This window comes from Spartobacteria bacterium UBA695 (genome assembly GCA_002298145.1).
Lineage (GTDB): Bacteria > Verrucomicrobiota > Verrucomicrobiia > Chthoniobacterales > Chthoniobacteraceae > UBA695.
The window spans coordinates 57,672-153,183 of sequence record DBMP01000024.1 but is presented as its reverse complement, the minus strand read 5'-3'; the positions used below and the strand labels follow the sequence as shown (position 1 = coordinate 153,183).

Annotated in this window: 93 protein-coding genes (1 of these 93 running past the window's edge); 51 read left to right on the top strand and 42 right to left on the bottom strand. The window is 62.2% G+C overall.

Going from position 1 to position 95,512, the window contains the following annotated elements; all coding sequences use genetic code 11:
- Positions 1 to 206: 206 nt before the first annotated feature.
- Both B2828_RS14085 and B2828_RS14080 read right to left on the bottom strand, forming a co-directional pair.
- Positions 207 to 854, bottom strand: a complete 648-nt coding sequence (locus tag B2828_RS14085) for an HNH endonuclease (protein WP_479634401.1) — start codon at positions 852 to 854, stop codon at positions 207 to 209.
- 67 nt (positions 855 to 921) lie between these two features.
- Positions 922 to 1,527 (bottom strand): L,D-transpeptidase family protein, encoded by a 606-nt coding sequence (locus B2828_RS14080; protein WP_479634400.1) that lies wholly within the window; start codon positions 1,525 to 1,527, stop codon positions 922 to 924.
- 212 nt (positions 1,528 to 1,739) lie between these two features.
- On the opposite strand from B2828_RS14080, the gene mpl reads away from it, so the two are divergent.
- The gene (mpl, locus tag B2828_RS14075) at positions 1,740 to 3,119 is read left to right on the top strand and encodes a UDP-N-acetylmuramate:L-alanyl-gamma-D-glutamyl-meso-diaminopimelate ligase (protein ID WP_479634399.1); all 1,380 of its coding nucleotides are present in this window, start codon (positions 1,740 to 1,742) and stop codon (positions 3,117 to 3,119) included.
- A 101-nt stretch (positions 3,120 to 3,220) separates the two neighbouring features.
- Here the strand turns inward: mpl and B2828_RS14070 are convergent, their stop codons facing one another.
- Both B2828_RS14070 and B2828_RS14065 read right to left on the bottom strand, forming a co-directional pair.
- Positions 3,221 to 4,204 (bottom strand): PfkB family carbohydrate kinase, encoded by a 984-nt coding sequence (locus B2828_RS14070; protein ID WP_479634398.1) that lies wholly within the window; start codon positions 4,202 to 4,204, stop codon positions 3,221 to 3,223.
- Between the two features lie 59 nt (positions 4,205 to 4,263).
- Positions 4,264 to 5,349: a helix-turn-helix domain-containing protein gene (locus B2828_RS14065; protein ID WP_479634397.1), complete on the bottom strand. Its 1,086-nt coding sequence runs from the start codon at positions 5,347 to 5,349 to the stop codon at positions 4,264 to 4,266.
- A gap of 81 nt (positions 5,350 to 5,430) precedes the next feature.
- Here B2828_RS14065 and gmd point away from each other — a divergent pair, with 81 nt between their 5' ends.
- Together gmd and B2828_RS14055 are read left to right on the top strand one after the other, a co-directional pair.
- A complete protein-coding gene (gene gmd / locus B2828_RS14060; protein WP_479634396.1) occupies positions 5,431 to 6,447 on the top strand; it encodes a GDP-mannose 4,6-dehydratase in 1,017 nt (338 codons plus the stop codon).
- Positions 6,448 to 6,549: 102 nt separating this feature from the next.
- Positions 6,550 to 7,506, top strand: a complete 957-nt coding sequence (locus tag B2828_RS14055; protein WP_479634395.1) for a GDP-L-fucose synthase family protein — start codon at positions 6,550 to 6,552, stop codon at positions 7,504 to 7,506.
- A gap of 226 nt (positions 7,507 to 7,732) precedes the next feature.
- Here the strand turns inward: B2828_RS14055 and B2828_RS14050 are convergent, their stop codons facing one another.
- Entirely contained in the window at positions 7,733 to 8,335 is a 603-nt protein-coding gene (locus tag B2828_RS14050) for an exopolysaccharide biosynthesis protein (protein ID WP_479634394.1), read from the bottom strand.
- Between the two features lie 149 nt (positions 8,336 to 8,484).
- On the opposite strand from B2828_RS14050, the gene B2828_RS14045 reads away from it, so the two are divergent.
- From B2828_RS14045 to B2828_RS14035, 3 genes are all read left to right on the top strand, one after another.
- Positions 8,485 to 10,308 carry a GreA/GreB family elongation factor gene (locus B2828_RS14045; RefSeq protein WP_479634393.1) on the top strand — a complete coding sequence of 608 codons (1,824 nt, stop codon included), beginning with the start codon at positions 8,485 to 8,487 and terminating at the stop codon, positions 10,306 to 10,308.
- Positions 10,309 to 10,395: 87 nt separating this feature from the next.
- On the top strand, positions 10,396 to 12,342 hold the full coding sequence (locus B2828_RS14040; RefSeq protein ID WP_479634392.1) for an ABC-F family ATP-binding cassette domain-containing protein: 1,947 nt from the start codon (positions 10,396 to 10,398) through the stop codon (positions 12,340 to 12,342).
- A gap of 24 nt (positions 12,343 to 12,366) precedes the next feature.
- Complete coding sequence (locus tag B2828_RS14035) at positions 12,367 to 12,912, top strand: DUF4337 domain-containing protein (protein ID WP_479634391.1); 546 nt, start codon at positions 12,367 to 12,369, stop codon at positions 12,910 to 12,912.
- Between the two features lie 51 nt (positions 12,913 to 12,963).
- Here the strand turns inward: B2828_RS14035 and B2828_RS14030 are convergent, their stop codons facing one another.
- A complete protein-coding gene (locus tag B2828_RS14030) occupies positions 12,964 to 14,394 on the bottom strand; it encodes an ankyrin repeat domain-containing protein (RefSeq protein ID WP_479634390.1) in 1,431 nt (476 codons plus the stop codon).
- A gap of 45 nt (positions 14,395 to 14,439) precedes the next feature.
- On the opposite strand from B2828_RS14030, the gene ispE reads away from it, so the two are divergent.
- Entirely contained in the window at positions 14,440 to 15,276 is an 837-nt protein-coding gene (gene ispE / locus B2828_RS14025) for a 4-(cytidine 5'-diphospho)-2-C-methyl-D-erythritol kinase (RefSeq protein WP_479634389.1), read from the top strand.
- A gap of 391 nt (positions 15,277 to 15,667) precedes the next feature.
- Here the strand turns inward: ispE and B2828_RS14020 are convergent, their stop codons facing one another.
- On the bottom strand, positions 15,668 to 16,927 hold the full coding sequence (locus B2828_RS14020; RefSeq protein ID WP_479634388.1) for a polysaccharide deacetylase family protein: 1,260 nt from the start codon (positions 16,925 to 16,927) through the stop codon (positions 15,668 to 15,670).
- Between the two features lie 128 nt (positions 16,928 to 17,055).
- Here B2828_RS14020 and thiE point away from each other — a divergent pair, with 128 nt between their 5' ends.
- The 11 genes from thiE (at position 17,056) to B2828_RS13965 (ending at position 26,797) form a co-directional block, all read left to right on the top strand.
- On the top strand, positions 17,056 to 17,670 hold the full coding sequence (gene thiE, locus B2828_RS14015; RefSeq protein WP_479634387.1) for a thiamine phosphate synthase: 615 nt from the start codon (positions 17,056 to 17,058) through the stop codon (positions 17,668 to 17,670).
- On the top strand, positions 17,654 to 17,851 hold the full coding sequence (gene thiS / locus B2828_RS14010) for a sulfur carrier protein ThiS (protein ID WP_479634386.1): 198 nt from the start codon (positions 17,654 to 17,656) through the stop codon (positions 17,849 to 17,851). The genes thiE and thiS overlap by 17 nt, the downstream gene beginning before the upstream one ends.
- Positions 17,852 to 17,858: 7 nt before the next feature.
- Positions 17,859 to 18,629 (top strand): thiazole synthase, encoded by a 771-nt coding sequence (locus B2828_RS14005; protein ID WP_479634385.1) that lies wholly within the window; start codon positions 17,859 to 17,861, stop codon positions 18,627 to 18,629.
- On the top strand, positions 18,622 to 19,605 hold the full coding sequence (thiH, locus tag B2828_RS14000) for a 2-iminoacetate synthase ThiH (RefSeq protein ID WP_479634384.1): 984 nt from the start codon (positions 18,622 to 18,624) through the stop codon (positions 19,603 to 19,605). The genes B2828_RS14005 and thiH overlap by 8 nt, the downstream gene beginning before the upstream one ends.
- Positions 19,571 to 20,215, top strand: a complete 645-nt coding sequence (gene thiF, locus B2828_RS13995) for a sulfur carrier protein ThiS adenylyltransferase ThiF (protein ID WP_479634383.1) — start codon at positions 19,571 to 19,573, stop codon at positions 20,213 to 20,215. The genes thiH and thiF overlap by 35 nt, the downstream gene beginning before the upstream one ends.
- Before the next feature lie 48 nt (positions 20,216 to 20,263).
- Positions 20,264 to 20,842, top strand: a complete 579-nt coding sequence (locus tag B2828_RS13990) for a flavodoxin family protein (protein ID WP_479634382.1) — start codon at positions 20,264 to 20,266, stop codon at positions 20,840 to 20,842.
- 211 nt (positions 20,843 to 21,053) lie between these two features.
- Entirely contained in the window at positions 21,054 to 21,752 is a 699-nt protein-coding gene (locus B2828_RS13985) for an ABC transporter ATP-binding protein (RefSeq protein ID WP_479634381.1), read from the top strand.
- 43 nt (positions 21,753 to 21,795) lie between these two features.
- The gene (gene ilvE / locus B2828_RS13980) at positions 21,796 to 22,662 is read left to right on the top strand and encodes a branched-chain-amino-acid transaminase (RefSeq protein ID WP_479634380.1); all 867 of its coding nucleotides are present in this window, start codon (positions 21,796 to 21,798) and stop codon (positions 22,660 to 22,662) included.
- A 24-nt stretch (positions 22,663 to 22,686) separates the two neighbouring features.
- The gene (locus B2828_RS13975; RefSeq protein WP_479634379.1) at positions 22,687 to 23,172 is read left to right on the top strand and encodes a UvrB/UvrC motif-containing protein; all 486 of its coding nucleotides are present in this window, start codon (positions 22,687 to 22,689) and stop codon (positions 23,170 to 23,172) included.
- The gene (locus tag B2828_RS13970; protein ID WP_479634378.1) at positions 23,169 to 24,281 is read left to right on the top strand and encodes a protein arginine kinase; all 1,113 of its coding nucleotides are present in this window, start codon (positions 23,169 to 23,171) and stop codon (positions 24,279 to 24,281) included. The genes B2828_RS13975 and B2828_RS13970 overlap by 4 nt, the downstream gene beginning before the upstream one ends.
- Positions 24,278 to 26,797: an ATP-dependent Clp protease ATP-binding subunit gene (locus B2828_RS13965; protein ID WP_479634377.1), complete on the top strand. Its 2,520-nt coding sequence runs from the start codon at positions 24,278 to 24,280 to the stop codon at positions 26,795 to 26,797. The genes B2828_RS13970 and B2828_RS13965 overlap by 4 nt, the downstream gene beginning before the upstream one ends.
- 234 nt (positions 26,798 to 27,031) lie before the next feature.
- Here B2828_RS13965 and B2828_RS13960 read toward each other — a convergent pair whose 3' ends face one another.
- Positions 27,032 to 27,496 (bottom strand): hypothetical protein, encoded by a 465-nt coding sequence (locus tag B2828_RS13960; protein ID WP_479634376.1) that lies wholly within the window; start codon positions 27,494 to 27,496, stop codon positions 27,032 to 27,034.
- 96 nt (positions 27,497 to 27,592) lie between these two features.
- Between B2828_RS13960 and B2828_RS13955 the strand changes: the two genes are divergently transcribed.
- Positions 27,593 to 28,873: a phosphoribosylaminoimidazolesuccinocarboxamide synthase gene (locus B2828_RS13955; RefSeq protein WP_479634375.1), complete on the top strand. Its 1,281-nt coding sequence runs from the start codon at positions 27,593 to 27,595 to the stop codon at positions 28,871 to 28,873.
- Between the two features lie 58 nt (positions 28,874 to 28,931).
- On the opposite strand, the gene B2828_RS13950 is transcribed toward B2828_RS13955, so the two are convergent.
- Positions 28,932 to 29,399, bottom strand: coding sequence for a YkgJ family cysteine cluster protein (locus B2828_RS13950; protein ID WP_479634374.1), 468 nt, complete (start codon positions 29,397 to 29,399; stop codon positions 28,932 to 28,934).
- Positions 29,400 to 29,453: 54 nt separating this feature from the next.
- Between B2828_RS13950 and B2828_RS13945 the strand changes: the two genes are divergently transcribed.
- Positions 29,454 to 29,678, top strand: a complete 225-nt coding sequence (locus B2828_RS13945) for a hypothetical protein (RefSeq protein WP_479634373.1) — start codon at positions 29,454 to 29,456, stop codon at positions 29,676 to 29,678.
- On the opposite strand, the gene lgt is transcribed toward B2828_RS13945, so the two are convergent.
- Complete coding sequence (gene lgt, locus B2828_RS13940; protein ID WP_479634372.1) at positions 29,650 to 30,636, bottom strand: prolipoprotein diacylglyceryl transferase; 987 nt, start codon at positions 30,634 to 30,636, stop codon at positions 29,650 to 29,652. The two genes, B2828_RS13945 and lgt, sit on opposite strands and share 29 nt — an antisense overlap.
- 115 nt (positions 30,637 to 30,751) lie before the next feature.
- On the opposite strand from lgt, the gene B2828_RS13935 reads away from it, so the two are divergent.
- From B2828_RS13935 to B2828_RS13900, 8 genes are all read left to right on the top strand, one after another.
- A complete protein-coding gene (locus tag B2828_RS13935; protein WP_479634371.1) occupies positions 30,752 to 32,014 on the top strand; it encodes a polysaccharide deacetylase family protein in 1,263 nt (420 codons plus the stop codon).
- Between the two features lie 125 nt (positions 32,015 to 32,139).
- Positions 32,140 to 32,679, top strand: a complete 540-nt coding sequence (locus tag B2828_RS13930) for a macro domain-containing protein (protein WP_479634370.1) — start codon at positions 32,140 to 32,142, stop codon at positions 32,677 to 32,679.
- Positions 32,680 to 32,754: 75 nt separating this feature from the next.
- The gene (locus tag B2828_RS13925) at positions 32,755 to 34,242 is read left to right on the top strand and encodes a Wadjet anti-phage system protein JetA family protein (RefSeq protein ID WP_479634369.1); all 1,488 of its coding nucleotides are present in this window, start codon (positions 32,755 to 32,757) and stop codon (positions 34,240 to 34,242) included.
- Positions 34,239 to 34,886 carry a DUF4194 domain-containing protein gene (locus B2828_RS13920; RefSeq protein WP_479634368.1) on the top strand — a complete coding sequence of 216 codons (648 nt, stop codon included), beginning with the start codon at positions 34,239 to 34,241 and terminating at the stop codon, positions 34,884 to 34,886. The genes B2828_RS13925 and B2828_RS13920 overlap by 4 nt, the downstream gene beginning before the upstream one ends.
- The gene (locus B2828_RS13915) at positions 34,883 to 35,299 is read left to right on the top strand and encodes a hypothetical protein (RefSeq protein ID WP_479634367.1); all 417 of its coding nucleotides are present in this window, start codon (positions 34,883 to 34,885) and stop codon (positions 35,297 to 35,299) included. Before B2828_RS13920 ends, B2828_RS13915 begins: the two co-directional genes overlap by 4 nt.
- Before the next feature lie 21 nt (positions 35,300 to 35,320).
- Entirely contained in the window at positions 35,321 to 38,710 is a 3,390-nt protein-coding gene (locus B2828_RS13910) for an SbcC/MukB-like Walker B domain-containing protein (RefSeq protein WP_479634366.1), read from the top strand.
- A 180-nt stretch (positions 38,711 to 38,890) separates the two neighbouring features.
- A complete protein-coding gene (sufT, locus tag B2828_RS13905) occupies positions 38,891 to 39,433 on the top strand; it encodes a putative Fe-S cluster assembly protein SufT (protein WP_479634365.1) in 543 nt (180 codons plus the stop codon).
- A gap of 112 nt (positions 39,434 to 39,545) precedes the next feature.
- Positions 39,546 to 41,642 carry a discoidin domain-containing protein gene (locus B2828_RS13900; protein WP_479634364.1) on the top strand — a complete coding sequence of 699 codons (2,097 nt, stop codon included), beginning with the start codon at positions 39,546 to 39,548 and terminating at the stop codon, positions 41,640 to 41,642.
- A 1-nt stretch (position 41,643) separates the two neighbouring features.
- Here the strand turns inward: B2828_RS13900 and B2828_RS13895 are convergent, their stop codons facing one another.
- The 4 genes from B2828_RS13895 to B2828_RS13880 are packed head-to-tail and all read right to left on the bottom strand — an operon-like array spanning position 41,644 to position 45,284.
- Complete coding sequence (locus tag B2828_RS13895) at positions 41,644 to 41,916, bottom strand: hypothetical protein (RefSeq protein WP_479634363.1); 273 nt, start codon at positions 41,914 to 41,916, stop codon at positions 41,644 to 41,646.
- Positions 41,913 to 43,880, bottom strand: coding sequence for a portal protein (locus B2828_RS13890; protein WP_479634362.1), 1,968 nt, complete (start codon positions 43,878 to 43,880; stop codon positions 41,913 to 41,915). The genes B2828_RS13895 and B2828_RS13890 overlap by 4 nt, the downstream gene beginning before the upstream one ends.
- 56 nt (positions 43,881 to 43,936) lie before the next feature.
- The gene (locus B2828_RS13885) at positions 43,937 to 44,407 is read right to left on the bottom strand and encodes a PH domain-containing protein (protein ID WP_479634361.1); all 471 of its coding nucleotides are present in this window, start codon (positions 44,405 to 44,407) and stop codon (positions 43,937 to 43,939) included.
- A gap of 7 nt (positions 44,408 to 44,414) precedes the next feature.
- On the bottom strand, positions 44,415 to 45,284 hold the full coding sequence (locus B2828_RS13880) for a polyphosphate kinase 2 family protein (RefSeq protein ID WP_479634360.1): 870 nt from the start codon (positions 45,282 to 45,284) through the stop codon (positions 44,415 to 44,417).
- A 123-nt stretch (positions 45,285 to 45,407) separates the two neighbouring features.
- Between B2828_RS13880 and B2828_RS13875 the strand changes: the two genes are divergently transcribed.
- The gene (locus B2828_RS13875) at positions 45,408 to 45,809 is read left to right on the top strand and encodes a YidH family protein (RefSeq protein ID WP_479634359.1); all 402 of its coding nucleotides are present in this window, start codon (positions 45,408 to 45,410) and stop codon (positions 45,807 to 45,809) included.
- Between the two features lie 29 nt (positions 45,810 to 45,838).
- Here B2828_RS13875 and B2828_RS13870 read toward each other — a convergent pair whose 3' ends face one another.
- A complete protein-coding gene (locus B2828_RS13870; RefSeq protein WP_479634358.1) occupies positions 45,839 to 45,985 on the bottom strand; it encodes an entericidin A/B family lipoprotein in 147 nt (48 codons plus the stop codon).
- A 101-nt stretch (positions 45,986 to 46,086) separates the two neighbouring features.
- Here B2828_RS13870 and B2828_RS13865 point away from each other — a divergent pair, with 101 nt between their 5' ends.
- The 7 genes from B2828_RS13865 to B2828_RS13835 all read left to right on the top strand — a co-directional run bounded on the left by B2828_RS13865 (position 46,087) and on the right by B2828_RS13835 (position 51,190).
- A complete protein-coding gene (locus B2828_RS13865; protein ID WP_479634357.1) occupies positions 46,087 to 46,242 on the top strand; it encodes a hypothetical protein in 156 nt (51 codons plus the stop codon).
- 102 nt (positions 46,243 to 46,344) lie between these two features.
- On the top strand, positions 46,345 to 47,238 hold the full coding sequence (locus tag B2828_RS13860) for a collagen-binding domain-containing protein (protein WP_479634356.1): 894 nt from the start codon (positions 46,345 to 46,347) through the stop codon (positions 47,236 to 47,238).
- Between the two features lie 216 nt (positions 47,239 to 47,454).
- Positions 47,455 to 48,111, top strand: a complete 657-nt coding sequence (locus B2828_RS13855; protein ID WP_479634355.1) for an energy transducer TonB — start codon at positions 47,455 to 47,457, stop codon at positions 48,109 to 48,111.
- Positions 48,108 to 48,809, top strand: coding sequence for a MotA/TolQ/ExbB proton channel family protein (locus tag B2828_RS13850; protein WP_479634354.1), 702 nt, complete (start codon positions 48,108 to 48,110; stop codon positions 48,807 to 48,809). The genes B2828_RS13855 and B2828_RS13850 overlap by 4 nt, the downstream gene beginning before the upstream one ends.
- Positions 48,806 to 49,216 (top strand): ExbD/TolR family protein, encoded by a 411-nt coding sequence (locus tag B2828_RS13845; RefSeq protein ID WP_479634353.1) that lies wholly within the window; start codon positions 48,806 to 48,808, stop codon positions 49,214 to 49,216. The genes B2828_RS13850 and B2828_RS13845 overlap by 4 nt, the downstream gene beginning before the upstream one ends.
- The gene (gene def, locus B2828_RS13840; protein ID WP_479634352.1) at positions 49,213 to 49,764 is read left to right on the top strand and encodes a peptide deformylase; all 552 of its coding nucleotides are present in this window, start codon (positions 49,213 to 49,215) and stop codon (positions 49,762 to 49,764) included. Before B2828_RS13845 ends, def begins: the two co-directional genes overlap by 4 nt.
- An 82-nt stretch (positions 49,765 to 49,846) precedes the next feature.
- A complete protein-coding gene (locus B2828_RS13835) occupies positions 49,847 to 51,190 on the top strand; it encodes an acetylxylan esterase (RefSeq protein WP_479634351.1) in 1,344 nt (447 codons plus the stop codon).
- A 10-nt stretch (positions 51,191 to 51,200) separates the two neighbouring features.
- On the opposite strand, the gene B2828_RS13830 is transcribed toward B2828_RS13835, so the two are convergent.
- Positions 51,201 to 51,662, bottom strand: coding sequence for a hypothetical protein (locus B2828_RS13830; RefSeq protein WP_479634350.1), 462 nt, complete (start codon positions 51,660 to 51,662; stop codon positions 51,201 to 51,203).
- 98 nt (positions 51,663 to 51,760) lie between these two features.
- Here B2828_RS13830 and B2828_RS13825 point away from each other — a divergent pair, with 98 nt between their 5' ends.
- On the top strand, positions 51,761 to 52,183 hold the full coding sequence (locus B2828_RS13825; protein WP_479634349.1) for a DUF6941 family protein: 423 nt from the start codon (positions 51,761 to 51,763) through the stop codon (positions 52,181 to 52,183).
- Positions 52,184 to 52,277: 94 nt separating this feature from the next.
- Here the strand turns inward: B2828_RS13825 and B2828_RS13820 are convergent, their stop codons facing one another.
- Positions 52,278 to 54,320 carry a transglycosylase domain-containing protein gene (locus tag B2828_RS13820; RefSeq protein ID WP_479634348.1) on the bottom strand — a complete coding sequence of 681 codons (2,043 nt, stop codon included), beginning with the start codon at positions 54,318 to 54,320 and terminating at the stop codon, positions 52,278 to 52,280.
- A 60-nt stretch (positions 54,321 to 54,380) separates the two neighbouring features.
- Between B2828_RS13820 and B2828_RS13815 the strand changes: the two genes are divergently transcribed.
- From B2828_RS13815 to B2828_RS13800, 4 genes are all read left to right on the top strand, one after another.
- A complete protein-coding gene (locus B2828_RS13815; RefSeq protein WP_479634347.1) occupies positions 54,381 to 55,613 on the top strand; it encodes a glycoside hydrolase family 1 protein in 1,233 nt (410 codons plus the stop codon).
- 290 nt (positions 55,614 to 55,903) lie between these two features.
- Positions 55,904 to 57,007 (top strand): efflux RND transporter periplasmic adaptor subunit, encoded by a 1,104-nt coding sequence (locus B2828_RS13810; RefSeq protein ID WP_479634346.1) that lies wholly within the window; start codon positions 55,904 to 55,906, stop codon positions 57,005 to 57,007.
- Positions 57,008 to 57,038: 31 nt separating this feature from the next.
- Positions 57,039 to 57,788, top strand: a complete 750-nt coding sequence (locus B2828_RS13805) for an ABC transporter ATP-binding protein (RefSeq protein WP_479634345.1) — start codon at positions 57,039 to 57,041, stop codon at positions 57,786 to 57,788.
- Positions 57,785 to 59,125, top strand: coding sequence for an ABC transporter permease (locus B2828_RS13800; protein WP_479634344.1), 1,341 nt, complete (start codon positions 57,785 to 57,787; stop codon positions 59,123 to 59,125). The genes B2828_RS13805 and B2828_RS13800 overlap by 4 nt, the downstream gene beginning before the upstream one ends.
- Positions 59,126 to 59,156: 31 nt before the next feature.
- Here the strand turns inward: B2828_RS13800 and B2828_RS13795 are convergent, their stop codons facing one another.
- From B2828_RS13795 to bamA, 5 genes are all read right to left on the bottom strand, one after another.
- Positions 59,157 to 60,299 (bottom strand): iron-containing alcohol dehydrogenase, encoded by a 1,143-nt coding sequence (locus B2828_RS13795; protein WP_479634343.1) that lies wholly within the window; start codon positions 60,297 to 60,299, stop codon positions 59,157 to 59,159.
- Between the two features lie 147 nt (positions 60,300 to 60,446).
- Positions 60,447 to 60,953, bottom strand: a complete 507-nt coding sequence (locus B2828_RS13790; protein ID WP_479634342.1) for a 3D domain-containing protein — start codon at positions 60,951 to 60,953, stop codon at positions 60,447 to 60,449.
- 88 nt (positions 60,954 to 61,041) lie between these two features.
- Entirely contained in the window at positions 61,042 to 62,073 is a 1,032-nt protein-coding gene (gene lpxD / locus B2828_RS13785; RefSeq protein ID WP_479634341.1) for a UDP-3-O-(3-hydroxymyristoyl)glucosamine N-acyltransferase, read from the bottom strand.
- A complete protein-coding gene (locus tag B2828_RS13780; RefSeq protein WP_479634339.1) occupies positions 62,073 to 62,711 on the bottom strand; it encodes an OmpH/Skp family outer membrane protein in 639 nt (212 codons plus the stop codon). Before B2828_RS13780 ends, lpxD begins: the two co-directional genes overlap by 1 nt.
- A gap of 50 nt (positions 62,712 to 62,761) precedes the next feature.
- Entirely contained in the window at positions 62,762 to 65,083 is a 2,322-nt protein-coding gene (gene bamA / locus B2828_RS13775; RefSeq protein ID WP_479634338.1) for an outer membrane protein assembly factor BamA, read from the bottom strand.
- A 464-nt stretch (positions 65,084 to 65,547) separates the two neighbouring features.
- On the opposite strand from bamA, the gene B2828_RS13770 reads away from it, so the two are divergent.
- Positions 65,548 to 65,940 carry an RNA recognition motif domain-containing protein gene (locus B2828_RS13770; protein ID WP_479634337.1) on the top strand — a complete coding sequence of 131 codons (393 nt, stop codon included), beginning with the start codon at positions 65,548 to 65,550 and terminating at the stop codon, positions 65,938 to 65,940.
- A gap of 93 nt (positions 65,941 to 66,033) precedes the next feature.
- Here B2828_RS13770 and hemB read toward each other — a convergent pair whose 3' ends face one another.
- From hemB to B2828_RS13750, 4 genes are all read right to left on the bottom strand, one after another.
- Positions 66,034 to 67,026 carry a porphobilinogen synthase gene (gene hemB / locus B2828_RS13765; RefSeq protein WP_479634336.1) on the bottom strand — a complete coding sequence of 331 codons (993 nt, stop codon included), beginning with the start codon at positions 67,024 to 67,026 and terminating at the stop codon, positions 66,034 to 66,036.
- 57 nt (positions 67,027 to 67,083) lie between these two features.
- On the bottom strand, positions 67,084 to 67,614 hold the full coding sequence (locus B2828_RS13760; RefSeq protein ID WP_479634335.1) for a hypothetical protein: 531 nt from the start codon (positions 67,612 to 67,614) through the stop codon (positions 67,084 to 67,086).
- A 75-nt stretch (positions 67,615 to 67,689) separates the two neighbouring features.
- Positions 67,690 to 68,718 carry a cytochrome d ubiquinol oxidase subunit II gene (cydB, locus tag B2828_RS13755; protein WP_479634334.1) on the bottom strand — a complete coding sequence of 343 codons (1,029 nt, stop codon included), beginning with the start codon at positions 68,716 to 68,718 and terminating at the stop codon, positions 67,690 to 67,692.
- Entirely contained in the window at positions 68,711 to 70,081 is a 1,371-nt protein-coding gene (locus B2828_RS13750) for a cytochrome ubiquinol oxidase subunit I (RefSeq protein ID WP_479634333.1), read from the bottom strand. The genes cydB and B2828_RS13750 overlap by 8 nt, the downstream gene beginning before the upstream one ends.
- Before the next feature lie 110 nt (positions 70,082 to 70,191).
- Here B2828_RS13750 and B2828_RS13745 point away from each other — a divergent pair, with 110 nt between their 5' ends.
- Genes B2828_RS13745 through B2828_RS13735 form a run of 3 tightly spaced genes read left to right on the top strand, consistent with a single transcriptional unit; the run spans position 70,192 to position 72,765 of the window.
- Positions 70,192 to 70,737, top strand: coding sequence for a hypothetical protein (locus B2828_RS13745; protein WP_479634332.1), 546 nt, complete (start codon positions 70,192 to 70,194; stop codon positions 70,735 to 70,737).
- Complete coding sequence (locus B2828_RS13740) at positions 70,734 to 71,318, top strand: hypothetical protein (protein WP_479634331.1); 585 nt, start codon at positions 70,734 to 70,736, stop codon at positions 71,316 to 71,318. Before B2828_RS13745 ends, B2828_RS13740 begins: the two co-directional genes overlap by 4 nt.
- A 34-nt stretch (positions 71,319 to 71,352) precedes the next feature.
- Positions 71,353 to 72,765, top strand: coding sequence for an MATE family efflux transporter (locus B2828_RS13735; protein WP_479634330.1), 1,413 nt, complete (start codon positions 71,353 to 71,355; stop codon positions 72,763 to 72,765).
- A gap of 47 nt (positions 72,766 to 72,812) precedes the next feature.
- Here B2828_RS13735 and B2828_RS13730 read toward each other — a convergent pair whose 3' ends face one another.
- Both B2828_RS13730 and B2828_RS13725 read right to left on the bottom strand, forming a co-directional pair.
- Positions 72,813 to 73,400 (bottom strand): acyltransferase, encoded by a 588-nt coding sequence (locus B2828_RS13730; RefSeq protein ID WP_479634329.1) that lies wholly within the window; start codon positions 73,398 to 73,400, stop codon positions 72,813 to 72,815.
- 12 nt (positions 73,401 to 73,412) lie between these two features.
- Positions 73,413 to 75,191, bottom strand: coding sequence for an ABC transporter ATP-binding protein (locus tag B2828_RS13725; RefSeq protein WP_479634328.1), 1,779 nt, complete (start codon positions 75,189 to 75,191; stop codon positions 73,413 to 73,415).
- 35 nt (positions 75,192 to 75,226) lie between these two features.
- On the opposite strand from B2828_RS13725, the gene B2828_RS13720 reads away from it, so the two are divergent.
- A complete protein-coding gene (locus tag B2828_RS13720; RefSeq protein ID WP_479634327.1) occupies positions 75,227 to 76,039 on the top strand; it encodes a DUF502 domain-containing protein in 813 nt (270 codons plus the stop codon).
- 109 nt (positions 76,040 to 76,148) lie between these two features.
- Here B2828_RS13720 and B2828_RS13715 read toward each other — a convergent pair whose 3' ends face one another.
- The 4 genes from B2828_RS13715 to B2828_RS13700 form a co-directional block, all read right to left on the bottom strand.
- Positions 76,149 to 77,381, bottom strand: a complete 1,233-nt coding sequence (locus B2828_RS13715; RefSeq protein WP_479634326.1) for an ABC transporter permease — start codon at positions 77,379 to 77,381, stop codon at positions 76,149 to 76,151.
- Between the two features lie 25 nt (positions 77,382 to 77,406).
- Entirely contained in the window at positions 77,407 to 78,558 is a 1,152-nt protein-coding gene (locus B2828_RS13710) for an efflux RND transporter periplasmic adaptor subunit (protein ID WP_479634325.1), read from the bottom strand.
- Positions 78,555 to 79,187 (bottom strand): TetR/AcrR family transcriptional regulator, encoded by a 633-nt coding sequence (locus B2828_RS13705; protein WP_479634324.1) that lies wholly within the window; start codon positions 79,185 to 79,187, stop codon positions 78,555 to 78,557. Before B2828_RS13705 ends, B2828_RS13710 begins: the two co-directional genes overlap by 4 nt.
- Before the next feature lie 84 nt (positions 79,188 to 79,271).
- The gene (locus B2828_RS13700; protein ID WP_479634323.1) at positions 79,272 to 80,303 is read right to left on the bottom strand and encodes a dipeptide epimerase; all 1,032 of its coding nucleotides are present in this window, start codon (positions 80,301 to 80,303) and stop codon (positions 79,272 to 79,274) included.
- On the opposite strand from B2828_RS13700, the gene B2828_RS13695 reads away from it, so the two are divergent.
- A complete protein-coding gene (locus B2828_RS13695) occupies positions 80,302 to 81,120 on the top strand; it encodes a M14 family zinc carboxypeptidase (RefSeq protein WP_479634322.1) in 819 nt (272 codons plus the stop codon). The genes B2828_RS13700 and B2828_RS13695 overlap by 2 nt on opposite strands.
- A 74-nt stretch (positions 81,121 to 81,194) precedes the next feature.
- On the opposite strand, the gene mutL is transcribed toward B2828_RS13695, so the two are convergent.
- From mutL to B2828_RS13660, 7 genes are all read right to left on the bottom strand, one after another.
- Positions 81,195 to 83,072, bottom strand: a complete 1,878-nt coding sequence (gene mutL / locus B2828_RS13690; RefSeq protein ID WP_479634321.1) for a DNA mismatch repair endonuclease MutL — start codon at positions 83,070 to 83,072, stop codon at positions 81,195 to 81,197.
- A gap of 79 nt (positions 83,073 to 83,151) precedes the next feature.
- Entirely contained in the window at positions 83,152 to 83,859 is a 708-nt protein-coding gene (locus B2828_RS13685; protein WP_479634320.1) for an ABC transporter ATP-binding protein, read from the bottom strand.
- Between the two features lie 8 nt (positions 83,860 to 83,867).
- Positions 83,868 to 84,638, bottom strand: a complete 771-nt coding sequence (locus B2828_RS13680; protein ID WP_479634319.1) for an ABC transporter ATP-binding protein — start codon at positions 84,636 to 84,638, stop codon at positions 83,868 to 83,870.
- Entirely contained in the window at positions 84,635 to 85,618 is a 984-nt protein-coding gene (locus B2828_RS13675; RefSeq protein ID WP_479634318.1) for a branched-chain amino acid ABC transporter permease, read from the bottom strand. Before B2828_RS13675 ends, B2828_RS13680 begins: the two co-directional genes overlap by 4 nt.
- A 12-nt stretch (positions 85,619 to 85,630) precedes the next feature.
- Complete coding sequence (locus B2828_RS13670; RefSeq protein ID WP_479634317.1) at positions 85,631 to 86,560, bottom strand: branched-chain amino acid ABC transporter permease; 930 nt, start codon at positions 86,558 to 86,560, stop codon at positions 85,631 to 85,633.
- A 191-nt stretch (positions 86,561 to 86,751) separates the two neighbouring features.
- Positions 86,752 to 87,177 carry a type II secretion system protein GspG gene (locus B2828_RS13665; RefSeq protein ID WP_479634316.1) on the bottom strand — a complete coding sequence of 142 codons (426 nt, stop codon included), beginning with the start codon at positions 87,175 to 87,177 and terminating at the stop codon, positions 86,752 to 86,754.
- Positions 87,178 to 87,193: 16 nt separating this feature from the next.
- On the bottom strand, positions 87,194 to 88,312 hold the full coding sequence (locus B2828_RS13660; RefSeq protein WP_479634315.1) for an ABC transporter substrate-binding protein: 1,119 nt from the start codon (positions 88,310 to 88,312) through the stop codon (positions 87,194 to 87,196).
- 188 nt (positions 88,313 to 88,500) lie between these two features.
- On the opposite strand from B2828_RS13660, the gene B2828_RS13655 reads away from it, so the two are divergent.
- Positions 88,501 to 89,895: an aspartate aminotransferase family protein gene (locus tag B2828_RS13655; RefSeq protein WP_479634314.1), complete on the top strand. Its 1,395-nt coding sequence runs from the start codon at positions 88,501 to 88,503 to the stop codon at positions 89,893 to 89,895.
- 24 nt (positions 89,896 to 89,919) lie between these two features.
- Here B2828_RS13655 and B2828_RS13650 read toward each other — a convergent pair whose 3' ends face one another.
- Positions 89,920 to 90,261 (bottom strand): DMT family protein, encoded by a 342-nt coding sequence (locus B2828_RS13650; protein WP_479634313.1) that lies wholly within the window; start codon positions 90,259 to 90,261, stop codon positions 89,920 to 89,922.
- 72 nt (positions 90,262 to 90,333) lie between these two features.
- Here B2828_RS13650 and B2828_RS13645 point away from each other — a divergent pair, with 72 nt between their 5' ends.
- Together B2828_RS13645 and B2828_RS13640 are read left to right on the top strand one after the other, a co-directional pair.
- Positions 90,334 to 90,507: an entericidin A/B family lipoprotein gene (locus B2828_RS13645; protein ID WP_479634312.1), complete on the top strand. Its 174-nt coding sequence runs from the start codon at positions 90,334 to 90,336 to the stop codon at positions 90,505 to 90,507.
- A gap of 48 nt (positions 90,508 to 90,555) precedes the next feature.
- The gene (locus B2828_RS13640) at positions 90,556 to 91,776 is read left to right on the top strand and encodes an MFS transporter (RefSeq protein WP_479634311.1); all 1,221 of its coding nucleotides are present in this window, start codon (positions 90,556 to 90,558) and stop codon (positions 91,774 to 91,776) included.
- Here the strand turns inward: B2828_RS13640 and B2828_RS13635 are convergent.
- Positions 91,773 to 92,720 carry a 2-dehydropantoate 2-reductase gene (locus B2828_RS13635; RefSeq protein WP_479634310.1) on the bottom strand — a complete coding sequence of 316 codons (948 nt, stop codon included), beginning with the start codon at positions 92,718 to 92,720 and terminating at the stop codon, positions 91,773 to 91,775. The two genes, B2828_RS13640 and B2828_RS13635, sit on opposite strands and share 4 nt — an antisense overlap.
- 118 nt (positions 92,721 to 92,838) lie before the next feature.
- Here B2828_RS13635 and prfB point away from each other — a divergent pair.
- Positions 92,839 to 93,979 (top strand): peptide chain release factor 2 gene (prfB, locus tag B2828_RS13630; protein ID WP_479634309.1). Its coding sequence is split into 2 segments (ribosomal slippage): positions 92,839 to 92,904 and positions 92,906 to 93,979, totalling 1,140 coding nucleotides; the frame shifts between segments, so codons are not numbered across the junction.
- Between the two features lie 73 nt (positions 93,980 to 94,052).
- Here the strand turns inward: prfB and B2828_RS13625 are convergent.
- Positions 94,053 to 95,512, bottom strand: the 3' portion of a protein-coding gene (locus B2828_RS13625; RefSeq protein WP_479634308.1) for a hypothetical protein. It continues 451 nt past the right edge of the window; 1,460 of the gene's 1,911 nt are visible here — the last part of the coding sequence; the start codon falls outside the window, past its right edge; it ends in the stop codon at positions 94,053 to 94,055.

Genomic DNA, 95,512 nt, shown 5'->3' with positions numbered 1-95,512 from the left:
CCTCTAAAGCGGACATAACCCTCTCTGATTCCATCTGCGCACAGAACGAATCAAAGATTCGCAGACAGAAGACGTTCCCAATCTGGAGATTGGGAACGAGGTCAAAATGGCTCAAAAGCGGAGATCCGCAGGGTATTTTAGGCGTTCAGGCCTCTGAATTTGCGCCTTTTGCGCCTTTTTGCGGCCCAACTTTTGCCCCAGAGCCGCTACGCCCCGTCGTTGCCCAGCTCGACGTTCCAGTACGCCACATCCAGGAAGTGTTTCCACGCCTCCTGCTGCGCGCCGCTGTACTTGAACTGAAGGAACGGACGCCATTTCGGGCGTTCGGGCTTCTTAATAAGGCGCATCCCGGCCTCGTGCGGCAGGCGGTTGGCCTTGCGGCTATTGCAAGGAATGCACGAGCAGACAATATTTTCCCAGGTCGTCTTGCCCCCCCGGTCGCGCGGCAGCACGTGGTCGAGGTTCAACTCCTTGCGGTCGAAAACCTTGCCGCAATACTGACAAGTGTTTTTATCCCGCTCAAAGATGTTGTTGCGAGTAAACTTGATCTCCTTCTTGAGCGTCCGGTCGAAAAAGAGCAGCACGATGACGCGCGGAATGCGGATTCTGAAGGAAATCGTTTTGACCATCTCCGGCTCCGGCTCGCGAACGGAAAAATCGCGCCAACTCTCGAAGTCGTGCGTTGTGTAATTATTTTCCCCGTCACGAGAGACAATCTGCGCGTGGCCTTGGCAGATGAGCGTGAAGGCCCTACGGACGGTGGTGACATTGACGGCTTGCCACAGCCGGTTCAAAACCAACACCTGACGGTTAAGCAGGGAAAGATTCTGGTCGAAGATGCGCCAGAATAGCATCCTCCCTCTCTGGCGTCAAACGGAAGGAAGGTTACATTTTCGTGGCTTTTGCCGCGTATGTAGGACCTTAGTGGACCACTTCCACCGTCGTGCCGATTTTCACCCGCTGGTAGAACATCGGCGCGATTTCCGCTGGCATCCGGATGCAGCCGTGGGAGGCCGGGTAGCCCGGTAGAATCCCGATATGCATCCCCACCCCCTCGGAGATCCGCATGAAATAATACATCGGGGCCCCCTCGAAATGCGTGCCGCTCGGAGCCGAATCAATCCGGGAGCTGACCCCCGCCCGCACCACGCGCCCCTGGCTGTCGACAAAGTTGCCGTAAATGTTGGACCGGTGGTCCGGGTCCTTTTCCTGAACATGGAAGCACCCCGTCGGCGTCATCCCCGCGGCCTTGCCGGAGGAAATCGGCGTATCAATGGCGATCTCATTGCCCACGAGGAGGTAAGCCCGCTGTTTGCCCAGCGAGACGAGTACGTGGGCGTTGCCGGACGTCACGCGCTCCAGCACCCGGGGAACCACCTGGGGCGGGTCCTGCTTGCGGAGCGATTCGCTGGCCTTTTTCACACCGAAAAGCCCGAAAAACGCGGCCGGAGCCGAAGCGCCAGACCACGCCAGCACGATTCCCACGAGGATCATCGGAGCGAAGTAGCGTAGCAGTTTAGTTCTCATTGCGGGCGGAACGGTGCGTTGTTTCTTAATGACACCGGGTTGCACGATCAATCGAAAAACTCGATTTGTTTATCCTTCATCTAGAAATGGCGCGCGGCCACACCGTTTCGGACGGAACACTTTTGCCGCCATAACGCGCCCGCCCCAAGGCGAAAAGAGGCGAAGCGTTGCTTTTTTCCCGCGCCTGCGCTTTGCTGGGCGCCTCATTCCACATGAACGTTCAACACATCCACTTCCTTGGCATCTGCGGCACGGCCATGGGGTCCGTCGCGGCGGCCCTGCAAGAACGCGGCTTCACGGTCACCGGCTCGGACGAAAACGTCTACCCCCCGATGTCCACCTTCCTAGAGGAGAAAGGCGTTAAAATCACCCCCGGCTACCGTCCCGAAAACCTGCCGGAGAGCGCCCAGCTCATCGTCGTGGGCAATGCCATGAAGCGCGGCAACCCAGAGGTGGAGGCCGTCCTCAACCGGAAGCTCTACTACCTTTCGCTGCCCGAAACGCTCAAGGAATTCTTCCTGCGCGGCCGCCACAACCTCGTCGTCTGCGGCACGCACGGCAAAACCACCACCACCTCGCTGCTGACCTGGATTTTGGAAACCGCGAAGTTCGAGCCCAGCTATCTTATCGGCGGCATCCCCAAGAACCTCGGCCAGGGGGCGCGCTTCCGCGATTCCGCCTACGTTGTCCTCGAAGGCGACGAATACGACACGGCCTTCTTCGACAAACGCAGCAAATTCGTTCACTACATGCCCGAGGTGGCCATCGTGAACAACATTGAGTTCGACCACGCCGACATTTTCAACAACATCGACGAAATCAAGCTGAGCTTCCGCCGGATGCTCAACATCGTCCCCGGCAACGGCCTGGCGCTCCTCAACGCCGACGACGCCAACTGCCTCGACGTCCAGAAAACCTGCCCCGCGCCGACGAAAACCGTCGGCTTCGGCGAGCACGCCGACTACCGCATCGAGGCGGCGCAATACACACCCGCTGGCTCCGAGTTCACGCTTTTCGGCACCCGCTTCGCCCTCCAGCTCGTGGGCGAATACAACGTGCGCAACGCCGCCATGGCCATCGCGGCCGCCCGGTTCTACGAGATTCCGCTGGAGACGATCCAGAAAGCGGTCGCCAGCTTCGAGGGCGTCCTACGCCGCCAGGAAGTGCGCGGCGAGGTGCGCGGGATCAAGATCATCGACGACTTTGGCCATCACCCGACGGCCATCAAGCAAACCCTCGCCGGGCTGCGCCACCAGTACCCCGGCGCGCGGCTCTGGGCCATCTTCGAGCCCCGCTCGAACACCACGCGGCGGGCCGTCTTCCAGCACGAACTCCCCAAGGCCTTTGCCGACGCCGACGGCGTCATCATCGCCAAGGTGGCCCGGATGGATCAGCTCGCAGAAGCCGAGCGGCTCCACCCCGAGCAGGTCATCGCCGACATCGCCGCCACCGGCAAACCGGCCTTCTACGAACCGGGCGTCAGCGAGATCATCGCCCGCCTGAAACCGCTCGCCCAGAGCGGCGACATCGTCGCGGTCTTTAGCAACGGCGGCTTCGACGGCATCCACGCCCGGCTGCTTAAGGAGCTATAGGCATCGCCCGCGAAAAAGAGAGCAATAGAACTCAAAACAGGCCGCGCCCGTATCCCCGGACGCGGCTTTTCTTTTTAGGATAGATAAGAAAATCCGCGCGCCTACCGCGCCACGCCCACCTGCACGCCCTTGGCTAAGAACGTGTCAATTTCCTCCCGGCTGCTCTTGGCAAAATCGCCCGGGATGGTGTGCTTGAGACACGCCGCCGCCACGGCGAATTCAATGGCGTAACGCGGGTCATGCTTCTCCCAGAGCGAGGCGATGAGCGCGCCCGCGAAGGCATCCCCGCCCCCGAGCGGTTCCAGAATGGCGCAGCGAAACCAGTCCGTGGTAAAGACCGTTTTCTCATCCGCCCAAGCCGCCGCCCGGAAGTGGCGCTCGTGCTCGTCGGTATTGCGCAGGGCAAAGGCGACGCTCTTAATGCCAAACTTCCGCCGAGTCTTGTCGGCCACCTCCGCCGGAGTCTCGCCCTCGATGCCGAAGAGCTCCTTTACCTGCCCGGCATTGGCAATAAAAAGATCCAGCCCCTCCAGCATCGGCTCCATGGTCTTGCGCGCCTGCTCGCGCGTCCAGAGCTTGCTACGGTAGTTGAGGTCCAGGCTGGTGTGGATGCCCAGCTTGCGGGCCGTGGCCAGGGCATCGGCAGTCGCCCGGGCGGATTTGGGCGAAAGCGCCGCCGTGATGCCGGAAGTATGGAGCCAGTCGATATCCTCCAGCAGCCGGGGCCAGTCGTAACTCTCCGGCGCGGCCTCCGAAATCGCCGAGCCCTCGCGGTCGTAAATCACCTCCGAGCCGCGCTGGCCAAATCCGTATTCGAAAAAGTAAATCCCCAGCCGGTGCCCGGCGCGGAGGATCCGGTCCGTCTGCACCCCCCAGAAATTCAGGTGATGCAGCGCCGTATCGGCCACTTTATTCGCGGGCAGGACCGAGAGGAACTCCACATGGTGCCCCAGAGCGGCAGCCGCCACGGCCACATTGGCCTCCGCTCCCGCAAAGATGGCCTCGAACATCGTCGATTGGGCAATTCGCGAGTGCCCGGGCGGGCTCAAGCGCAACAAGATCTCTCCAAAGGTAGCTAGTTTCACAATGGCTCTAGATGATGCGGGAAAGCGGAAACTTTTTCAGCCTAAAAGAGAGCGCGATTTCACCCCCGGCGGAACTCGCTCGGCGTCCGCCCCGTCCAGCGCCGGAAAGCCGTGGAAAAAACGCACGGCTCCGGGTAGCCGCACAGCCGCGCAATCTCCTGCACACTTTGCGCCGTCGTGGTAAGCAGCGTCTCCGCCCGCTCCCGCCGCAGCCCCTCAAGGTAGCGCGAGGGGCTCGTCCCGTGGGCATTCTGCATGGCGGTTTCAAACGAACGCCGCGACATCCCCGCGATCCGGCAGAGATCGGCCACTTGCAGCGGCTCCTCCAGATTACTGCGGGCGTAGATGAGCGCCCGGTCCAGCCCCGTCGGCGAGCGCAGGCTGCTCTTGCGCTCGTGCAAAATACCGACCGGACGCAGCTCCGTCGCCGCCGCATTGCCCAGGAGACAATCCGCCGCGATCCGCCCCAGCTCGCGCCCCGGCAGGGCATAGCTCGAAAGCGGAATCCCCGCGTAGAGCGACTCCAGGCGGTCATCCCCCACCCCGATCACGGCCACATCATCCGGAATGCGCCGCCCCAGCTCGCGGGCCGCCCCCACCGCCAGCCGCGCCTGCCGGTCCGAACCCGCGAATACCCCCAGCGGCCCCGGAACCTGCCTCAGCGCCTCGCGGATCTGCGCCTGCGAAACGCCGCTAACCACCGCAAACGGCTCCACCTCCCGCGAAAACCCCTCCAGCAACCTTTCAGACGCATATTGCCCCGGCGAACCGATAAACACATACTCCCCCGCCCCATCCGCCCGGAGCGCTTGAGCCGCCCCCTGGCCCATCGCCACGAAATCCGGCTCCACATTCGGCACCGACGGGATCCGCGAACACTGCGCCAGCTGCACCACCCTCACCCCGCCCTCCCGCAGCGGCAGCAGCCACGCCTCGCTTACAAAATCCCCAATAGCCCCCGCCAGCTCCTTCATCCCCACCAGCCGCCTCAGCGCCCCTTCGTAACCGCCCGAAAGCACCAGGATCTCCAGCCCGCGCACCGCCGCAAGCCCACTTTTTATTCCTTCCAATACGGCCAATTCAGCCTCGGTAATCGAAGGAAATGCCACGGCGACCACACCGGAAATAGAGGCAGATTTTCGCATTAGTTTTGCGCATTTCCTAAAGCATGTTTTGCGCGTTTGCGCAATTACAAAAGCACGTTCTTCCGCTTCAATAACGGCCACATGAAGAAAGCACTCATTACCGGCATCACAGGACAGGATGGATCCTATCTGGCGGAGTTGCTGCTCCAAAAAGGCTACGAAGTCCACGGCATCATCCGGCGGTCTTCAACGTTTAACACGAGCCGCATCGAGCACATCTACAACGACCCGCACGCCAAGGGAGGCCACCTTTTCCTTCATTACGGCGACCTGGCCGACTCAGTCCAGATGGTCAAGCTTCTCTATGATTTGAAGCCCGACGAAATCTACAACCTCGGCGCCCAGAGCCACGTGCGCGTCTCCTTCGACGTGCCCGAATACACCGGCGACGTCACCGGCCTCGGCGCCATCCGCATCCTGGAAGCCATCCGCGAATCCGGCCTGGCCCAGGACGTCCGCTACTACCAGGCCTCCTCCTCCGAAATGTTCGGCAAAGTCGCCGAAGTACCCCAGAGCGAGACCACCCCCTTCCACCCGCGCTCCCCCTACGGCTGCGCCAAAGTGTTCGCCTACTGGCTCACCGTCAACTACCGCGAAGCCTACAACCTGCACGCCTCCAACGGCATCCTCTTCAACCACGAAAGCCCGCGCCGCGGCGAGACCTTCGTCACCCGGAAAATCACCCGGGCCGCCACGCGCATCAAGATGGGCCTGCAAGACTCCCTCTACCTCGGCAACCTGGAAGCCAAGCGCGACTGGGGCTACGCCAAGGAATACGTCGAAGTCATGTGGCTCATGCTCCAGCAGGATAAACCGGACGACTACGTCTGCGCCACCGGCGAGACCCACACCATCCGGGAATTCTGCGAAGAATGCTTCGGCCTCCTCGGCCTCGACTGGCAGAAATACGTCAAACACGACGCCCGCTACGAGCGCCCAAGCGAAGTCGATCTCTTGATCGGCGACCCGTGCAAACTCAAGCGCCAGATCAACTGGGAGCCCAAAGTCCGCTTCAAAGAACTCGTGCGCATCATGACCGAGGCCGACCTCGAACTCGCTCGCCGCGAACTGGCCTACAACGAAACGGCCGGGAAATAAGAAAAAACTCACCACAGAGTGTCACGGAGAACACAGAGGCCGAAAAGAGGCGTCTGTGTTTTCTGCTATTCGGAAACCTTCGTTTTTCTCCTAAAAATTCTTATGCAAATTGATCCATCCAAACGCATCTACGTGGCGGGCCACCGGGGCATGGTCGGAGCCGCCATCGTCCGGGCGCTCCAGGCGCGGGGATGCTGCAACCTCATCCTCCGCACCCACGCCGAGCTCGACCTCTGCGAACAAGCGGCCGTGCGCGACTTCTTCGCCAAGGAAAAACCGGAAATCGTCATCGTCGCGGCGGCGAAAGTCGGCGGCATCCACGCCAACGCCACCTACCCGGCGGACTTCATCCACGTCAACCTCGCCAGCGCCCACAACGTCATCCACGAAGCCTACACCCACGGCGTCGAGCACCTCCTCTTCCTCGGCAGCTCGTGCATTTACCCGCGCGAAGCCCCCCAGCCAATGCAGGAAGAGTGCCTGCTCACCTCCCCCCTGGAGCCGACCAACGAAGCCTACGCCATCGCCAAAATCGCCGGCCTCAAGCTCTGCCAGCACTACCGCAAGCAGTACGGCGTCCTCTTCCACTCCGCCATGCCGACGAACCTCTACGGCCCCGGCGACAACTACCACCCACAGAACTCCCACGTCCTGCCCGCCCTGTTGCGCCGCTTCCACGAAGCCGTGCAAACCCACGCCCCCACCGTCACCCTCTGGGGCACCGGCGTAGCGCTGCGCGAATTCCTGCACGTCGACGACCTCGCCGAAGCCTGCATGGCCACCCTGCAAATGGACAACCCGCCGGACTGGATCAACGTCGGCTACGGCTCCGACGTCACCATCGCCGAGCTCGCCCGGACCATCGCGCGCGTCACCGGTTTCAAAGGCGAACTCCTCTGGGACCCGACCAAACCCGACGGCACCCCGCGCAAATACATGGACAGCTCCAAACTGCTCGCCACCGGCTGGCGGCCAAAGTACGACCTCGAAGCTGGCATCCGGCACACCTACGCCGACTTCCTCAGCGGACTAGAACAAGGCGGCCTGCGGGAAAAATAGCCCTAGCGCCCGGAAATCTTTCCCCCAAACGTCCCACCCCGGGTTCCGGCTCGCGGTGGGACGTTTTTTTACGCCCACGCCTCCCGAATACCAACACGTACAAAGACGGAAAAAAGGCAGTGGTTTCACGCAAAGCCGCAAAGAAGGAGAACGCCTGCCTTTGTCTTCTTTGCGCCTTTGCGGCTTTGCGTGAGTATCTCCCCGCTTTCTTCCTAACGGCGAGCCCTTAAAACAACCGGTGCAGCGCCTGGAACCCAGCCTTTCCCGCCCAGATCCACGCCCCGAAATAAACCCACGCCAGCACCCCAAACCCATAGCCCGCCAGAATAAAAAGCCCGTCGCGCTCCATCAGCCCGGCGGCGAGCAACAGGATCGACACCGTCGGCAGCGTATTCATCACCGGCACCATGATCGGCAAAAAGAGAAACACCCCGCCCGAGGCAATCGCCAGCCCGATCAGCGCCCGCATCAACGCCCCCTCATACATCCCAGCCCACCGGGGCCGGGCCACCCGCTCCATCGCCCCCACCACCCGGATCAGCCCCCGCAGAATCCGCTCCAGCACCCGGGAGGGCAGCTCGCGACGCAGCACACTTTGCGGCAGCCACGGCTTGCGTCCGCACGCCAGGCGCAGCCCCATCCCCATGATCGCCAGGCCAAACGGCGTCGAGAGCCCCGGCACACTTGGCACCAGAAACGGAGCCGCCAAGAGCATCATCAGCAAAGCAAAGCCCCGGCTCTGCAAGCGCGCCTCCATTTCCCCAACGCAGAGCGGGCGTAACCGGGCTTCTTCCAGGAGAATATGAAGATCTTCGGAAAGACGGGGCATGAAGGTGTATCGTAGGCGAAAAGGAGGTAAAAACAGTGCTCAATCAGCGCAAAGAAAGCGCTCAGCATGAAATGCCTTTTTTGGCGGGAAAAAGAAACTTTAATTTTCGTTAGCCAATCCCGCGCCGGTTCCCTATCTTAATAAATCCTATGCAAGCAGAGATTGAAAAAGCCGTCCAAGCGGGCAAACTCACTCCAGATACCGCCACATCCCTAGAAAAGCTCCCTGAGGGGACCTACTGTCTGCATAAAAGCTGGGGGTTCGGGCGCATCGCCGAAATCAATTTCCTCCTCAACCAGGCCACCATCGACTTCAAGACCAAAAAGGGCCACACCATGCAGCTCGATTACGCTGCCGAGTCGCTGACCCCCCTTCCCGAGGACCACATCCTCGTGCGCAAAGTCACCGAAGCCGACACCGTCAAGAGCCTCGCCAAGGAAGACCCCGTCGCCCTCGTCCGCTCCATCCTCGAAAACTTCGGCGGCCGCGCCAACCAGGACCAGATAGCCCAGTCCCTCTCGGGCGAAATTTTCAACGAAGCCGAATTCAAACGCTGGTGGGACTCGACCAAGAAACTCCTCAAAAAAGACGGCCTCATCGCCTTCCCCACCAAGAAATCCGAGCCCATCGTGCTCCGCGAGAAACCGATCTCGCACACCGACGAACTGCTTGCCGCCTTCAACTCCGCGCGCCAGACCAAGGCCCAGATCAACGCCCTCGACCAGATCCTCAAGAGCATCGACGAATTCAAAGGCAGCAATGAACTCGCCGCCGTCGTCGCCACCGTCGAAGACGCCGCGCAAAAAACCCGCCGCCTCAACACCGCCCAAGCCCTGGAGCTCATCCTCGAGCGCGACGAAATCGCCTCCATCACCGGCCTGCCCAAAGGCGAAGGCTCGATCACTCTGAACGAAATCCTCGTCGAAGAAGAACGCCGCCTGCACGAGATCCTCAACGACGTACCCGCCGCCAAACAGCGCCGCGTCCTGGCCGCCTTCCCCTCCGCCTATGGCGACCAATGGGTAGAGAAAATCCTCTCGCTGATGAGCAAGAGCAGCGTGCGCGTCGTCACCGAAAGCGCCCGCATCCTCCTCGACCAGGACAAAAAAGCCGAGTACCAGCACGAACTCGAACGCTGGCTGGGCGACCACACCATCTCCACCGAAGTCCTCACCTGGCTCTGCAAAGAGCGCGGCGGCGTCTTCGCCTCCATGGTCGATGCCCGCGTCCTCTCCGCCACCCTCTCCGCCCTGGAGCGCGACCAGTTCAACGACATCAAGCGCGGCACCAAGCTCCACGACCTCATCCTGGAAGACCGCGAACTCATCCCCGACATGCTCGCCGGAGCCACCCCCGAAACCGTCCGCGACACCATCCGCAAAGTGATGCTCTCCGGCGTCTTCGAGGAACTCAACAAGCGCTCCATCCTGGGCCGCATCGTCCGGATCTACCCCGAAATGGAGTCCATGATCGCGGGCGACAACCTCACCGAAAAACAAGAAGCCCTCATCGTCTCCTGGGAAAGCCTCGAAAAGCGCAAGATCGAGCTCGACGAACTCGTCAACAAGAAGATCCCCGAGAACATCAAAGAAATCTCCGTCGCCCGCTCCTACGGCGACCTTCGCGAGAACTTCGAGTTCAAGGCCGCCAAGGAAATGCAGCGCGTCCTCTCGCGGCGCCGCGCGGAAATGGAGCGCGATCTCTCAATCGCCCGGGGCACCGACTTTAAGAATCCCGACACCAAGGTCGTCAACATCGGCACCAAAGTCACCATCAAGGAAGCTGACGGCACCACCGACGTCTACAGCATCCTGGGCGCCTGGGACAGCGACCCCAAGGCCGGCATCATCTCCTACAAAGCGCAGATCGCACAGGTCCTCATCAGCCACGGCGTCGGCGAAAAGCTCAACGTCCCGACCGAGCACGGCGACCGCCTCGCGGAAATCGTCAAAATCGAAGCCGCGCGGCCCTAGTCACTAGAAAAGTCTCACGCATAGACGCAGAGGCGCAAAGGAGTTTTCTTTTGCGCCTTTTTGCAACCCGAGGACGTTGTTTTTTCCGTGCTAACCATCTCTCAGCTCAGCAAATCATTCGGCGGCCGCGTCCTCTTTGAGAACGCCTCCCTCCAGGTCAACCGTGGCGACCGCATCGGGCTCGTCGGCCCCAACGGCGCGGGAAAAACCACCCTCTTTTCGCTGATCATGGGCGATGCCCAGGCCGACGACGGCGCGGTATCGCTCGAACGCTCCGCCACGCTGGGCTACCTGCCGCAGGAAAGCGCCCCGGTAAGCGAAGAAACCGTCCTCGAACTCGCCTGCGCCGTCACCCCCGCCATCGCCAGCGCCCAGCGCATCATGCGCACCGCCGCGGAGGATTCGCCCGAGTACCACGAAGCGCTGCGTGTATTCGACGAAGCCGACGGCTGGCGGCTCGAACCCAAAGCCAAGCGCATCCTGGCGGGCCTCGCCTTCCGCACCTCCGACTTCGAGCGCCCGGCCCGGACGCTCAGCGGCGGCTGGGTCATGCGAGCCCACCTCGCCCGCCTCCTCGTCATGGAGCCCGATCTCCTCCTGCTGGACGAACCGACCAACCACCTCGACCTGGAGTCCCTCGGCTGGTTCCAGCAGTACCTCGCCTCCTACCCGGGTGCGATCCTGATGATCTCGCACGACCGCGAATTCCTCAACGCGCTCGTCGGCTCCATCGTCGAGATCGCGCAAAAGCGCCTCCACCGTTACCGGGGCAACTGGGATAGCTACGTGGCAGAGAAAGTCGCCCGCGACGCCCAGCAGCTCGCCGCGTACAAAAACCAGCAGAAGGAAATCGCCGCGCTCCAGGACTTCTACAACCGCTTCCACGCCAAGGCCACCAAAGCCACCCAGGCCCAGAGCAAACTCAAGCAAATCGAGCGGATGGAGAAAATCGAGGCCCCCGCCTCCGCGCAAAAAACCGTCCACTTCCACTTTCCCCAGCCGCCCCGCAGCGGCCAGCGCGTCATCACCCTGAATCATATCGACCACGCCTACGGCGACCTCTGCGTCTACCGCGGCCTCGACTTCCAAGCCGAGCGCGGCCAGCGCACCGTCTTAGTCGGCCCCAACGGCGCGGGCAAATCGACCCTCATCAAACTCCTCGCGGGCGTCCTCCCCGTCCAGAGCGGCACACGCGAACTGGGCCACAACGTCAAAGTCGGCTACTTCTCCCAATACCGCGTCGAGATGCTCAACCCCAAGCACACCGTGCTCCAGAGCGTCCAGGACATGGACAAGCCCCCCTCCGAACAAGAGTCCCGCACCGTCCTCGGCTCCTTCCTCTTCCAGGGCGACGACGTCTTCAAGCCTGTCTCCGTCCTGAGCGGCGGCGAAAAAACCCGCCTCGCCCTCGTGCGCCTGCTGCTCGACCCGCCCAACCTCATGCTGATGGACGAGCCGACCACACACTTGGACGTCGGCTCGATTGACGCGCTCATCAACGCGCTCAAGCAGTACGAAGGGACGCTGCTCTTCATCAGCCACGACGTCCACTTCATCCGCTCCATCGCCACCTCCGTCCTGCACATCAGCGCGGGGAAACCGGCGTTTTACCCGGGCGATTACCAATACTTCCTCGACAAAACGCGGGCCGAATCCGAACGTGCCGCCCTTGTCTCCGGAGAAAAGCTCCACAACGCCCAGCCCGGGGCCAACCCGGCCGCGCCCGCCGACGCCTCCACAGCCTCCGCCCCGATGGGCATGCGCGAACAGCGAGAGAAGCGCCGCGCCGAAGCCGACGCCCGCAAAGCCGCCTCCGCACTCCGGCGCGAAGAGGAAAAGCGCATCCAGGCCCTCGAAGCGAAAATCCTCGCCCTCGAATGCCGCCAAAAGGAGCTCACCGCCGAGCTGGAAAAACCGGAATCCTACGCCGCCGGGGGCAACGCCATGGAGCTTAACCGCGAATTGATGGCCGTCACCGAAGACCTGGAACGGGCTAACGCCGCATGGGAAAAGGCGGCGGAAAAGCTCGCGTAAACTTAGTCCGAGCCACCGATACCTATGGAAGAACCCGAAGTCCCACTCGAACACCTGCAAGAACATGTCGAAAAGCATGCCCATGCTTCCGGGGAACGATGGGTCGCATGGGTGGCTCTAAGCACCGCGATTTTGGCAGCCTTTGCGGCGGTATGCAGCCTGCTGGCCGGGTTCCACGCCAACGAAGCGATGGTAAATGAAATCGAGTCGGCCAATCAGTGGGCCTTTTACCAGTCCAAAGGAATCAAAGCGGCGGTGCTCGGCACCCGGACGGAAATCCTAAAGGCTCTCGACAAACCGGCAAGCGCCACGGATGAAACCAAGCTGGATGAATACGCCAAGGAACAGCAACAGATTCGGACGGAAGCAGAACACCGGCGAGCCAAAGCCGAGGCCCATCTTCATCAACACGTCATTTTGGCCCGTGGCGTAACGATGTTCCAGATCGCCATAGCCGTCGCCGCCATCGCGGCCCTGACGAGGAAACGCCATTTTTGGATGATTGGCCTCGCCTTTGGCGCCCTCGGCTGCGTTTTCTTGCTGCAAGGCATCCTACCCTATCACGGATAGAAGCAGCCGGGGCTGAGGTCGGCAAATGGCTCAGACCACCCGAACCGCCTGCTACTGCGAAATCGTCACGAGCGTGCCGACTTCCACCTCGCGAAACAGCTTCATGGCCGAATCATACGGCAGCCGGATGCACCCGTGCGAAGCCGGATAACCCGGCACCACCCCGGCATGCATGCCGAAGTCCCGGCAGCTCATCCGCATGAAATACGGCATGCACGCCCCGTGGTAAATGGACGACATCCGCAGCTTATCCTTATCCGTCACCACAAAGCGCCCCGTCGGCGTCGGGTAGCCGGGTTTACCGGTCGAAACCGGCGTCACCATCGCCACCTGGCCGTCCTTGTAGAACACCGCCCGCTGGCGGTTGATCGAGACATCCACCCACATCTTCTGATCCTCCTGGCGCGGGCTCTTACCGAGTAAGACTTGCAGCATTTCCGGGGAAGCGTCGTAGCGCGAGGCGAAATCCATCGCCGTCATCCGGCAACGCCCCGTGTGCGCCGAACGCCGCGCACCGCAGGCCAGCAGCGCCTGCACGCAATCCAGCCGCCCCTGCGCCGCCGCCACCATCAGCACCGTGAACCCTGAATCCGATTCCAGGTATTCGCGGAAACTGCGGTTTTTGATCCACTGCGCAAAAGACTTGTCCACCGGGCTTTCCAGCGGCGTATTCGGGTCCACCCCGCACTCCAGCAGGAGAAAGAACTGATCCACCGTCCCCCACACCAGCGTGTAAGCCAGGAGCGGCTGGCGCGAATCCTCCAGCGTCGGCGGCTCCCAGTGGGCCGCCAGCAGCGAGCGAATCATCGGCCGGTCCTTCGTCCGGACCGCCGCGTAAAGCGCCTCGCGCGTGGCCGGGCACCAGGAGCGCGGCGCGCGCGCCCACAAGAGCGGCTCGATCACCGCAAGATTCCACGTCTCCAGCCCATACGTCAGCGGCGTTCCTCCGTCGCAGCCCACCATGTCCGGATCGGCCCCGTGGCCGAGCAGCCAATCCACCGTCGGAACCGACTGGGCGCGAATGGCATAGAAAAGCGCTGTGTGGGCCTGCCCATCCATCTGGTTCACGTCGGCCCCCTGCCCGAGGAGCCCCTCCATACGCGGGATATCCGCCTGCCCTGCCGCCTGCATAAAGAGCGTCCGGCCCGCACTGTCGCAGGTCCACGGATCGGGCGGCTGCACACTCGTGCGCACTGGCTCGGATTTGGGCGGCGGAATCGGCAGCCGGATTTCGTTGCGGTCAGGGACCGGCGTCGGCGTCGCTTCCGGAGAATCCGGCTGAGGCGCCACCCGCGGCCCGGCAGATGGGGACGCAAGCGGCGGCTGTTTCTCGGCAACCGGCGGAAGCGGTGAGGGATTGATGAGCGCATTGGCCAGCGCGCTAACCAGCAACGCCAGCCCTCCCCCAATCGCGGCCCCCACCAGCCACTCTGTAAGTCGATTTGCCCACGTCCCCACGCCGAGGTTTCGGGACCTGAGCAAAAAATGGACGGGAAGCCCTCGGCCTGCTACGCTTTTGACCCTCTCATGCAACGCAAAGCACCGGCCAAAATCAACCTCTCGCTCGCCATCAAGGGGAAGCGCCCCGATGGGTTTCACGAACTCGAATCGCTGATGGTCCCCCTCACCCTGGCCGATACGCTGAGCCTGGAGAAAGCCCCCGGCCTGACCTTTGCGTGCAGCGACCCCTCGCTGCCGTGTGACGACTCGAACCTCGTGGTCCGGGCTGCCCGCCGGTTTTTCGAAACGCTCAAGGCGGCCCCCTCCATCCACATTCACCTGGAGAAAGCCATTCCCCACGGCGCGGGCCTCGGCGGCGGCAGTTCAGATGCCGCCAACACACTGCTGGCCCTCAACGAACTTTTCGCCGCCCCGCTTTCGCCCGAAACGATCCACGCCCTGGCGGCGGAACTCGGCTCGGACGTCCCGTTTTTCCTCGCCGGAGGAGCCGCGTTTTGCCGGGGCCGGGGGGAAATCGTCGAACCGGTTGTGTTTTCGCAAAAAATTCCGCTGCTTTTGATTAAACCCGCTTTTGGCGTACCGACCCCCTGGGCGTATAGCCGATGGAAAGACTCCCGGGAAATCCCCGAAGTCCCCTACGGCCCGCAGAGCTTTTCGTGGGGAACCCTCGTTAACGACCTGGAGCGGCCCGTGTTTGAGAAACACCTCTTCCTGCCCACCCTGAAACGCTGGCTCCTGCGCCAGCCGGAAACCGCCGGAGCACTTATGTCCGGATCGGGGTCCACCAGCTTCGCCGTACTGCGCGAGGAAACCGGCGGCCCGGCCCTCCAAGCGCGGGTAAAAGAGGAGTTCGGCGACGTCTGGACCTGCCTCTGCCAAACGGAAACGAAGTTTCCGGGATGAGGTGCAGGAGGCAATGCCTCCTGCCGGAGGGTTTGGGAGGCAGAGCCTCCCATCTGCCTTTTCCGGCAAGGCGGGCTTTTACCCACCTTTTCAAAGCGGCGTTTTGAATAAACCCGCGATTTCATTCCACGAATGCCCGCCTTGCCGCCCCGAAAAGAGCGCAGCGATTTTTCGGGGCTCGGGGCGAGCAAGAGGATAAGCGCCCAAGGCGCTTGGCGGAGTCGCTTCGCTCTCCAGCGCGTGCAAGGCGGGCGATAGGGCCTTGTAAAAACGCCACGGTTTTTTTGAGCCCGCCATTGCAGAATGGGTTTGGATGCTGGGGCGCTGCCCCAGTCCCCGGCAAGGGGCTTGCCCCTTGCATCCCTTCTGGAAACTTCCGTTTCCCTTCTGCCTACTTCTTTGCCGCCGGGTCAAACTTGAAGCTCCACCGGGCTTCGGCACGCTTGCCGTTCACCTTACCCGACACGATCACTGTGTAATCCTTATCGCGCAGCGGCTGCGTGGTCGGCTGGAAGGAAATCGTCTGCGAGGCCGCATCATACTTCGCCGGAACAAGCCCAAACCCGCTGATGCGCATCTGCACGCTCTCGGGCTCCAACGCTCCGAGACTCGTCAGCACCGCGCTAATCTTCGGCTTCGCATCAGAAACCGTCGCCCCTTCCGAGGGAACCGTCGGCAAAGCCGGGGTCGCCGGAGCCGAGGCCATCGCCGGAGCCGCCATCACAGCCGATCCCACCGGGCCCATCCCGCCGCCGATCATCGCCAGCGCGTCGTTAAACGTCTTGGGCTTGCCCTGCTCGATCGCATAGCGTCCGATCAAATCCGCCGCCGGGGCGCTGAACGTATTCCGCTGTCCGTAAGTCACAAACGCCGCCTCGTACCCAGCCTGCCGCACCGCCTCGCGCGCCTTTTCATTGTAAGCGCCTTCCGGGTAAGCGAACACACTCACCTTGATGCCAAGGCGGTCCTCGATCACCTTCTTGGAGTCGGCGACCTCGCGTTTCAGCCATTGATCAAGCCCGCCAAGCTTCTGCTGGTCGGCCACGGCCTTCGGAGTGCGGCCTTTTAAATTCTGATGCGTAAAGCTGTGGCAGCCGATCTCAACCCCCGCGTCGCGCAGTTCCGCGAGCTGATCCCAGCTCACCGACTTACCGCCCGAGTTCACATACTGGATATAGACGAACATCGTGAACGGGTAGCCGTATTTCTTAAGAATCGGCCAAGCGTTCTCGTAAGCGGAAACATAGCCGTCGTCGATCGTAATGAGCGCGCTCTTGGCCGGGATCGGCTTCTCATCGCGCCGCCAGGCCAGGAAGTCTTGCATGGAAATCACCGTGAACCCGCTATCCTTAATCGCCTGCATCTCCTTATCGAAATCCTCCGGCTTCGTGGACATGGCGCTCTTAATGTCCTCAAAACGGTGGTAGCAGAGCACAATCACGCTCGCATCATGGTTGGCCGTAATCTTGGGAGTGGGAGTGGGCGTCGCCGGTTTCGGCGTAGGCGTCGCGGGGGTCGGCGTGGCCGTCTCGGCGGCAACAACTGGCTCCTTGGGAGCGCGGTGAAGAATTTTTTGGACTTTATCGCAGCCGGTATAGGAAAAAACCATGGCTGCGGCAGCCAGGCAGGCGAGAGTGAAGCGGAATTTCATGGGTGTGCACCGAACTTACAGTATTTTGCCCGTTCGCAAATCAGAAATCAGCAACGGTTTAAAAAAGTGCGGCGATGAAAAAATAATCAATGCTTGATAATCTAGATCAAGATTCTAGGATTTACCCCGTGAGCCGCACCAAACCAGACGTAGCCGCCTTTTTCGCCGGAGCGCTTTATGTGATTTCGGATGATCCGGACGTACTGACCCGCGCCCTTGAGGACGGGGTGACGATTATCCAGCTGCGCGACAAAAAGGGAAGCGCCGATGAGATCCGCTCCAAGGCGGCCCAAATCCAGGCCCACCCCCGGCGCGGCAGCGCGCTCTTTCTCCTTGATGACTACGCCGAGCTGGCCCGCGAAATCGGCGCCGACGGCGTCCACATCGGCCAGGACACCGACACCGTGGAAACGCGCAAAACCCTGGGAGAGCACCTCGTCCTGGGCAAAACGACCCACAACCTCACGCAAGCCCGCCAGGCGCTCAGCGAAGGCGCGGATTACATCTCCGCCGGGCCCGTCTACCCCACCCCCACCAAGCCGGGCCGCCCCGCCGTCGGGCTCGAGTACGTGCGCGAAGTCGCCGAAAACATCCCGCTCCCTTTCGTAGCCATTGGAGGAATCGACGAAACGAACATCGATGGCGTCATCCAATCCGGGGCCCGTACCGTCGGCATCGTACGCGCGGCGAAGCTGGCTCCTTTATTTTTACAAAAGGTGTCTCGACATGAATATCAGTCTTAATGGAAAATCAGTGGATACCACTGCCGGAACGCTCGCAGAGCTGGTGGAAGCCTACCACTTAAGCCCGGAGACCATTGTCATTGAGCAGAATGGCAACCTGGCCAAAAAAACGGCCTGGGCCACGACTCCGCTCAATGCAGGCGACCAGATCGAGGTCGTCGCGTTCGTCGGCGGCGGTTAGGACTACCATGAGTGAATTAGTGATCGGAGGCGTCAGCCTCTCCAGCCGTTTCTTGCTTGGGACTGGGAAATTCAAAAGCAAACAAGAGTTGCAGGAAGTCATCCAGCGTTCGAAAACGGACGTGGTGACCGTCGCCCTGCGCCGCATCGACATCGAGAAAAACGAGGACAACATCGTCTCGTACATTCCCGAGGGCGTCACGCTTTTGGCCAACACCTCCGGCGCCCGCAACGCCAAAGAGGCCGTCCGAATCGCCCGCATGAGCCGCGAAACCGGGCTCGGCAACTGGGTCAAAATTGAGATCATGACGGATAGCAAGTACCTGCTGCCCGACAATCAGGAAACGATCAAAGCGACCGAGATCCTCGCCGCCGAAGGCTTCGTGGTGCTCCCCTACGTCAGCCCCGATCTCTACGTGGCCCGCGACCTCGTCAAAGCCGGAGCCGCCGCCGTCATGCCGCTCGGCTCGCTCATCGGCAGCAATCAGGGCCTGCGCACCCGCACTCTTATTGAAGTGCTCATCAACGAGATTCACGAAGTCCCCATCATCGTCGACGCGGGCATCGGCCGCCCCTCCCATGCCGCGGAAGCCATGGAGATCGGCGCGGATGCCGTCCTCGTCAATACCGCCGTCGCCTCAGCGGAGCACCCGGCCCTGATGGCCGAGGCCTTCGCCCAGGCCGTCGCCGCAGGCCGCCTGGCCTGGGAAGCCGGAGCGGGTGACCAATCCGCCATCGCGCGGGCCTCTTCGCCTCTAACGGGGTTCCTCCATGAGTAAACTCGACGCGCTCTTTCAGCGCGACACGGAGGATCTCGCCCAGGAGGCACAACGGATTACGCGGCAGTACTGGGGACGGGCCATCAGCCTGTTTGCGCCGCTCTATATCTCCAACTTCTGCGAAAACGCGTGCGTCTACTGTGGATTCAGCAGCCGCATGCACATCAAACGCGAAAAGCTCACCCCGGAGCAGATCGACGCCGAGTGCAAAGCCCTCGCCGCCACCGGCATCCAGAACGTGCTGCTGCTCACCGGCGAATCGCACATTAAAAGCCCCCTTTCCTACCTGATCGAGGCCGTCGAAATCGCGAAAAAGTACTTTCCCAACATCGCCGTCGAGGTCCAGCCCATGGACACCGACGACTACCGGCAGCTCGTCGCCGCCGGGGTAGATGGCATGACCTGCTTCCAGGAAACCTACGACGAAGCCCTCTACCCGTCGCTGCACCCCAAGGGGCGCAAGCACGATTACCGCTACCGGCTGGGCACCCCCTACCGCGCCGCCGAGGCCGGGATTCGCCGGGTCGGCTTTGGGGCCCTCCTGGGGCTCAACGACTGGCGGCCCGAAGTGGAGGCGCTTTTCGCCCACGTCGCCGACGTCGAGAACCGCTTCCCCGGCACCGACATCGCCATTTCCTTCCCGCGCCTGCTGCCCATCGAGGGCGCGCTCGTGAAGCCCAAGCCCATCAGCGACGAAGTCCTCGTGCGCATCATGTGCATCGCCCGCATCCTCTTTCCCCGGGTATGCATCACCCTTTCCACCCGGGAGAACGCCCGCTTCCGCGACAACGTCCTCCCGATCATGGTCACGCAAATCTCCGCCGCATCGGCCACCACCGTCGGCGGTTACGCCAGGCCCCGTGTCGATCACGACGGCCAGTTCGCCCCGAGCGACGAGCGCTCCCTGGCGGAAGTCAAAAAAATGCTCATCACCAAAGGCTATGACCCAGTATTCACCGACTGGCGCCGACTCTGACGCCAACCCCTTCGAGGCCGCCGTAAAGGCCTACTACAAGCCCCACCAGTGGCAGCACATCCGCTCAACCCGCATCGGCATCGCCGGAGCGGGCGGGCTGGGCTCCAATATCGCCGTCGCCCTGGTTAGGAGCGGCTTCAAGCATTTGGAAATCATTGATTTCGACGTGCTGGAGGCCAAGAACCTCAACCGCCAGTACTACTTCCTCGACGAAGTGGGCCTGCCCAAGGTGGACTCGCTGGCCAAGCGCCTGCGGGCCATCAACCCGGCCGTGGAAATCACCACCCACCAGGTGCGGATCACCGAAGAGAACATCGGCTGCTACTTCCAGGAGGCCGACTACGTCTTCGAAGCCTTCGACCGGCCCGAAGCCAAGCGCCTCTTCCTGGAGCACTTCCTCGGCGGCAAGAAATTCATCGTCATGGGCAGCGGCATGGCCGGGATTCCCAACAGCCCGCCCATCGTCATCCGGAAGCTCAAAGAACATGCCTACATCGTCGGCGACGGCGTCACCAACGTCGGCCCCGAGAACCCGCCTTGCGCCCCCCGCGTCTCCGTCTGCGCCGGGCTCATGGCCTCCGTCGTCCTGGAGCACGTCTGCGCCAAGTAGGAAAAAAAGCCCCCCCTTGCACGGGTTGCTAACCTCAAAGCAACACACATGAAAGCCATCGCCATTAACGGAAGCCCCCGCAAGGGCGGCAACACAGAGATCCTGCTCAAGCGCGTCCTCGAACCGATCGCCAAAGCCGGGATCGAGACCGAACTCGTGCAAATCGGCGGCCACCCCGTCCGGGGCTGCGTCGCCTGCGGCCAGTGCCGGGAAAAACAGAACCGGCTCTGTTCGAACAACAGCGACATCGCCAACGAAGTCATCACCAAAATGCTCGCCGCCGACGCCATCATCCTCGGCTCGCCGACCTACTTCGCCAACGTCACCGCCGAAATGAAAGCCCTCATCGACCGGGCGGGCTACGTCGCCCTGGCCAACGGCGGGCTCTTTAAGCGGAAAGTCGGCGCCGCCGTCGCCGTCAACCGCCGGGGCGGGGCCAACAACGTCTTTGACGCCATCAACCACCTCTTTTTGATGAACCAGATGATCGTTCCGGGCTCCATCTACTGGAACTTCGGCGTCGGCCGGGAGAAAGGCGAAGTCGAGGGCGACGAAGAAGCGCTCCGCAACATGGCCGACCTGGGCGAGACCATCACCTGGCTCCTCACCAACCTGAAGGGGCACTAAGCGCCAGGCGCACTCCCCAGCCCCCCTGTAGCCAGCCTCTGAGGGCAACTCTTGCAGCCCCCCCCAGGCCGCAGCTCAACCGCCGCGGCTCCGTCGAGTGCCCGAGCCCCCTCGGGCACGAGGTACCCCCCAGGCAATTTTTCCCCCCTCTGTCCACCGAATTGATCTCTGGCCAACCCGCGGAAACCCCGCTAACGTTCTCCAAAATTCCATGACAGATCCCGACATCCACCTTGCGGCCTGCGACCTGCGCCGTTCCTTCAAGATTGGCCCCCGGCAGATCGACGTACTGCGGGGAATTTCCCTCAACGTGCGCCGGGGCGAGTCGATTTTCCTCATCGGAGCCTCCGGCGCGGGCAAGACCACCCTGCTCTATACCCTGGCCGGTCTGGAGCGTCCGGACTCCGGGAGCGTCAATTTCGAAGGGCACGACCTCTACAAAACCAGCGAGCGCCAGGCCGCCCGGCTGCGCAACGAGCGCATGGGCTTCGTCTTCCAGGGCTACTTCCTCCTGCCCGAGTTGACCGCCCTGGAGAACGTCATGCTGCCCACCATGATCGGGGGATGCGCCAGCCGCCAAGCCGCCGAAAACGCCCTCGACCGCGTCGGCCTGGGAGGACGTCGCAACCACCTTCCCGCCGAGATGTCCGGCGGCGAACAACAGCGCGTCGCCATCGCCCGGGCGCTCATCAACGACCCCACCATCCTATTCGCCGACGAACCCACAGGGAATCTCGACTCGAAAACTGGAGAAACGATCGTCGATTTGCTGCTTGCCTTGGTCAGGGAAAACCAGAAAACATTACTGGTTGTAACGCACGACGCCCGGCTGGCCGAACGCGGCGACCGCAAAGTGGAAATCGTGGATGGTCTCATCAACCAGCAAACGAGCTCCCCGGCCCGCCTGTAAACCACGCGAAGAGGTGCAGTTGCGACAGACAGAAGTTGAATTTATGAGCAAGATCTACATCGACGGAGTGTTTTATTCGAAAGAAGACGCGAAAATCTCGGTTTTCGACCACGGCCTTCTCTACGGCGACGGCATATTTGAAGGCATCCGCTTCTACAACGGCCGAGTATTCCGCCTCGAAGAACACATCGACCGCCTGTACGATTCCGCCCGGGCCATTGCGCTCGATATCCCGCTTAGCAAAGCCGAAATGACCGAGGCCACCCTCGCCAGCTGCCGCGAAAACAACCTCCGCGACGGCTACATCCGCCTCGTCGTCACCCGCGGCGTGGGCGACCTCGGCCTGAACCCGAAAAACTGTATCCGGCCCACCACCATCATCATCGCCGACGGCATCAAGCTTTACCCCGAGGAACTCTACACCAACGGCCTCAAAGTCGTCACCTGCGCCACCCGGCGCGTCGCCCCGGCGGCCTTCAGCCCCGCTGTCAAGAGCCTCAACTACCTTAACAACATCCTGGCCAAGATCGAAGCGGGCAACGCAGGCGAAGGCCTCATGCTCAACGAGCAGGGCTACGTGGCCGAAGCCACCGGCGACAACGTCTTTCTCATCAAAAAAGGCGTCCTCTTCACCCCGCCCATCTCCGCCGGAGCCCTCGGCGGCATCACCCGCAACACCGTCATCGAACTGGCCCAAGAGGCCGGGATCGAAGTGAAAGAAGTCATGCTCACCCGCTACGACTGCTACACCGCCGACGAATTCTTCCTAACCGGCACAGCAGCCGAAATCATCCCCGTGGTGGACCTCGACGGACGCCCCATCGGCGACGGCAAACCCGGCCCACTCACGGGAAAACTCAGCGGCCACTACCGGGAGTTGACACAAGCCTCCGGCGCGCCGATTTATTAAGTGAGGAAGTAGGTAAAAAACACCATGGTCTGCGACGTTTGCAAAACCAACCAGGCGACCGTATTCCTGACGCAAATCATCGACGGCAAGATGCAGAAGGTCAACCTCTGCGAAGCTTGCTCGAAAGAGAAAGGCGTCACGGACCCGCTATCGTTCGCCCTCATCGACCTCCTGCCGGGCTTGGGCGCGGAAACCGAGGTCGAGCAAGGCGCGCCCGTCCAGCGCTGCCCCGCCTGTGGATTTTCGCAAGCGGACTTCAAGAAAACCGGGCGGCTCGGCTGCCCGGTCTGCTACGACACGTTTGCCGAAGGCCTCGGCGGGCTCCTCAAAGCCATGCACCGGCGCACCACGCACACGGGGAAAATCCCCGCCCGGCTCAAACGCAGCATGGAATTCGGCGCCCGTGTCAAACAGCTTAAAACCGATCTGGACAAAGCGGTCTCCGAGGAAAACTACGAGGCCGCAGCCCAGCTGCGCGATCAACTTCGGGAACTGGAAAAAGCCAAGTGAACTTCAGCAGCCTATTTGCAAGCGGAGCCGAGTGGGTTCGTCCAGACGGACCCCACCACGAAATCGTCATATCCAGCCGCATCCGCCTGGCGCGCAACCTGCGCGGCCACCCCTTCCCCGGCTGGGCCAAAAAGAACAACCGGCTCCAGATCCTTGAGCTCATCAAGCCAGAGGTCGAGGCGCTCCCCGAAATGGAGAACGCCTACTCCTCCTACCTCCAAGAGCTCTCGCCCATCGAAAAGCAGCTCCTCGTCGAGCGCCACTTGATCAGCCGCGAACACGCCGCCAAGGGCGCAGGCAGCGCCGTCGTCGTCAACAAAAAGGCCAGCCTGAGCATCATGATCAACGAAGAGGACCACCTCCGCATGCAGGTCCTCCGGCCCGGCTTACAGCTCCGCAGCGCCTTCAAAGCCCTCGACAAAGTCGACACCGCATTAGAGGCCAAGCTCGACTACGCCTTCCACTCCCAGCTCGGCTACCTCACCGCCTGCCCCACCAACGTCGGCACCGGCATGCGCGCCTCGGCGATGATCCACCTCCCCGGCCTCGTCCTGAGCGAGCAGATCAACCAAGTCATCCAGGCCATCAACAAAATCGGCCTCGCCGTACGCGGCCTCTACGGCGAAGGCACCGAAGCCATGGGCAACCTTTTCCAGATCTCCAACCAGATCACACTGGGTGAGCCCGAGGAGGAAATCATTGCCGAGCTCAACAAGGTCATCGAAAAAATTATCGAGAACGAAGAAAACGCCCGCCAGGTCCTGCTTCAAAAGAAGCCCGAAACCCTCATGGACAACATCGGGCGCGGCTTCGGCATCCTCTCCCACGCCTACGCGATGACCTCCAAAGAGGCCTTGAATCTCCTCTCATTCCTCAAGCTCGGCGTCGACCTCGGTTTCTTCCCGCCCGAGCGGCAAAAAGAAATCGACGAACTTTTTATCATCACGCAACCTGCGCACTTGCAAAGCAACGCTTCCCAGCAGAAGCTCACACCGGAGGAACGTGATATATTGCGAGCGGAGATTATCCGTGAAAAATTGAAAGCGTTTCCTCCACCGAACACGAGCAAGATCGTTTTAAAGCGGCCACCAACCGAAGAAATAAAATGAATAACTTTACTCCACGCGCCCAACAAGTGCTTGCTCTCGCCCGTAAAGAAGCCGAGCAGTTCAATCACAATTACGTCGGCACCGAGCATCTGCTCCTGGGGCTCATCAAGCTCGGTCAAGGGGTGGCCGTCAACGTGCTCCAGAAAATGGGGCTCGAACTGGACGCCGTGCGGGCCGAAGTCGCCAAGCAGGTCGAACCCGGACCCGAAGGGAAAATCGTCGGGAACATTCCCTACACCCCGCGCGTGAAGAAAGTCCTCGCGCTCGCCGGGAAAGAAGCCAAATCGCTCAACCACTCCTACGTCGGCACCGAGCACATCCTCCTGGGGCTGCTCCGCGAAGGCGAAGGCGTTGCCGCCGTCGTGCTCAAGAATCTCGATGTAGATATTGAGAAGACCCGTAACGAAATTTTGAAAGAGCTCGATCCCAGCTTCACCCCGCCGGAGGGGGAAATCGAAGAGGAGCCGCCCACCTCCAGCGCCGGAGGGGGTGCCGCCGAGTCCGCCGCGCGCAAAGGCGAAGTCAAAACGCCCGCACTGCGCGCCTTCGGCCGCGACCTTACCGAACTGGCCCGCAAAGGCGAGCTCGACCCCGTCATCGGCCGCCGCAACGAAATCGAGCGCGTCATCCAGATCCTCTGCCGCCGCACCAAGAACAACCCCGTGCTGCTGGGCGAAGCCGGTGTCGGCAAAACCGCCATCGTCGAAGGCTTGGCCGAGGAAATCGCCGCCGGGAACGTCCCGGAGATTCTCCGCGACAAAAAAGTCGTCACCCTCGACCTCGCCTTGATGGTCGCGGGCACCAAATACCGTGGCCAGTTTGAAGAGCGCATCAAAGCCGTCATGGACGAGATTCGCCGGAGCAAGAACATCCTCCTTTTCATCGACGAGCTGCACACCATCGTGGGGGCCGGTTCGGCGGAAGGGGCCATGGACGCCTCCAACATCATCAAGCCCTCGCTCAGCCGTGGCGAGCTGCAATGCATCGGCGCCACCACGCTCAACGAATACCGCAAGCACATCGAAAAAGACGCCGCCCTGGAACGCCGCTTCCAGACCGTCAAAGTCGAAGCGCCCAACGTCGAGGACACCATCGAAATCTTGAAAGGCCTGCGTCCCAAATACGAGGCGCATCACCGCGCGAAAATCTCCGACGACGCCCTGGAACTCTGCGCCAAGCTCTCCGACCGCTACATCACCGGCCGCTTCCTGCCCGACAAAGCCATCGACGTCATGGACGAAGCCGGAGCCCGGGCCCGCATCGCCGCGATGACCCGCCCCCCGGACGTCAAACACATCGAAGGCGAGATCGAAGAGATCCGCGGCCAGAAAGAAGCCGCCATCAAAGCCCAAGACTTTGAAAAAGCGGCCTCCCTGCGCGACAACGAAAAGCAGACCAAGGAGAAACTCGAACGCATCCTCAACGAATGGCGCGAAGCCCGCGAGGAAAAGGAAGTGCTCGTCTCCGAAGACGACATTCTCTCCGTCGTATCCAAGACCACCGGCGTCCCGCTCCACCGCATGGAACAGGCCGAGACCGCGAAACTACTCGCCATGGAAGACGACCTCAAAAAACGGGTCATCGGCCAGGACGAAGCCATCATCGCGATCTCCAAAGCCCTGCGGCGCTCCCGTGCCGACCTCAAAGACCCGCGCCGCCCGATCGGCTCGTTCATCTTCCTGGGACCCACCGGCGTCGGCAAGACCTTCCTGACCTCCAGCCTCGCCGAATTCATGTTCGGCGACCGCGACGCCCTCATCCAGATCGACATGTCCGAGTACATGGAGAAATTCACCGCCTCGCGCCTCATCGGCTCGCCTCCCGGCTACGTCGGGTACGAGGAGGGCGGTCAGCTTTCCGAAGCGGTTCGCCGCCGCCCGTACTCGGTGATCCTGTTCGACGAAGTCGAAAAAGCGCACCCGGACGTCATGCACCTCCTCCTCCAGATCCTGGAAGAGGGCAAAGTCACCGACTCCCTGGGCCGCAAGATCGACTTCCGCAACACGATCATCATCATGACCTCCAACGTCGGGGCCGAATTGATCAAGAAGCAGACCACGCTCGGCTTCGGCGCCCCCACCGAGACCGAAACGGCGGGCTACGACGTCATGCGGGATAAAATCCTGACCGAAGCCAAGCGCGTCTTCAAACCGGAGTTCATCAACCGGTTGGACGACCTGATTGTCTTCCACACGCTCACCAAGCCAGACCTCGTCAAGATCGTTGATCTCGAAGTCAGCAAAGTCACGACCCGCCTGAAAGCGAAGGAAATCGACATGATCCTCGATGCGAGCGCCCAGGAGTTCCTGATCGAGAAGGGCTACGACCCGTCCTACGGGGCCCGCCCGATGCGCCGCGCCGTCGAACGTTACCTGGAAGACCCGCTCGCCGAAGAACTACTTCGCGGGCAGATCAAGCCAGGCGAAACCGTCACCGTCAGCGCCGAGGGCACCAAGCTGGGGTTCCACCCAAGCGCCCCCGCCGCCCCCAGTGAGGAAGCCAAAGCGGAGAAATAAGCCGCAGAAAAACCTTAACAAGACCGGAAGAGCCCAGCTGTTCTTCCGGTCTTTTTTTTGCCCTTGAGAGAGCCGCTATCCACGGTTATGCCCAATTGCGCGGATAGCACAAAATATTAGCCTCTCATGCTGGCCCTTGGGGCACAAAGGACCCGCGAAAGACCGTGCGATCAGCTTCCATCGTAACGACAAACGCGTTGCCAGCTATTGCCTAATTTCCTCCCCCGCTACCCGCTACTCCACCGCCATGCGCCGAAACGCATTGGCCGCGAACTGCGAAAGCCCCGCCACCATCGTCGGCGCGCCATTGCAGCGGATCACCTTCAAGCTCCGCTCCCCCTTGCCCGCCAGCTCCGGTTCCCCCTGGGCCACCACAATCGCGCAAATAAACTGCGCGCCGAGGATCTCCAGCGCCCGTTTCAGCGCATCCTCCTGCTGCGGCGAGATCGCGGCCGTGTTGGCCGGGGTTTGCGGCTTTGGCGGGCGGTCTCCAAACGTGTGGCAAAGCAGATCCGACGCATAGACCATCAGGCCCGTCGCCGTCGTCGAACAGCCATACCAGCGCAGCAGCTGCGCAAATTGAGCCTGCCCCTCGGCATTGGTGAATTGAGCCTCGGCCACCATTACGACATTCGGAAAATGCTCCGAAACGATCTGGTAAGCCGTTTGCAACGCCTGTTCCCGCGGATCTGTTGACATCGACCCTCTTTGTAGAAAATCGCACCCCTTCAAGTCAATGCGGCAGACCTATGATTGACGTTTTTACCCACGGGCCCCTATATATTTAGCCCAACTATGCAACCTCTCTTTGATGGCGTGATCCTCGCCGAAGGCAAAACGAAAGTCATTGGCCAGTCACCGACCAACCCCAACCAGGTCATCATCGTTTCCAAAGACGACATCACCGCGGGCGATGGGGCCAAGCACGACCTCCTCTCCGGCAAGGCCGCCATGGCCACTCTGACGACCTGCAACAACTTCCGGCTGCTCAAAGCCGCGGGCATCCCCGTCGGCTTCGACGAACAGCTCAGCCCCATCTCCTTTTCCGCTCCGAAGTGCGAGATGCTCCCGTACGAAGTCGTCATCCGCCGCGAGGCTCACGGCTCCTACTTGAAGCGCACCCCGGGCCTCGTCAAAGGCCACCTCTTCCCCCGCCTCCTGGTCGAGTTCTACCTCAAGACCAACCAGCGCAAGTGGAAAGCACACGACCTCGCCTGCGACGACCCCTTCATGAGCCACGACGCCCAGGCCGGGACCGTCAGCCTCTTCCAGCCCTCCAAGCCGATCGCCGGTCAGACCCCCTTCCTGGTCCTGCCGGAAGCGGAAGTCTTCGCCCACGAAGGCGAATCGAAATTCTTCGCCGAAATGAGCAAGACCGCCCGGCGCGCCTTCCTGACGCTGGAAAAAGCGTGGCAGCTTGAAGGCGGCCGCTTGGTGGATTGCAAAGTCGAGTTCGGCCTCACCCCCGAGGGGACGCTGCTCTTGGCCGACGTCATCGACAACGACTCCTGGCGCGTACTCGAAGACGGCGCCTACCTCGACAAGCAAGTCTACCGCGACGGCGGCGCGCTCGACGCCGTGGCCGCCAACTACGCCCGCGTGGCGGGCATCACCAGCCACTTCCGCGTCCCCGCCCAGCGCATCATCATCTGGTCGGGCTCCGTCAACGACGACGTCAGCCCGGTGGAAAAAGCCATCGCAAAACTCTCCGGCGGCCTCATCGAGAGCGTCAAAATCGCCCGCTCTATCCACAAGGAACCGATCCGCGCCATCGCCGAGCTCAACCAAGCCGTCCAGGAGAAACCCGAAACCGTCATCATCGCCTACATCGGCCGCTCCAACGGCGCAGGCCCGACGCTCTCGGCCGCTACCACGGTCCCGGTCATCACCGTCCCGGCCAACTTCAAGGAATTCCCCGAAGACGTCTGGTCCTCCCTGCGCACTCCATCCAACGTGCCCGTCACGACGGTCATCGAACCGTCCAACGCCGCCCTGGCCGCGCTGGAAATCCTCGCACTTCGCAACCCGGCCCTCTACATGCGCCTGCGCGAAACGCTGGAAGACCGCCTGGCTTAATCAGCTCCTTCCAAGCAGCTTATAAATCCGGTGTCTGCAAACTCAGACACCGGATTTTTTATTTCATCTCCTCCAGCGCCGCCGCGACCGCCCCGGGGAGCATCCGGCCCCCGTTCCCGCCGAGGCTGGCGTCCACCTGTTCCAGGCGGCGAATGAGGTCCACCACCTCGCCGCGCGCGTAGGGCCCCCCGGCAGCGGGGCAAAAGTGCGTGCGGCAGCCAAAAGGCCGGTCCGCGTAGATCATGCAGCGCCCGGTTTGCGGATGCAGCAGCGGGCAGGCCCCGTCGGCCCGTTCCGGGAGCGCCTTCCTTCCCGCCGCCCTTACCCCTCTCGCAGCCACGAGCGCCTCGCCCCGCGTAAGGTAGGGCGTGAGCCCGTTGAGCTTGAACTGGCAGCAGAGCGTCTGGCGCGTGCATTGGCGCACCACCGGCCGCCGGGCCAGCTCCTCGTAAACGGCTCGCACCTCGGCCAGGGCCGCGGAGAGTTTCTCGGCATACGGAGTCAGGGGGCGACGGGGAGCTTTCATGTCCATCGAAGTGCTCCATCCGCAGGCACATGGCAAGCCGAAACAATGAATAAGATGTCTGAATTCAAAGAGCTGGAGCTTGAAACCATCGACCTCAGCGAAGCCGCCGAGGAAGAGCGGCTGCAATCCATATTGCAGAATATGAACGGCGTCCACACCGCCCGGATCACCCGAAACGGAGTCCACCTCATCTACAACCCCAAGGGAATCACCCCCGAGGAGATCGTCAACGCCGTCAGGCAGGCCGGTTTTACGATTGCTTACCTGCAACCGGGGTAGCCGCCGGGGAGGGCCTCACCGACGGGTGGTTGCGGCGAACAGATATTCCCACCAGCACCGCGCCGAAGAGGATCATGAAGAGCGAGAGGAACTGCCCACGCGTCAGCCCCAGCGTAAAAGCGATGCCTTCATCCGGCTCGCGGAACTGCTCGCCCACGATGCGCACGACGGCATAGAGAATGAAAAACGCCCCGGTCGTCACCCCCTCGGCCACCCGCGTCTTGGTGCGCAAGAGCCAGAGCAGAACGAAAAGAAGCAGCCCCTCCATCCCCGCCTCGTAAAGCTGCGAGGGATGGCGCGGCGTCAGGATCTCGGCCAGCGCGGCGCGGACCGGCTCGCTGGTCTGTGAGGCAGCCACGATGGCCTCCCGGGTGCTCAGCACCGGGTCGAGCTGCGAGCAGGCATCGATCGCCCGCTGCGCCAGCGAGGAATCCGAGTAAATCTCCTTCGGGAACTGCATGGCCCAGGGGACCGTCGCCGGGCGTCCGAAGAGCTCGCCGTTCACGAAATTGGCGCACCGGCCAAAGAAAATCCCCAGCGGCGCAGCCACCACGAGATTGTCGCCCAGGCCCATCCAGGAGATTTTGTGTTTGCGGGCGTACCAGTAGGTGAAAATCGCGATCCCGAGAATCCCGCCATGGCTGGCCATCCCGCCCTCCCAGACGCGGAAGAACTGCAGCGGATCATGGAGAATATTCGGCAGATCGTAAAAGAGCGCGTAGCCGAGCCGCCCGCCGAGCAGCACCCCCCAGAGCGCCGTGGCCGCGATGAAATCCCCCACCTTATCCTCGGCCAGCTCCGAGTAGCCCGCCCGGGAAAACCAGCGCAGCATCCAGAAGCCAAGCAGGAACGCGGCGACATAGGCCGTACCGTACCAGCGCAGCCCGATGCCATTCCCGAACTCAAAAATGAAAGGGCTGAAGTGGTCGATGTAGTAGGCGATCATGGGAAAAGGCATTATCCTCAATTCCCAGGATTTTTCTACGGGATTCCGCACCCACCTGCAAAGCCCCCCCGGAACCCGCGCATTCCCCGGGCGATCTCCGAACCCGCTTCCAGAGGAGAACCGTATTATGCGAAATGTCGCCGCCGTCATCGTGCTTGCGTTGGGAATCGTGGGGTTAGGGGCTGGGTGCAAAAAAACGCCCCAGGCTGCGGGGGCAGGCAGTAAATCGCCGCCCGCGGTCGCCGAAAAAGCTGCCGAGGCCCCCTCGCCTGCACCGAGCGCCACACCCGCGCCCATCAACCGCAGCGCCCAGGTCATCGTGCTCGGCTATCACCGCGTAGTGGACCAAGTGAAGGCCCCCGGCACTGAGATCAGCAAGGCGGATTTCGAGGCACAAATGCAGCAACTCAAAGACCAGGGCATCACCGTCATTCCCATGCACGACCTGCTGGCCTGGAAACGGGGCGAAAAGGATATTCCCGCCCGCAGCGCCGTGATCACCCTGGATGACGGCTGGAAGTCGCAATACGAAAACGCCTGGCCCATTCTCCAGAAGTTCGGCTATCCCTTCACCCTCTTCGTCTACACGGATTACGTGCGCGGCGGCCCGAAATCAGGCGGCCAGTCGATCTCCTGGGAGCAGATCGCCGAAATGCGTGACGCCGGAGCCGACATCGGCGGTCACACCGTATCGCACAAGGATCTTCGCGGCCCCACCAAGAAGGGGGGAATCTCCACGCCCGAGTACGAAGCCTGGCTCTGGAACGAGCTTAACGGCTCCAAGCAGATCATCGAGCAACGTCTCGGCGTCAAAGTCGAGGCCCTGGCCGTCCCCTTCGGCTTCTACAACGTGCATGTGCAGGACATGGCCAAAAAAGCGGGCTACGACGCCATTTTCACCGTCTACGGGCAGAAGCTCGGCCATAGCTCGCGCAACGAGGCCCTCGGGCGTTACATGATCGAGGCCAACAAGCCGCAAATCTTCGCCAGCGCGGTGAATTTCGGCTCGGGAATCTCCCGGTCGGCCGCGGAACCAGTCGCGGAATTCGCCCCGCACACCCTGGCCACCCAGCCGGTGGATAACTCGACCATTTCCGAGTCCAAACCGCTCATCCAGGCCAACCTTGGCGAGTTTGGCAACATCGATCCGGCCACCCTCTCCATGCGGGTGAGCAGCCTCGGCGCCGTCAACGCCAAGTTTGATAAAGCCACCAAGACCTTCACCTTCCAGCCCACCCGCAAGCTGGCCGATAACCGCTACACGGTCTTCGTCACCGGCAAGGCCAACGGCAAGCGAGTGGAAGCACGCTGGGGGTTCACCCTGGACAGCAGCAAGGCGGCCCCGTCCCCGTCCCCAGAGGCGCAAACTACGGAAACTAAAAAGCCGTAAAAACGTTCGCAAGCGCAAGTTCCCGTGTGAGTTATAGAGTAATTCACACGGGAATTTTCGCGTCCGGAGCCGGGCCTGGGAAATCCGCTCGATTTTCCGCGCCGCCAGGGGCACAATCGCCCCCCATGGCCCCCATCCACCGCCTCCGGAAAATCAATCTGCTCGACCAGCCCGCGGAGGCCCTCATCTACTCCAGCAACGTCCACCTCCAATGCTCCGGCGGCGTCGGCGCGGCGCTCGTGGACCGCTACGGCCCGGCGGTGCAGACCGGCCTCCATGAATTGTTAACAAGTTCCGGACGCCGCTCATGTGAACAAGGTGAAATCTTCGAGTGGCTGCCGCCGGAGATGCCGTACAAAACGGTCCTCCACACCGTGCCCACCGACTTCTGGCACAACACCACCATCCCCGTCGTCGAGGACGTGCTGCGCCGCGCGCTCAAGCGGTGCGTGGAGTTGGGCCACACTCACCTGGCCTTTAGCGCGCTAGCCACCGGCTATGGCGACCTCCTCTTGCGCGACTTCCTCATCCTGGCCGACCGGGTCTTTGCTGATCCGGCGCTCGCCTCCCTCGCCACGGCCACGCTCTGCCTTCCCGATGGGGCCGACTTCGCCGTGGCCCGGAAAATCGTCGCCTCCGAAGGGCTTCACTGGCAGATCGACTAGGGTGGAGTGGCCGGGAGTAAAATCGAACGTTGATTCCCGCGCCGAGCAGTGGCACTTTCAGCGCCCCACATGGAGATGCATTTACTCAGCGAACGGCTTTCGAGGTCGGTCAGCGAAGGGTTTTTCCGGCCCCTGGCCCGCCCTTCGGCCCCCGTGTATATCGATTGCGCGGATAAGCTGGAGCAGAGTGCCGACGAGAGCGGCCAGCTCAGCCATGGCGACGCCCTGGTGCTCATCCGCGAAGTCTTGAGCGAGCATCCCAACGTCCAGCTCGCCGAGGACGAGGGGGCGCAGATCACCGACCTGCGCCAGCGCGCCGGAACCCTCTTCTCCCGCCTGACCGAAGCCCGCTGGGTCACCGAACGCCGGGTCAGCCTCGACGAACACTGGGTGCTCATCTCCCCCGAACTGCGCCCGCTCCTGCGACTCCTGCGCGAACTGGCCGCCACCGACGACGCGGCGGAATTGAAAGACTTCGCCGCCACCCTGCGCTCCATTTGCAAAACGCTCCTCGCCGAAGGGGCGCTCGACCCAGCCCGGCTCTCCCCTGAGGAGATGCGCCAGACCGTAAAAGAGCTCTCCGACCGCGTGGGCCGCGCCATCGACCAGCTCCACGCCGTGGAAAAGCTCATCATGGGCTTTGAGGAACGCCAGCGCATCAGCCCGTCCGCGGAATCGACGCTGCGGGTCTTCTACACCGAGTTTTACGAAGGCGAGCACATGGTCTGCTACGACGTGCTCCAGCAGGGGGGCCTCGGCGCCAGGCTGAACCTCGCCCGCGCCGTAGTCCAGGAAGCGCTGGGAGATTCGACCGCCCGCGAACGCCTCGCCACCGGCCTGGAGGAGCACCGGCAGGGGAAAATCGACTCCACAGAAGCCTACGCCCTGGCGGAACGGATGCTCGGGCTCCTGGAGCGCAGCCTGGGCTCGATCAGCGCCCGGGCCCAGATCATCGACGGCCGCATCGCCGATTTCGCCCGCCTCTCCGCCGAACGCTACCGCTACCAGACCGAGCTGCGCGGCCGCCGTCCGGAGCAAGTTAAGACGTACATGATGGCCGCCAACGCCGCCCACTCCGGCCTGAAATTCTCCGACCTCGCCTCGCGCCCCGGCATGACGCTGCGGGTTCCCGGCACCGAGATCACCTTTGGCCGCGATGCCCTATCCCGCCCGCGCAAAGCCCGACTCCCGGTGGACTTGGCCCTTTCCGGCATGCCCGGGGAGGCCGATGCCGAGCTGGCCCAGGACCAGATCCGCCAGCGCAATCTCTACGCCATCACGCCTCAGCGCGCCGCCCGGCTCATCGAGGATCTCCTTCCCGAAAAGGGGGCATCCGTTTCCACCGCCGACTTCCGCCTTCGCACCGAAGACGACCTCTTCGATCTCCTCGCCGTCCTCGCCTTCGAGCGCGCCCACGGCACCGGCGATCGGCGCGGCAAAGGCCTGCAATGGCGCATCCGCCAGGCCCGCTCGGGCGACGCCGGGCTGGAGCCCGAATCCCTTCCCCGCGATGTCCAGTCCGGCCACCGCATTGAACGCTTTTCCATCGAACGCACCGCATGACCCTACCCTGGCCCACCTTCTGGGAGACGATCCGCGAGGAGGATCGCCCCGCGCTCAAAGCCATCCTCGCCGAACTGCTCACCACCGGCGTCCTGCTGGGCGAGGAGGGGCGCGCCCGCGAGCTCTACCTCATCGCCCGCGAGTACCCCCGGGAGCTGGGCGAATTCCTCTCCGTGCTCGACCTGGAGCTCATCCACGATCCCGATAAGCCCATCTTCCAGGCCCGCCCGGTCTCCGGCGAATGCGCGCTGACAGCCAGCTTTACCAAAGACGAGACCCTCATCGTCCTGGCCCTCTGGCGCATCTACGACGAAGAGCGCATGGCCCGGCCCTCGCAATCCGTCGTACTGGATGCCAATACGCTCGACGCCCGCCTGCGCCTCTACTTCGAGTCCATCGAACCGCCGCAGCCGACCCACCTCGACCGCATCCTCTCCAAGCTCCGCCGCAAAAAACTGATCCGCTACCAGCGCGACGAAGAGCAGTTCGGCAACTCGCAACTGGAGATCCTCCCCACGCTCCCGCGCGTCATCCCCTTTGAAGACCAAGAGGCGTGGGACGAACAGGCCGCGCTCTTTAACCAGGGCAAGACAACGGAGGAGGCCGCCGAAGTCTTCGAAGAAACTCAACAACCTACCCAATGAACACCAAAATCCTCGTTCTGATCATTGTCATCCCGGTGGCCCTCATCGTCGCGGCGGCCTCGCTGCGCTGGGGCTACAAAACTAGCGAACTGACGTTTGCCGATAGCTCCGTACAGCGCGTCTCGGCCACGGCCAACGAGACCATTATCGAACTCAACCCCCGCAACACCGATCCCGTCCAGATCCAGGACTCCGAGGGCATCGCCAGCATCCAGCGCGCCTCGGGGTTCGATCGCATTATTCTAAATCAGAAGGGCATGGAATCCAACTCGGGGCAGGTCCTGGTCACCTGGAAAAACCCAGTCCATTACAGCCCCACCCAGGCCTACCGCGTTTTCTCCCGCCGGGTTTACCTCGGCCGCCTCGAAATGGAGAACGGGGCCGTCAAAGATTTCTACCTTCCCAAGCCGTAGCTTCCCTTTCTCTCTGTCCGCATGAATCCCACCTCGCCCAGCCAGCGCATCTCGCTCACCCGCATCATCGCCATCAACTGGTATGGCTTCCGCCAGATCATCGACGTGCAGGATGACATGCTGATCTCCGGCGTGTTCGGATCGGGCAAATCGGCCTTACTCGACCTGATGCAATACGTGCTGCTGGGCGAACACTGGCGCTCCAACCGCGCGGCGGCGGGCGCGGGCAAAGGGCGCTCGCTGGTGAGCTACTGCCTGTGCGACAGCAACACCATGCGCAACGGCGAATCCTACTACACGCGCCCCAGCGGCGTGACCGTCGCGGCCCTGGAGTTCACCAAGCCCGCCAACGGCCGCAAGCCCGAGACGCGCGAGACGTGGGGCGTCCATATCCAGTATGAAAGCGCCTCCTCCAAGCCGCGCCAGACCTACTTCGGCATCCCGGCCCGGCTCGAATGGCCCGAACTGGCTCCCGAGGGCAGCCTGCGGGACGAGGAGGACTTCAAGCGCTGGGTGCGGCGCGAACATGGGCACGACTGCCTCTTTGGCCTCCAGCGCGAATACTTGGCGGAGATGGCCACCCCCGCGCACCTCTACTTCGAGCGCGAGCAGCTCAATAAAACCATGCCCAAGGCGCTCGCGTTCGAGCCCGAGCAGGATATCCAGAAATTCATCCGCGAATTCATCCTCGAAGCAGCCCCCATCGACGTGCGCGAAGTGCGCACCGCCGTCAGCGCGTATCGCGAAACCCAGGAGCGCCTCGCCCGGCAGGAGGAGGAAGCCGGGTTCCTGCGCCGGATCTCCGACGCCCACCAGGCCTGCCTCGCCGCCGCGCGCGAGGAAGCCATCTGGGGCCACCTGCGCCACGCCGTGGACCACGCCCAGGCGCGCGAACTCCTGGAGCGCCACAAGGCTGACCTCGCCCGTCTCTTTGAAAAGAATGCCGCCGACGTCGCCCGCTTCGAAGCCGAGGCCAAGCGCAAGGCCGAGCTGGAAACCCAGTACAACGCCGTCGTGCTGGAGGCGCAAAATGATCCCGACGCCTCGAAGCTCAAAACCCTACGCGACGAAAAGCGCCGCCTTCTTTCCTCCATCAACCTCCTCAACGAAGCCCAGCGGGCCATCGTCCAGCGCCTGAAAAACCGCGCCGAAGCCTGGCGCGCCTGGCTCAAGGCCGGAGTCGAACTCCCGCTCGAAGGCCTCCCCGCCGCGCTGGCCCTCGACGAATCGCTCCTGGAGACCCTCCGGGGCCCGGACGAACAGGCCGCGCTCGAAAGCCTCCCCCGCCTGGCCGAGGCGTTCAACGAAATCGTGCGCCAAACCGAGCGCCTCCTGCGCCCCACCGAGGACGCCGCGAACGCAGCCGCCGCCCGCTTGCGCGAGATCGCCCAGTCCCTCGATAAGCTCGACCGCAAGGAAACCCCCGGCAGCTTCCCGCTCTTTAACGCGCTCAAATCGGCTCTCGACGCCTCCGACAACCCGCCGCAGCAGCTCTGCCGCCTGATCGAGGTGGAGGACGACGGCTGGCGCGACGCCCTGGAGCTGTTCCTGGGCCGCAACCGCTTTTCGGTCATCGTCAGCCCGCAGGACTACAGCAAAGCGCTCGAAGTCCTGCGCCGGACGCCGCCCGGACGCGAGCCGGAGTCGCTCGTCCACCCGCGCGAGGCGCTTGAGCTTTCCGCCAACGTCAAACCCGGTTCGCTTGCCACCAAAGTGCGGTTAAGCGACCCCATCGCCTCGCAGTTCGCCAAGCACCTCCTCGGGGGTGTCGCCGCAGTGGAGACCGTGGGCGAGTTGGACGGCCACGACCGGGCCATCACCCGCGACGGCGTTTTCAAACAAGCGCCAATTCGCCGCCGCTTGAAACAGATCCCCGGGTTCGAGTTCACCCTCGGCCAGGAGGGCCTCAAGCGCCTGCGCGAAGCCGCCTTCCGCGAACAGCGCGAGCTCCTCGCCCAGCGCGAAGCCCTCGACGCCCTGCGCGAACGGGTCAGCCGCTGGCTCGACGCAGGCCGCCGCGCGGAACTGGGCGATCCCCGGCTCCCCGACCGCAGCCACGAGATCCGGCAGCTCCCCGAGATGGAAGCCCGCTTGCAGCAGCTTTCCAACGAAATCGAGATCATCTCCACCCCCGAGCGCGAGGCCCGCCTGGACCGTCTGCGCGAGCTCAAGAGCGAACTCGACCGCACCATCGAATCCATCGGCGGCATGCGCGAGTCGCAGACGGCCTTTGAGACCAGCCGCGCCCGCATCCAGGACGCCATCGACTCCGCGGCGGATGATTTTGAAAACGCCGAGCGGATGTTGGTCGAGAAACGCACCGAGCTGCCGCTGGAAGTCACCAACGACGCCCTCGACTGCCGCCTCGCTGCGCTGCTCAAGGAATGCGGCTCGTGGAAAGAACGCGCCGAGACCGCCCAGCGCCGCACCGCCGTTGCCGGAGTGGAAGTCTCCAACCACCGCCACGCCCGCAACACCGAACGCCGCGCGCTGGCCAACGCCGCCGACGCCAACGGCCTTCCCGCCCATCCGCAATACCGCGCCGACTGCGACGACGAGGACCCCTCCAACGCCCTCTGGGACGCCCGGCTCGACCTCCTGGAGCAGACCGAACTCCCCAAATACCGCGCCATGGCCGACGAACGCCGCCGCGAATGGGAGAGCCGCCTGCAAACGCAAGTCATCGACAAGCTCGCCGAGAACCTGCAAAAAGCCCAGGCCACCATCCGGCAACTGCGCCAATACCTCGACCGCCCCATCGGCAAATACCGCTACCAGATCGAGCAGAGCCGCGACAGCGCGTTCGCGGCGATATGGCACTTGATCGACACCGGCTTCAACCCCGGCGACGAGCTGATGGGCAACATCAAGACCGACGAAATCGAGCGCGCCAAAACCGAGCTGATGGCCGCCGTGGAGAAATCCGCGACGGAGCTCGACGAACGCAGCCGCCAGCTCCTGGATCACCGCCAGTATCACCGTTACGACCTTCACATGATCCCGGCGAACCGGCCCGACGCCCCCGCGATCTCGCTCGGGCGGCACGGCCACAAGCTCTCCGGCGGCGAAAACCAAGCCCCCTTCTTCCTCTCCATGCTGGCCGCCTTCCACCGCGTCTACGATCTCGGCGGCGGCCAGTACCGGCAGAACCTGGGCCTCGTCATCATGGACGAAGCGTTCTCCAAGCTCTCCGGCGACGGCGTCGAGGACTGCCTCACCCTGGCGCGCAACTTCCAGCTCCAGCTCGTCATGGCCTTCCCCGTGGACCGCCTGGGCGTCATGGCCCCGTACGCCCGCACGATCATCCACTGCCGCAAGGAAGAGACGCGCGATGCCTCCGGCTACGTCACCCGCATCGACAACATCCCGACCGTCCTGAGCCCCGAACAGGTGCAAGAGTCGCTGGAGTAAGCCAGCGTGACGCTGGACCCGGTACGCGCTACCGCGCGATAGCGTCGGCTTACGCGCGCCGCCTCGACCCCTCGTTGCCTCGCGTTCCCGAGTTGAACTCGGGAACTTCCCGCCCAGTTTCCGCCATCAGTCTCAATTGGGGGTTGCTCTTGAGACTCATCTGCTCCATTTTGTGGGAAGATGCACGACGACGAAATTGAACTGACGCGTGACTGTGAGGCGATCCAGATCCCCCAGGGGACCAAGACCACCCTCCCGGCCGGGACGCGCGTAACCGTCACCCAGTCCCTGGGCGGCAGCTACACCGTCTCGACAGAAACAGGCTACCTTTACCGAATCACCGACAACAACGCCGACGCCATCGGCCAGGAGGTCCCCACCAAGGCAGCCGCCGGGGAACCCGTGGCGGAAGTCGACGAAGCGGCGGTCTGGGAGCAGTTGAAGACCTGCTATGATCCGGAAATCCCGGTCAATATCGTCGATCTGGGCTTGATTTACGATTGCCAGCTCGAACGCCAGGAGAATGGCAAAACCAAGGTATCCGTCAAAATGACCCTCACGGCCCCCGGCTGCGGCATGGGCCCGACCATCGCGGCGGAAGCGCGGATGCGCGTCGAGAGCATCGCCGGAATTGAGGAAGCCATTGTGGACTTGGTTTGGGACCCGCCATGGGATCAGTCGATGATCAGCGAAGCGGGCAAGATGAAGCTCGGGCTCATCTAGACCTCGCCTCCGCTAAAGGAAGAACACCGATTCTTCTTGCACGATTCGCCGGAGCCGCGTCTCATCGGGGCATTCCATGAATTGTTGCGTCCGTTTTTGGAGCCGGCCGATCGTGGCCGGCTTTTTTTTGTTGGGCGGCTTGCAGGCTGCGGAACCCCTCCACCTTTCCGTCAATCTCGACCGCCCCGAGGCCGTTTTTGATCCGCGCGAGGCGCTCGGCGCGGGAGTCGACGGCCACAACCAAGCCGACACCGAGGCCACCTACAAACCGGCCGTCTTGAAGGAAATGCTCGCCGTCGGGCTGCACCCGCTCTCCTACCGGCTGCGCACCGAGCTGGCCATCGAGGCCTGGCATTGGAACCCCAAGGGCCGCTGGAGCGATCCCGAGCACCGGCAAGGCTACTGGACCTCCGACACCACCTCCGAAGAGCCGATCCGCCTCTGCTACGGCTACCGCCTCCCCCGGCGCGGCGACACGCTGGATGAGGCCAACAACGACGGCTGGTCGATGCTCGACGACGGCGATTTGCGCACCTTCTGGAAAAGCAACCCGTACCTGGATGAGAAATTCACCCACGACCCGGCCGCTTCGCATCCGCAATGGGTGGCGGTGCATTTTCCCAAAGCCGTCGCCATCAACGCCATCCGCATCCATTGGGCCGCGCCGTATGCCACGCGTTTCGAGGTCGAGTACGGCAACCTCGGCGACGAGCCCTATTTCGGCATGCCCCTCCCCGGCCAGTGGACGCGCTTCGAGCACGGGACCCTCACCGGCGGCACCGGCGGCGACGCGCTCCTCCGACTGGGCGAAAAATCCGTCAAAGCCCGGCACCTTCGCATCCGGCTCCTGGAAAGCTCCCGCACCGCGCTCGACCCGACCTCAACCGACGAGCGGGACCACCTGGGGTACGCCATCCGGGAAATCGAAGCGGGCGAAGTCGACGCCAAGGGAGTCTTTCACGACGCCCTCGCGCACAAGCCCTCGCGGCAACAGACCGTGACTTACGCCTCCTCCACCGACCCGTGGCACCGCGAAAGCGATCGTGATCTGGGCGTCACGCAGCCCGGGTTCGACCTCGTGGCTGAGTCCGGCCTCATGCGCGGCCTGCCGCTCATGGTCCCTGTACCGGTTTTCTACGACACGCCCGAGAACGCCGCGGGCATCGTCGCCTACCTGAAAGCGCGCGGCATCGCCTACAACCGCGTAGAGTTGGGCGAAGAGCCCGACGGCCAGCGCATCGAGCCCGCCGACTTCGCCACCCTCTACCTGCAAACCGCCAGCCGGATTCGCGAGATCGACCCGAAAGCCACCCTCGGCGGCCCCAGTTTCGTCACCGTCGAGGGCGACGCACCCGAAACGCTCACCGGCTTCCACCGCGGCCTCTGGACCCGGGCGTTTGTGGATTACTTGAAAGAGCGCAACCGGCTCGAAGACTTCCGTTTCCTCTCCTTCGAGTGGTATCCCTTCAACGAAGGAATGCGCGTCGTTAGCGAGGAAGTCGCCAGCCACGGCGGGCTACTTCGCAACGCCATCAACCTCATCCGCGCCTCCGCCCCGGCGGGGATCCCGCTCGTCATTTCGGAGTTCGGCTACTCCGCCTACGCCAACCCGGCGGAACTGGACTTGGGCGGCGCCTTGATGAACACCGAGGTCGCCTGCCTGTTCCTCTCCATGAACGGAGCCACCTCCTTCCTCTATGGCTACGAACCCGAGGGTCTGCAAAACGACTGGGGCGGCGAGGCCTGGGGCAACAACACCATCCTCCTCGCCCGCGAAAACGGGAGCCTCACCCCCACGGCCACCTACCATGCCGCGCATTTGCTCACCCACCAATGGGCGCAGGCCGACGGCGGAAAGCATGAACTTTTCCCCGCCAAAGTGGAAAATGCCCCGCTGGTCGCCGCCTACCCCGTCCAGCGCCCCGACGGCCGCTGGTCGCTCATGCTCATCAACAAAGACCCGAAGCGCGCCTACGCCGTCTCGGCTGAATTCGTGCAAAACAACGCCTCGGCCCCCTCCCCCTTCGCCGCGCCGTTCGAAACCTTCACCTTCTCCTCCAAGGAATACGAATGGAAAATGGAGGGCAAAGCCAGCCACGCCACCCGCAGCCACCCGGCGACCCGGGCGATCGTCACCCCGGCTGCAAATCAGCCGCTGGTAACGATCCCCCCATGGTCCCTCACCGTCCTACGAAGTGGGACGGAGTAATTTAGCCTCTCCGCAGCTTGATCATCTCATCCGTCAGCGCAGCCGTGCGTTTTTCGAAAAAACCGCCCAGACCGCGCGCCAGCGCCCGCGCCTCCTTGTGCCGGTCGCTCTCCCCCGCCGTGAGCCTCGCGTCGCAGCACTTCTCCGTGTGAAACGCCACGATCCGCTCCAGCTCGCGGTCCAGAATCGCCGCCGCCTCCCGGGGAACCTTCCGTAATATCGCCAGTTCCTCCGAGATGGCGGCGCACCGCTCCAGCGCCTGCTCCGGCGTCAATGCCCCTCCTCCTCGGGCGGTGTGAGCCCCGCGACTTGCAGCGCTTTTTCAAAGTACTCCTCGGCGTGGTCAATCTTCAGGCTCCGGTAAACATTCGCAAACAGCGGCGCGGCCACGGCCTTGTAATCATCCGGCACGGCAAGGAATTGGTTGAAGAAATCAACCGCCGAGCGCGCTGTATCCGCGTCCATCTCATCAGAGGCCAGGCAGAGCTCCACGTCGAGATCCAGATCCTTCACGCTGCCGCACTCCAGCACCCCGAAACGCCGCGCCCCCTCCTCCAGAAACGGGAACGTCTCATCCCCATCCAGGTAGGCGTATTCGTAGCGCACCACCTGGCGGAGCACCGCTTCGATCCCGCGCCGGATTTCCGCCAGCAGCGGCTTAAAGATCGTCGTCCCCACCTCCTCGATTTGCAGCGCCCCCGTCGCCGTCCGTTCCGAGGGCAGCCCGCCGATAGTCCCCTGCGTCGCCGTCGAGACCCCGGCGCGAATCCGCCACGTCGAGATCACCGTTTCGAGCAGGAACTTCGTCTGCTCATCCAGGTCGGGAATCGTCGCCGTCTGCAACGCGTCCTGGGCCGTGTAGCCGTCATTGAGATCAAAGACCTGGTCGGGCCCGATCTCGAAGGGCTGGTCATCCTGCCATTGCACCACCGCCTCCTTGCGGCGGAATTTGACCGGGTTGGCCGCCAGGTCATTGCGGTAAAGCACCTGGTTGGTCAGCTTGTCGATCAAATGCTGGAAGCGCTCGAACTTCTGGAACCAGCTCTTCCCGTACCACCGATGGGGCTCCTTGTTAACCGTCACCACCTCAAAGGGGTAGCGCCCGTCGGGCGTCACATTGGCGATGTAGTCCCAGAAAATTGGCACATCGTAATCGTAGGCCACCATCATGAACACGCGCACAGGCCGCCCATCGCCCCGCGCATCGAAGGTAAAGTACGCCTCCGCCACGCGCAGTTCCGGGTCCTCGTCCGGCAGCGGAATCTCATTCCCCTCGCCCCGGCGCGGCTTTTCCGAAGCCGTCTCCGGCTCGTTCCCCCCACCCGAGCGAATCTGGAGCAGCGCCCGCCGCAAGTACCCCTCCACACCCGGCTCCGTATCGGCAGGCTGCCCCTCGGGCGTATCCAGTGTGATCCCGAGATGCGCGCAAAGCCGCGAGAGCCGCACGGAAGTCAGGTGCGCCACGAAGTCCGCCTCATGCAGCGAGGGCGCGTTGAGCGGAATGTAGAACTCCTTATAATGCAGCGGCACCGCCCGCGCCCCCGTCGAGCGGATCTTGCGGTTGGAGACAATCTGCTCCTTCCACGCAAAGCCCTCCGGCAGGCGGTCCGGCGAAATCGGATCCCCCGGATGCCACTCCGCCACAAAGTCCAGCGGCACCATCAGCGCCGCCGCAAGCGCCTCCTCCGGCCCTTCCTCGAACACAAACTCCCCGTCCGGCGTCAACACCGGCGAGTCGCTCCGTTCATCCCAGAGAATCGAGGCAATGCGCTCGAAGCTCTCTTCCTCCGTCTTATAGAATATCTTCGCCACGCACTCGCCCAGCTTGCAGGCCTGCGTCACGATCTCCCGCGACACCGCCGGGAAATCAATCTGTTCCGGCCCCAGCTTCCAGCGCAAGTGGTGGTCCACCTCGTCCGTCAGAGCGGGGTCCAGGCGATCCGGCACGCGGGGCTCGGCCAGGAACCACTCCTTCTTACCGAACATCTCCTCAATGAGTCGGCAGCGGATATAATCCAGCCCCGCCCCGATCATGTTTAGCGACTCGTTGGAACGCGCGAACACCCCGCTCGACCAGGCGCGATGCGAAAAATCATCGTCCCACTCCCTCTCGAAATGTTCCCGGCCCTGAATCCATCCCTGGTTACGGGCCTCTTCGAGAGCCTCCATGCGGCTGCGCACATAGCGCACCACTCGTTCCAACTGTTCGTCCGTCAGCGTTAATGCGGTTTTGAGCATTCCGCACCGTGTAGCGGCTCCTCTGAATTTCGCACGCCCGCACCGGGGCGATCACGTCAAAAATCACCCGCCAAACTGCGGACAAACGCCTCGGGATCATCCGGCGAGAGCACCACCACGCGCTTCTCGAAACGCACCACCACCGTTTTTTCCTGATCCGTCACATACGCCCGAAACCGCCCCAGCCGCTTGCTCCAGTAAAAGCCATTGAAGGCGTACAGCCCGCTGTTGCCGCAAATCCGCAGGCTCCCCGTCATCGCCTGGGGCTCAACCGTGGCCCCGAGCAACCCTGCCCTAGGAATGCGCGTCGTCCAAAAAAGCCGCCGCACCAGAATCGCCCCGGGCGTAATCTCAAACCCCCGGACCACGAACAGCAGCGCCCCCGCCAGAATTGCCAGCGGCACCAGCTTCGTCCAAAACAGCCCGCCCCCCGCCGGAAGCGGAATGCACCAGGCAACCACCAGTAACACCGCCGTGCCAATCGCCGACACGATCAGCAAGGACAAGCTCCACGGCGCGCGGAACATCCTCATCCTACTTCTGCCGCTCCAGCTTCTCGCGAACAGCCGCCAGCTCCTTGCGCCTCGCCTGGTCCACCTTCGGGAACGCGAGGTCCAGCGAACGAAGCGTATCCACGATCACCTCGGCCACCACCAGCCGCATAAACCACTTATTATCCGCCGGAACCACATACCACGGTGCCTCCTCGCTGGCCGTGTGGCGGATCGTCTCCTCGTAGGCCTTCATGTAGTCATCCCAGTGCTCGCGCTCCGCCGCGTCCCCCATGGAGAACTTCCAGTTCTTCGAAGGCTGCGCCAGGCGGTCCAGGAAGCGCCGCCGCTGCTCCTCCTTCGAGACGTTCAGGAAAAACTTGCGGACAATCACCCCGTTGCGCGTCAGGTAGCGCTCATACGCGTTAATATCCTCGAAGCGCTCCTTCCAGATATGCTTCGAGATGCAGGGGAGCTTCTCCCGCTGGAGAATCTCCGGGTGCACGCGCACCACCAGCGTCTCCTCGTAATAGCTCCGGTTAAAAATCCCAATGCGGCCCCGTTCCGGCAGCGCCCGGTTCGTCCGCCAGAGAAAATCGTGGTCCAGCTCCTCGCTCGAAGGCGTCTTAAAGGAAGTCACCTGGCAGCCTTGCGGATTCACCCCGCTCATCACGTGCTTGATCGTCCCGTCCTTGCCCGCCGCGTCCATCGCCTGGAAAATCAGCAAAAGCGCCCGGCGATCCTGCGCATAGAGCTTCTCCTGGAGGGCTTGCATATTTTCAATGCCTCGCTGGAGAGCCGCCTCCGCAGCTTCCTTCGAGGCGATTTTCCCCGTATCGCCGGGGTCCATCTTGCGAAGCTTGAATTTCTTCCCGTCGGTAATCTCGTAAGGCCGATAAATAGGCGCTGCCATATAAAGAAAGGAGTCGTTCCCGGGCCCGATTATGCGACGCCCCTTGCCCCAGGTCAACCGGGCATTCACCCCAGGGCCGGGTCAGGTAGCGCGCGCCACGGAAATCTGGTTTTCTGGACCCCCATGCCTGACGAAAAACCGGATCCGCAAACCACCGGCCCTCGCGAACTGGAATACCTTTCCAACGAGCGGACCTTCCTGGCGTGGATCCGAACCGCCGTCGCCGTCATCAGCCTCGGTTTTGTCATCGCCCGGTTCAGCCTCTGGCTCAAAGAAATCGGCCTGCAACTTCATCCCGAGCGGAGCACCCTCCCCCGCGGCGCATCCCTTCCGATGGGCGAAACGATGATCATCATCGGCGCGCTGCTGCCCTTGCTGGCCGCATGGCGTTACCATGTAGTCAATAAAGCCATCGAGCAGGGACGGATTCAAGCCGACCGCCAGCTCGTCGGCACCGTCGCCATCAGCCTTTCATTTCTCGGAGCCGCCATGGCCATTTACCTCGTTCATAAAGCGGGGGAATAGAGAGATTCTACCTCCTGGGGCCTATAGCCCTAAGAATCCGGCGTGCACCATTCCGCCGCCCGCTGAACCCCATGACCCACGCTTTGCAAGTCCTGCCCCATGCCGCGAAACGTGCCGCATGAAGAGAATCCTGCCATCACTGCAATTGCCATACCGGCGATGAGGAGCGCTTTCATAAGTTGCTAGGCAATATTATCCCTTATTTTCACCGCAATCCATCCTAATTCTTTGGGATTGAAACTCATGCCACAGCCGCGATCATATCCCCATCCAACCTATGAACGACGCCTCCTCTCCCAAGTCCCCCATTTTCGGCGGAAAGCTCGCCTTCATCCTGGGGGCCATCTTCCTCGTCCTCTTCGCCATCTTCACCGCCAAAGCCCTCCTAGACCGCTCGCACCGCCCCCAGCTCGAACAAATTCAGCCCCAATAAGGCCGCAAATACGCATCTATACGTAATATGCGTATAGATGTACGTAGATTTTCCCATTTCCTTCTTGCGTTTTACATCTCATTAAGCAAAATGGCGCACGTTATGAAGAGCAAATCATCAACCTGGACCGCCCTCGGAATGCTTACGGCATTATGCTTATGCTTCACCGAAGCCCAGGCAACGGTGAAGCCCTACATCGTCGATCCCTCAGGGTTCTCGGATTACAACGTCATCGTCAACGGCAACCTGAACCTCAACGGCTCGACCATCAACGGCAACCTCGGCATCATTGGCGGGAACCTAAGCAGCTCCAACCAGGACACCATCAACGGGAGCGTCGGCTACACCAGCAATTCCTTCTCCATCAACTCCTCCGTCAAAGTAGCAGAAGGAACCTCCAGAGACCTCTCGCTGAACCCCGAGACCGCCGCGGCCTCCGGGTTCTCCAAGACCATCGGCAATTTCACAGCGACCCAGATCCTCACCGGCAACTACAACAACCTTACGCTAACCGCTGGCACCGGCGACCTGAACGTCATCAGCCTGACCAACAGCAGCAGCAACATCAACGGCAGCGTCACCCTGGTGGGCGATGCGCGCGACGTCTTCTACATCAACGTCTCCAGCAACCTTTCCATCAACAACGTCGTCCTGGACGGCGTCGACGCCAAGAACGTCTACTGGAACATCCTCGGCGGCAACGTCAACCTCTCCGGGACCCTCGCGGGAACCATCCTGTCCTACAACTCCGGCCAGGCGCTCAACATCAACAACGTCACCCTCGAAGGCAACATCTACGGCAACTCGCTCAACATGAGCAACACCACCGTCAACGGCGTCTCCCTCACGGAAGCCCTTGAGAACGAAGCCATGGCCCCCGAAGCCAGCTCCGTCTATGCCGTGGGCATCTTCGGCGCCTTCCTCGCCGGTTCCTACTTGAAGCACAACCTCTTGCGCCGCCGCCAGGGGTTGCGCGAAGCTTCCCAGGCCGCCTAATTCCACTGAGCGCCTGAATAAAAGGGGCTGTGGATTTCACGCAGCCCCCCCGTCCTTCGAAACCCGGCCTCAAAACGCATTTGCGTTCGCCGGGTTTCATCGCGTAAGGTAGCCGGTCCTCCCTGATGACCGAATCCGGCAAAACCGTCGTCGCCACCGTGCTCTCAGTGCTGGCTCATGTGAGTCTCTTCACGGTGCTGGCCCTGGCGCCCGATAGTGCCCTCGTCCCAACACCCCCCGCCCAGCAGGAAGACCAGCGCCCCCTGGAGATCACCCTCCAGACCGCCGCCCCCCTCCCCGCGCCAGCCGAGGCCCAGGCTCAGCCCCCAGCCCCCGAGCCCGAGCTTCCCCTCCCCGCCCCGAACGCGCTCCGGACCCAGCTCGACCCCGAGAACCTTCGCAAAACCGACGACGCCCCGGAAAACGCCCAAGCCATCGCCGCCCACAACTCCAAAGCCACCCCCGGCACCGTCACCCCCCCCCCCGGCTCCCGCCCCATCCGCCACCGAAGACGCCCTTTCCCTGGCCGCCGCCAAGCCCACCCCCACCCCGGGCGAAATCGGCATCGACGCCCTGGGCAACTACGGCAAAGCCGTCGGCAACGCCATCGGCATCCGCTCCGAATTCTACCGCAAAGGCGGCAAAGAGCCCCTCGCCGTCGGCGAAGTCCGCGTCCAGTTCGTCCTCGATCCCCAAGGGCGCGCCTCCGACATACGTATCCTCTCCAACACCGCCGGTCCCGTGAACGCCGAATGCGCCCGCCGGGCCGTCTTGGAAGCCAAAATCCCCCCCATTCCGGCCGACCGCCTCGCGCAACTTCCTGGCGGACGCATCCGGATCGTGTATAGCTTTACCATCTATCCCTCCCAATGATCGTCGCCTTCTCCATCTTCCGGTTCATCGTCCACGGCGGATTCTTCATGTATCTGCTGCTCATCTGCTCCGTCGTCTCGCTGGCCACCATGTTCCTGCGCGGCTGGGCCCTGCGGCGCGAGAACGTCATCCCCTCCTGGCTCTGGAACCGCATCGAAGCCCTGCAACCGGGCGAAAGCGGCCTGGAGAACCTCCGCAAAACCCTCGCGGGCGACCTCTCCCCCCTGGCCCGCATCACCGAAGTCGCCCTCCAACACCTCGAATGGCCCCGCAGCGAAAACATGGAAGCCGTCCAGACCCGCGCCCGCCATGAAGTCATCCGCATGGAAGCCGGCCTCACCGTCCTGGAAGTCATCGTCGGCATCGCCCCGCTCCTAGGTCTCCTGGGAGCCGTCTCCGGCCTCGTCACCGTCTTTGGCACCATGGGCGCCAGCGAATCCATCACCGACCCGCGCGGCATCGCCAGCGGCATCTCCGAGGCCCTTAACACCACCATCGCCGGACTCTCCATCGCCATCCCGAGCCTCATCGCCTACTCCTACTTCTCGAAAAAAGTCGAGACCCTCAGCGTCGAAATGGAAGCAATCGTCGGCGAGCTGCTGGCCAAGTGCTACTCCCGCAAACACCGCGCCAAGAGCGCCGCCGCGGCCTCCGCCTCCACGGCCGCACAACCGCAGGAAACCGCCCCCAATCCATGAAATTCTATCAGCGCAAACGGCGCACACCGACGGTCATCATCGTCTCGCTGATCGACATCTTCGCCATCCTGCTCATCTTCGTCATCGTCACCTCCACCTTCCGGCGCTCCCAGCCCGCCGTAAACATCAAGCTGCCCGAGTCCACCACCGCCGCGCCCCACCCCGCTGCCGACGCCGCCACCCTGGCCGAGCTGAGCGTCTCTCCCGAGGGCGAAATCCACCTCGACGGCGAACCCATTCCCCTCGAAACCCTCGCCTCACGCATCCGCCCCATCAAAGACGCCAACCGCCCCCTGGCCTTGAAAGCCGACACCCACGCCCCCTTCGGCATCATCGTTCGCGTACTGGATGCCTTGAAAGAAGGCGGAATCACGGGTAACTTACCTGCCTTTACCGAAACCAAGTGAACATTCTGGAAATAGTTAAATACGGAAATCCGGTCCTCCGCACCAAAGGAGCCCGGGTCGCGGCCATCACCGACGAAATCAAAACCCTCGCCGCCGACATGGTCGAAACCATGCATGCCGCCAACGGCGTCGGGCTCGCGGCCCAGCAGGTTGGCCAGGCCATCCAGCTCGCCGTCGTCGACGTCGCGGGCGTCGACGACCGCCCCAGCGCCTTGCGGGTTAACGGCGCCGAAGTCAACATCGACGAGTGGATGCCGCTCACCCTCATCAACCCCGAGCTGGACCTCAGCAAAGACAAAGTCCCCGGCGACGAAGGCTGCCTGAGCTTTCCGGAAATCAGCGGCGGCGTCCTGCGTTCGGTAAAAATCAACGTCAAAGCCCAGCTCCTCGACGGCCGGGAAGTGCAATTCGAAGCCGAGGGCTTCCTGGCCCGCGCCATCCAGCACGAAGTCGATCACCTCAACGGCATCCTGTTTATCGACCGGATGAACTCCGCCACCAAAGCCAGCCTCTCCGGCCGCCTCAAACGGCTCCAGAAGCAGGCTTAAGCGCTGAGCCGCGGAAGTTCATTCTACTGTACGATTAGAAAAACCCGTGCGTTTTCCCGGCCTTCCGGGCTAACGTAAGGGAATGCGTATCCTACTCCCCCATCCGGTGAGCAGCTCCCTGCTCGCGTTCCTGCTTGGCTCGGCGCTTAGCTTCGGTGCCGAGCCCAGCCTCCAGCTCACCCCCGTCGCCCCCGCCAACGCCAGCGCCGTCTACCGGCCGGGCGACAAAATCACCTGGCGCGTCGAACCGCTCAACGACGAGGCCCACGTCCTTAAATCCGGCTCCTTCACCGTCAAACAAGGCGGGGCCAAAATCATCGCCCAGGGCAACCTCACCTTCGGCCCCGAACCGGCCCTCATCACCACCTCGCTGAGCGAACCCGGCACCCTCCTGGCCGAAGTCACCGCCCCCCAGGAAAGCGGCACCACCACGCTCAAAGCCAGCAACGGAGCCGCCGTCGAACCCGCCAAACTGGCCCCCTCCCAGCCCGCTCCGGCCGATTTCGACGCCTTCTGGAAATCCAAAATCGCCGAGCTTTCCGCCGTCCCCGCCAACCCCGTTCTCGAAAAAGGCGACAGCGGCGTCCCCGGCGTCGATTATTGGAAAATCACCATGGATAACATCCGTGGCACCCACATTCAGGGCCAGCTGGCCCGCCCCGCCGAGGGCGGAAAATTCCCCGCCGTATTCATCCCCCAGTGGGCAGGCGTCTACCCGCTGGATAAAAAGTGGGTCACCGACAAAGCCAAAGACGGCTGGCTCGTCCTCAACATCCTGGCCCACGACCTCCCCATCGACGCGCCCAAGGAATTCTATACCGAGCAAGCCAACAACGCCCTCAAGAACTACACCGCCATCGGCAACACCGACCGGGAAACCTCCTACTTCCTGCGCATGTTCCTCTCCTGTTACCGCGCCGCCGAATACCTCTCCCAGCGCCCCGATTGGAATGGCAAAGTCTTCCTCGCCACCGGAGGCAGCCAGGGCGGCCTGCAATCCTTTGTCACCGCCGCGCTCTTCCCCAAAGTCACCGCCGTCATCGTCTGCGTCCCGGCGGGAAGCGATAACACCGGCTACCTCGCGGGCCGCCAACCCGGCTGGCCCGGCTGGAAAAACAACGCTGGGAGCGAACCCGAAAAAGTCATGGAAACCTCCCGTTACTTTGACGCCATGAACTTCGCCGCCCGCGTCCACTGCCCCACGCTCGTCGGCATGGGCCTCTCCGACGTCACCTCCCCCGCCTCCGGCGTCTTCGCCGCGTTCAACCAAATCCAGGCCCCCAAGGAGATCGTCGTCCTGCCCGAGGGCCAGCACCAGAACATCAACAACGCCCACGCCCCCTACTACAAGCGCGCGAACACCTGGAGCGCCGCGCTCGTCAAAGGCGAACCGGCCCCCGTCGAACCCAACCCGGCGGCACAGTAAACACCGCTTTCTACTGCTGGTCGGGCGGCGCGGCAACGAAGTAGGCGAAACGCCACGAACCGTTCACCCGTTGCAGCCCGGCCCGGTAGCCGCGGTAATTTGTATCGTAAGTAACCTCCTTCGGGGCCACCATGAAGTTCCCGCTCGGCACGAACTTCTCCTTTAGAACCAAGTTCAACTCCGGCCAGAGATTATTGCGATCCCAGTATTCGAACACCCCCGCACCCTCCCCGCCCGGCTCCCAGCTAAAGCCGAAATTCGGCGTCATCATCTGCGAAAGCGTCGCCACATCGTGACGGCTCACCGCCTTGCGGAGGCGGTTCTGGAACGACTCGAAATTCATGTCCCCGTTCTGATCCTCCATATCAGGCGTCTTGGGCTTCTTCTTCTTTTTAAAAGAGGCGCAACCCGAAACCGAGGAGAGCACCACGCAGGCCGCGAGAACGGGAGTCAAAAACCGGAGAAACTTCATACCTTGGGATTACGTCGGGAATGTTACGTTGAAAAGCGCAAACATCATCGAATTTCGCTTGCCGAGTACACGCTCTCCTGCTCATCCTCCACCCCAGCATGGCCAAACACATTGTCCCCACCCTTCAGGCCTCCGTCGTCTGTGAAGACGTCCGGCAGGAAAACAACGGAATGCAGTCGCTCGTGGGCGTCCTAAACCTGATCCCCGCGACCAAGGTCCCCGTCGGGCTCCTCAAACTGGCCGTCTGGACGCGCTGGGTAGGCGGCATCGGCAAATTCAAGCAAAAAGCCCGCATCCTGGCCCCCGACAAGACCGTTCTTGGCGAAGCCGAAGTCGAGTTCGAGCTTCAAGACACCATCGGCCAGGCCACCAACGTCAATTTCTTCGCAGGCGTGCAGTTCAAGGACTTCGGCACCTACCTGGTCGAAATCTACGTCGAAGACAAGGAAATCATCCACTACCCCTTCCACGTCGTCCAGGTCCAGCAGCAGCAACAGCCCGCCGCCGCCCCGGCCCAGTAGAGAGCTTACAACCCCGAGAAAATTAACCCACCTCAACAACAGCCCGGAACGGGAAACCGCTCCGGGCTTTTTTGTGCCCCTGAAAGGCGCATGATTACTGCCCGCCGCCGAACAGGTGGCGGAACGTATTAAAGATCCGCGAAGGCAGCGCCTTGCGAACCGGCTCGCCGGGATTCTCCGGACCGCCCGGGGAAGCCCCCGGCTGCGGTGCCTGGAAACGATCCGGCTGCTGGAACGTGCGCGAGGCATAGCGGTCCCCCGCCGCGTTCATCACATCGCTCCATACCGGCAGCGCCAGCGCCGCCCCGTAGCCGTGTGGCATAATCGGCGCAGGCTCATCCAACCCCACCCAGACGCCGCACGTCAGCGTCGCCGTGTAGCCCACGAACCACGCATCCTTGTAATCATTCGTCGTCCCCGTCTTACCCGCCGCTGGCTTGTGGTAATCCGCCGAAGCCGCCGTCCCGCGCTCCATCACCTTTTGCAGCGCCCCCGTAATCATCCAGCACACCGAAGGCGAGAGCGCCCGCGTCTCCACCGGATTGCTGCGAAAGAGCACCTTCCCGTGAGCATCCTCCACCCGCCAAATCAGAAACGGCTGGCGGCGCATCCCGGCGTTGGGGAAAAGCGTGTAGGCCGATACCAAGTCGCGCAACGAGCACTCAAAAGCCCCCAGGTAAACCGCCGGAAAATGAGGAATCTCCCCCAGCCCCGCATCCCGGGCCACCTTGCAAACCGCGTCGAGCCCCGCCAAGTTCCCCACCCGTGCGCTCATCGTATTGCGGGAATGGACCAGCCCCTCCTCCGCCGGTAGAACACCCCGGAACGAGCCGTCGGAATTAGAGGGATGCCAGTTTGGCGCGCCCCGGATCTCCCCGCGCTGGATCGCATCGTCGCTCACCGGCGTCGAGGGCGACACCGCGCCGCTCGCAAACGCCGCCGCGTAGACAAACGGCTTAAACGTCGAGCCGATCTGCCGCTTGGCATAAACGCGGTTATACGTGCTCTCCGCGTAATTGCGCCCCCCGGCCATCGCCCGGATACCGCCCGTCGCGTTATCAAGGAGCAGTAGAGCCCCCTGCAAATAAGGCGTCTTGGAAGCCCCATCCGTGCGTCCGCCGAAATCCGCCCGCTTCGGGTGGCCGAACCCCGGCCGCGCCTCCACCTTGGCCAACTCCGAGTCGAGCGCCGCCTCCGCCGCCTTTTGCAGCGCAGGGTCCAGCGTCGTGTAAATCCTCAGCCCCCCCTCCGCCAGCTGATCACTATCAAGATTCGCATTCAGCTCATCCTCAATCGCCCCCATCGGGTAGCCATCGCTCGGCCGGGGCGGGCGCGTCGCCGAAACCTGCACCGGCTGCGACTTCGCCTGCGCCGCCTTCTCCTCCGTCAGCTTGCCCGTCTGCACCATTCGGTCGAGCACCGTATCGCGCTGCTTGAGCGAAGCCTCCAGATTCCGGAAAGGCGAGAAACGCTCCGGCGAACGGATCAGCCCCGCCAGCACCCCCGCCTCCCCCAGGTTGAGCTGCCCGCTCGGTTTATTAAAATACGCCCGGCTCGCCGTCTCCACCCCGTACATCCCCGAGCCGAAGTAAATCCGGTTCACGTAAAGCTCCAGGATCTGCGACTTCGAGAAATTCCGCTCGATCCGCAGCGAAACGAACGCCTCCAGCAGCTTGCGGTGGAGATTCTTGCCGCCCAACTCGAACGAATTGCGCGCCAGCTGCTGAGTCAGCGTACTGGCCCCCTCGCGCGCCTTGAGCCGGGTCGCATTGCGGAAAACCGCGCGCAAAATCCCCACCGGGTCCACCCCATGGTGCTGGTAAAAGCGGGTATCCTCCCGGGCCAGCAGAGCGTCGATAAAATAGGGCGAAACCTTCGCGATCGGCACCAGCAAACGGTCCTCCCCCGCCCGGCGCGCGAACGGCTGCCCATTGCAGTCGAAAATCACGCTCCGCTGCGGCATCACCTCTAGTTGTTTGAGGTCATAGAGCCCCGCCCACGAGCCATAGAGCCCGCAAACCGCCGCCCCCACCCCCAGCAACAGGGCAAAAACATACCGCTTCCAATGCCAGCGCTGGCCCGGCTTTGGTTTCGTCTTGGTTGCGGTTTTTCGTTTGGCCACGGAACGGCAAGGCATACCACGGATGCGGCAAAAAAGAAAGGGGCGCTTTAGCGGCGGCGCGCGAATCCCCCTTCGATGAAACACCCGTTATTCCGCAGCTTCTTCCTGGGCGGGTTTGAGTGCTCCACGCATCGGCTCGCCAACGGCCAGCGCCTCGACATGCTGGCCGCCACCCAGCACGACCGCTTCGCTGAAAGCGACTACCGCCTCCTCAAACGCTACGGAATGGAAACCGTTCGCGACGGCGTGCGCTGGCACCGGGTTGAAGAAAAGCCGGGCGTCTACAACTGGGCCAGCTTCCTGCCCATGATGCGGGCCGCGCGCGAGGCGGGCACCCAGGTCATCTGGGACCTCTTCCACTACGGCTGGCCCGACGACCTCGACCTCTTTTCCCCCCAGTTCGTCAACCGCTTTGCCAACTATGCCCGCCACTGGGCCTGGCTCATGAAAGACGAAGGGGAAGCCGCCCCGTGGGTCGCCCCCATCAACGAAATCTCCTTCTTCTCATGGGCCGCGGCACAGGAGGGCATTATGTACCCCTTTGCAAAGGGGCGCGGCCAGGAGCTCAAGCGCCAGCTCGTCCGGGCCTCGGTCGCCGCCATGACCGAGATGCGCGACGTCAACCCCGGGACGGTCTTTTTCCAGGTTGATCCAATGATCAACGTCATCGCCCGGCACGACCGCCCCCAGGATGCCCCCGAGGCCGAAGCCTTCCGCCAAAGCCAGTTCGAGGCCTGGGACATGCTCACCGGCCGCATCGAGCCCGAGCTGGGCGGCGCGCCGGAGTTCATGGACGTCCTCGGCGTCAACTACTACATCCACAACCAGTGGTGCTTCCCCGGCGGCCACGGCTCGATGCTCGCCCCGTCCGATCCGCGCTACCGGCACGTGCGCTGGATGCTGGCGGAAATTTACGAACGCTACGAGCGCCCGATCTTCATCGCTGAAACCGGCATCGAGGACGAGACCCGCCCCGCCTGGCTGCGCTATATCGTCAATGAGGCCGCGGCGGCGACGACGCTCGGTGTCCCTCTGGAGGGGATCTGCCTCTACCCGATCCTCAACCACCCCGGCTGGGAAGACGGTCGCCATTGTTACAATGGCCTTTTCGATTACGCCAACGAGGAGGGGGCTCGGGAGGTCTATCTCCCGCTGGCCACGGAGCTAGCCTATCAGGAGCACCGGATGGACGCGCTCCTTTCCGGTCGCCAGCCGTTCGTTGATATGTGGAACGCCTCCTCTTCCGCTCTCGACTGGGCCGCCCACGTCATGGAAGACCGCAGCGACCTCGGGCGCCAGCCAGCGTAGCCAGCGCAAGCGCTGGACCTTCTCGCGCTACCGCGCGATAGCGTCGGCTTCGCACGCCGCCTTGATCCGTTCGCGCTTTTCTTGCCCGGATGCTGCCGGGATTGAACCACAAGCGAGCTATTCGAAATCTGGAGAAGCATCCAAACCAGCAGTCGAACTCGAAGCGAGGGCTGTCTGTTTACCCCCCCCGCCAAATGAGCAACTTAAAGCAAATAGCCAAAAAAGGGGCGACTTTTTCTCGAACGAAAGCATTCCCCTTGGGGCCTATCTATGCTTTAGTCACTAGTTCGATGAAAAAGGCCCCCCTTATACTCCTAGCCTTCGTCGTTGTGGTGCTGACCCTCTGGTTCAGCCGCAACGCTCTGGGTGCATACTGGCAAAAAATCGCAGGTCCCAGCAAAACCGCCATCCCGGAAGAATACCTCGCCACCGCCGAGCGCCGTAACATCGACTACTCCATCGAAGTCTCCGGAGACGTCGCCCCCGAGTTTCAGCTTGAGGTAAAGTCCGAAGTCGGCGGCAAAGTCAAAGCCCTCCACGTCGAACCCGGCCAACAAGTCAAAGCCGGGCAATTACTCGCCGAAATCGACGACACCGATCTCCAGAACTCCAAGGCCTCCGCCGTCGCCGAAGTCACCGGCTGCCAGCTCAGCGTCGATCGCGCCATGCACAACTTCAACCGCGGCAAGGAACTCTTCAAAGCCAAGCTGATCACCAAGGAATCCTTCGACAACCTCGAGAGCGACCTCGCCATCGCCAAAAACGAACTCTCCAAATCCCAGCGCAAACTGCAAAGCGCCGAAGACCAGATCACCAAAAGCCGCCTCGTCGCCGCCATCGACGGCACCGTCCTGCAAGTCCAAGTCATCGAAGGCCAGGTCGTCGTCGCCGCGGGCAGCGTCAACTCCGGCACCACGCTCCTGACCATAGCCGACCTCTCCAAGCTCCTCGTCACCACCAACGTCAACCAAGTCGACGTCGCGCGGCTCAGCCTCAAGCAAGTCGTCACCGTGCGCATGGAATCCATCAAACAGGAAACCATGGACGCCCGCATCAGCTTCATCGCCCCCGTGGCCACAATCAAAAACAGCGTCAAAGGCTTCCAAGTCCAGGCCGCCATCCTCAAACCCAGCGCGCGCCTGCGGCCCGGCATGATGGTCAACCTGGCCGTCCCCGTCGCCCACGCCGACCAAGCCATCGCCATCCCCGTTTCCGCCGTCTTCAAAGGCCGCAACGACAAACAAGTCGTCTACCTCATCGAAAACGGCGTCCCGCGCGAACAGGAAGTCACCGTCGGCGTCGCAGCCCTGGACTACGCCGAAGTCAAAGAAGGCCTCAAACCCGGCGACCAGATCCTCACCGTAGAACCCCGCGTCCTGGAGAAAAAGGGCTAACGCTCGTTTCAGCCCCCCCGCCTCCCCAGCCATGGCCCTCGTTGAACTCCGCGACATTCGCAAAATCTACCACGTCGGCGACCAGGACATCGCCGCCCTCGACGGCGTATCGCTCACCATCGACGCTGGCGAATTCCTCTGCATCATCGGCCCCAGCGGCTCCGGGAAATCGACCCTAATGCACCTTCTGGGCTGCCTCGACACCCCCACCAGCGGCAGCCTCCTTATCGACGGCGTCGACGTCTCCAACGCCACCGACGACCAGCTCTCCAGAATGCGGAACTCGAAAATCGGCTTCGTCTTCCAGGCCTTCAACCTCCTGCCCAAGCTCGACGTCCTCCACAACGTCGAACTGCCCATGGTCTACGCCGGAGTCAGCGCCAAAGTACGGCGCGAGCGGGCCATCGCCGCCATCGAGCGCGTCGACCTCGGCCACCGCATGTACAACACCCCGCTCCAGCTCAGCGGCGGCCAGTGCCAGCGCGTCGCCATCGCGCGAGCGATTGTGAATAACCCAAAAATCGTCTTCGCCGACGAGCCCACCGGCAACCTCGACTCCAAAACCGGCGAAACGATCCTCACCCTCTTCCGCGAACTCGCCGAGAGCGGCTGCACCATCGTCATCGTCACCCACGACAACAACATCGCCTCCCGCCTGCCCCGGCGCATCGAAATGCGCGACGGGCGCATCCGCGTCGGCGTCGAGGCCGCCAAATCCCAGACCGCGCCGCTACTCGTATCCCACCCGACCCCGCAAAAAGGCGAGGAGGCCCAGCCGTGAACTTCTGGTTTGGCCTCATCATCGGGCTCAAAGAAATCGGCGCCCACAAATTCCGCAGCTTCCTGACCATGCTCGGGATCATCCTCGGCGTCGCCAGCCTGCTCTCCATGTTCGCCCTCACCGAAGGCGTCGCCCGAGGCATGCGCGAAATGCTCGCCGCCAGCGGTGGCGTACAGCGCGTAGAGGTGAATAACAAAGAGCCCTCCGAAGAAAAGCAAGACCTCGCCTTCCTCTCCCCCGGCCGCACCATGGACGACGTCGCCGCGCTCGAAAAAGGAGCCTCACTGGTCGACCTCGTAGTCCCCGAAATGAACCAAGGCATGCCGATCAGCCGGGACAACAAAACCCTCCGGCTCAAAGCCATCGGCACCTCGCCCGGCTACTTCGAGCTGGGCATCCTCGAACTGGAAGAGGGCCGCCTGCTCGCACAGAACGACATCGACCAAGTCAACCGTGTCGTCGTCATCGGCTCCGACATCCCCGGCGAACTCTGGCCCGAGAACCCCAGCTACCGCCCCATCGGCGAAAGCATCCGCATCATGGGCGTCCCCTACCGCATCGTCGGCATCCTCAAGCACTACGAAAGCAACGCCGCCAAGCGCAAACGCGAAGCAGGCGTCAGCGACGCCCAGCTCAAGCGCCGCATGGCCCGCATGGGCAAAACGAAAAAGAAAATGCGCCAGTACGACCAGTTCTGGGAAAAAAACCACTGTATCGCCGTCCCCTACAGCACCTATTTCAACGACTTCCGCACCGCCTCCAACGCCGACGGCAGCCCCAACCGCAAGCTCGACCGCCTTTCCTTCCGCGTCGCCGACATCGCCCTCTTTGACGAAACCCTCACCCAAGTCCGTTCCATCCTCGACCGGACCCACCGCGGCATCGACGACTTCGGCTTCGACACCCGCGAAGAATGGTTCGATAACATCGAGAGCAGCATCCGCGCGACCCGCACCAGCGGCAGCCTCATCGCAGGCATCAGCCTGCTCGTCGGCGGCATCGGCATCACCAACATCATGCTCGCGAGCATCACCGAGCGCATCCGCGAAATCGGCGTCCGGCGGGCCATCGGTGCCCGGCGGCACGATATTTTCGTACAGATCGTCGTCGAGAGCGGCGTCATCGGGGTCATCGGCGGCATCCTTGGGCTCCTGGCCGCCACCGGCGTCGTGCAAGTCCTCGTCCTCCTCTCCCCGGTCGAAAACGCCCCCATCATCACCTTTAGCGCCGTCATGATCTCCTTTGGCTTCGCCGTGGGCATCGGCGTCATCTCCGGCCTCTACCCGGCGTGGAAAGCCTCCACCCTCGATCCCATCGAGGCGCTCCGGTACGGATAAACCGGAACGCCGCTTTGGGCCGCCCCCAAGCCTACGCCCGGGAGCGCAGAATAGCCGCCACCGCGTCCGGAGTTAGATCCTGGTGCTCGCCCAGCACCGTCCCGCGCTCGGTGAAACGCGCCCGCACCTTCTCCGCCGCCTCCTCCGCATCGATCTGGTAATCCGAAAGGCGCGTCGGCATCCCGAGGGATTGGAAAAACTGCTCCGTCGCGGCAATCGCCGCCTGCGCCGTCTGCACCCCCCAGACCCGCACCCCGTACTGTTCAAGCTTGGCCGCCTTGTGCTCAAGCTCCCGCTCCCACACCCCGGGCAGCACAATGGCCAGGCTCTCCGCATGATCCAGCCCATAGAATGCCGTCAACTCATGGCCGATCATATGCGTCGACCAGTCCTGTGGCACCCCGCAGGCGATCAGCGTATTGAGGGCCAGCGTCGCGCTCCACATAAACGCCGCGCGGGCGTCGTAATTTTGAGGTTCCGCGAGCGTCACCGGCCCGACCTCCACCAGCGTCTGGAGAATCGACTCCGAAAAACGATCCTGCAACGGCGCATACACCGGGAACGTCAGGTATTGCTCCATCACATGCACAAACGAATCGACCACCCCGTTGCGCACCTGTTTTTTCGGCAGCGTGAACGTCGTTTCAGGGTCCAGCACCGAGAACACCGGGAAAACCAGCCCGGAGGCCAGCGCCAGCTTCTCGTGGGTCGCCTGGCGCGAAATGACCGCGTTTCCATTCGACTCCGAGCCCGTTGCAGGCAGCGTCAACACCGCCCCCAGCGGCAGCGCGGCCTGAATCTCCTCGCCACCCGTCAGCAAAATTTCCCACGGCTCCTCCCCCTTGTAGAGGCTCGCTGCCGCGATGAACTTAGCCGCGTCGACCACCGAACCGCCCCCCACCGCCAGGATGAAGCCGACGCCGTGCGCCTTGACTTCATCCACCGCCTTCAAACACGTTTCATAAACCGGGTTCGCCTCGATGCCGCCAAACTCAATCACCTGGTGCGCCTTCAGCGCCGCCCGAACCTGATCGTAAACGCCATTACGCTTAATGGAGCCGCCACCGTAAAGAAAAAGGACCGGCCGTTCAGCAGGAATACGTTCCGTGATTTGGGCAATCATCCCGCGCCCAAAAAGAATTTCCGTAGGGTTCTTAAAAACGAAATTATCCATGGGCGGGATCCTACCAAACCCCCGCAAAAAAGAGCATCTAGAACGTGGGGATTCCTAGGGTAGGTAAAACGATGACCGAAGCCCCCGGATTCACCGAGGCAAGCGACGCCGCTCGGGGGGGATACGGAGATTTTATCGTTTAGCCCATCAGTCCACCTTGTGGAACTGCTTTGGCATACCGTGCGATTGCTTGCGCAGCGCCGTGAGCATCCGCCGGACATAGCCCACGTTTTCGCGTGGGGAAAGCACCTCCAGGCTTCGGCGAGCCGACCCCCACTCCTCAATCTCGATATACACATCCCGCGTCCCCCACGCATGCATCGCCCGGGAATGCGGCATATAGAGGTCGATCGTACGCGTCCCGACCATGGCCGACCCGTAATCGTCGATAATGAAGCGGTCCCCTGTTTCAACCATCCGGAACCGGGTCCCCAGCGGAAACACCGACCAGTCTGAAGCCGCACTGGTCACCTTCCCATATTGGAGGGATCGTCCGACGGCATTGCGCCTGCCGACATAGGCCGTAGTCTTCACCTTGAGGACCTTGCCCGGAACCGGCGGGCCAAAAAGATCCCGCTCCAAAACAGCCCCCGTCTGGGCGCACCCGCCGAAGAGACACAAAATCCCGGGGACTAATAAGAGGAAGAATTTCATCGGCGGGGGGTGGAGGAGCAAAGCTAATGCTGGCACGCCCCGGCCCGCTCGTCAACCCCGGCCGGGGAAAAAGCCCGTTGACTTTAAGTTAGTCCGCAGCGCGACCGGCAGCCCGATCTTCGAGCCGCTTGACGCGTTCAATAAGTTTGGGAATGCGTTTGACGTAGGCCACGCGTTCCTTCGCTTCATGAATGGGGCTGGCGGGTGACCCCCACCACATCTCCTTGGCCGGGATGCTCTTGCTCACCCCGCTCTTGGCGGCCACGATGGCCTGGTCGCCGATCTCGATGTGCCCCACCACGCCGACTTGGCCCGCGAGCGTGGCATAGTTGCCCACGCGGCTGCTGCCGGAAATACCAACCTGCGAAACCAGGATGCTGTGCTTGCCGATCACCACGTTGTGCGCGATCTGCACCAAGTTGTCGATCTTGGTCCCCTCGCCGATCCACGTCCGGCCAAAGCGGGCCCGGTCGATGGTGGTATTGGCCCCGATCTCGACGTCGTTATCGACCTGCACGATCCCAATCTGCGGAATTTTAACGTACCGGCCGTTGTTCATTTCGAACCCGAAGCCGTCGCTACCGATCACCGCGCCGCTATGGATCACCACGCGGTCGCCGAGCACACACCGCTCGCGAATCGAAACATTGGGGTAAATTTTACAGCCCGCGCCAAGCCGCGCTCCGTGGCCGATGTAGACATTCGCGCCCAGGAACGTCCCCTCGCCGATCTCCGCTCCCGCTTCGATCACCACATGGGCCTGGATCGTAACCTCCCCGCCGATGCGCGCCGTGGGATCGATCACCGCCGAGGGATGAATCCCCGGCAGATACTCAATAGGCGCGGGAGCAAACTGCGTCACCACCTTGGAAAAGGCGAGCGACGGGTTGGCCACCTGGATCTGCGTCGGCGCGATGACCTCGGCAAAATCTTCCGGAACCAGCGCGCACGTAGCGCTGCTGGCCCTTAAAGCAGGAAGGTATTTCGCATTGCCGAAAAAGGTAATATCCCCGGCAGCGGCATCGGAAACGGAGGCTACACCCGTGATGGGAGCCTTTCCGTCACCGCCGACAACACGTCCCCCCACTAGGGCTGCGAGTTCTTCAACGGTGGTCTGCACTATTTGGCCTTGAGAGGATCAGCCGCCTTGGGAGCGTCGGAGGGAGAGGCAGAAGCCGCCGCCGCGTCCTTGTTCTTGTTCAGCGCCTTGATGATATCGTCGCTGAAATCGGCCGCCTCACGGGAATAGAGAACCACTTCGATACCGTTGGAGGTCAGGCCCGATTTATCGAGCACGAGGTCATACTGCTCGGCCTTCACCTTGTCGGCGATCACCTTGCGGATTTCCTCAACGATACCGGAGCGCATGCGAGCCGCCTGCTCTTGCAGTTCTTTGAGGCGCTTCTGGCGGAGCTCCATGATGTCCTTTTCCTGGCGCTTCACGTCCTCGGCTTTGAGGTCGCGGTCCTTGGTCTTCTTCTCCTTGGCGTCTTTGCTCAGCTCGGGCTTGCTGATGTCGTCGTTGAGCTTCTTGACCTCGGAGAGGTTCTTGTTGAAGACATCGGCCCGGTCCTGCAACTCCTTCTGGGCAACCGCCTGGGCTTCGTCAACCCGCTTCTTGGCTTGCTCCGTCTTGTAGTAGTTGTTGAAAATACGATTCATGTCCACATAGCCGATTTTAACGTCGGCTTGGGCCATTGGAGCGGCGGAGATGAGGGCAACGGCCGCGAGGGCGGGAAGGATCAGGTTCAGTTTCATGATAAGAAATCAGTGTGGTCTATGCTATGACTGCCGAAACGGTAATCCGTTCAAAATTGGTAGCCAATATTAAAATTAAAGTGTCCGGCATGATTGGTTGAGTCGCCGTGGCTGACCGGATAACCGTAGTCGATCCGGATGGGGCCGATGGGCAAATCAAGCCGGATGCCGATACCGACGTCGGAGGCCACGTTGTCAGGGCTGAAGTCCCCGGCATCGGCGTTGACGTAACCGGCATCATAGAAGACGGCGCCGCGAACACGGTCGATGATCGGGTAGGTAAATTCTGCCGTGGCCCGGGCCAGGGAATCGCCGCCGATGGGGTTAGTATACTCGTCATGAGGGCCCACATCGCGGAATTTGAAGCCGCGCAGGTTATTGGAGCCACCCAGGTAGAGGCGGTCGAAGATCGGCACGTGGTTGCTGCCGGAAAAGTAGTTCACGCTAGCCAGCTCACCCGAAAGGGTAAGGATGGTATCCCACGGCAGGGAAACGTAGTGGGATGCGGTAAGGTCACCGCCGTAAATGTTATCGTTGCCCCCCAGCGGGCCGCCCGCGACATAGGCGGAAAGCTCAGCCCGCGTGCCCCGGCGGGTCAGGAAAACACTGTCGCGGGTATCGTAAACCAGCGAAGGCGTAATCTGGCTCTTGAGGTGATTGCCAGCGTCCTCGCGGATGGTGTTGGAAACATCGCTGTCCGAAACGTTGTAAATATCAATTTCCTCCAGCCGGTAATCCACGCGCCAGGAAAGGCGGTCGGTAATGGCCTTGCGGGTAAAGATGTTGAAGCCGTAGTTGCGCTGGTTGTAGACGCTGCTGAGGTAATCGGCCTCGCGCCAGAAAAGTTCGCCGCCAACGGCCAGCTGGTAGTCCAGGAAGTACGGCTCGGTAAGGGAAACCGTAAAGTCCTTCCGCTCGGAGCCCACCTGGGCGCGGGCCCGGAAGCGCTCGCCGCCACCGGTAAAGTTCGGCCAGTTGGTGATGTCGAAATTGCTCTGCGAGAGTTCGACGAAGCCGAGGATGCTATCCACCGTGCTGTACCCGGCGCCGAAGTTGAGCGAACCGGTCTTTTTCTCGCTCACGACCACGTTCATGTCCTTGCGGCCCGCGGCCAGGGTGTCGGACGGGAAAACGTCAACGCGTTCGAAGTAGTTGAGGTTCTGCAACCGCTGCTTGCTGGCGTCGGCGGCGACAGAATTGTAAAGTTCGCCAGGCCCGAGCAACAGTTCGCGGCGGATCACCTTGTCCTTGGTACGAGTGTTGCCGCTGATATTGACGCGTTCAACGTAGGACTGGGAGCCCTCTTCGATGCGGAAGGTCAGGCTCATCCGGTACCCTCCCGTGGGCGAGACCACCGGGGTAACGGAGGTATCAACGTACCCCTTGGCACCGTAAATATTCTGGATCATCTTCACGTCGGCCTGCACGGCCTCGGGGGAGTAAACCACTCCCTCCTTCTGCCGGAGCGGTGCGGCGAGTTCCGTGGCGGTAAAGAGCCGAGCCCCGCCGATGGTGAGGCTGCCGACATGGTACTGCGGCCCCTCGGCAATTGGGAAAGTCACCGTGACCTTGGCGCTGCCTTCCCGACGGGTGATGGTCGGTTCGCCAATCTTGACGTCCTCGTAACCGTGGTTCTGGTAGAAAGCGCGCAGAGCGTCGATGTCGGCGGAAAGGGTATCGGTATCGACATGGCCGGATTTGTCGATGAAGGAGAAGAGATAGTGGCGGCGAGTCTTGACGACCTTGCGGAGCGCCTTGGTGGAGAAGACCGTATTGCCCTCAAACTCCACGGTGCGAACCACCGTCTTGCCCGCCTCAATCACCGTAAAGGTCACGTTGGCCTTGCTGGTCTTTTCATCGGTCTTGATGTTCGTTTTAACATCCGTGTCCTTGTACCCCTTCTCGCGGTAGATGGTCAGGATCTTCTGGCGATCGGCCTCCACGTCGGCTTCGCTCAGCTCAGCCCCCTTCTTAATGGTCAGCTTTTTAAGCAAGCTGCGGGTCTTGACCTGCGTGGCTCCCTCGACATTGACCTCATCGACGGTCGCCTTGGTCTGCACTACGACGATCACCTTCAGGCCGCCATCGGGCAGTTTGTCATAGAAAAACCGGACATTGTAGACCTTGGCGGTCTTGTAAAGATTCCGAACATCCTCCTCAGCAACCCCCACCGAGTAGGGCTTACCCACCTTGGTGCGCATGTTGTTAAGGATCACTTCCTTGCTGACGGAAGCGGGTCCGGCGAACTGGACATCAATGCTTTTGACGACGGGAGCCTGGGCCTGTGGTTCCTGTGACCACGAAACGGGTGCGGCGACAATGCAGGCGGTGGCGACGGCAACCGCGGAAAGAAAATGTTTGCTGGTGCTCATAAATAACTTGGCCCTCTCCCATAGAAAGTGAGACGGAGTGGCCGAAATGAATGAAGATTTCCCGTCAAAAGGTCAAGAATCCTTTCCTAGGGGAAAGCCCCAAATATGTCATTTATTACCCAAGGCCCTGGGAACGTCCTTCAATCCCCCGGATCCTCCCCACCCGTTCATAGCTAGGAATGAGCATGATTGGATCATATATCCACCCCGCTCTGCCGCCCTAGAAGCGGCTTCAACCCTTGAGCCAAGGGTTATTAGAGAACCTGATTTTCATCAGGTTTTCCCGCAGCCCGAATTAACATTAAATCCGACGCGGATTTTGCTTTCCTTGCAAGCAAATAAGTTTACTGTGCGCCTCGTCAGCAGTGTTGGGGCAGGGGAGTTTGCGATTGAGTCAAATCAGTTGGCGACTTGAGACCGATGACCGGGGACCGTCCACCGCAGTGCTTGGCAGTTAAGTTAGTATGAGCAACAACAAACTTTACGTGGGGAATCTTCCCTTTAGCGTAACGGAACCCGATCTGCAGGACCTCTTCGGTCAAGCCGGCACCGTCAGTGACGTGATGCTGGTGCAGGACAAATTCACCGGCAAAAGCCGTGGATTTGCATTTGTCACCATGAGCAGCGAAGGCGAAGCCCAGAATGCCATTGAGCAGTTCCACGGCAAAGCCCTCGAAGGCCGTCCTCTCACTGTTAACGTTGCGCGCCCGCGCGAAGAACGCCCCGCCGGCGGCGGCGGACGCTCCTTCGGTGGCGGTGAGCGCCGTGGCGGTGGTGGTGGCGGATACGGCGGTGGCGACCGTCGTGGCGGTGGCCGCGACCGTGGCGACCGTGGCGACCGTGGTGGCCGCTACTAAAAACTCCTCCCTTTAAAAGCTGAGTTTTTTTTGCCGGTGCTGTTCTTTGACGAGCAGCACCGGTTTTTTTGTCTTCTTTTTTCGGGGCGGTCTCTACTTTCCCGAATGCCCCGAAAGCCAGCGGGCCACATCCCGGGCCGCGTAGGTTACGATCATATCAGCCCCCGCCCGCTTAAAGGAGAGCATCGTCTCCATCGTGGCGGCCCGCTCGTCCAGCCATCCATTGGCCACGGCGGCCTTGAGCATCGCGTACTCTCCGCTGACGTGATAAACCGCCGTCGGCATCTCAAAGCGCTCCTTCACCCGCCAAAGAATATCGAGGTAAGGCAACCCCGGCTTTACCATCACCATGTCGGCGGATTCCTCCAGGTCCAACGCCACTTCACGCAGCGCCTCGAGCGCATTGGCAGGGTCCATCTGGTAGCTGCGGCGATCGCCCGCCTGAGGAGCGCTGTCCGCCGCGTCGCGGAAGGGGCCATAAAATGCCGAGGCGAATTTCGCCGCATAGCTCAGGATCGCCGTGTTCTGGAATCCGCCCACATCCAGCGCCCGCCGGATCGCGGCCACCCGGCCATCCATCATGTCGCTGGGGGCCACGATATCCGCCCCGGCCGCCGCGTGGGAAACCGCCGTGCGCGCCAGCAGCTCCAGCGATTCATCGTTGAGCACCTCCACACAGCCAGCCTCGATCCGGGCAATGCCACAATGGCCGTGGCTCATATATTCGCACAGGCAAACGTCGGTGATGACGATCATCTCCGGCACCGCCCGCTTAATGGCCCGGACGGCCTGCTGAACGATCCCTTTTTCCGCATATGCCTGGCTGGCCAACTCATCTTTTTCCGAGGGAATCCCAAAAAGGAGCACGCTGCGGATGCCCTCCCCCCACGCCAGCGCGGCCTCGTCCGCTGCATCCTCAACCGTGAGTTGGGCTACCCCCGGCATGGATTCCACGGGAGTGCGCGAGGTGATGCGCTCGCTCACGAAAAGTGGGTATATCAAATCAGTCGCCGCCAAGCGGGTCTCGCGGACCATATCGCGAAAGGCCGCCGTGGCACGGAGTCTACGGGGACGGTGCGTTAACATTTGCCCTCCACCGTAACCCTTCATCCAAGGCTTGCGCAAGCCGGCAGGCGCGCCGGGCTATTCAAACTTGAACTTAGTCGTGAGCGTGGTCGGGTTGATGTACTCCGCCACCTGGGTCTGGCCACTGTAAAGGCGAAGCCAAATGCCCGCCAGCGTATCCTGGGCGCTTTGACGGCCAAATGTGACGCGACCATCGCTGTCCTTTTGCCCCACACGCCAGCCCGCCGCGGCATGCGCACTGTTGAGCACGACGTCCACCGTGGAAAACGTCCCCTTGGCACCACCCTTCATCGCGGGCACATTAAAGCTGCCGGTCACTTTCTCGACATTCTCGGCATTCTCCGCTTCGCCAATCCTCTGGCGCTTGACGTAAATAACGTAGCGCGCTGTCAAATCGGGGCTTGGCTTAAACGCACGGTTGAGGATATTGACCTCGCCCGTCCAGTTCTGGGAAGCCTTGACCGTGGCTTGGTCGCCGCCGGAGCCGCCCTTCTCTTTCTTCCGGTCCACGGTGATCTCATAATCCCCGGCAAAAGCTGTGAAGCAAGTTGCCGCCAATGCAATAAAAGTCGCCGCTCCGAGTTTCATACGGGGTTATCTACTCACATCGCGCTTTGCAGTGTCAATTGGAATAGGCCGCCCTCAGAACGATCAGGGTTTCCCCTAATAGCTCATCGGACCAAGCCGCACCTTGCCGCGGAAGATGCGGTAGATAACGGCCGTGTACGTCAGCACCAGCGGTACGCCGATGATGGCAATAATCAGCATGATCCAGAGCGTCTTTTGCGAGGAGGCCGCGTTGATTACCGTCAGGCTGTTCTCCGGGGAGGGCATTGAGAAAACCATATTCGGGAACATCCCGATCCCGAAGAGCGTCATCAGCGCCACCATGGCGAGGCAGGAGGAAAGGAAGGCTCTGAAATCCCGGCCAAGGTTGATTTCGCGCGGAATATTGGCGATGGCCAGTGCGTTAAAAACAGCCACCACATAGAGCCACGGATAAGCCCCCAGCGTCTCGGTCATATGCGGGACCCAGAGCAGAGTTGCCAGCGTCACCAGGATGTAACAAACCACGAAAATCGCCACGCTGCGTTTGGCCCAGGAGCGCAGTTTCTCGTGCAGTTTGCCCTCCGTTTTCAGCACGCCGTAGATCGCTCCGTGCATCGCGAAAAGCGCCACGGTCGTCACCCCGAGGAGCAGCGGGTAAGGCCGCAGCAGACCGAGGAAGGTTCCCGCATACTCGTGGTTGGCATCCAGCGGCACCCCCAGGGCGATATTCCCGAGCGCCACGCCGATTAAGAGCGCCGAAAGCACGCTGCCGATGCTAAAGCCCACGTCCCACATCTGCCGCCACCAACCCATCTCCATCTTGCTACGGAACTCGATGGCCACGGCGCGGAAAATCAGCGCGAAAAGCAGCAGAATAAAGGCGAGGTAAAAGCCCGAGAACACCGAGGCATACACCTCGGGGAAGGCCGCAAAGAGCGCGCCGCCGCCGGTGACGAGCCACACCTCGTTGCCGTCCCACACGGGGCCGATCGAGTTGAGCATCACGCGGCGTTCCGCGTCAGTTTTGGTGAAGAGGTGCAGCGTCCCCACCCCGAGGTCAAAACCGTCAAGGATGGCGTAGCCGGTGAAAAGGACACCCACCAGGATAAACCAGACCAGATTGAGAATCGGGACGTTAAACATCGGCGCGGGGTTCTTGTTGGAGCGGGGTCGTCGGAGGGAGATCCGACTCTTCCGGTCCATGTTGAATTTTGTGGTTCAAAAGGAAAATGAAGACAGCGAAGAGGAGCGCGTAAACCAACGAGAAGAGGACCAGCGAAGCCACGATCGGCTGTGCGCCAACCGTCTTCGAAAACGCGTCTGCGGTACGCAGCAGGCCGTAGACAATCCACGGCTGGCGGCCGATCTCCGCCGAAGCCCAGCCGAGCTGGTTGGCCAGTTGCGGCCCGAGCACCGCCAGCACTAGGAGGCCAAGCAGCCAACGCTGTTCATAAATCGCACCGCGAAGCAACTGGATCAGGCTGAAAATCGATAGAGCGATAAGCCCCATCCCGATGGCCACCATGGCATGGTAGGTCTGGAAAACCACATTAACTGGAGGCCGATCCCCCTCGGGGATTTTATCAAGGCCCGTCACCGGCTCATTCGGGTTGCCGGAAACCAGGAGGCTAAGCCCCCGGGGAATGGCAACCCCGAAGCGGACTTCCTGCTCTTTTTCATTCACCCAGCCAAAGAGCCACAGCGGAGCGGGCCCCGTCTTATAGAGGGCTTCGAACGCCGCCAGCTTGGCGGGCTGATTACGGCTCACCCCCACGGCGCTATCATGGCCGCTGACGAGCTGCAACAAGGAGGCCACCACCGCGACAATGAGCCCGATCTTGAGCCCGCGCCCGGCGAAATCCGTGTGCTTTTTCTTGAGCAAATACCAGGCGCTCACACTCACCACCATCCACGCCCCCGCCTGCCATGCGCCCAGCACCGTGTGCGTCAGGCGGTCGACGGTGGAAGGATTGAACACCAAAGCCCAGAAATCGGTAATCTCCGCGCGCCAGCGTCCCGCCGCCGTCTCCACCAGGTGATACCCAGCGGGCGTCTGCTGCCAGGAGTTGGCCACGATGATCCAGACGGCACTGAAATGCGCCCCGAGGGCCACCATGCAGGTGGCGAAAAAGTGGAGCTTCGGCCCAATACGGTCCCAGCCAAAGAGCAGCAACGCCAGGAAGCCGGATTCCAGGAAGAAAGCGAAGATCCCCTCCGAAGCCAGTGCGCTGCCGAAAACATCACCCACGAAGCGCGAGTAAACCGACCAGTTCGTGCCGAACTGGAATTCCATCACAATGCCCGTGGCGACACCGATGGCGAAGATCAGGCCGAAAATGCGGGTCCAGTAGCGGGCCATCTGGTGGTAGATGGGTTTGCCAGTGGCAAGCCACGTTCCCTCCATAATGACCAGGAGAAGCCCCAACCCTATCGATAACGGAGGGAAGAGGTAATGGAACCCCACGGTGAAAGCAAATTGCAGCCGGGCAAGGGTAAGGACATCCATAACGCTACCGGTGGGTTATTATCCTTTTTGCAGAAAAAAGCCAGCAGTAAAATTGGGTGCTCATCATTTGACATCCCCCGCCGCATGCCTACCATGCACGCTCTTGAAATATGCGCGCCGTGCGTCAATGGCTCTGGATCGGTGTTGAAACCATAGGAGGGTTATCGCTTCTTTGCGCCCTGCTGATGGCCGCGGCGATCGCTTGGTGCGCCTGGGGAATGTCGCCTTACTGCGAAAAAACCAACTCCCTCAAGCCCCGCGACGCTACGGAAATCCTACGCTGGGGAGGCATTGAGCACACCGCCAAGGCCCGGCGCTTTCTTTATTCCAAAATCAGCAGGCGCTCCCTGACCGGGGATCATGCCGATTTCTTCGTGCTCGAAATGGAGCGCTTCCCCCGGCACGCCGCCCTCGAAAGCGGCCAATGGATGGAGGGCCCCCTCGCCGACCCGGCCTCGCAAAAGGCCGTCGATTTTTCCATGAGCTGGGGCGCGGAAGGCTACCCAGATTTTCCGTCCCGCAAAGAGATCGCCGACCAGCCCTACCTCTTTTGCTTTCCCTGGATCAACCTGCATGGCCAGCGCGTCACCGCCGCGATTGTCATGTTCTACGACCCCGCCTCCAAGCGGCTCTTTGTCGTCGACTCCAAAACATGAACGAGGCACCGCTCCCTTCCCTCACCGCCCCTCAACCCGCGCGCTCCAAGTGGCTCGCCCGCTTGCACGTACTCCTGCGGATGGCGGGAATTTTCACCCTCACGGTGTTTCTCCTGAGCGCGTTCCCCATTTTGTGGAAAATCCATCAACACCGGATCCAATCCGCCCAACCGGAAGACTTCACGCACCTTCTCAACCAAGGAAACATCAACCTCAAAACCCGCGTCGAGCGGATCGCGCACGAGCAGAAGCAGGGCGCCAATGAGTTCGTCGAACTGGCGATAACCCCCTTTGCCGATACCGCGCTCGCCCCTTCGGCCTTGGACAAAACCTTCGAGAACGGCTGGCGGCCCCTCTCCACGCTCGATGCCTCGGCTGCCTCGCTGGTGGGCCAGGCCTGCCGGTATGCCCGCTCGGCTGGGGCCAGCTGGTTTCCTACCGAAGAAACGGCGGCATCCGGCTCCATGAGCGTAAATGTCTGGTCAGCCTCGCTCAAACACGGTGAAATGAACGCCGTCAACCTGCTCCTATGCGACCCTCGGGCGGGAAGGCTCTACTCCGCTAATATCCGGATTCGGTAGCGAATCGACCGGAGCAACACCGGAGCCCTTATTAATGAAAACCACCCACCAACCGGGCGGGATGCGGGAACTTCTCGCCATCGCCCTGCCCATGATGGCCTCGACGGCGTGTGAAATGGTCATGACCTTCACCGATCGCCTCTTCCTGGCCAAGCTCGGCAGCGCCCAGATGAATGCCGCGCTCGGGGGCGGCTTGATGAGCTTCCTTTTGGCCACCTTCTTTGCCGGGTTGCTCGGCTACAGCACGGCCCTGGTGGCACAGTACTACGGAGCCCGCCAGAAACAGAACTGCGCCAGAGTCGTCACCCAGGCCTTCCTCATCGCGCTGGTCGCCTACCCGGTCATCTTATTGAGCAGCCCGTTACTGGAGCGGATCTACCGGCACTCCGGCATCGCCCCCGAGCAGCTCGTGCCCCAGTTCCAGTACTTTCGCATCCTCGTCTGTTTCTCCTTCATCGGCCTGCTGCGTGGGGTGTTCTCCGGGTTTTTCTCCGGCATCGCCCGCACGCGCATCGTCATGTGCGCCTCGCTGGTTTCGATGCTCATTAACATCCCTTCCGCTTACGTGCTGATCTTCGGCAAGCTCGGGTTCCCCGCGATGGGCATCCGGGGGGCCGCGTATGGCACCGTCTTTTCCGGCCTGACGGGAGTGGCCATCCTCGCGGGGGCCTATTTCCTAGGGAAAGAACACCGCGAATTCGCCGTCAGCCAGTCGTTCCACGTTGACTGGAGCATCCTCCGCAAGCTGATTAAATTCGGCTACCCGGCGGGGGTGGAGTTCGCGCTCAACTTCGCCGCCTTCAGCGCCATGATCGCCATCTTCCACTCCTGCGGGCAAGTCGTGGCCACGGCGGCGACCGTCACGTTCAACTGGGACATGGTCGCCTTCATTCCGCTGATCGGCATCGAGATCGCCGTGACCAGCCTGGTCGGCCAGCACATGGGGGCGAAATCACCCGACAACGCCCACCGCTCCACCCTCTCGGGGCTGAAAACAGGGCTTCTTTTCTCCGGGACCATGCTCGTCATGTTCCTCTGTTTCCCGGCCTTCCTGGTCAACGTCTTCCGGCCCGACAGCCATTCGGAAATTTTTGAGGAAGCCCTGCCGCTCTCCCTCTTCATGGTGCGATTGGTGGCCCTCTACGTTCTGGTGGAAGCCGTCATCGTCGCTCTGAGCGGAGCGCTCCGGGGCGCGGGCGATACCCAATGGGCCATGCGCATCTCCGTCCTGCTCCACTGGGTGCTCGTGGGGCTGCTTTACGGGCTACTAAAGGTACTCCACGTCTCTCCTCAAACCGCCTGGGTCGTCACGATCATCTGGTTCATGGTCTTCAGCTTGGCCTTCGTAGCCCGCTACCGGGGCGGCAAATGGCGGAAAATCGACATCATCCACGATGGACGCCCGGTGCCGCGCGACGACGGCTTTAGCGAAGCCGCGGAGCTTTAGTCGCCCGGCTTTTTGGGGTCCCGCTGGCGGTACTATCGCAGGCGGTACTATTTGAGGTACTTGACGATCTGCGCCGGGTTCCCCGCCACGATCGCATTCGCGGGCACGTCCTTGGTGACAATCGCCCCGGCGGCCACCACCGAGTTCTCGCCAATGGTCACGCCCTTCAAGATCACCGCCCCCATCCCGATCCACACATTATCCTTGATGCGAACCGGCGCCGTCTTGATCGGCGGGCGCTCGGGCCGGCCTTCGGCAAACGGCGAGAGCGCCATCGCGTCCTGATGCCGCTGCACCGGGTCGATGGGGTGAAAATCGCTGTCGGCGATCCCAACATTCCACGAAATGATGCAGTAGTTGCCGATCTCGATAAGATCCTCCGCCATTACCAGCGCGCCGTTGAGCAGCGTATAGTCGCCCACCGTGCAGCGCCCTTCCTTGCCGATGGAAAACGAGCACCCCGAGTAACACGAACAGTTCTTACCGATCACCAGCCCCGGCCGATGGCGCGAGCGGAAAAACCGGAAAATTTGTGCCGTTTCAAAGTAGCAGCCGTCGCCCCATTCAATCCCTTCGGGGATCGGCTTGCTATACCAGTCCTGTTCCACCGTGCGGTCTGGAAGAATGTTCGTCATAGGAAAAATGATCTACCTGAGATTGGCCGAGTGGTACAGCTCGGCATAAGCGCCACCGCAGCCCACCAACTCCGGCCCCAGGCCCTGCTCCACCACGCCGCCGTTCTTGATCACGACGATCTTGCCAATGGCATGCACCGTGGCGATGCGGTGGGTAATAATAATGGTCGTGCGCCCCTGCATGAGCTCTTTAATCGTCTCCATGATGGCCGCTTCGGTCGTCGGGTCGAGCGCGCTGGTCGGCTCGTCGAGCAGCAGGATTGGCGCGTTTTTCAGGAACGCCCGGGCAATGCCGAGGCGCTGGCGCTGGCCCACGCTCAAGTGCCCGCCGCGCTCGCCCACCTGCGAGGCGTAGCCGTCGGGAAGCGCCATGATGAAGTCGTGCGCCTGGGCTCGTTTCGCCGCCTCAATGATCTCCGCCTCCGTCGCCCCCGGGCGGCTGTAGGCGATGTTCTCGCGGATCGTCGTGGAAAAAAGCAGCGTATCCTGCAACACAATGCTGATCTGGTTGCGCAGCGACTTTTTTGTAATCGCCTTGAGATCGCGCCCGTCGAGCAACACCCGGCCCCGGTTGGGATCGTAAAAACGCGGCACCAGCGAAAGCAGCGTGCTCTTGCCCGCGCCCGTTCCGCCCACAAAAGCCACCGTCTCGCCCGGCCGAACGTCCACATTGACACCGCTCAAAATCAGCCGTTTGTCGTCGTACCCGAAGGCCACGTTTTCGAAGCGGATATTCCCCTCGGTCGAAGTGATTTCCACCGCATCCGGCGCATCCTTCACGTCGTCCTCCCGGTCGAGCACCTCGAAGCAGCGCTGCATCCCCGCAGCCGCCCCCTCCAGCGCCCAGGCCGTGTAAGTCAGCTGCTCCAGCGGCGAGTAAAGCGCCTGCAAGTAAGCCGTGAAAACCGTCAGCGTTCCGAGCGAAAGCGTGGCATCGAGCACATGCAACGAGCCGAGCCCGTACATTGCCGCCGTCCCGAAGGCCATGAGCGTGCTGATCACCAGCGCCGATTTCATGTTCGTCCCGGTCAGCTGGAGATTCGCCTCCAGGCTCTGCCGGGCGCTCTTGTGAAATTGCCGCACCTCCCAGTCCTCCCGCCCGAACGCGTGGACCATCCGCACGGAAGCCAGCCCCTCCTGGGCCACCGTCAGCACCGCACTCTCGCGCTCCTGAATGGTGGTCGATTCCGTGCGAATCCTCAGCGCATAGTAGCGGATCGTGAGGATCATCAGCGGAATAATCCCCAGGGAAACCACCGCAAGCTTCCAGTCAATGCGAACCATCACCACGAACGTCCCCACAATCGTCAGGCCGGACTGGAAAATATTCGTGAACCCCTTGTTATAGATCGTCTGGATCGCCTGCGAATCGTAGGCCACGCGGAAGCTGGAATCCGCCGAGCGCCGGGAATCGTGGAACTTCAGCGGCAGCGATTGCAGATAGGCGTAAAGCTCGGTACGCAGCTTGAGCAGCGCCGAAAGCCCCACCCGGACGAACACCAGGCTCGTCACCAGGTTCAGCAGCCCCGCCAGGAGGTGAAACAACACCATCGCCCCGCAAAGAATAAGCACCACCCGCTGCGGCGAAATCGCCCCAAACCAGTGGGCGATCTGCGCATGAGCCCCGGCATGGTCGGCATCGGCGGGAAACAGAACGCCGTCAATAATGTACTTAAAAGGCCACGGCTTGAGCAGATTCAGCCCGATGGAGCCCAGGGAGAGCGCGGTCGCGAAAAGCGTCTGTCCCAGGAAGGGGCTAAAGTAGGCGAGAGTTCGACGGTAAAGGGACATGCAAAGGAGGCAAAAATGGACCACCCTGCGGCGAAATGCAACGTTTCTTGCCCACCCAGCGGCACGAGCCCAAAATCAAAAATGGACGCCAACCCGGCGAGCGTTTACTTTTCCCCCGGTTGGCCATGCAAATTCCAAAGAACCTCATCGAATTCCAGAAACTCGCCCGTGAGTGGCAGCAAAAAACGGGCGCCGCCGCAACCCAGATTCGCCCCTTCGTCTCCGTTGCGGGGCAAAAAGCCCTCACCGGCGTCGTCGTCGCCATCCCGCTGCTGGCCACCCTCTGGGTCGTGCAGCTGGCCTACAACGCCATCAACAACGTCAGCGCCCCGTTCCTGGAGCAGATCGGCCTGCGGCTCCCGCTGTTGCCGTTTTTCGTCACCCTGGCCGTCTTCATCACCCTCGGCTTCATGGCCTCCAACGTCCTGGGACGGCGCGTCCTGGAGAAACTCGAAGCGGGTCTCCTGCGCGTCCCGGTCGTCGCCACCGTCTACGCGGCGGTCAAGCAAGTCATCGACTCCTTCAAGTCCTTCCACAACATGGAGAACTTCAAGCGGGTCGTCTACCTCGACTACCCCGCCCCCGGCGCGCGCCTGATCGGCTTCGTCACCGGGCAATACTACGACTCCAACCTTGGCGAGGAAATGACCACCGTCGTCATCCCCACCTCCCCCAACCCGATGACCGGCCTGGTCGTCGCCGTCCCCGGGCGACTCCTGACAGAAAGCTCCCTCACCCTGGAAGAAGCCATGAAAATGGTCGTCTCCGCAGGCCTGGTGGCCCCCAAACGCCGCGACGCCATCCCGATCCCGGCCGCCCCGTGTAGCGAAGCCCCCACCGCGCCGTAGCGAGGGAAGGTCCAGCGCTTGCATGAGTCTGCCGACATCCACACCGAGGCGGCGCGCGTAAGCCGACGCTATCGCGCGGTAGCGCGGAAAGGTCCAGCGCTTGCGCTGGTTATTCATAACGGAGGGCCACGATGGGGTCGAGCTGCGCGGCCTTGCGGGCGGGGTAAAAACCGAAGAACACCCCAATCGCCACACTCACGCCAAAAGCCAGAATCACCGAGCCCGGCGACACCACCGCCTTAAAATCCGCGAAAAGCCCCACACATTGCGAAGCCCCCACCCCCACCAGCACCCCGATCACCCCGCCCAGTAGGCTGAGCGTCACCGACTCAATCAAAAACTGAAGCATAATATCGGCCCCCTTGGCCCCCACCGCCACCCGGATCCCGATCTCCCGAGTCCGCTCCGTCACCGAGACCAGCATAATATTCATAATCCCGATACCGCCCACCACCAGCGACATCCCCGCAATCGACGCGAGGAGCAGCGTAATCACCTGCGAAATCGAGCCCACCGTATCGGCGATCTCCTTCTGGTTCATGATCTTAAAATCCGCGTCCGCATCCGCCGCCAAGCGGTGGCGCTGCCGGAGCAGACTCGTCACCTGAGCCTCCGCCCGGTTCATCTCATCGGCTTGGGCCACCTGCAAAGTAATCGCCCGCAAATAACGGGAACCCGTAATGCGCTTCATCGCCGTCGTGTAGGGCACCACCAGCCGGTCATCCTGATCCATCCCCCCCATCCCCGCCCCCTTGGTGCTTAGCACCCCGATAATCACAAACGGGAACCCCTTCACCCGCACCGTCTGGCCCAGCGGATCGACCGGCCCAAAAAGCTGGTTGGCCGTCGTCGAACCAATCACCGCCACCTTCGCCGCGGCGCGCACCTCGCGGTCCGAGAACATCGCGCCCGAAGCCAGCGGCCAGTCGCGAATGGATAGATAACTCTCCCCCTCGCCCGCCACGGTCGTCGACCAGTTGCGCCCATTGGCCAGCGCCTGCGCCGTTGTCGAGACCTCCGGGCTCACATTGGCGATCTCCTTAATCTCCCGTGCAATCGCCCGGGCATCCGCCTCCGTCAGCGTCCCCGCGCTCCCCAGGCCCGAGTTGACCCCGCTCGTGCGCCGGTTCGTGGCAAAAATCGTCAGCACATTCTGGCCCAGCGCGGCAACCTTGGCCTCAATGCGGGCCTGGGCCCCGTTGCCCACCGCCACCATCGCCACCACGGAAGCTACCCCGATAATAATCCCCAGCGCCGTCAGAATCGAGCGCAGCTTATTGCGCCGCAGAGCGCGCAGCGCCGTGCGGGCCGTCAGCCAGGGACGAAAAGAGATCAGTTGCATCGGCTAGAGTTCCAGAGGCTAAAAGCTACATCTGAGGCGGCGGCCCGCCCCGGTTGGGCGATTTGCCCGTGGCCGACGACGAACCGACCACCACCTGAGTCCCCTCGCCCAGCCCCTCCACCACCTCGGTCTGCATCCCGTCGGTAATGCCCACCGTCACCGCCGCCACCTTGAGCGTCCCCGGGGCGCTTCCCGGCAGATAGACGAGCCGTTTCCCGCTCCGGCCCGGCTTGATCTTGGCCGCCTCGGCGTTTTCAAATTTCACCCGCTCCGGCGGCGTGAACCGCAGCGCTGCGTTGGGAATTACGAGCGCCCCCTTGCGCTCCGCAACCAGGATCGAGACCTGCGCCGTCATGTTGGGAAAGAGCTTTTTCTCCGGATTGGAAACGTCCACCACCGTGTCGTAAGTCACCACATTGTCCGAACAGGTCCCCGAGAGGCGCACTTGCGAAACCAGCCCCGCGAAGCTCTCGCTGGGGAAAGCGTCCACGTTGAACTCCGCCTTCTGCCCCGCCTTCACCAGCCCGATATCGGCCTCGGAAACGTTCGTAATGATCCGCATCTTACGAATGTCCTGCGCGATATTGAATAACACCGGGGTCGTCATCGTCGCGGCGACCGTCTGCCCCACATCCACCTTGCGCGTCACCACGATCCCATCGACCGGCGCGGTAATCCGGCAATACCCCAGATCCGCGTTCGCCTTGTCGAGCAGCGCCTGGTTGACGTCCACCGTCGCCTTGGCCTGTCGGTATTCCGCATCGGCCGTGTCGAGGTCGGACTTCGGCGCGGCCTTGCGCTCGTAGAGGCTCCGCTCCCGCTCCAGCACGATCCGCTTCAAGTCCAGCGCCGCCTTGGCGCTCTCCAGATTGCCCCGGGCCTGGTCCACGGTGGCCTGGTAGGTGGCCGGTTCGATCTGCGCAATGAGGTCGTCCTTCTTCACGAGCGAATTATAATCGGCATAGAGCGCCTGAATGCGGCCCGAGATCTGGCTGCCCACGTCCACGCTCACCACCGCGTTGAGCGTCCCGGTGGCCGTTACATACTGGGTGATATCCCCACGCCGGGCGGGCGAGGTGTCAAAGGTGATCTTGCCGCCATGGCCCTTGTGGCAGCCCACCAGGGACATTGCGATAAGCCCGAGCGAGACGGCGGGAATGAGAATGGGGAATTTCATGGCATGGGGTGGGGCGCGCCGTGGAGTCGGGCCCCGTTGAGAAAGAGATCGAAAATAAACTCCGGCTCATCCGTAAGCGGCGTGCCGTTAAAGCCGAGTTCGTGGGTCGTGTGGATCACCGCCCCCAGCAGCACGTTCGCAAAAGCCCGACTGTTGCCCGGGCGGATCAGCCCCCGCTCCTGGGCGCATTCCACCAGCCGGTAAAGCGCCGCATGGTGCCGCTGGATAATCTGGTGCACCGCCTCCCAGTCTTCGTCCGGATTCTGCTCGCCCGGATGGTGGCGCCGGAGCACCTCGAAAAACTCCCGGTTGCGGTCGTTGAACTCGCACTGCGCCCGGATCGCCTTCTGGAGCCCCTCCAGGGGATCGGAAACCGACCGCCCCGCCTCCTCAATCCCCTCCACCATCTCCGTGAGCTTGCGCCGGAAAAGCGCGGAGTAGAGCTGGTTCTTATCTTTAAAATAGAGATAGAGCGTGCCGGGGGCGAACTCCGCCTCCTGGGCGATCTGGTCCATCGAAGCCCCATGGAACCCGCGCAACGCAAAAATGCGCTCGGCGGCATCGAGAATGGCCCGGCGACGTTGCAATTTTTCGCGTTCGCGGCGCGAAACGGGAGAGAGTTCGCTCACAAGATGAACGCTGATTCATTTTCTGAGCGGTTTCAACATTATTATTGTTAAGATTTGTTAAGAAAATCGGCCAGGGACGCCGTTTCAAAGCGTTCCCACCGGTTCCACCCCAAAGCCCGCTCCCGGCCCAGGCGTCAGCACCCCGCGCACCAGCGGCAACCCCGCGAACGGGTCATCCCTCAGCAGCCAGGCCCCGTCAAGATCCGCATAATCCGTAAGCTGGGCGACCACCGCTCCCGCGGCGATTAACAGACTACTCTCCAGCATGCACCCCACCATCGTCCGGAGCCCCAGCTCCCGGCCCCGGCGGGCCATCGCCAGCGCGGGCGTAAGGCCTCCGCATTTCACCAGCTTGATATTAAAGCCCGAGAAGCGCCCCGGCATCCGATCCACATCGCCCTCGCTCACGCAGCTTTCATCGGCCAGCACGGGAAGAGTCGACCCGGCCCGCCACTGCGGCAACCGCACATCGTCGGAAGGGGCCAGCGGCTGCTCCACAAAAAGCACCCCCGCGCGCTCCGCCTCACGCAGCACCGCCGCGCCATCCACCGCCCCCCACGCGGCATTGGCATCCACCGCCACCGCCGCGCCCGTTTTTTCCATTACCGCGCGGACCGGCGCAAAGTCGGCCCGCGCATCAGACTTCACCTTTACCAGAGGAAACCCACGCAACTCCGCCATTTTTCTCCCAAGCTCCTGCGCATCCGAGAGGCCGATGGTGCAAAACGTCCGGACCGGCTCCGCGTCATGCCCCAGGGCCAGCCTCGCAATGGAAATCCCCTTTTTGCGCGCCAGCCAGTCCCAGAGCGCCAGATTGAGCGCACACTGGGCCGCCCGCGACGGGGCCAGGTAATGCCACGACTCCGCCCAGAGCGCGCCGATCTCCTCCACGCTCTCCACCCGCACCCCCTCCAGCCACGGCATCGCCGCCTGGAGCTGCACCTCCACCTGCTCCGCCGTTTCGCCGTAATAGGCGTTGGGCGAGGCCTCACCCCAACCCGAAACTCCCTCCGAGTTCACTTCGATGAACCCGTTTTGCACCTCCGCCCTTGCAGCGCGGCTAATTCGGAAGACATTACGTGGGTATAAGCGTTTGAGAACGACGCGTCCTTTCATGGCTGACCTTTCTACGTCCAACACCAGTCCGAACCGGTGGCTTTTTACCCGCCAGATCGGAACTTCCCGGGAGAACCGCCCCATTCTGCTCCACGAAACCGCCCCATTCAAGGCCGCGTCCGGGGGGACGCTCCTGATCGGGGGGGTTCACGGCGACGAACGGGCGACCATCCACTTGCTTCTCTCCTTTCAGGATCGGCTCCTGAGGGAGAACCGCGTGGACCTGGCCACGCTCCCCATCGGCATCATCCCGCTGGCCAACCCGGACGGTTTTGTGAAAAAAAGCCGTGTCAACGCCGCGGGCGTGGACCTCAACCGCAACTTCGACGCCGGTTGGAGCCCCAAGGGCGAGGAGCCGCCGGGGCCGGAACCGTGGTCGGAACCGGAGACCCGCGCGCTGAGGGATTTTATCGAATACCAGCGCCCGCACAAAATCATCGCCCTCCACTGGGCGCTCGGGGAAGTAGACCCAGACGGCGCGCAATCCCTCCCCCTGGCCCGAGCCATGTGGGATGCGCTCTCCCCGTCTGACCGAGCCCCCTACCGCCTGCGCGAAGGGGGCAACCCATGCCCCGGCTCGCTGGGGCAATGGTGCGGCAAAGCGCTCCATTACCCGGACGGCACCGCGCCCGCCATCGTCACCCTTGAGCTTCCCTTCGACCCGGCCATTCCGCGCCCCGATCCGCTCCCGGCGAATCACCTGGAGCACCTGGAGCGCCACTGGCAAAACGACGCCCAGGCCTACCTGGCCGCCACGCAACGGGCCGTGCACAAAATGCTCGCGGCGGCCTGCCGGTTTAACGCCTCCAAGGGGTAGGAACGAAGAAAGATACAGGCACGAAGCAGCGCCTCCTTTTTGCGTTTTTTGCGCCTTTTTGCGGCTAAAAAAAACTACGCCTTGCGCCCGAATTTCTTCTCCAGCTCGGTGTAGGAAATCTGGATCATCGTCGGGCGGCCATGGGGGCAGCAGTAGGGCAGCTCACATTGCAGCAAGTCCTCGATTAACCGGATCATCTCCGGCTCGCGCAGCGTATCGTGCGCCTTCACCGCATGGCGGCAGACGGTCTTCGCGATCACATCCTCGCCCAGGCGCAGCTTGGAGGTCTGCGAACTGATCTCGCGCAGTTCGTCGATGATGTCGTGGAGCAGCTGCTGCGGCTCGCTGGACTGCACAAATTGCGGAATGGCATCGAGCTTCCACGTCCCGGTGCCGAAGCCCTCCACGCCAATGCCCATCTTCTGGAGCGTGGGCAGATTCTGCGCCACCCAGTCGCTATCGCGCGGCGCGAGCTGGAGCGTGAGCGGCATGAGCAGCCGCTGGCTGGGCACCCCCACCTGCTCCATCCGGCGGCGCAGTTCCTCAAAAAGAATCCGCTCGTGCGCCGCATGCTGATCCACCAGCACCAGCCCGCCCGCGCTCTCCATCAGGATATAGAGCCGCCCCAGCACGCCCAGGATGCGGAATTGCTGCGGCTGCGGTTTCGGCTCCGGCACGGCCAGCGGCTCGGGGCCCCTGGGCGCGGCGGGAACCTCCGGCGCCGAGGTCACGGTGACCGGCGAAAGCGGCGGCTCTTTGAACTCGCTAAAATCCTTAAACGTCGAGGGAACCCGAACCTCCGGGAACGGCTCCGGAAAGCGCGTCAACCCCGCGGGCAGGCGCGGCGGCGGCAGTTCCTCCACCGCCATGCCGGGGAGCGGCAGCGGTTCAGGCCGGGGCGGCTCCGGGCGCACCGGGAGCCGCTCGGCGGGAGCAGCAAACGCCCCCTGCCAATCGGCGCGGTCGCCCTCCAGCGCGCGCGCCACCACCTCCACGAGCGCCTCGCGGATCACCGAAGGCTCGCGGAAACGGACCTCGCGCTTGGCGGGATGCACGTTCACATCCACCGCCGCCGGGTCCATCTCAATAAAAAGGAACGTCACCGGGTACTGCCCCTTCATGAGCGCCGTGTGGTAGCCCTCGCGCAGGCCGTGGTTGATCGTCAGATTCTCCACCGCACGCCCGTTGACGAAGACCAACTGTTGCGCGCGGGTCGAGCGGGTCACGCCCGGCTTGCCGATGTAGCCGCGAATGGCCAGCCCGTCGAACACCGCCTCGGGAATTTCGAGCAGCGCGTCGGCCAGCGCCCCGCCGTTGAGATCGCGGATGCGCTCCCGCAAATTCGCCGCCGGAGGAAGTTGAAAGACGGTCCGGTCATCCGTCAACAGCGTGAAACCGACCTCCGGATGCCCCAACGCCTGGAGCCGAAGCTGCGCCTCGACATGGCTCGCCTCGGTGTTCTCCGTACGCAGAAACTTGCGCCGCGCGGGCAGGTTAAAAAACAGCGAGCGCACCTCGATCTGCGTCCCGGGGGCATCGCCGCCATCGCGCACATACTCGACGCGACCTCCCGTCACGAGAATCTCCGTCCCCGCCACCGCGCCCGGCTCGCGCGAGGAAAGGCGGAAGCGCGAAACGCTGGCAATGCTCGGGAGCGCCTCGCCGCGGAAGCCGAGCGTATGAATGGAAGCCAGATCAGCCCCCGTGCGGATCTTGCTGGTAGCATGGCGCTCCAGGCAGAGCAGCGCGTCATCGCGGTCCATGCCCGAGCCGTCGTCCACCACGCGAATCAGCGAAATGCCCCCTCGGCGCATCATCACCTCGATGTGCTTGGCCCCGGCATCGAGCGAATTCTCGACCAGTTCTTTAACCACCGAGGCGGGGCGTTCCACCACCTCGCCCGCCGCCACCTGGCTGGCCACTTCTTCGGATAGGAGATGGATGCGACTCATTGGGGGAAAGAGACTAGCAGGAACCCGGGCTCGCGGGAAAAAGAATCTTTCCTCTCCCCTGTCTCCGCGTCTTCCGCCCCTACCCGCCCAGGTAACATTCCTTCACCTGCGGGTCCTCGCGGAGCTTGGCGGAAGCATCGGAGAGGATAATCCGCCCCGTCTCCAGCACATAGCCGAACTGCGAAATTTCCAGCGCCAGGTTGGCATTTTGCTCCACCAGCAGCACCGTGATGCCGAGGTTTTTGTTCACCTCGACGATCTTCTCGAAAATCGTCTTCACCAGGAGCGGCGCGATGCCCAGCGAGGGCTCGTCCAGCATCAGGCAGCGCGGTTTGCTCATCAGCGCGCGGCCAATGGCCAGCATCTGCTGTTCACCGCCCGAAAGCGTCCCCGCGCTCTGGGCTTTGCGCTCCTTGAGCCGGGGGAAAATGTCGAAAATATAGTCGAGATCCCCCCCGAACGCCTTCCGATCGTTGCGCCGATAGGCTCCCATGAGCAGGTTCTCCATCACCGAGAGATTGGCAAAAATCATCCGCCCCTCCGGCACATGGCAGAGCCCCCGGCCCACGATCTTGTGCGGGGCGAGATGCACGATCTCCTCACCGTCGAAAACAATGCTCCCTTTTTGCGCCCGCGTAATGCCCGAGACCGCCCTCAGCGTCGTCGACTTCCCCGCGCCGTTCGCGCCGATGAGCGTCACAATGCTCCCCTTGGGCACGTCGATATTGATCCCGTGCAGCGCCGTAATGGCCCCGTAGTTAACATGGAGATCGCGGATTTGCAGCATTGGTTCGTTTATTCCCCCAGGTAAGCCTCAATCACCTTCCGGTCATTGCGGATCGCCTCCGGCGTCCCCTCGGCGATTTTCACACCGTAGTCGATCACCGCGATCCGCTCGCAAATGCCCATCACCACCCGCATGTCGTGCTCCACGAGCAGCACGGCGAGCTGGAATTTCTCCTGCGCAAACCGGATGAGGCGCATCAGCTCCCCCTTCTCCGTCGGGTTCATCCCGGCAGCCGGTTCGTCCAGCAGGAGCAGCTTGGGCCGAGTCGCCAGAGCGCGGACGATTTCCAGCCGCCGCTGGTCGCCATAGGGCAGGCTCGTGCACTCCGCGTTGCGTAGGTGGGAGAGGTGGAAAATATCGAGTAACCCATCGACGCGCTCCGCGATCTCCGCCTCCTCCCGCGCGAACGCCCCGCCGCGCCAGAGCGCATGCGAAATGCCGTGCTTGAGGTGCAGATTGCAGGCAGCCCGGACGTTGTCAAAGACGCTCAGCGACGAAAAAAGCCGGATATTCTGGAACGTTCGCGCAATGCCCCGCGCGGTAATCTGGTAGGGCTTGTGGCCGACCACCGACTGGCCGTCGAACCAGATGTCGCCATCAGTGGGCTGGTAAACGCCGGTGATCAGGTTGAAAATCGTCGTTTTGCCCGCACCGTTCGGCCCGATGAGGCCCACGAGTTCGCCTTCGTGAATACGCAAATCGAGTTCGGAGACGGCCTTCAAACCGCCGAACTGCACCGTGCATTGATCGACCTCTAACAGCGCGCTGCTGACACTCATGCCGCCGCCCCCTTCCCACGCTTAAGCCACTTGGTCAGCCGCCCGCCCGTCGAAAAGAGCCCCTGGGGCCGCAACAGCATCAGCGCAATTAAAAGCAGCGAGTAGAGAATCATCCGGTTCTGGATCAGCGGCCGGATCGCCTCCGGCAGCGCCGACCAGCTCCCCAGGGCCCGGAGCCCCTCCGGCAAAATCGTCAAGAGCACGGCGGCGATGATCACCCCCGGCGTGTTCCCCATCCCTCCCAGGATCACGATCACCACGATATCCACCGAGCGCAGATAGCCAAAGCCCTCCGGGTGGATGAACTGCTTAAAATGCGCGTAAAGCCCGCCCGCGATCCCCGCGAAGAACGCCGCCACCACGAACGCGAGCACTTTATACTTCGTGGCATTAATCCCCATCGCTTCGGCGGCCACCTCGTCGTCGCGCACCGTCAGGAATCCGCGCCCATAGGTGGAGTGGACGAGAAACACGACAACGTAGATCGTCAGCGCGACGGAAAGGAACGTCCAGAAAAAGTCCGTCGTGTGCACCGGGATCGAGAGCCCTCGCGCTGCCCCCACCGCCTCGACGTTTTCAAAAACCACGCGGATAATCTCCGCAAAACCAAGGGTGACAATGGCCAGGTAATCCCCCTTAAGCCGCAGCGACGGCCCGCCGACGAGCAGCCCCGCCAGAGCCGCGCTCAGCCCGCCCACCAGCAGCGCGCCGATAAAAATAAGACTCTCCCCGCGCGCATGCGCCCCAACGCTCAGCGTCACCATTGCGCTGGCATAGGCCCCCACCGACATAAACCCGGCGTGCCCCAGCGAAAACTGCCCCGTGTACCCCGTCACCAGGTTCAGGCTCACCCCGAGGATGATATTGATGCCGATGGTAATGAGGATGTCGTAGTAGTACGGATTGATCGCTCCCTGGAAACGGGAAATCACCCATGCGGCGAGAATCGAAAGCAGAAGCCAGGTCTTGGGGCGGTTCATAAGCCAGCGTGCTTAAACTTTCTCCTTTTCGATTTTCCCAAAGAGCCCGTTGGGTCGGAAGAGCAGAATGAAAATCAGCGCCGCGAACGCAATGGCGTCCCGGTACATGGGCGAAATATAGCCGACCACCATTGTTTCGAGCACCCCCAGGAGCAGCCCGCCGACCACGGCCCCGGGCAGGTTCCCGATACCGCCCAGCACCGCCGCGACGAAGGCCTTGATGCCCGGCAGAATGCCCATCAGCGGATCAATGCTCGGGTAGTTGATCGCATTCAAGATCCCCGCCGCAGCCGCCAGCGCCGACCCGAGCCCGAAGGTGAAGGCGATAATGACATCGTTGTTGATCCCCATGAGCGAGGCGGCGGTCGTGTTGTACGAAAGCGCCCGCATCGCCGTCCCCATCCGGGTCTTCATAACGATGTAGCGCAGGGCCACCAGCAGAACGATCGTCGTGACGAAGACCACGATCTGGTTCATGAAAATACTCAAATCCCCGATGTCGATGGTTCGATCGGGGAGAATATCAGGAAAGGACTTCGGATCGGCCCCGAAGAGGTACTGGCCGAAGTTTTCGAGGAAAATGGAAACGCCAATGGCAGTAATGAGGACCGTCAGCCGAGGGCGATTGCGCAACGGGCGGTAAACCAGCCGTTCGATCAGAATGCCCAGCACGGCGCAAACGACCATCGAGATGAGCATCACGACGAGCCCCCCGGCGGTCGTGTTCCAGTTGAACTTCGAGGGATCCTGGCCCGGCGGAATCACCTTCCAGACCCAGGGCGTCACATACAGGCCGACGAACGCGCCGACCATGTAAATATCGCCGTGCGCGAAATTGATAAACTTGAGCACCCCATAAACCATGGTGTACCCCAGCGCGATCAAGGCATAGATGGAGCCGAGCGCGAGGCCGTTAATGAGTTGCTGCAAAAACTGGATCACTGAAGCTTAGGTTAAAATCAGGTCAAAATGAGGGGCTCGGCCTGCCTAAGTCAAGACTGAGCATGCCCTTGCGCCTAGAAGTGGCAAAAAAAGTGCAACATACGGGCTAGAAGGCACGCACCCACCACCGTCCCAAACAGAAGGAGCAATCCCCATATCGGGTTTGTCTTTATAAAACTAAACGCCGCAGGCTACTGCCAACTGGAAACATCATCCGATCCCCAGGCTCCCCCTTCATCGGTTTTATTCGCACCGCATGAATACGCCCAAGCGTAGCCAGATTTCGTCGCCCCAATGCGATATGGCGTGCCCCAGGGATCAAGCAGCTCCCCTTTTAAATTCAAATGCCTCGATCCCGGTTCATAAAACCTAATGTCCTTCAGATTCTTTCCCCGAAGAGCTGCCAATACTTCAGCACCGCTGCCTTTTGGCATCACCCCATACTCGAAATAGTAGGCATTTAGGGCATAAACGATCTCATCCAAGCTATGGCGAGCGGCAAGTTCTTTTCCATGCCAAATAGGGCAACGGAGACCATCGAAACTCAAACTCAACAGAAAAAGCAGGAAAAGAACAATCAATCCCCAGCCCAGCCAATCTATTTTGGCTTTCTGCACGGTTTATCCTTTTCTCTTACGGCGCGACGTTCTCCACAAACTTAAACCGCCCCTCGCCGATGGTCTGCACGACCGCTGGTTTGCTGGCGTTGCGGTTCGCGTCGAGCGTGATCTTGCCCGTCACGCCGGAGAAATCTTTCGTGATCGCCACCGCGTCGCGGATCGCCTTCGGGTCGGTCGATTTCGCCCGTTCGATCGCCTGCGCCAGCAAGCGCATCGTGTCGTAGCCGAGAGCCGCCTGGCAGTCGGGCACGGCGCCAAATTTCGCCTTGTAGTTATTGATGAACGCCTGGACCGCCGGGTCCTGGTTATCCGCCGAGAAGTGGGTGGAGAAGAAGCAGCCGTCCAGCGAGGTCCCCGCCACCTTTAGGAGCGCGTCGCCCTCCCAGCCGTCGCCGCCCATCATGGGGGCCTTGATGCCGAATTGCCGGGCCTGTTTGCCCACGAGCGCCACCTCATTGTAGTAGCCGGGGAGGAAAATCACGTCCGGCTTGGTCGATTTGATCGAGGTCAGCTGGGCACGGAAATCCTTGTCGCCGCTGCTGTAGCTCTGCTCCTTGACGATCTGCCCGCCGTTTTTGGTGAAATTCTCTTTAAAATACTGCGATAGGCCCTTGCTGTAGTCCTGCTTTTCGTCCGTGAGGATGGCCGCCTTTTTGTAGCCCTTTTCCAGCGCGAAGCGGGCCATGACCTCTCCCTGGAAGGAATCCAGGAAGCAGGTGCGGAAGATGTAGTCGCCGATCTCCGTCACCTTCGGGTTCGTCGAGCCGGGGGAAATCATCGGGATTTTATTTTCCTGGCAGATCGGGCCGCCTTCGAGCGAGCGGGAGGAGGCGAATTCCCCCAGAATGGCACACACCTTGTCGTTGGCGATTTGTTTGCGAACAATGGTGGCTGATTCGCCGGGCGTCGAGCGGTCGTCGTCCACGATCAGCTTGACCGGCTTGCCCAGCACCCCGCCCGCCTTGTTAATCTCCTCCATGGCCAACTGGATGGCGTTGGTCTGGGAAATCCCGAAGCTGGCCTGGCCGCCCGTGAGGGAGGCGTAGACCCCGATCTTGATTTCATCCTGGGCGTAAACGGCGGCCCCTAGAGCGATCAAGGCGGCCATGGCGAAAAAAGAGATGCGTTTCATAGCGAAAATCAGCGGAGGGCGTTTTGGTGCAACGTCAGCGGGCGAGGATAGCGCCCTCGGGTAAAACTGCAAGCGCGCAGGGCCCCTCGGGTGAGGGATTTTTCCCGGCAAAAAGCTCCGGCTTTTCCCGGATGTTTTTTCCAGTTGGAACTCCGCCGGATCGGTCTACCATAGTTACCTTCCAAATTATGCCTCTAGACCTCAAGCAACTCGTCACCGAGCGGCTCGGCGAGAACTACGATCTCCACGAACGCTACGTGAACCAGACCCTCGTCCAAGTACAGCGCACCATCGGGTTCGACAAAATCTACGCCCGAGCCGAGGGGGCCTACCTCTACGACCGGGAGGGGAACGCCTACCTCGATTTCCTCAGCGGCTACAGCGTCTACAACATCGGCCGCAACCATCCGGTGGTGAAAAAAGCCATCCAGGACGTGCTGGACATGGACCTGCCCAACATGGTGCAGATGGACTGCGCCCTCTTGAGCGGCCTCCTGGCCGAGGCGCTCGTCAAGAAGCTCGATAACCACCTCAACGCCGTCTTTTTCTGCAACTCCGGCACCGAGGCCAACGAAGGAGCCATCAAATTCGCCCGGGCCGCCACGGGGCGCGAGGGGATGATCTCCCTGGCCAACGCCTTCCACGGCCTCTCCATGGGCTCGCTTTCCATGATGGGCTGCGAGAGCTTCCGCGAAGGCTTCGGGCCCTACCTGCCCGGCTGCGACCGCGTGGCCATGGGGGACCTTCAAACGCTGGAGGCGCTCCTTTCCACGCAAAAATACGCCGCGCTCGTCATCGAAACCGTCCAGGGCAAGGGCGTCCACTATCCCGAGGGGGATTTCTTCCAGCAGGCCCAGGCGCTTTGTCGCAAATACGGCACGCTGCTCATCTCCGACGAAGTGCAGACCGGCCTCGGGCGCACCGGAACGTGGTTCGGCTACCAGCAGTGGGGCCTGGAGCCGGATATCATCACGCTAGCCAAGTCGCTCAGCGGCGGCTACGTCCCGTGCGGGGCCATCGTCATGCGGCGCTCCATCTACCAGGGCACCTTTAGCGACCTGAAACGCTGCGTGGTCCACTCCTCCACCTTTGGCCGCAATAACCTGGCCATGGCGTGCGGCCTGGCCACCTTGCAGGTCATCGAGGATGAGAAGCTCGTGGAAAACAGCGCCAAAATGGGCGCGCTGCTCATGGAAAAGCTCAACGCGCTCAAAGCCCGGCACTCCGTCATCAAGGAAGTACGCGGCAAGGGGCTCATCATCGCCATCGAATTCCAGGAACCGAAGGAATTTGCCCCGAAGATGGGCTGGAAGCTCCTGCACAAGATGGAGACCGAGCTGTTCACACAGATGGTCGTCACCTCGCTGCTGAGCCGCCACCGGGTGCTCTCGCAAATCGCCGGTCACGCCGTGGACATCGTCAAAATTCTCCCGCCGCTCATCATTACAGAGAAGGAAGTCGATCTTTTCGTCAACGCATTCGATTCCGTCTTAAGCCTGTGCAGCAAATTCCCGGGCCCGATCTGGGAGCTTGGGGGGAATTTCATGAAAAGCTCGCTGAAAAAAGTCGGCTCCAGGAGCTAAGCGCCCAGGCGCTCCCAGGCCAGGTCAGCCCCGGAAAATAAAGTAGACTGCCCCGGCAATGCAGAGGGCCGCGTAGAGGTAATCCAGCTTCAGCGGCGTCTGCATGTAAAGGACGGCGAAAGGCATAAACACCGTGAGCGAGATCACCTCCTGCATGATTTTGAGCTGCGGGAGGCTCATCGCCGTCGCGCCGATGCGGTTGGCGGGCACTTGCAGGAGGTACTCGAACGCGGCAATAAGCCAGCTGACGATGACCGCCACAATCCAGGGGCGGTGGGATAAATTCTTCAAGTGTCCATACCAGGCAAAGGTCATGAACACATTGGAGGCGGTCAAAAGGAGAGGGCACAGGATAAACGGCTTCACGGGAAATAATCATACCGAAGCCCGGCAGCCGCGCAATCCCCCCAAGAACAAAAAGGTGCGTCCGGCTACGGCATGTGCTACGATATGCCAACCGTAACCGAGGGCTACACTGTGAAAAAACTGATCTGTACCGTATTTGGGGTCTTACTGATTGCCTTGGCCGTATCCGGCTGCAATACGATGCGCGGCATCGGACGCGATGTGAGTTCCGCGGGTAGCGGCATTCAGCGCGCTGCGAGCAATTAGCCGCGCTTGACCACTCGACATTTTCTCCGGCTTTCCTAGGCTGGAGGGGTGCCGCAAAATCCGTCAACCCAACCTGGGCTCATTCCCCATGAACCGCCCCGCCTGACGCGCGGGCTCACCCTGCTTTTGGCAGTGACGGCCGGGGTGATGGTGGCCAATATCTATTACGCCCAGCCGCTGCTGGAGTTGATCAGCGCCAGCTTCCACGTCTCCCATTCCGCCGTGAGCTGGGTCGCCGTCGCCACCCAGCTCGGCTACGCCAGCGGGCTTTTTCTGCTGGTGCCGCTGGGCGATCTCATGAACAAGAAGCGGCTTATCGCCGGTTCGGCCGCCGTGGCGGCGGCGGCAGGCGCGGCCGTGGCAGTTTCGCCCAACCTGCCCTGGATGGTCGCGGCGAGCTACGCCTTCGGGCTCATCTCGATTACGCCGCAATTCGCGGTCCCCTACGCCGCCGGGCTCGCCCAACCCCACAAGCGAGGCCGGACGGTGGGCACCATTATGAGCGGGCTCTTAATCGGCATCCTGGTTTCGCGCAGCGCCTCGGGGTTCCTGGGGGCGTGGCTGGGCTGGAGGGTGGTCTTCTGGATGGGCGCGGCGCTTTCGCTGGGCATGGCACTCATGCTCTGCCGCCTGCCCGCCTCGGCGGAGCCGGAAAAGGCCTTCTCCTACCCGAGGCTGCTCAAATCGCTCTTCCCGCTGCTGGCCGAGCAGCCCGTCCTGCGCCGCCACGCGCTCATCGGCGCGCTCGGCTTCGCTTCGTTTAGCGCGTTCTGGACCACGCTCCCCTTCTACTTTGCCACGCGGCCCGAGCACTTCGGCAGCCAGGTCGTCGGGCTCTTCGCGCTCCTGGCCGTTACGGGGGCCGTGGCCGCGCTGGTCACCGGGCGCCTCGCCGACAAATACCGCATCGGCCTCATCATCGGGGCGGCGCTCAGCCTGGCCATCGCCGGGTTCATCTGCATCGGACTGGCCAACCTCTCGCTCTGGTGGCTGGTGGCGGGGGTGCTTCTGATGGACGCGGGCATCCAGGGCAACCAGATCTCCAACCAGACGCGCATTTACGCCCTCTCGCCACATCTGCGCAACCGCCTCACCTCCGTCTACATGATCATCTACTTCATCGGCGGCGCGTGCGGTTCCGCCCTCGGCACCCAGGCCTGGAGCGCCTGGCAATGGAAGGGCGTCTGCGGCACGGCCATCGTCATGCTCGCGCTGTCGCTGGCCCGGTTGCTCATCCCCGGGCGCGACCAACTCCAAGGCAGCCGCTAGGGTTGCAGCTTCGGCTTCACCGTAAGGTGCTGAATCATCCGGTAAAGCATCTCCAGCCGTCCGGCGGGAACCCCGGCTTTCTGCGCCTCGCGCAGCGGTTCGCCCCAGATCGCCTCGATCTCCACCGGCAGCCCGGCCTGGTAATCCAACAGGCTGGAGGGATGGTAATCGCCCATGGGGCGGGTCCGTTCGAGCTGGGAATTGACAAAATCGGCCGGGATAGGGTGCCCGTAGGCAGCGGCAATCGCCACGATCTCCGCCATCAGCCCGCGGATGAGATCCTCCAGCGGTTTCGAAGCCAGCAGCAGGTCAGTCGTCAGCCCGCCCGCCGCGATGGCCAAGCCGTTGAAGGGGACGTTCCAGACCTCCTTGCGCCAACGCTCGGTGATGAGGTTCTCCACCGCCTGGGCATTGACCCCGGCCTCATTGAGGGCTGCGACCAAATCCAGCGTGCGCGCTTGCGGCGGCCCCTGGTATTCACCCACCGAAATGGCCCCGGAGCCGAGGTGACTGATCTCCCCGGGCGCAATCCGGTTGAGGCAGATAAAGCAGAGCGCCCCCATGATGCGCTCCGCACCGAAACGCTCGGCTAGGAAGCGCTCATTGCCGAGGCCGTTTTGCAGCGTCACGAGCGCGGTCTTTTCATGCAGCAGCGGCGGGATGAGGCGCTCCAGCGCGGCGTTGGCCGTGGTTTTTACAGCAATGATGACGAGATCCACCGGGCCGATTTCCCGGGTGCTCCCGCAAGCCTGGACGGGATAAAGGTGCAGATCGGGCGCGGCAACGCTGTGAACGATGAGCCCGTCGCGGCACACGGTTTTAAGATCCGAGCGCATGAGAAAATGGACATCGTGGCCGATGGCCGCGAGCCGGGCCCCGTAGTAGCTCCCAATGGCGCCGGAGCCGACCACGGCGATGCGGGGATGATAGGAATCGGATGGCATATGGGGAATTAAAAGAGGTTTTCGGCCGGAAATCTGCGAAAATCTGCAAAATCTGCCGCAAGCCCCTTCCCCCATTGACTTCCCCTCCCCGGAGCTTCATTTTAGACACCCTTTTCCTATGGCCATTGACCTCCAGCTTCTGAACACCTCTGCATTGAAGTCCCGCGTGGACGAGATGCGGAGGTATCTTTGACTTAGCCAAACTGCAAGCCCGGCTTGCCGAGTTGGAAGCGCGCATGACCGCGCCGGATTTCTGGGAAAGCCGCGAAAAATCGCAAGCCGTCGTAGAGGAAGTCTCCTCGCTTAAGAACAAGATCGAGCCGCTCCGGGCGCTCGACTCGGGCATCGAAGACCTCGAGGTGCTCCGGCAGCTCGCCCTGGAGGAAACCGACCACGCCGCGCAGGTCCAGGCCACCGCCGAGGTGGAGGGCGAATACAACGCGCTCTTGGAAAAACTCGAAGACTTCGAGCTGAAAAGCTACTTGAATGGCCCGCAGGATCGCGCCAACTGCTTCCTGGTTATCCACTCCGGAGCGGGCGGCACGGAATCGTGCGACTGGGCCGACATGCTGCTGCGCATGTACCAGCGCTGGTGCGAACGCCATGGCTTCAAGGCCGAGACGATCGACATCCAGGAGGGGGAAGAGGTCGGCATCAAGTCGGCCACGCTGCAAATCACGGGCGAATACGCCTACGGCTACCTGCAAACCGAGCGCGGCGTCCACCGCCTCGTGCGCATCTCCCCCTTCGACGCCAACAAGCGCCGCCACACCACCTTTGCCAGCGTGGACGCCACGCCGGAAATCCCCGACTCGGTGCCCATCGAGGTCAACCCGGCGGATTTGGAAATGGACACCTACCGTTCCGGCGGCAAGGGCGGGCAGAACGTCAACAAAGTCTCCACCGCCGTGCGCCTCACGCACAAACCGACCGGCATCATCGTCGCCTGCCAGGCCGAGCGCAGCCAGGGGCGCAACCGCGAGCTGGCCATCAAAATGCTCAAAGCCCGGCTCTACCAGATCGAGGAAGACAAAAAGAAAGCCGAGATCGAGCGCCAATACGGCGAAAAAGGGGACATCGCCTGGGGCAACCAGATCCGCTCCTACGTTTTCCAGCCCTACCAGATGGTCAAGGACCACCGGACCGGCGTGGAAACGAGCAATGTGCAAGGCGTCATGGACGGCGGGCTCGACCCGTTCATCCACGGCAAACTGCGCGGGCTCGTGGCCAAAAAGGGAGCGGGCGACGACCTGGATTAAGCGCGCCCCATTCTCTCTCGCCGCGCTCGCCGCCAATGAAGCGGCTTCCGCCCCACCCCAGCGGGCGCTTTGCTTACTGCGCCTGCGGCAGGATCTTTTTAACAAGCCGCCGCACGCCATCCGAGGCGTAGTCGCTGGGCGGATATTGCTTCTGCGCCTTCAGATACCAGGCGAGGCTCGAGCCGGTCTGCCCCTTGGCCTCCAGCTGCTGGGCCGTGCGGATGCACCGGACGAAGTCGGCTGCCTCGCTGGTGTAGTTGGCGCGGAGTTGGTTTAGTTTCGTGTCATCGGGGAACTGCGCGTAGGCTCGCTCCAGGCCTTCCCAGGCTCCGGCGGGGTTGCCCATCTTGGCCAGCTCGGTGCTGCGGCCAATGGCGGTCTCGATCTGCGTCATGCTCTCGATCACCTTTTTAAGCTGCTCCTGGCGGTCCGGGTAGAGCGCGACGGCGGCGATGAAACGCATCTTGTCGTCAAAAATCTGGCGGTAGTTCCGCTGCGCCAAGAGCTGCTCCAGGTCGGCGATGGCTTTTTGTTGCACATCGGCGTGGGAGAAGATCATGCCGGAAACCTCCGACAGGGCGGGGTTGCTGGGCCAAGTCTCGGTCGCCGCGCGCAGTTCATTTTCCAGCGTGGTCCGGTCCCCGCTTACCGCCGCGTTCTTGGCTTTGGCCAGGTGCATGGCGCTGACGGTCTTGGCGGTCTTGATGGCCGCGTTCGGTTGAGATGAATCAAAGTCATGCGCCATTTTCTCGAGGTCGGCCACCAACTGCTCGGCCTGGGTATAATCCCTCACCCCAATCGCGGAGATGAGCCGGTTGCCCTTCTGGGTGAACTCAAGGGCCTGGCGTTTTTGGTCGCGCGGCAGCGTGCGGATTTCCGGCAGGTATTCGCCCACGAGGAAGGATTCGCCAAGGCGCTTGGTGGCGCTTTCGAGTTCCCCTTTGGAAAGCAGGAACTGGTAGGCGTCCACGCCCTCGCGGACGTCGCGTATGGCTTCGTTGGCCATGGAATCGACCACGCCGACGGTCAGCGGCATGCCGGTCTCTTTCATGTAAAGCTCGGGCATTCCCTTGTCCTTGTCGCTGTTCTTTTGGGTTCCCTTCCCGTCCTGGGTCGTCTTGCCCATGGTCGATTCGCCGTCATTGAAGAGGTGGCGATAAAAGCGCGTGGCGATCAGCACATGCTGGAAGCGGCGCTGGAGGAAGAACTGCATGATGAGCGACTGGAACTCGATCTTGGCCTGTATGGCGGAAATCTCCCGCTTCGTCGTATTGGCCAGCAGGCGGGCATTCACCTCGGCCAGCCGCTGGACATAGGGGGCAAGCGCTTGGTCTGCCTTATCCTTTTCCTTCTCGGCTTTGTCCGATTTCGATTTGGTCGAGGAATGGAAGACAACCGAATCCCCAGAGTGCTGCGCGGCCCATTCAAACTGTTTGCGCTGGTTCTCCAGTTCCTGGTTGGCGGCGAACAGGCGGTCCTGGGCGCGCATCGCGAGCCACGCGCTGTAAACGGCGTCGGCGAGCGCGTCGCTGA

Bases quoted from the DNA above. Each gene is read 5' to 3' on its own strand.
- B2828_RS13990 (WP_479634382.1), top strand. From the start codon at position 20,264: ATGAAAGCCATCGCCATTAACGGAAGCCCCCGCAAGGGCGGCAACACA.
- B2828_RS13930 (WP_479634370.1), top strand. From the start codon at position 32,140: ATGGCCCCCATCCACCGCCTCCGGAAAATCAATCTGCTCGACCAGCCC.
- B2828_RS13880 (WP_479634360.1), bottom strand. From the start codon at position 45,284: ATGGCAGCGCCTATTTATCGGCCTTACGAGATTACCGACGGGAAGAAA.
- B2828_RS13865 (WP_479634357.1), top strand. From the start codon at position 46,087: ATGAACGACGCCTCCTCTCCCAAGTCCCCCATTTTCGGCGGAAAGCTC.
- B2828_RS13730 (WP_479634329.1), bottom strand. From the start codon at position 73,400: ATGACGAACATTCTTCCAGACCGCACGGTGGAACAGGACTGGTATAGC.
- B2828_RS13735 (WP_479634330.1), top strand. From the start codon at position 71,353: ATGAAAACCACCCACCAACCGGGCGGGATGCGGGAACTTCTCGCCATC.
- lgt (WP_479634372.1), bottom strand. From the start codon at position 30,636: ATGCCTTTTCCCATGATCGCCTACTACATCGACCACTTCAGCCCTTTC.
- B2828_RS13870 (WP_479634358.1), bottom strand. From the start codon at position 45,985: ATGAAAGCGCTCCTCATCGCCGGTATGGCAATTGCAGTGATGGCAGGA.
- B2828_RS14085 (WP_479634401.1), bottom strand. From the start codon at position 854: ATGCTATTCTGGCGCATCTTCGACCAGAATCTTTCCCTGCTTAACCGT.
- B2828_RS13675 (WP_479634318.1), bottom strand. From the start codon at position 85,618: ATGAACCGCCCCAAGACCTGGCTTCTGCTTTCGATTCTCGCCGCATGG.
- B2828_RS14020 (WP_479634388.1), bottom strand. From the start codon at position 16,927: ATGAAATTCCGCTTCACTCTCGCCTGCCTGGCTGCCGCAGCCATGGTT.
- B2828_RS13790 (WP_479634342.1), bottom strand. From the start codon at position 60,953: ATGAAATTCTTCCTCTTATTAGTCCCCGGGATTTTGTGTCTCTTCGGC.
- B2828_RS13770 (WP_479634337.1), top strand. From the start codon at position 65,548: ATGAGCAACAACAAACTTTACGTGGGGAATCTTCCCTTTAGCGTAACG.
- B2828_RS13975 (WP_479634379.1), top strand. From the start codon at position 22,687: ATGGTCTGCGACGTTTGCAAAACCAACCAGGCGACCGTATTCCTGACG.
- B2828_RS14055 (WP_479634395.1), top strand. From the start codon at position 6,550: ATGCAAATTGATCCATCCAAACGCATCTACGTGGCGGGCCACCGGGGC.
- B2828_RS13810 (WP_479634346.1), top strand. From the start codon at position 55,904: ATGAAAAAGGCCCCCCTTATACTCCTAGCCTTCGTCGTTGTGGTGCTG.
- B2828_RS13955 (WP_479634375.1), top strand. From the start codon at position 27,593: ATGCAACCTCTCTTTGATGGCGTGATCCTCGCCGAAGGCAAAACGAAA.
- B2828_RS13960 (WP_479634376.1), bottom strand. From the start codon at position 27,496: ATGTCAACAGATCCGCGGGAACAGGCGTTGCAAACGGCTTACCAGATC.
- B2828_RS13655 (WP_479634314.1), top strand. From the start codon at position 88,501: ATGCCTCTAGACCTCAAGCAACTCGTCACCGAGCGGCTCGGCGAGAAC.
- B2828_RS14035 (WP_479634391.1), top strand. From the start codon at position 12,367: ATGGAAGAACCCGAAGTCCCACTCGAACACCTGCAAGAACATGTCGAA.
- B2828_RS13835 (WP_479634351.1), top strand. From the start codon at position 49,847: ATGCGTATCCTACTCCCCCATCCGGTGAGCAGCTCCCTGCTCGCGTTC.
- B2828_RS13860 (WP_479634356.1), top strand. From the start codon at position 46,345: ATGAAGAGCAAATCATCAACCTGGACCGCCCTCGGAATGCTTACGGCA.
- B2828_RS13700 (WP_479634323.1), bottom strand. From the start codon at position 80,303: ATGAAAGGACGCGTCGTTCTCAAACGCTTATACCCACGTAATGTCTTC.
- B2828_RS13920 (WP_479634368.1), top strand. From the start codon at position 34,239: ATGACCCTACCCTGGCCCACCTTCTGGGAGACGATCCGCGAGGAGGAT.
- ispE (WP_479634389.1), top strand. From the start codon at position 14,440: ATGCAACGCAAAGCACCGGCCAAAATCAACCTCTCGCTCGCCATCAAG.
- thiS (WP_479634386.1), top strand. From the start codon at position 17,654: ATGAATATCAGTCTTAATGGAAAATCAGTGGATACCACTGCCGGAACG.
- B2828_RS13660 (WP_479634315.1), bottom strand. From the start codon at position 88,312: ATGAAACGCATCTCTTTTTTCGCCATGGCCGCCTTGATCGCTCTAGGG.
- thiF (WP_479634383.1), top strand. From the start codon at position 19,571: ATGACCCAGTATTCACCGACTGGCGCCGACTCTGACGCCAACCCCTTC.
- hemB (WP_479634336.1), bottom strand. From the start codon at position 67,026: ATGTTAACGCACCGTCCCCGTAGACTCCGTGCCACGGCGGCCTTTCGC.
- B2828_RS13815 (WP_479634347.1), top strand. From the start codon at position 54,381: ATGAAACACCCGTTATTCCGCAGCTTCTTCCTGGGCGGGTTTGAGTGC.
- B2828_RS13725 (WP_479634328.1), bottom strand. From the start codon at position 75,191: ATGTCCCTTTACCGTCGAACTCTCGCCTACTTTAGCCCCTTCCTGGGA.
- B2828_RS13830 (WP_479634350.1), bottom strand. From the start codon at position 51,662: ATGAAGTTTCTCCGGTTTTTGACTCCCGTTCTCGCGGCCTGCGTGGTG.
- B2828_RS13965 (WP_479634377.1), top strand. From the start codon at position 24,278: ATGAATAACTTTACTCCACGCGCCCAACAAGTGCTTGCTCTCGCCCGT.
- B2828_RS13645 (WP_479634312.1), top strand. From the start codon at position 90,334: ATGTGCTACGATATGCCAACCGTAACCGAGGGCTACACTGTGAAAAAA.
- B2828_RS13885 (WP_479634361.1), bottom strand. From the start codon at position 44,407: ATGTTCCGCGCGCCGTGGAGCTTGTCCTTGCTGATCGTGTCGGCGATT.
- B2828_RS13925 (WP_479634369.1), top strand. From the start codon at position 32,755: ATGCATTTACTCAGCGAACGGCTTTCGAGGTCGGTCAGCGAAGGGTTT.
- B2828_RS13945 (WP_479634373.1), top strand. From the start codon at position 29,454: ATGTCTGAATTCAAAGAGCTGGAGCTTGAAACCATCGACCTCAGCGAA.
- B2828_RS14050 (WP_479634394.1), bottom strand. From the start codon at position 8,335: ATGCCCCGTCTTTCCGAAGATCTTCATATTCTCCTGGAAGAAGCCCGG.
- B2828_RS13715 (WP_479634326.1), bottom strand. From the start codon at position 77,381: ATGCAACTGATCTCTTTTCGTCCCTGGCTGACGGCCCGCACGGCGCTG.
- B2828_RS13780 (WP_479634339.1), bottom strand. From the start codon at position 62,711: ATGAAACTGAACCTGATCCTTCCCGCCCTCGCGGCCGTTGCCCTCATC.
- B2828_RS13935 (WP_479634371.1), top strand. From the start codon at position 30,752: ATGCGAAATGTCGCCGCCGTCATCGTGCTTGCGTTGGGAATCGTGGGG.
- gmd (WP_479634396.1), top strand. From the start codon at position 5,431: ATGAAGAAAGCACTCATTACCGGCATCACAGGACAGGATGGATCCTAT.
- B2828_RS14065 (WP_479634397.1), bottom strand. From the start codon at position 5,349: ATGCGAAAATCTGCCTCTATTTCCGGTGTGGTCGCCGTGGCATTTCCT.
- B2828_RS13795 (WP_479634343.1), bottom strand. From the start codon at position 60,299: ATGGATAATTTCGTTTTTAAGAACCCTACGGAAATTCTTTTTGGGCGC.
- B2828_RS13740 (WP_479634331.1), top strand. From the start codon at position 70,734: ATGAACGAGGCACCGCTCCCTTCCCTCACCGCCCCTCAACCCGCGCGC.
- mpl (WP_479634399.1), top strand. From the start codon at position 1,740: ATGAACGTTCAACACATCCACTTCCTTGGCATCTGCGGCACGGCCATG.
- thiH (WP_479634384.1), top strand. From the start codon at position 18,622: ATGAGTAAACTCGACGCGCTCTTTCAGCGCGACACGGAGGATCTCGCC.
- B2828_RS13915 (WP_479634367.1), top strand. From the start codon at position 34,883: ATGAACACCAAAATCCTCGTTCTGATCATTGTCATCCCGGTGGCCCTC.
- sufT (WP_479634365.1), top strand. From the start codon at position 38,891: ATGCACGACGACGAAATTGAACTGACGCGTGACTGTGAGGCGATCCAG.
- B2828_RS14045 (WP_479634393.1), top strand. From the start codon at position 8,485: ATGCAAGCAGAGATTGAAAAAGCCGTCCAAGCGGGCAAACTCACTCCA.
- B2828_RS13875 (WP_479634359.1), top strand. From the start codon at position 45,408: ATGCCTGACGAAAAACCGGATCCGCAAACCACCGGCCCTCGCGAACTG.
- B2828_RS13710 (WP_479634325.1), bottom strand. From the start codon at position 78,558: ATGAAATTCCCCATTCTCATTCCCGCCGTCTCGCTCGGGCTTATCGCA.
- B2828_RS13910 (WP_479634366.1), top strand. From the start codon at position 35,321: ATGAATCCCACCTCGCCCAGCCAGCGCATCTCGCTCACCCGCATCATC.
- ilvE (WP_479634380.1), top strand. From the start codon at position 21,796: ATGAGCAAGATCTACATCGACGGAGTGTTTTATTCGAAAGAAGACGCG.
- B2828_RS13820 (WP_479634348.1), bottom strand. From the start codon at position 54,320: ATGCCTTGCCGTTCCGTGGCCAAACGAAAAACCGCAACCAAGACGAAA.
- B2828_RS13685 (WP_479634320.1), bottom strand. From the start codon at position 83,859: ATGCTGCAAATCCGCGATCTCCATGTTAACTACGGGGCCATTACGGCG.
- B2828_RS13635 (WP_479634310.1), bottom strand. From the start codon at position 92,720: ATGCCATCCGATTCCTATCATCCCCGCATCGCCGTGGTCGGCTCCGGC.
- B2828_RS13825 (WP_479634349.1), top strand. From the start codon at position 51,761: ATGGCCAAACACATTGTCCCCACCCTTCAGGCCTCCGTCGTCTGTGAA.
- B2828_RS14080 (WP_479634400.1), bottom strand. From the start codon at position 1,527: ATGAGAACTAAACTGCTACGCTACTTCGCTCCGATGATCCTCGTGGGA.
- bamA (WP_479634338.1), bottom strand. From the start codon at position 65,083: ATGAGCACCAGCAAACATTTTCTTTCCGCGGTTGCCGTCGCCACCGCC.
- B2828_RS13760 (WP_479634335.1), bottom strand. From the start codon at position 67,614: ATGAAACTCGGAGCGGCGACTTTTATTGCATTGGCGGCAACTTGCTTC.
- cydB (WP_479634334.1), bottom strand. From the start codon at position 68,718: ATGTTTAACGTCCCGATTCTCAATCTGGTCTGGTTTATCCTGGTGGGT.
- B2828_RS13695 (WP_479634322.1), top strand. From the start codon at position 80,302: ATGGCTGACCTTTCTACGTCCAACACCAGTCCGAACCGGTGGCTTTTT.
- B2828_RS13845 (WP_479634353.1), top strand. From the start codon at position 48,806: ATGAAATTCTATCAGCGCAAACGGCGCACACCGACGGTCATCATCGTC.
- B2828_RS13950 (WP_479634374.1), bottom strand. From the start codon at position 29,399: ATGAAAGCTCCCCGTCGCCCCCTGACTCCGTATGCCGAGAAACTCTCC.
- B2828_RS13985 (WP_479634381.1), top strand. From the start codon at position 21,054: ATGACAGATCCCGACATCCACCTTGCGGCCTGCGACCTGCGCCGTTCC.
- B2828_RS13745 (WP_479634332.1), top strand. From the start codon at position 70,192: ATGCGCGCCGTGCGTCAATGGCTCTGGATCGGTGTTGAAACCATAGGA.
- B2828_RS13805 (WP_479634345.1), top strand. From the start codon at position 57,039: ATGGCCCTCGTTGAACTCCGCGACATTCGCAAAATCTACCACGTCGGC.
- B2828_RS13890 (WP_479634362.1), bottom strand. From the start codon at position 43,880: ATGCTCAAAACCGCATTAACGCTGACGGACGAACAGTTGGAACGAGTG.
- B2828_RS13850 (WP_479634354.1), top strand. From the start codon at position 48,108: ATGATCGTCGCCTTCTCCATCTTCCGGTTCATCGTCCACGGCGGATTC.
- B2828_RS13750 (WP_479634333.1), bottom strand. From the start codon at position 70,081: ATGGATGTCCTTACCCTTGCCCGGCTGCAATTTGCTTTCACCGTGGGG.
- B2828_RS13680 (WP_479634319.1), bottom strand. From the start codon at position 84,638: ATGAGTGTCAGCAGCGCGCTGTTAGAGGTCGATCAATGCACGGTGCAG.
- B2828_RS14005 (WP_479634385.1), top strand. From the start codon at position 17,859: ATGAGTGAATTAGTGATCGGAGGCGTCAGCCTCTCCAGCCGTTTCTTG.
- mutL (WP_479634321.1), bottom strand. From the start codon at position 83,072: ATGAGTCGCATCCATCTCCTATCCGAAGAAGTGGCCAGCCAGGTGGCG.
- B2828_RS13720 (WP_479634327.1), top strand. From the start codon at position 75,227: ATGCAACGTTTCTTGCCCACCCAGCGGCACGAGCCCAAAATCAAAAAT.